The organism is Agarivorans sp. TSD2052 (assembly GCF_023238625.1).
Lineage (GTDB): Bacteria > Pseudomonadota > Gammaproteobacteria > Enterobacterales > Celerinatantimonadaceae > Agarivorans.
This window is the reverse complement of record NZ_CP096670.1, coordinates 2,449,604-2,564,946: the sequence shown is the minus strand read 5'-3', so window position 1 is coordinate 2,564,946 and position 115,343 is coordinate 2,449,604. Positions and strand designations below refer to the sequence as shown.

The following is a 115,343-nucleotide window of genomic DNA, read 5'->3' as shown; positions in this document are numbered from 1 at the left end:
GGTTTTCTTTACCCATCAAGTGGGCAGCTTTTTAGGGGCTTGGGTTGGCGGCAGAATTTACGATTATTATGGCTCTTATGAGCCAATTTGGTGGTCTACGGTGATATTGGCTTTATGTGCGGCCTTGATTCACTTTCCTATAAATGACCGCCCTGTAGCCCGCCTACAAGCTGCCATATAAGTATCGCTATTATCACTTAACGTCAATTAGCTTAGTTTAGTCATTTGGCTAAGCAAATTGACACTTACTCCGGGTTAACTAAGCGCTTACAGAATGAATGATATGACCCCAGGTGAAGCGTTCTCTTGCCGTATCGAAGTGCTAGGTAACACAATGACTATAACCATCCTGTGTGAAGGTATGTCAGACACTGCTCAAGTGATTGATATGAGAAAAAGTGGATACAATGTCGGTGGTAAATACTGACCCAAGTCAAACTGTTCTGAAAAAAACTAAAACTGGCGCAACAAGCAGATCTTTTATTGTTGGTTAGTACTAAACTTATAGTGATTAAATAAACAAACGAGGAGCACCTCATGAGCTATCGTCATATTTTAGTCGCCATTGATTTATCGCCGAATAGCAGGAAATTAATCGACAAAGCTATTTTGTTAGCTGACGCCCTACACGCAAAATTGTCGCTGATTTATGTTGATGAGACAGCCTATGATGCCGCTTTTAGTGGATTGATTGATCTCGACCTTGCGGCAATAGAGCCCTTGCATCCGAGCCTTAAAGAATTTGCCAACCAACTCAAAGCCCTTGTCTCAGACACTGACTACCCAATCGAAAACCAGTTGGTTATGCACGGGGATTTGAGTGTAAGTTTAGATAACACCATTAAGCACATTGAGGCTGATTTGATCGTTTGTGGTCACGAGCATAGTTTTTGGCATCGCTTAGCTTCTAAACATCATGAGTTGGTGAATAACGTGTCGGTAGACTTACTGGTTATCCCTTTAGATAAATAAATATTAATCGGGATAACGAACGCGAAACCGGCTAGCGATTAGCTTGTTGAGTATTTTGTCGCTCAAGAGAGAAGTGTTTTCTACTTTCTGCACGCAGAGGCTTTTGGCAGCACTACTAGCAGGCCGTAGCCTGCGAATAGTGCCACATTGGACTTACCCAGTACTAATGGTTGCCGTAAGAGGTTTTTAACTCATGGAAGCTAGTCTGGGTATCACCCGCTTCAATACCATTGTTATAGCATCCTGTGCCCCACACGGGGGGCTCTGTACCTTGGTAACGCTGTTAACAATAGTTTCTCGGTTTTCACTTTTACCTCGAATGAAGGTTAAGGTCATCGTGTCGCCTTTCACATCCACATCCACATCCTATGAGATAATTTCGCCCAAGCTTACTCCATTTTTAGGAGAGTCATCTTTTTGAGTGAGAGTGAAGTCACCCCAGACATTGTGCGAAATATCATAGCGTTTTTTTGGGCAGGATTAATTTTATAGTTCCAGAAAATAGACCCTTTGTCGTGGTTTGGCATTTTACGATAGTAGATCTTCAAGGGCTCATTTTTAGAGCCATGAATTTGCCCAATTACCGCAGAAAAAGTAGGGGTTAGCATCATTACCACTGGTGCTTACCCAGGTCTGGATGGGTATTGAGCACCCAATTATTACGTGGGTGTTTGTCGCCATACATCATGTTGCCTTTACGCACCATTTCGCTAAATTCACTGCGAGCGTTTTTACTGTTCTTGGTGGTTGGCGTGGTGTTTAAGGCTCTAAATAGCATCGCACCGTTTTCTGGGTCTGTTTAAAACCCTTGGTTGTTGCGAGGAAGCGGCTTCTCAATATTATTTAGGTCGTTTGCTACAATTTCTAATATCGGCCATTTCCCGGGCGGTTTGGGCTCTGGTAGGTTAATTTTCCAAGCAGTTAAGTTACTATTTTGAGATGGCGCTTTGCTAGGGGCTAGCTTAAACGGACCAAAGGTATCCGCCGCACCAACACTATTGGCTTACAACATAGCTGCGCAGCCACAGATTACATAATTAGCTAACAAAATGCCCCCCTTTAGTAGGAGTAGGGCGCTTACGTTATAGTTGTTGCCTAAGGCTAACTCTTTGCCCATTATCTATAAGTCGTCTATATCAGGTGATGAGCACAATAAATAAGTTCAAGCGTCAACTAAATTAGGAAATGTGAATGAAAGCCACCATGATGAGTACGTTGATAGGTGTCATGTTGTCTGCGCCTCTTATGGCTGACATTCCGACTGAAATAACCCTTGCTACAACGCATTGGGCCCCTTACACCTCAGGAGAGAGCCAACACAATCCAGGGATAGTGTCTGAATACCTCAGTGAGATCCTCGCGAAACATCAAATTACTTTAAGCACTGAGTACTACCCGTGGACGAGGGCAATAAAATTAGCCAATACAGATAGCCATATACATGGACTGCTTACCGCGGTTCATAAAGAAGCGCCAGAACTATTGTTTACGCAGACTCCAATCATGAACTATAAAATGAGCTTCTTTACGACGAGCGATTCTAATTGGCAGTTTACCGATAAAAACTCATTGCAAACGCTGCCTACGCCATTTGGTGTTATTGCAGGTTATGGATACGGAGAACCTATAGATAGCTTCATTAAGGATCCCAACAATCGTAATAGCATACACTCTATCAAAGGTGATAACCCGCAAGCGAGATTAATCAAAATGCTGGAATATCAGCGAGCGGCGGTCATTATTGAAGATGAGCGAGTGATTCAACGTTTTATTCAAGACAAATCCCATGTTCGTTTTGCCGGAACATTAAATCAATCACCCTTTTACCTTGCTTTTAAACCAACACTTAGTTGGGCGAAAGAAGTCATCCTCCTATTAGATAAAGAACTCGCCGCTCCCGAAAACCACCAACGCTTAGCAGAGATAACTGCTAAATATGTGCAATAAGTTGGCTAGGGATAACTAAGCCCAGCTAATTATCCATCTCGGTTATTATGTTATTGTTTTTTATATAAATAACTTCTGCTACACTGCGTTTTTTTCAATAAAGGAACGCAACGACAATGTGGATGTTGTTCAGCAAAATGCTCCAAAGGAAGGGGTCTATCAAGGTGTTTGTGGTTATTTGTATGCTACTGCCAAACCTTGCCAATGCCGAGCTAGGCTATGGGGACTACGCAAAAGAAAATAACTGGGATCTACTGTTAAGTTTAGGGGCTACCTATGGCGGTGATAATATCGCTGAAGCCTATTACCTTGATGAAAACTATAACGTTGTCGATGATGCGATTATTAAAGGTGGCGGCTTATTTAAAGCCAGCATCGGCGTTGACTGGCCGCTGGTGGATGACTTTCGCATTATCACAAGTGCGGGTTACCACGTAGATAGCCAATTTAGTTTTGCTAGTACTTCAAGCGGTAACCAAGGCATGTGGTTTACCCGTTTTGTTCTAGAAGCCTTACCTTACTACCAAATTAGCGATTCGTTTAAGCTAGGTGGCGGCCTCACCTATCATATGAGCAATAAAGTGGGAGGGCAGTTTATCGGCAGCGACCAAAAGTATTACGCTCGTTATGAGGATACGCTAGGTTACACCGGGTTTATCGGATATATGTTGGGCGAGTCTCGTTCATGGCTTGAGCTGCGCTACACCCATATTAAGTATGATTTAGAAACCGCACCTTTTCTTGAAAGTTTCTGTACATCTAACTGTGACGGCAGTCATGTAGGCTTGATTTTTCATTGGGCTATTTTGTAATTCAGTGGGTAACCCAATAAAAAAACCGCTGTTAAGGCGGTTTTTTATTGTTTCAATTATAGCAGCTCGCAGCTTAGCAATACCCCGTGGTCACTTAAGCGACATACCTGTAGTTGCTGTTCAGTGATCAGCGCATAGCTTGCTTGCCAAGATTGACGAGGCATAGAAACCGACCCGGGATTGAGCAAGAAATGCTTACTTACTTTGCTGGCTTGCGGAATATGGCTATGGCCACTCACCAATATGTCGCCCTCAGCCAAAGGCGGTAATTTCTCTGGGCCGTAGTTATGGCCATGACACAAAAACACTTTACGTTTTGCCATTAACAATTGGTTATAGTCTGCTAATAACGGAAAGTCACACAGCGCTTGGTCCACTTCGCTGTCACAGTTTCCTCTTACAGCAATGATACGCTCAGCAATGGCATTTAAATCCGCGGCTACCGCCAAAGGATCATAATGCTCGGGTACTGGATTTCTTGGCCCATGGTTAAGTACATCACCCAAACAAATCAAATGGGAAGCACCGCTATGTTCAAACGCTGCCAATGTGAGCCGTAAAGCTTGATGGTCGCCATGAATATCGGAACATATAAACAACATAGGGTTCTCCTCTGCGCCTAACAGCAGCAAGTTATAAATATCAGCGAGCCAAATGGGCATAGTAGCCCGAAGAGCAAAGTGGCTGATTTTATCGTGAAATAGCAAAATATACAGCAGTATTTCAATTCCTTGCCTGGTAACAATTACTGACCTTGCTGGCTTTCTACAGCAGCAGAATCTAAGTAGGTGTGAGTTAGGAGAGGCTAGGGGGAATTGGGTGTTTGCTTGACGTCAGCAGTCTGCAAATCTATTGAACTAAAAGAGACTGTTAACCGTCGGGGTATAGCAGCTTAATATCTTGATATTTGGGCCTTCGTTGTTAATGATTGATTTGTTATTATTTGTGACCTAAGGCCTATTTTTAGTCTTTATATGATGGCTCATACCGAGTGAGTTCAAGCCTTTAATAAAACCTTCACATTCACTTTTACTACTTGGGTACACTGCCGTATCGCATAGGGAAATTGCACAATCGTTTATATGATATGGAGTGATAAATGTTCAATAAATCAACGTTAAGCTTGGTAGCTTCTCCCCGCTTACTGGTGGCATTACCGGTATTGTTAGCGAGTTGCGGCGGCGGTGATGATCCTGCTCCTGCTCCCGAGCCACCCATAACATTCTTCGTATCAGGGGCTGTGACCGGCACTCCAGATTATGGTGTATTAATGGTATCGCTAAACGGCGGCCTACCAGAGCCTATTCAAATTGCCAGTGCTGGAGACTCTGCAGGCACATTTAGTTTTCCTGATCGCTTGTTTGAAGGTGCCAGTTATCAAGTAAGCCTAGCCGACTTGCCCCCCCGCATACACTGTGAAATTGAAAATGGCAGCGGTGTTGTACGTACTGATAACATTACGAACATTAGCGTTAATTGTACTCCCGTTGCGTTGGCGGCTGGTGAATTTACTTTATCTGGCAGTATCAATGGTTTAGCCAATAACACCAGCGTGCAACTAAGCCTAAATGGCGAAGAACAGTTAGTTGTCTCTCAAAATGGTCGTTTTATGTTTGAGACCACTATGCTTGACCTTCAAGGTTACCAAGTCGACATAGAACGAGATCCTGCTCGGCAAGAGTGTGAGATCGAAAACGGTGAGGGGCTTATAACTGCCAACGACGCCGCTGATATCATTATTTCATGTGAGCAAGATGGCTCTGCCGGTATTTTCGCCACCGATCGCTTGCATAATGTGCGCATCACTATGACAGCGCAAGAGTGGCTAGCCTTTGTGTTGGACACAGAGCGAGCCCGCTACACCAATGGTGATGCCCATGGTTGGGGCGCGTGGAATTTATGGACCCATAGTGAAGTGTATCGAGAAGTGACTTTTGAATATCTCGATGACAATGGCGATGTGATTGAGCAGCTCGATCATGTCGCCTTTAAAATGCGAGGTAATACTAGCCGCCAGTGGCCCGAAAAATGGTATCAACAAGATGATGAAAGCTGGACAGCCAAACCTAGCCGCTTCCACTTCTCACTGAAATTTGACGAAGAGTTTGATGATGACGAAAGTGTTTATGCCTGTATTGATGATGACGGCGAACCAGCGGCTGTAGACAATGCGCATTGTAGTATGCGTGTAGGGCGCGATATTCCCGACGTGCCAGACAATGATGGTCGCGAGTTTAATGATGTTGAAAAACTCTACTTCAAATTTAACAAAGATGACCCTAGTTATCAGCGTGAAATGCTCGCTCATGATCTATTGAATACCGCGGGCATCCCCACCAGCCGAATGGCGCATGCCAGCGTTGAATTAGTGCTCACCGGAGAGCAGGGCGACACCTTATATGGGCGGTCGTTGCCGCAACGCTACAATATGGGCGTATTTATGATGGATGAGCCGGTTGATAAGCCATATTTAAAGCGGTATTTCGGTGAAAATGGTTACCTATTTAAGGTAGGAGGCGGAGACTTGAGCAGCGCCGATGCTGCTAACCCAAACTGTACTCCCTACGAGGATGGCTCAGGCTACGTTAACAGCAATTTCTGTTTGATTGGTGTTGAGAAGTCAGATCCCGAAGATAGAGAAGATTGGTTGGGCAGTGACAACTTCCTTAATCCGGATTTTGTAAACAGTGATATTAACGACAACGGCGGTAATACCTCACAATTTGCCCCTTATCGGCCTACTTACGATATGAAGAGTAAGAAGAAATCGATTGCTGATGCCAGAGTTGAATTGCAAAACTTTATGCATTTTGTGCAAAGTGAACCAACGGTAGCAGAATTAGCCGAGCAATTTGATATTGATGGTTTTGTAAGAGCGCAAGCTGGTGACATTGTGGTGGGTGCGGTTGACCATTATGTGCGTGTAGCTAACAACTATTACCTTTACCTCAATCCAATAACAGAGAAGTGGACTTACCTCACCTATGACTACGACTTTACCTTCCGTGATAACCACCCTGACGCGTGGGGAAGTCATGTTGATGCGTTTAGAGATGTCGCCGGCAGTTATGTGTTCCCAGGCACGGGGAGCAGAGATTGGCGCAGCGAACGCTTACAAGGCGTAACCCCAATCCTTTGGGACATCGTGTTCGCCGATGATGTGTACAAGCGCCGCTTGTATCAGGAAATTAAACGCATCCTTGATACACAAATGGACTGGGATAGCCAACTGAAAGCGACGTTAGCATCGCGTCGAGAGATGATTGAATCTACCGTACTGGCTACTGATGCAGCAAACCCGCCAGGTTGTGAATTAATCTATGATAGCCGCGCGATTGATGCTGCAGCCAGCACTCCATTATGTGATTCTGGTGATGTATCGATGAAAGCGTTTATACAGCAAAAAGTAAGGGTATTGCGTAAGGAATTAGCCAAGCACGGTATCGAATAAAAACAATCTAAAGTAAAAGGGTCAGCTTATGGCCCTTTTGTTGCTCAAACGGGAGGGGGGAATTACGTCACTGCCTGTTTTTCGCTTAGTAAAGACGTTACTAGCGAACAATGTGACCCCTCTGTGATAGAAAGTTATGGCGATGAGAAAGGTTTCTATGACGTGAATATCACGGTAACGGGCTATCAGCAATAGGCAAAGCAGGGCATAGAAGTAAGCGTTGATATGTGTGGCTTAGTCACCGTTGAACTAGAGATACCACTTACAGCGCTATAAATATAAGCCTCATTGATCGTCAGTGCTGTAATTTATAACTTGAGCCATTCTCCCTCATATTCTTTATTGGCAAAGCGCAGGGCAGATCCGCCTTCCATAGGGTTTGGTATGCGTAAGCTAATTTGGGTTGCACGGCTATCAATTTTAATGTGCCACTCGACTGGTTTACCGGGAAGAATTTGCGATAGCTCCCAGTCTGGGTAAATCGTTTGCGTTTGGCCATTGGTTAACATGGTGCGGAGCTCTATAGGCCAGTTGTAATAAAAGGGTGCTACTCCACGGTTTTCAATCTTTAGTATTAGCTGGTCACCTTTACGGGTGACTGTAGATACATGAAGTTCATAGCCCATTTTTCTCACTTCAATCATCGCGCGTTTTTTGCGTTCTTCTCCGAGGGTAAACCTCTCTGCAAATAGCCCGGAGTCCATCAGCCAACTCACGTGTGTTTCAGAAACACATTGGGCGAAATTTTGTTGCTGCTTTATAGGCTGTTTGGTAAATATTGTCGGCCATAACTCAGGCCTTATCTCGCCCCCAATGGGGACTGTTTTCCACTTATTTGTCATCTGCGCTTGCTTTAATAAGGGGATGAAAAACCAGCCTTCAGAAGGGTTGCCTGTATCTAACGTACCCCAAGCAAAAGAGTCATCATGGTAACCTAGCTGGTTCGTTCTATTATCTGCGTATTGAGGGTTGTTTTCTCCAGCAGGGTAACGCAATAAAACAAAAGTATCTCGGAAGGCGCTTTCGTAAGATGTGATAATTTCTTGTTGTACTGATTTGCCAGCCCATAAGTCAGTTCGTGGATAAGTGTGCCATTCCCCCCAAAGTCCTAATATGCCCGCCGTTATAAAGGCAATTCGAGGGTCTCCATCGTATTTTTCCCCCATGGCGAAAATGAAATCACGTATCGCTTTACGTAGGCGCAGGTCGGCATAATTGGGCGTTATTACTGATTGCTGATTAGCCGTTTTCCAATGAGTGACGATTAGTCCTTCGTCTAATAGAAACTGGGGGATCGCTGTTGGTTTCCCTGGGTACTCCAAATGCACGCGGAAAATGGCCTGTTTACCGCGTTTCTTACTGTCATTGAGGCTTTGTTCAATCGCTTGCCAGTCAAAATTGCCCCAGCCTTTCATTATCTGCGCCATGCCTATATAACGAAATTCCATCGAATGCGGAAAACGTTCTTTTTTCCATTCATTTGCGTAAGGCACCAAGCCTTTGAGAGGATTATCAACGGGGGCTGCTTGGTATTCTAGGCTAGCCGCTTGGGTATTAAACACCACCAATAAGCTAACTGCCATAATTGCAATTTTTCTGGATAGCTTCAAGGTCATGGTAAACACTCCATGTTTGTTGGATACAAGGGTTAAATGTTGAACTGCTGGTGGATTGGCTGCTCACTGCTTAGTCGCATGTGATATAACAGAATACTACCAAGAGTGAAGCGGCGCAGTAGTTAATTGGATGGATATTGTTGAACGGGATAGTTAATCATTGACAGCGCCCTAATGGCTAACATGTAAGCGCGTATTTAGATGGCGAAGCCTCATTTAGCTTCGCCAAAATAAACACCCATGTATTTAGTTATAACGTAGGTATTTGGCTGATGATACTAACCCCCTCGTTACTGACTAACAGTTGGGTAACACCTGACTCACCAACCAGCATTAAACCTTGTTCTGTCGCCAGTACATCTTTACAGCTAAAAACATCGTTAAGCGTCTGCTTAACCAGCAAGTGACTAAATTCAGCCGCATCGTCAGGGTTCACCTCTAGTTGCAGGGCCACTAAGCCTTCTACAGCATCACACACGTAGAGCAGCCCTTCGCGATAAGCCAAGCCAATGGGTTCGGCTAGCTGTCTATACTCAGCTAGGGGTAAACTTGTGTGCCGTTCAAATTCGGCCCCTTCATCTATTTCCTGCTGAGTAGGAGGAACATAAGCCAAAATATCAGCAATGCTATCCACAAAAACGCCGTCTCTAATTGTTAACTCATCTTTATTACCATCACGGGTTGAATAATAAGCTAAGCCATCGTGAGCAACTACCGGGTCGAAAGCCCTTATGTGGTTTAAGTCTGCAATCCAAATGGGTCTGTCGGTAGCGACTTCGGCGGCGCGGTATATTGTTATTCCATTAGGCTTACCATGCAGTATATGGCTATCTTGGTAAACGTGCAGCGTTTCTACATTCCAACCATAACGGTTAACGAATTCAGTGCTTAGCGGCTCCTCCGAGTGAAGTACCGACACATCATTGTCAGCATTCACGGCGTGTAGATTTTGCTGAAACTCAACCAAGGCTGCTAATGAGCCGACTTGACCAGTTCCGGTATAAACGATAGTACCGCCTCCGCTAGTCTCAGAGCCGCAGCCGGCCAAAGCTAATGCGGTAGCTATAGTACTAAACCAACGTATAACCATGCTCATAACAAATCCTCCAAAGCCCAGAAGTAGAACGGTTTACCTTCAGCATTTTTGTAGCCAATTACCAAGCCGTATTCATGATCCAAACTAATTGCTTGGTATTCTTCTGTTGCTTCGTTAATTTGCGCGAATATTGTTCCTTGAGGGATTAGATTGTCATAGTAGGGACGCTCTAGTGCCAGCTCATCTGTGACCAAATTATTTAAGTCGTTGAGATCTATCATTACCAAATCAGTTAGTGCGGCTACTACGATCATACCTTTATGGATCAGTACGTCTGATGCACCAGTAACATGAATAAAACCTAAGTAAGCGGGGGTGCTACTATCGCTATTGTCAAACACATATACGCCGCGAAGCTCTGATACAACAAACATTAAATCCTGATGCAGATACAGCTTACCGGAGTGCTCCAAACCAACAAATTCTTGTATAGCGGCTCCACCGTCCACATAGCTTTGGGTTAGCGGGTTGGCGTTTTCAGCGCTAAAGCTAATGTGTCTGTTAGCACGAAAGCTCGCCCAATCCAAATACAGGGGTTCTACAGCGCAAATGGCTTGGCTTTGGTCTGGATAGGTACAAATTTCTCGGGATAGCTCGTCCACTGATTTATTCTCATAGCTGCCCAGCATCATGCTACTACCTACTAACACTGCCAGGGGGGCGGCAAAGCGTGTAGAGTTAACTTTGCTTGATATTGGAGCGTGATGACCACGTAACAAAACACAAGACACTAGCGTAGCTGCAAACAATGCTGCAACATCCATCCACTCGAAGTTTCCATAGCTGAGTACACCAAATTGGGTTGATGCTTGAAAAAATTCAAAGCCAAGATCAACAATCAGCCAAAATAATGGAATGGTAAGCCAGCGTTTTTTCTCGGTTCCTAGTAAACCAGCAGTGAAAAGACTCATCCCCAGAACATGTAAGAAGCTTGGAAACCATTCCGATGCATAGCGAGGCAGCTCGATTGGAGTCTCGAATAACTTTATCCATTGATAAGCGGGGATGGCATCAAATAATATTTGGGGTTCTCTGAAGTTGGCATAAAACAACATGCCAATCACTCCTGTGAATACTCCCCACCAAAACAAATTGGGGTTCTTTATCATCGTCACTTCCTTGTAAGCTAAATATTAAGAATGATTTTAACAATAAAAAAGGGGGGGTATAAACAATTGATTTTTATGTTGTTAACCATGCAGAATTAAATACGAAATCTGTGAATGAAAGCGCTATCAACATTATGCGCTATGAGTTTTTCGCTTTTGAAGGGGCGCAAATAAAGAGGGGCGGACATTTAGTGTAAAACCTGACAAGAATTGAGTTCAAATCTTCATTTGAATGTGTTCCGGCCTTTGTGTTCATTAATCATGGCTCGGTTGACTCGTTCTTCCACTTGCTGTTGAGTGACATCGTTAAGTGCAGTATTGGTAAAAAATCAGTGGCTAGCTGAGGTAAATATGTGCTTATTAATCGCTCGCTTTCCGCTTTGGGAAATCTAATATTTAACCAATAAACGTTGAGGTTCGGGCATAGCTTAAAGAGCATCGTTGTACTTAATCTGTTTGCAATTGAACTTCACTCCACCCCGTGTTTATTAGTGCTTTATTGTTCTTAGTGGCATGCAACCGTCCATTCGGTACTAAATGGCGCGATGACCACTTCACCCAAATCTACCGAACCTTTAGCGTTGGTAGGTAAGCCAATCACTTTGCTGTTCGCGGTGTGGTTTCTTTCCCTAAATTGATAATAAAAGTGTCGAATACTTATTTGAAACCCCCACCTGTTCTGAACCATTTCGCTGAGGCGTTCGGGCGAATAGGAAAAGCCACGAGGAATAGGGTAGCTTGGCCTGTGTTCATCAGTTGCTTGTGGTGATAAGTAAAATCGTTGCTAGAAAGCCAGCGACGCGTAATGTGATACTACTAATCAGGGCATCTTCTGCGGGCGCGCCGTTGTCATTGGCAAGGTGAGCGGCCCGTAACAACCTAAGCGATTACACGCCTTGCAATTTTGGTAATAGGCATAGCTATATAGGCTATAGCTAACCACAACACGCTGAAACCAATTAGCCATCCTCTTAGGGGGGGCGAACTATTTTGTAAGACTTTGCCACGCTTACACACCTCTATGCGATAGCTACATAGTAATAACTAAAATAAACGATTAACTAGCTCAGCTTAGTAAGCCTACATATCCAAAAAATGCCCAACCATGCCCATCATCGGTGCTGTTTAAGCCTGATCGTGATTCATGCTATAAAAATAGTTGCTGATTGTACTCACAGGGGCTAAGGCTTTGATAGTTAGGCGTTCGGCATTGCCAACGTATACCTATTGTGTCACTTGGCTCGGGTTTTAACTGGATAACTCCATTATGTACACCCGATTTCTTATTGTAAGTAAGTGTAATGATGCCTGCTTCAGACACATGTAAACTTGTTAGTGATTGGCCTCTATATTGTTCAGGAGAAGCAATGCCTAATTGTTGGTTTGAGGATGGAAACTCTCCATTGATACTAAAATAAACGTCTATTTGTGCTTTAACTTGACCACTAATGGAAAGCCCCTCAATAAGGTAGGCATTTGCGGCATATTGTAGGTTACGTTTTTGGTTGAGTAGCTCTAAGCCTAAAAAACACACCATTACAGCAATCACTATCGTGAAGAATATTTTCAAATAAAACATATTGGCGATGATCTCTAATTAAATAAGCGCTGGTTAATGGCTAGTTTATCACTTGCGATAATTTGTATACAAAAAATTATTTATTTCGTGTAGTCAGTATGTAAACCCTTAACGTTGATAACGTGTAAGAGGTAACATGACAATGGCTTAATATTTATTTATAGCAATAATGCCATTGCTAATAGTCATAACGCTTTCCGCAGTCTACAACATCGGCATTAGATTTAGTTAAGCATTTATAATAGTTGTGCACTTTACCGTCAGATGACTTGCACTCGCTTAACGACATTTGATTTAGCGCTCCTTTCAAGTTTATATTTCCAGGGTATTTTTTTAACAGTTTTTTTACTTGCGCTTCACCTCTGTTTACGGCTACTAGGCAATTTATTGGCGATGGAGTGTCATAGTCGGTGTTATCTGAGCTCAAGGTACTCTGTGGGGTGTTAAATGTGGGCGATAGTTGTATATCAACTTCATTGTAACTTATATCCATTGGAGGAAATTGGCTATAGTGGGCAGTCCCACTTTCATCCGTCCATGAGTAGATTTTTGCAAATAGACCATTCGATATTGATAATAACAAAATAAATAGAGTTACTAATCTACCCGTTGTTCTCATTGGTGGCATCCTTATCACTAATTTCGATATTTATATCACTAGTGGATTTTTATTAATAGCCTTAGTGATTTTTTTATTATAATTGATGGTTTTTTTAGTGATAACCGTGAAGGCAGGGCGTGTGAACTTAATATGTTAAACTTCTGAGGGGCTGTTCCTGGGGAACTGCGCAACATGACATTATCGTTTGCATTTCCATCATGATTTCTACCTCATATAAACATTAAATGAAATTTATATGAGCGCCGCCGCTAAGCCAATAATATCCATTGAATCATCTTAAGCCGTGACATTAGTATCCTTAGCTTTAATCACCAGATAGATGTGGTTGATAAAGAGTATACAGAGCATTACTTAACCAATTGACCATACATATTTTTATAGGTTATTTCACTATAACGCTTGGAGCTTAGCGTTCACGGCTTTTGCTAAAATTTGATGCTGGGCGCTATTCAAGTGTACGCCATCCTTTGGGTCAACCTTCACCAGCTTCGCCGCATCAAGATAATCACAGCCAAGTGAGTGAGCAACAACGTGGTAATGCTCTGCCAGCAGCTTGGATTTTTCATCAGCGCCACTAAAGTACCGAGCAAAATCACCGGTTTTATTAATGGTGGGTGGTGCAATCATTAGTAGATTAGGTGCTGTGATATGCTGGCTTAGGCAATGTGCTTGCAACTGTTTAATCATGCGGCCTTGGTTTGCGGCTACTTGCTCTGCACTTAGCTTAAAAGCGGGGTATAGGTCGTTAGTGCCCAGCATCAATACTAAATAGTCAGCTTGATGCTTTTTGACGGTATCTAACAAATCAGTTATGCCGCTACTTAGGCCAAAATCTGTGGCATTCAGGTAGCTAGTACGCCCCGGTTTACCTTCTTCAATTATCTGAAATGCGTCGCCAAGTAACTGGGCTAATATGCCGGGCCAGCGAGCATTAAAGGCCAAGCGTTGGCCATTTTCAGGTGAGTAACCCCAAGTATTTGAGTCACCGAAGCAAAGCACTGTTTTCATTTCAATTTAACCTTAAACTCATCTTCAATCTCGCTACAACTTGACGATGACTTTAGCCTTATTCGCTTGCCAGTGTATTGACTTAAGCTAATTGTTGTTATTTCAATGAGTAGATTAAGACATAAAAAAACCTGCATAAGCAGGTTTATCATTTAGCGCTAGTCATTGGCTTAATTAGCTTTGTTTTCTTACAAACTTTGACTTAAGCATCATGTGGCCGTGGCCATCTACTTTACAGTCGATATCGTGGTCAGAATCTACAAAGCGCTTAATGACCGCCTTGGTGCCTACTTTTAGTACCAGCGATGAACCTTTCACTTTTAAGTCTTTAATCAAGGTGACTTTGTCGTCTTCAGCCAATAGGTTGCCTACCGCATCTTTTAATACAATGGCATCTGGGTCAACGGCCACCTCGTTAGGGTTCCACTCATGAGCGCATTCAGGGCAAATAAGTAGCGAACCATCTTGGTAAACATAGGCCGATTCACATTGTGGGCATGGAGGGAGATCGCTCATGATAGTTTCTCTTTAGTCTCTAATTTATGGTGGCTCAGCAAACGCGCATCTAAGCCACAATGACGTTAGGTGAAATAACACCTATGGTTTGTGGCGTTATTGTAGGGAAGATTGCGCCTATCAGCCAGTGCATACTATTGATTGATGTCAGAGAATGTTGAACTTTGGTGTTAAACCAGTGGATTTGTGGGAGTAGGTGGGTGATCTACCGCGATTGAGTGCTCTTGGCTATTGTGAAGCGTTTGGCCTAGGGGCGACGCCTTGAGCGTTGAATAGCTAAAGCTGATACAGCAAAACAAAGGTCGCCCAGCATTATCGTTACTCTTCATTGCTCAGTGACAAGCAGCCTGCGCAACTCGCAGCGCTTCATCATTTGTCACTTACGCAATTCAGCGATAATGAAGGTGCAGGTGAGTTAACTCATAGAGAAGCGGAGCCTTGTGTTGGTTCGTACTAGTCTGATGTTTTTCTACTGTAAGTTCTAACTCGTTTATGCCCCGTTACGTGTTACCGCTCCTTCAAAACTACTCTTAATAAACCTATGTACCCTTAATTTTTCTACTTTAGTGGACAAAGCTCTGTGATTTTATACAGTGCCGTTGTAATTCCTACTTTCTGCAAGTGATTGCATACTTTCATGCTGATGTTTTTGTTATTTTTCGAGCTAGGTGGCTGATGTTACTTAGGAAAGGTGATAACCTTGTTTTTATCAAATGTATGATAAGAGGAAAAATTCCTTGTTTAAACAAGGGGTTTTTCCTCTTAATAAGTTGTTAGGCAGAGTAAATACACATGAGTGACCCACATTGGACAAGTTACGTTGGGATGGTGACTGGCATTGTTGGCTCAATTGCCGGTATTACTGGAGCAATTGTGGCTTCACTAAGCTTAAAGAAGACTCGCGAAATTAAGGCTTTAGATTTACGTCTAACTTTAAAGAAAAATGTTAACGAGTTTAGATCCCTGCTAATTGAAACCGAAGAATTACTACCGAAAATTGATAATTCTAGAAAAAGGGTATTCTCCGCTACTGGCAAACTCGGCTCAGGGGAAAGGAAAAAGTGGGAAATGGACTTTGAAAAAGACACTGATTCTCTTGAAGTTATCTCGAATACATTCCAAAGAGCTGAGAAAGATCTAGATACCGAAAGTTATAATGGCTTAGAGCATAAGCTAGATTCACTCAATCAACTTAAGTATCGACTAGATAGTATTTACAAAAAATATAGTGATGCCTATCAGGATGATGAGAAAACACGCGCTAGGATCAAGGATTTTCATGGTATAGCCTAACAAACTGATCAAACAAGCTCCCTCTGGTCGCCGGAACTCACTTCGTTCGTCCGGTTATCAACGACGTTAGCCAGCTAAATAAGTTCAGTTCAAATATGAGATTAATATGGAAGTTAATTATACAAAGTATGACGCAGAATCGTTACTTGAAGCTCTATCAGGTATTGATTCAAAATTGTATCCAGAAAACTATGCCGCTCTAACCGCAGAGATTGCGTCTCGACGTAACGATATTGATGAGTACTATCAGCAGGAAGCTGAACGCACGAAAAATAGATGGAATAAAACCCAGTCTAGTCTGGGTGTAATGCAGATACTCACAGCTATTTCTGTGCTCGTTATGCTTGTTCTCTCAATTTCAAATACACATGGCATTGTAATTTTTGCTACTGCTCTAATAATTGTGCTCAACGCTACTGCAGGGTTAACACTCTTAAAACGAAAATCTCAATTTTATATACTGTCCTACTTGAATCAAGGACTTCAGGTATTCTCGTTTGGCATGGGTACTTTTTATTATAATTACTATGGCTTAGGCGGTGTATTTTTAATGGTTGACTGGGTAAATGAAACCTTTAATTGGATTTCAGCCTCATTCAACCTTGGAGGCTCTGTCTTTGAATTTTCAAACGAGTATAGCTTAGGATTCGTTCAGATCGATATCCTAGCCATATTTATTATCTGGCTAATTTCAAAGTGTGATTCGAAAACAGCTGGCTAACAAAACGCCCAATCCGACACTTAACGCTTGGCATTTTTGCTTCGCAAAAGTATACGCCAAGGTTTCGTGCGGTTTAGCTAAGCGCTGGAGGATCCCCTCATAAATCTTTGAGTCCCGAAGCGTGAGTTAACCAGCGAAACGTATTAATCGCCCAACGTATTCGCTGTTCTGTTATCACATACTCAGGCCTTCGCCGTACTTCTTTTCCTAATCTTACTACCGATAAAACCGCCCGTTTGCAGATGGTATTAGCCTGAAAGTGTCGTTGCCATCCAACCTGTTGTGCCACTAAACCTAACCACCATAAAATGATGTCTGCCAGCATTGCTATCAGCAGTAGTACGCATATCGGCGAGGACATCGTGAACGGCTATGGCGCAAACCAAAGCCCGAATGAGCCTAAGTGAAATTACACGAAGGGGTTGTGGCGTTATTATAAGGAGATTGCGTCAATCAGCCAGCGATTACTATTGATTGATGTTAGAGATAATTGAACTTTGGTATGTCAAAAAGTAGTCTAACTAATTGTTAATAAATTTTGTAGTTTTAGAAACGTTGAAAATGGATGTGCGATACCCTAAGAGTTGATTATTTTGAAAGTCAACACTGTGGCCATGATAGGCAAGCTAGAACTCTATAGATAAAAATGTTTATAATGTTTTTATAATTCTATTTTTTCAATGGCTTGTTCACTTCTATGCATTGGTATGAACCACCTGGCTTTATGTCTTGGAGATTTTTTAGCACAAAAAAATCGTCAAGCAAGTTTACGATTTGTATTGGCTTTTTCGTGGCTGCAATCTCTGTTCTAGCTTTACATGTATTAGAGCTTACAGATGGCGAGAGAGAAGGTATAAAAGTGATATTCATCATTGGCTCTACTTTGGTTACTGTATATATTTATTATTGGCTAAATCAATATATACACCTCAATCGCGTTCATGTTTGGATTACTGACTCAGGGATTATTCGTTGGCCACTTTATTCGCGAGGTTCTAGAGTTTGTATAGCTTTTTCTGAAATAGAGTCTTTTACTTTTAGTGAAGAGCAAGCTAGGTGGTTTTCATTTTATGTATGTCATATAAAGTTGAAGCCCATGAACTCCTATCATTCAGACAACTTCGCCTTTGGCATTCCCTATGTCTTTTTTAGAGTAAACCGAAGACTGATAGAAAAAAGGTTGAAATCTAAGCCTACGGCAAAACAGTTAATGTCGACGTATTAATGATATTTAAGCTCTAATCTAATGGAATAAAAAACCAGCATTACGCTGGTTTTTTATTGGCTATTAAACTCTTGGCTTTACTTATGCCTTGCCTGCAAACAAGCCACTACTTCATCAAAACCCACTTCTTGTTTTTCTAGCAATACCAGTAGGTGATACAACAAATCTGAGCTTTCGTTGACCAATTCTTCGCGGTCATTGGCCATGGCTGCTAGGGCTACTTCTACACCTTCTTCACCCACTTTTTGGCAAATGCGTTTGGTGCCGCGGGCGAATAGGCTAGCTGTGTAGCTTTCTTCTGGGTCGGCTAACTTACGCTCGGCCAATACTGCTTGTAGTTGGGCAATAAAGGTAAGCTTAGGCTCGCTGTGGCCATCAAAACAACTTTGAGTACCTTTATGACAAGTTGGGCCAATAGGCTCTACAGCAACCAGCAGTGTGTCTTGGTCGCAGTCTAAGGTGATGCTTTTAAGCTTAAGTACGTTGCCTGACGTTTCACCTTTGGTCCATAGGCGCTGTTTAGTGCGGCTAAAGAAGGTAACGTGCTCGCTATCTAAGGTTTTAGCCAGTGCGTCGCTGTTCATGTAACCCAGCATCAGTACTTGGCCGCTGTGGTCGTTTTGTACCACGGCAGGGATCAAGCCTTCAACTTTGTCCCAATCGATCTGTTGGTTTAACTGTTCAAATTGGCTCATAGTCGAATTGCCACCTCTTGTTGTTTGAGATATTGCTTTAACTCACCAATATCAATAATGCTTTTATGAAATACGCTGGCCGCTAATGCGCCATCTACGTCGGAAATTGTAAAGGCGTCTTTAAAATGCTGCATTTCGCCAGCACCGCCAGAAGCGATTAATGGCACATTACAAATCTCTCGTACTCGGCTTAGTTGCTCTAAATCGTAACCTTGGCGTACGCCATCTTGGTTCATTACGTTGAGTACTATTTCGCCCGCGCCACGAGCTTGCACTTCTTTCACCCAGTCAAAGGTGTTCCAAGTAGTGGTTACGGTGCGTTTTTCGTCACCCGTAAACTGTTTCACTTGGTATTGCTGGGTTTCGTCGCAGTAGTAAGAATCAATACCTACCACAATGCACTGCACGCCAAACTTGTCGGCTAGCCGAGTAATTAAACTAGGGTCGGCCAAGGCAGGGGAGTTGATCGAGATTTTGTCGGCGCCGTTTTGCAAGGTGCGGTTGGCGTCTTCAATAGTTTTAATGCCACCGGCTACGCAAAACGGAATGTCGATAACTTCGGCTACGCGACTTACCCAGCTTTTATCTACGACGCGCTCGTCTGAGCTGGCAGTAATGTCGTAAAACACCAATTCGTCGGCGCCTTCTTCAGCGTAACGTTTGGCTAGCGGTACAATGTCGCCAATAATTTCGTGGTTACGAAACTTAACGCCCTTGACGACCATGCCGTCTTTTACATCTAGGCAGGGGATAATTCGTTTAGCTAGCATGGGTGCCTCCTTGCTGCCAGCAGGCGATGGCTTGCTCAACGTTGAACTTACCTTCTAGCAATGCACGGCCAACAATTACCCCGGAAACGCCAGTATCAGTAAGCGCTGCAATGTCATTTAAGTCGCCAATGCCGCCTGAGCTTTGCCAGTGAATATCTGGGTACTGGGCACATAACTCGCGGTACAAACTTACGTTTGAACCCTCTAGCGTGCCGTCTTTAGATATGTCGGTACACAATACGTGCTTAAGACCAACAGGCGCATAAATAGCCACGAGCTCTTCAATGGTCACGCCGCTGTCTTCTTGCCAGCCCGATACTGCTACTACCTTGTTGCCTTGTGCGTCGATGTTAATGTCTAGCGCCAGTACAATGTGCTCGGCGCCGTATTTTTTCATCCACTTGGCCACTACTTCTGGCTGCTTTACTGCGGTTGAACCAATCACCACGCGTTCTGCACCTGCGTCGAGCAAGTCTTTTACATCTTGTTCGCTACGTACACCGCCACCAATTTGAATTTTGGCAGGGGTGTTTTTAAGTAACTGGGCTATCACATCTAGTTGGCGAGCACTGGTATCTTTAGCGCCGTCTAAGTCTACAAGGTGCAACCAATCAGCGCCTTGGCTGTGGTAGTCACTAAACTGGGCTTGTGGGTCGTCACCGTAGATGGTTTTTTGCGCGTAATCACCTTGGAATAAACGCACAATCTTTCCGTCGATTAAATCTAAAGCAGGAATGATCATGTTACATCTCCAAGAAGTTTTTAATGAGTTGCGCACCGGCTTGGCCGCTACGTTCTGGGTGAAATTGCACCCCGTAAAAATTGTCTTTGTTTACTGCAGCAGTAAAGGCGTTGCCGTAATCACACTGAGCAATGGTCGCGGCGTTCACCGGTAGTGCGTAGCTGTGTACAAAGTAGAAGTAACTGCCAGCCTCAATGCCTTTAAACAGTGGGTGATTGGCCGTAGGCTGAATTTGATTCCAACCCATGTGGGGTAAGCGTTGGCCGGCGTTAGGCTTCATTAAACTTACAGTGCCGGGTACAAGGCCTAAGCAAGGTACTGGCTGTTCAGCTTCTTTGGCACCGCCTTCAATGGAGAATTCAGCCAGCATTTGCATGCCTAAACAAATACCCAGTAATGGCTTTTTAACTTGTTTTACTAAGTCGATAAGCTCACGGTCGGCGAGGTTTTTCATCGCCTCGGTGGCAGTACCTACTCCGGGTAGGAACAGCTTGTCAGCCCCAAGGATAACCTGTGGGTCGCGGCTAACCGTTACCGGAAAGCCTAAACGTTCTACGGCAAATTTTACCGAAGATAAGTTGGCACATCCTGTATCAATAATTACGTTCATTGTTGCTCTTATCCTTTTAAACGCTGGCGCTTATAGCGTGCCTTTACTGCTAGGCATGGCATCGCCAGATTTAATAATGGCTTGACCCAGCGCTCGACCAAATACTTTAAACAGGGCTTCTACCATGTGGTGAGTATTTTTACCGGTGGTTTCTAGGTGCAGGGTACAGGCCATGGCGTCGCTTAACGAGCGGAAGAAATGAATCACCATTTCGGTAGCAAAATCACCAATGTTATCGCGCGTAAAATCGGCTTTAAACTCGAGATGAGCACGGCCACTTAAATCTAAGGCACACTGGGCTAAGCATTCGTCCATTGGCAATACAAAGCCAAAACGGCCAATGCCGCGCTTGTCGCCTAACGCTTCTTTAAGGGCTTGGCCAAGCGCAATGGCGGTATCTTCTACACTGTGGTGGTCGTCGATGTGGTAATCACCCACTACTTTACAGTTAAGCTGAAAACCGCCGTGGGTAGCAATTTGGTCAAGCATGTGGTCAAAAAAGCCCAAGCCAGTATCAATTTGGCTGCCACCGGCGTTGTCTAAATCTACCGCAATGCTAATTTGAGTTTCTTTGGTATTGCGTTCAACCTTGGCTTTGCGGCCAAGTTGAGTAAGCTGTTTTTCAATGGCTACCCAGTTTAGGCCATCGCGCTGGTATTGCAGGCCTTCAAGCCCCATGTTCTCGGCTAGCTGCATATCGGTGTGGCGGTCGCCAATCACGTAAGAGTGAGCAAAATCGATAACACCGCTTTTAAGATAGTCTTTTACTAGGCCTAGCTTTGGCTTACGGCAGCTGCAGTTATCTTCGTCGAAGTGCGGGCAAACTAGCACGTCGTCAAACTTAACGCCTTGCGACTCAAAGATATCCATCATGTAGTTTTGCGCGAGGTGAAAATCGGCTTCAGGGAAGCTGTCGGTACCTAAACCATCTTGGTTAGTCACCATCACTAAGCGGTAGCCGTTAGCTTGTAGCTTGAGCAATACAGGGATCACTTGAGGCTCTAGTTTTACCTTTGCTACGCTATCAACCTGTTTGTCGGTGATAGGTTCGTCGATCATGGTGCCGTCACGGTCGATGAATAAGATCTTTTGTTTTACTTGGCTCACTTAAGTTCGCTCCAATCCTTGAATTGCTAATACAGTAGCGGCCACTTCTTGCTGGTTACCAATACTGATGCGTATGCAGTTTTCTAAACGCGTTTTGTTGGCAAAATCTCGCAGTACTATGCCTTGTTCGCCCAGTGTTTTAAAGACTCGGGCTGAATCATCAAAACGAACCAATATGTAATTACCGGTAGCCGGGAAGATTTCTTTAACAATGTTGAGTTTGCTTAAGTCTGTAACCGCTTGGCTGCGAATAGCGTTTAACCTTGCTACCCGGTCACGCATTACCTTAATACCGTCGCTATTAAGGGCTTTAGCGGCAATTTCAGCTACTGGGCGAGCAATTGGGTAGGGGGCAATCACCTTACTCATTACATCGATGACTTCAACATTGGCAACGGTAAAGCCACAGCGTAAACCCGCTAAAGCAAAGGCTTTAGATAGGGTACGAGTGATAACTAGGTTATCGTAATCTGCCAATAACTTAACCACGCTTTGCTCTTCACAAAACTCAATATAGGCTTCGTCTACGACCACTAAGGCCCGATCTTTTTGGGCGCTTAATAACTCACACAACTTGGCATGGTCGAGCATATTGCCGGTGGGGTTATTAGGCGCGCACAAGAAGATAATCTTGCTGCGTATTTGCGCAAGTGCTGCGTAGTCTGGGTCAAAGTTAGCGTCCAGTGCGACGGTTTTAATTTCAACCCCAATGGTTTCAGCGCTGACGGCATACATGCCATAAGTTGGCGCACAAATCACTATGCTGTCTTCGTTGGGCTCGCAAAAGGCGCGAATCAGTACTTCAATGGCTTCGTCGGCGCCACGGCTGGCTAATACTTGGTTTGGCTCTACACCTGCGTAGGCCGCATAACCGTTGATCATGGCGGCGGGTTGAAACTCTGGGTAACGGTTTAATTCGTCACCTAAGTAGCTAAAATCGCTAACGTCTGGGCTTTCGTTGGCGTTTAACCAAACTTCGCCACTGCCGCCAATGCGACGGGCGCTTTGGTAAGGCACAAGCGCTTGGATCTTTTTGCGGGCTAATAATGTGACCGACATGTTATTGCTCCTCGCCTAAACGGATGGTTACCGCACGGCGGTGGGCGTCTAGCCCCTCTGCGTTGGCGATGGGCACTACCGCAGAGCTTAAGTCTTTTAAGCCTTGCTGAGTTAACTCTTGAACCGTAAAACGCTTCATAAAGTCTAAGGTGCCTAGGCTTGAATAAGTGCGGGTATAACCGTAAGTAGGCAAGGTGTGGTTGGTACCACTGGCGTAATCGCCTACTGATTCTGGCGTCCATTCACCGAGGAAGACACTGCCAGCGTTTTTAACCTTGGGTAGTAGGCTTCGCGCTTGCTCGGTTTGTATAATTAGGTGCTCTGGGCCATACAGGTTACTCACTTGTACTGCTTGCTCTAAATCAGTGACGACTACAGCGGTACTGTGTGATAGCGCTTGGTCGGCAATATTGTTGCGACTAAGCAGTGCTAATTGACGAGCTAATTGGCTGTTTACAGCAGCGGCTTGAGCCTCTGAAGTGGTGACCAATATAACTTGTGAATCGGGGCCGTGTTCAGCTTGTGATAACAAATCTGCAGCCACAAAAGCGGGGTTAGCGCCTTGGTCGGCAATCACCAATACTTCTGAAGGGCCAGCGGGCATATCAATAGCCGCACCTGCGTGGTCGCCACTGACTTGCTGTTTGGCCTGGGTAACGAAGGCATTACCTGGGCCAAAGATTTTATCCACTTTGGCGACGCTTTCGGTGCCGTAAGCCATTGCTGCAATGGCCTGTGCGCCACCAGCAGCATAAATTTCGTCTACGCCACACAGTTTCGCGGCATATAATATCTCTGGCGCAATCGGTGGTGGTGAACTTAACACCACTTTTTCACAGCCAGCAATAGCAGCAGGAATAGATAGCATTAATACCGTAGATGGCAGCGGGGCAGTGCCACCAGGCACGTATAAGCCTACTTTATCTATCGCAGCGTAGTGCATTTCGCAACGTACGCCCGGCTGCGTTTCTAAGCTGATAGCGTGCGGCTTTTGCGCTTGGTGAAATACTTCAATATTGGCTTTTGCTTGCGCGATAGCTTGCTTGAACTCATCACTTAAACCTTGCTCGGCGGCATCGATTTCAGTTTGGCTGACTCGAACAGCGCTTAAGCTAGTTTTATCAAACTTGGCGGCCAGCGCGATTAAGGCTTGGTCGCCTTGATCTCGCACCTGAGTGACTACATCGGCAACTATTCCGGCAATGTCGGTTGAGCTATTTACCGCAGGGCGGGACAGCACCTGCAGTTGTTGCTCGTTTGATAGTTGGTTCCAAATTACCGTTTGCATGGGGTTATCTCAACATTTTCTCAATTGGCATTACCAAGATAGAGCTAGCACCTAAGGTTTTTAGCTTTTCCATGGTTTCCCAGAACAAGTTTTCAGTGCTGACTACATGTAGCGCTACTTTATCGTCATCACCGGCTAGGGCTAATACGGTTGGGTGCTCGCTACCTGGTAATAAATCAACAATTTGATCAAGATGTGTTTTAGGCGCGTGCAGCATGATGTACTTGCTTTCTTTGGCTTCCATGGTGCCTTGCATGCGCATGAGTAAACGGTCTAACAAGTCTTGGTGCTCGTCACTTAGCGTGTTTTTAGACTTAATTAATACGGCTTGCGAGCGGTAAATGACTTCCACTTCTTTAAGGCCGTTGGCTTCTAAGGTAGCGCCAGTAGAGACTAAGTCACAAATGGCGTCGGCTAAGCCTGCACGAGTAGCCACTTCTACCGAGCCTGCAAGCATACAGGTTGAAAATGGTACGCCTTGCGCATCTAAGTAACGCTTAAGAATACCCGGGTAGCTAGTAGCGATTCGCTTGTTCGCTAAACATTGCGGGCCGGTGTAATCAAATTCTTCGGCTACGGCTAGCGAGAAGCGGCAATCACCAAAATCTAAACGCTTTAGTACTTCGCAATCGGTAGGGTCGTTTTGCGCGGTACGCAGCATGGTTTCTTCTTCAAGTACGTTTTCACCCACAATACCGAAATCAACAACACCATCCATTACTAGACCTGGAATATCGTCATCGCGCACCCGCAGTAAATCTACCGGCATATTTTCAGAATGGGCTATCAGGCGTTGTTGGCGGAGGTTGATCTTCATTCCGCAGCTTTTTAATAGTGCCTGTGAATCATCGCTTAGGCGTCCAGATTTTTGGATGGCGATGCGTAGTCGTTTTTGCTCTGTCATGTTGTTGTCCCTAATTATAAAACTAAAAAACCCCCGGGAGGATTACCTTCCGGGGGTTTGCAATATTGTAATATTCTACCACCGGAAGCTGCATATAAGCTTCCAGCAGATAACCGCCTGAAGCTTATTCTGGATGATGGTGGTGATGATGCTTCGTTTGGTTAAAAATCATGTCACGTTCCTGTCAACGTTACTTTGCCTTCATGGCAAATTCAGGCCATAAAGTTACCAATCTAGACGTAAATTGCAACCATTTTTTAGTGGCTTTTTATTATTCTATTCAAGTTGTGCAAAATATGACCGATAATTAGATAAGGAGTGTCAAAAAGGAAGGTGAGTTTTGAGCCAAGACGCAATTATACCTATTCTGCCACGACCATTGCCCGCACCTGATGGCAAGCGCCCACCATTGCGCACCGATAAAGTGGTGAAAAAAGGAAAGATAACCGGCACAAATGATATTCAGGTACGTCCAAAGTCGAGCCATGAGCACGCGCAGCAGAAGCACAAAAAGCCGGACCCCGATGAAGAACATAATATCGACTTGTTTGTGTAGTCTAGGTTTGGTCTATATCTAGCAGCCTGTTATAGTTGCGGCGACTTTTGCTTGCCGGAACAAAGATTGAAACAACAGTATTTTGCCAACGATGGTTTGTTATCTAGCGCTATCGACGGTTTTTCTCCTCGCCCACAACAACAAGAAATGGCTACAGCGGTTGCTGCTGCCATAGAAACCAGTGGCAGTTTATTGGTAGAAGCAGGCACCGGTACCGGTAAAACCTTCGCTTATCTCGTACCTGCCATGGATAGCGGCAAAAAAGTGGTCATCAGCACGGGGAGTAAGGCACTGCAAGATCAGCTATTTACTAAAGACTTGCCCAAGATGCAGAAAGCCCTCAAATACACTCAATCTGTCGCATTGCTTAAAGGGCGCTCTAACTATCTATGCATTGAGCGGCTTAACAGCTTTTCTCATTATAGCTCCGGCCAAGACCGTAACACCCTCGCAGAGTTAGTCAAAATCAAACGTTGGGCGCAAGGTGAAGACACCGGCGATATTAGTGATTTAGGCCCGGTGGCTGAGCGCTCTGACGTGTTTCCGCTGATTAGTAGTACTAACGACAATTGCTTAGGGCGAGATTGCCCCTCTTACAAAGAATGCTATTTAGTTAAGGCTCGTAATAAAGCTTTAGAAGCAGATTTAGTGGTGGTGAATCATCACTTATTTTTTGCCGATATGGTGGTAAAAGAAACCGGCTTTGGTGAACTGATCCCTGAAGCACACGCTTATATCTTCGATGAAGCCCATCAACTGCCCGATATTGCTGCTAGCTATTTTGGGCAACATTTTTCCAGTCGACAAATTGTTGACTTATGCAGTGACATTGAGCTTTGTTATAAAACCGACTTGCGAGATATGGCGCAGTTGCAAAAAGCGGCTCAAAAGTTAGAACGCGGTATTCGCCAATGCCGTTTAGCCTTTGAAGGGCTGCGTGACCGGGGTGAATGGCGGCCCTTAGCCAAACAGCATCGCTTTGCAGAAATGATGGCAGTACTAAAAGAAGACATGGATTTTGTCTACCAAGTACTTAAGTTGGCTTTATCGCGCAGCGAGTTGGCCGATTCTTGCTTCGAGCGCTTAGCCAGAATGCGAGGGTTATTTGATAAAGTAATGGCGGTAGATACCACTGGTTTTAGCTATTGGTACGAAACTACCCGTTTACACTTTACCTTAAACATCACCCCGTTAAATATTGCTGAACGGTTTAATAATGAAGTTGAAGAACGCGACGCTGCTTGGATTTTCACCTCGGCAACGTTGGCGGTAGATGGTAATTTTCAACACTTTCAAACGCAAATGGGCTTAAATGACGCCAGTAGTATGCTGTTAGACAGCCCCTTTGATTACCAGAAACAAGCCCTGCTGTGTGTGCCGCGTTATTTGCCTGAAACTAAACAGCACAATGCTGAGCAATTAATGTTAGATCAACTTGCGCCAGTTATTGAGGCGAATGGCGGGCGTTGTTTCTTTTTGTGCACCAGCCATAGAATGATCCAAAAAGTAGCCGCAGAATTACGCCTACGCACTGAGCTGTTAGTGTTGGTACAAGGTGAAGCCGGCAAACAAGAGCTACTGAATGAATTTGTAGAAGATGGTAACGCGGTGTTGGTCGCTACCAGTACTTTTTGGGAAGGGGTAGATGTTCCCGGTAAGGCCTTGTCGTGTGTCATCATTGATAAGTTACCTTTTGCCGCGCCCGACGACCCACTATTAAAAGCGAAAAGCGAAGATTGCCGTTTACGTGGCGGAGACCCTTTTCGTCAGGTATATTTGCCGCAGGCGGTTATTAGCCTGAAACAAGGGGTGGGGCGTTTAATCAGAACCCAAGCCGACCATGGCGTAGTGATTATTTGTGATAATCGCTTGGTTAACCGTGATTATGGTTCTTTGTTTATCAGTAGCTTACCCGCCATGCCGCGCACTAGAGAACTATCAAAAGTATTAGAATTTGTAAAAAATAACGCTGAGGAATCATGACAGCAAACATATTAGCTTTAGATACATCTACCGAAAATTGTTCCGTAGCCTTGCAATGGCAAGGAGAGATCTTTAGTAAACAAGAATACAGCCCAAGAGATCACACGCTTAAAATATTGCCTTTTGTAGAGCAAATATTGGCAGAAGCGGGTGCTAATTTGCAGCAACTTGACGCAATTGCTTTTGGCCGAGGACCTGGCAGTTTTACAGGCGTACGTATTGGTGTCGCAACAGCTCAAGGCCTCGCCTTTGGTGCTGATAAGCCGATGATAGCGGTATCGACCTTGCAAGCCATGGCGCAACAGGCCTTGGTTACTCACCAACAAGAACACTGCTTTGCGGCGATTGATGCGCGCATGGGTGAAGTCTATTGGGGAGAATACCAAGCAGAAGGCGGAATCATGGGGTTGGTTGATCAAGAATTGGTGATTAAACCTGAGCTATTGGGCAGCAATCAGCAGTCAGCTGCAGCAGTGGGCACCGGTTGGCAAACCTATCAGGAATTACTCTGTGGTCAATTTTCTGGCGCAAAAGTGCTAGAATCAGTGTTGTACCCAACGGCACGAGATATGCTTAAGTATGCTCAGCTTGCGTTTGAAAAAGGCGATACCGTGAGTGCAGAGCACGCCGAACCAGTTTACTTACGTGATAAAGTCACTTGGAAGAAGCTGCCCGGTAGAGAATAAGTAAAGGGATAAATAAATTTGAAAATTCAGGGCCTTGGCCAGCCCATCCAGCAGCAGCCTAAGATAAAACCAACCAACAGCACTACAGAATTAAGTGTTGTGACTAAAGCGCCAAAAGGTGTGGTTCCTTGGGCCGCCATGGATGAGCACAGTGTTGAAAAACTTCGTTACGACCACCAAGCGGGTGGTGGTGAAGCTGTGTCTCACTATCAAGATGTTGCCAATCAGTTAAAACGCCAACAGGTAAATGAGATGTTTGGCATCGACCTATTCGCTTGAACGGTGACTATAAGCGAGTGCAATGAACAATAGCTTATCCTTCGAAAATCTCGGACTCTCCTATCTAGAACAGCCAGCAAATAGCCCCTACTGTTTGGTCATGTTACACGGCTGGATGGATAACGCGGCAAGTTTTACTCCCTTAATCAAGCAACTAGACGCGGTACATTGTATTGCTGTTGATTTCCCCGGCCATGGTCATTCAGCGCATCGCCAAGGCCATTATCATTTTGTTGACTATGTCGACGATGTTTACGGTTTTTTAGCCGAACTTAAGTTAAGTAAGCCAATAGTATTGTTAGGGCATTCGCTTGGTGCATTAGTCGCAACGACCTATGCTGCAGCCTTCCCTGAACAGCTAGTTGGGTTAGTGTGTATCGACGGTATCGGCCCTTTAAGTATCAATGAGCAGGCGACTACCGAGCATTTAGCCAAGGCCATTCGTCAACGCCACAAGCAAAAACATACTAAAGGTTTTGCAGAACTCAATTATGCGATAAAGCTGCGAGCGAAGACCAATGGCTTATCAGAAGACAATAGTCGCTTGTTGGTTGAACGCGCGGTGATGCAGCGCGATGGACGATGGTATTGGCGGCACGATGAAAAATTGAAGCTTAGTTCACCACTTCGCTTTAGTGAGTTACAAGCCAAAAACATTTGCCAATCTGTGCCTTTTGCTAGTTTACTGATCGCTGCCAGTGAATTTCCGCTATTAACACCAGATTATATCGCTTTGCGCCAAAGCTGGTTTAGCCAGCTAGAGACCCAGATGGTAAGTGGTGGTCATCATTTACATATGCAGAATCCGCAAGCGGTAGCAGAGCGACTTAGGGCCTATATTAAAACAATTGTTTGAACCACTTCACTGTTTTACATCTTATCCACTACGCTTAATGTTAAATTATTGTTATTTTAAACGGCGTATGAAACAATCGTTTGAAATCTTAGAGCTAAAGCTCTATATCCAGAGTTGCTACCAAGTACATAATAAATTTCATAATAAAACTTGGCAGGCCATTTATACTTAATGTAATTGAAATGTTTAGGAGAACTGCGTGGATAAGGTTTGGCTTAATCGATACCCTAAGGATGTTCCTGCAGAAATAGACTCAACGCGCTATCAAACCTTGATTGACGTGTTTGAAGAGGGTGCTGCCAAGCATGCCGACAGAGTAGCATTTATCAATATGGGACAGGTGATGACTTATCGCCGCCTAGAGGAGCAATCAAGAGCGTTTGCTGCCTACCTACAAAACGAATTGAAGCTAAAGCGCGGTGACCGAGTCGCCCTGATGATGCCAAATTTGTTGCAGTATCCCATTTGCTTATTTGGTGCCTTACGAGCAGGTATGGTGGTCGTGAATGTTAATCCACTTTACACGCCTCGTGAGCTAAAACACCAACTTAATGACAGTGGTGCTAAAGCTATCGTTATTGTTTCTAACTTTGCCCATATCCTTGAAGAAATAGTCGAAGAAACCGGAGTTGAGCACGTCATTCTCACTCGCTTAGGTGACCAACTGTCTGCGACTAAACGCACGTTGGTCAACTTTGTTGTGAAATATGTTAAGAAAATGGTACCTAAATACCATTTGCCGCATGCTCAGTCGTTGCGTTATGTATTGTCTAAAGGTCAGCACTTACAATATGTGCGACCTGAAGTGAACAGTGAAGACTTGGCCTTCTTGCAGTATACCGGTGGCACTACAGGGGTCGCCAAAGGCGCCATGTTATCGCATAGCAATATGGTCGCCAATTTACTACAAGCCTTAGGCATTGTAGGCCCTTGTTTACGTGAAGGAAAAGAGATTGTTGTAACGGCTTTGCCGCTCTACCATATCTTTGCTTTGACCGCGAACTGCATGGTATTTTTTGCGTTGGGCTGTCAAAACTTATTAATCACTAACCCTCGTGATATTCCTACTTTTGTAAAAGAACTTGGTAAAGTGCCATTTACCGCTATCACTGGGGTAAATACCCTGTTTAACGCCTTGTTAAACCATGCGGACTTCGCCAGCTTAGATTTTTCTCTATTACGCTTGTCTCTTGGTGGTGGCATGTCAGTTCAACGTGCCGTTGCCGAGCGTTGGCAAGAGGTCACTGGATCGCGCTTAATTGAAGGCTATGGCTTAACTGAGTGCGCGCCATTGGTAACGGTTTGTCCTTACGACTTGGAAGCATACAATGGCAGCATTGGTTTACCGGCGCCGTCTACAGACATTAAACTGGTTGATGACGATGGTGCAGAAGTCGCTGAAGGTGAATCGGGCGAAATCTTAGTGAAAGGCCCTCAAGTTATGCAAGGCTACTGGCAGCGTCCCGAAGCAACGGCTGAGTCAATGCCGGGTGGATGGTTTGCCACGGGGGATATTGGCACCGTTGATGAACAGGGCTTTTTCCATATTGTAGACCGTAAAAAAGATATGATTTTGGTGTCTGGATTCAACGTGTTCCCTAATGAAATCGAAGAAGTCATTTCAGGTAATGCCAAAGTGCTTGAAGTGGCCGCAGTGGGCGTCCCTAATGAGGTGAGCGGCGAAGCGGTTAAGGTATTCATCGTTAAGAAAGATGACTCTTTAACCGAGAAACAGATTGTAGAACATTGCCGAGAATTCTTAACCGCCTATAAAGTGCCTAAATTAGTTGAGTTTAGAGATGAACTTCCTAAAACAAATGTGGGCAAGATCTTGCGGAGAGCCTTGCGCGACGAGGCATAAACCGTAAAATAGATGCTAATCTGACGCTTTCCACTAGGACGCCGCAATTTTGGCAGACATTAATTTTGAAATGATAGAAACAGAGGCGCAACTTGCGCCTCTGTTGCGTTATTTAAATGAACAATCCCCGTTAGTTCTTGCTCTTGATACTGAATTTGTGCGCACTAGAACCTACTACGCGCATTTGGGCTTGCTGCAAATTTATGATGGCATTCGGTGTTATTTGGTCGACCCCTTAGCGGTAGATATGCCCCCACTATGGCATGCTTTAAGCAAACATCACTGGGTACTACATGCTTTTAGTGAAGACTTAGAAATCATCCAGCGTGTGAGCGGCCAGTTTGGGCTTTCTGTGTTTGATACACAGGTTGGAGCCGCTTTCTTAGGCCATGGTATTAGCTTGGGGTATCAGCGCTTTATTGATACTGAATTAGGTATTCAAATAGATAAAGGTGAATCACGCACTGATTGGTTAGCGCGGCCTTTGCGAGCCTCTCAGCTTGATTACGCAGCCTTAGACGTTATTCACCTGTTACCTGCCTATCTCAAAATTAAGCAACAGCTAGAAGAGCAGGGGCGTTATCAAGCTGCCTTGGAAGAAAGTGCACGTTTAGCGGCCTTTAAGCAGCGCGAGCCTAATTTGGATGAGTCATATAGAGATATAAAGAACGCCTGGAAACTTAACCCACAACAATTGGCGGTGCTAAAAACACTGGGCAGCTGGCGTATTCAGCAAGCAATTAGCCGTGATTTAGCCATTAACAATGTGGTTCACGGTGACAGTTTATGGACCATTGCCCGCTATCAGCCCCAAAGCATGGAACAATTACAACGACTTGAATTACCTGCTCAGGAACTAAGGATCCATGGCCATCGTTTACTGAAATTGGTGCAACAAGGGCAAAAAGTACCTGCAGCCGATTATCCTAAGCCAATCAAGCGTATTGTGGATTACCCTGATTACAAGAAATGTATACAAGAGCTGAAGGTGGTAGTGACGAAGGTTTCAGAGGAGTCAGGTTTGCCAGAGGATGTATTAGCGAGCAAAAAGGTACTCAATCAATATTTGTCTTGGACATGGAAAAGTAACCAGCAAGCGACAGAGTTACCTCTACTGCTTACTGGTTGGCGTCAGCCTTTATTTGCTAATCACGTTGCTCAGGAAGCGTAATATTTAATTCTAATACGCTTATGTCGTCAGTCTTGTTATCAAGGCTGACATTGACATGTTCTGAGTTGATATCAACATACTTTTTAATCACCTCAATGATGTCTTGCTTCATTGCGGGTAAGTAGTCAGGACCACTGCGTTGGCCACGTTCGTGAGCAACAATAATTTGCAGTCGTTCTTTGGCGGTTTGCGCCGTTTTAGACTGTTTTGTTGTGCGAAAGTAGTCTAAAAGAGACATTTTTATCCTCCAAATAAACGGCTAAATAAGCCTTTTTTCTGTTCTTCAAGAAAGCGGAAATCTACATTTTCGCCAATCAATCTGCTAACCGCATCATCGTACGCAAGGCCAGCATCACTTTCAGTATCTAAAATCACTGGTTCGCCTGAGTTAGAGGCTTTGAGTACCGCCGGTGATTCAGGGATAACACCTAGTAGTGGAATAGCTAAGATATCTTGTACGTCTTCTACACTAAGCATATCACCTCGGTTAACGCGTTCTGGGTTATAACGGGTTAACAACAAATGTTCTTTTACCGGTTCTTTACCTTGTTCTGCACGCTGAGACTTGCTGGCTAACATACCCAAAATTCGGTCTGAATCACGCACCGATGATACTTCTGGGTTGGTGGTCACAATGGCCTCATCAGCGAAATATAAGGCCATAATTGCGCCTGTTTCAATCCCCGCTGGTGAATCACACACAATATAATCAAAACCTTGTTCGGCGAGGTCATCTAGAACCTTCTGGACGCCTTCTTTAGTCAAGGCATCTTTATCACGTGTTTGCGAAGCAGGCAAAATGAACAAGTTTTCAGTACGCTTATCTTTGATTAACGACTGGCTTAGGTTTGATTCACCTTTAATCACGTTAACAAAATCGTACACAACGCGACGTTCACAACCCATAATTAAATCAAGGTTTCGTAAACCAATATCAAAGTCGATAATTACGGTTTTAAACCCCTTGATCGCGAGGCCTGTACCTATGGCGGCACTTGATGTGGTTTTACCCACACCACCTTTGCCGGAGGTAACAACGATAATCTTAGCCATTATCTTTCCTTTATATATTCGTTAACTAGGTTAACTTAAATTACTAAATACGATTTGCTGGTCTTCTACATGGATGCATTGGGGTAAATCGGCGTGGCTGCCAATTTGTTCATGCAACATATAAACACCAGCAATAGAAATGAGTTCTGCCTGCAAATTTTGGCAAAATATTTTACTGTCTTTTCGCCCACTCGCGCCGGCTACCGCTCTGCCGCGCAGAGCGCCGTAGATGTGTACGTTACCATCAGCAATGACTTCAGCACCGTTACCCACAGAACCAATAATGATTAAATCTGAGTTTTGCGCATATATCTGTTGGCCTGAACGAATTTGACCGCGGACCACTTTAGTGGGTACGGCTTCTGGTTGAACGGGGGCGGGCGTTGGCGCTTTCTCTGTGGATGGCTCAATAGGCTTGGCTTTTGCTTGCTGAGAACCACTGGTCATGACTGCCAAACCCGCTGATCTGGCTGCTGTTTTTTGTTCTGTGGTTTTACAGCCAGTCACGCCGACTAATACAAAGTCTTGCGCTTCGACTACTTCTTTGAGTTGGTCAAAGTCAAAGTCACTATCCACTTCACTAACATTCACGACAATAGGTGCACAATTAAAGAACTGCGGAGCTTGCGCTACCTTTTCCATTAACTTGTCATTTAATGACTTTAAATCATTATTTCCTAGGTAAACCACTGAAAGAGTGAAGTTAGTCCCTTTAAATTCTATTTCCTGTCCGGACATGAACAGCTGATTCCTTTTACTTTTGTATTCGAGCAATGACGCTTGGTGATTTATTCTGATATAGTTTGCATTTCAGCATAACCCGATCAGCCTTTAGGATACTAACATTTTCATGTTCTGTGCAGTCTATAAAAGTCTCAAAAAACAGCAAACTTATCTCTATATTGAGAAGAAAGACGATTTTTCCCAAGTTCCCGAATCTTTAATTGATCTTATGGGCGCGAAAGAGCTTGTCATGATTGTCCCTAAAAGGCCTAACAAAGACTTCGCGATTGTCAGTATTGATGCTTTAGAAAAAGCCTTTAAGGAGCAAGGTTACTATTTACAATTGCCTCCACCACCAGAGAATTATCTTAAACAGCACTTGGCTGCGCAAGCCAAAGCTAAAAATAAATAGGGGAAGTGAGTGAATAAAATTATCAGTGCGCTGCTATTTTCGGCTGCCTTCGCGTCACACGCTGAGCCGGGCTTTGATAACTATGTAGAGCAGCTTAAGGTTGATGCGGCGGAGCAAGGTATTTCTCAAGCAACAATTGATGCGGCTTTTAACAACGCTAAGTTTTACCCGCGAGCGGTAAAGGCCGACAAACAACAACCGGAGTTTAAGTTAACCTTAGATACCTATTTACCCAGAGCGGTACCTGAGTGGAAGGTTCAACAAGCTAGGGCTTTGTATAAAAAACACTACCCGCTACTTAAAGAGATTGAAAAGAAGTATAAGGTTCAACCTCGCTTTATTATCGCCTTATGGGGTGTTGAATCTAATTTTGGTAAGTTTACCGGTAATTACAGTGTGATATCGGCATTGGCAACAATGTCATATGAGGGGCGCCGTGAAGCGTTTTTCAAAAAGGAACTGATGCACGCGCTTAATATCTTAGAACAAGGCCATATCAGTCCAGCAAAGATGAAAGGGTCATGGGCAGGGGCAATGGGGCAGGTACAGTTTATGCCTAGTTCATTTTTAAGTTTTGCTCAAGATTTTGATGGTGATGGCCATAAAGATATTTGGAATAACACCGCTGACGCGTTGGCGTCAGCAGCCAACTATTTAGCCAAAAGTGGTTGGAATGATGACCTAACTTGGGGGCGCCAAGTTAAACTACCTGAAGGGTATGACGCTAGCCATTCAGGTCTTAAAATTAAAAAGAGTTTAAGTGAGTGGCAAGCGCTTGGTGTTCGTCGCTATGATGGCAGTGATTTACCGATTCGTGATATTGCGGCCTCTATTGTGCAACCAGATGATGCACAAGGCAGAGCCTACCTGGCTTACGATAATTACCAAGTATTGATGAAGTGGAATCGCTCTCACTATTTTGTAGCTGCAGTGGGTACATTAGCTGACCGCATTTCTTATCCCCCGGTGTTTTAATTATGTATCAACATATTGATGAGAGTGGCACAGTTTTACCATTTGTAGCTCACAAAGCGGTATGTGTAGGGCAAAACTATCTTGCTCATATGCAAGAAATGGGAGGAGCACCCGCCAAACAAGCGGTGTTTTTCATTAAGCCTAAAACTGCGTTTATTGCTGTACAAGACGTTATTGAGATCCCGCACCAGTTTGGCGACGTTCACTACGAGCTTGAGCTTGCTTTATTAATTAGCAAACCGCTAAAAAATGCCACGCCAGAGCAGCTTGATGATGCGGTTTGGGGGTATGCCGCGGCGCTCGATTTAACCTTGCGAGATGTTCAGTTAGAGCTAAAACAGCGTGGCCACCCTTGGGAACGAGCCAAAGCGTTTGACAAGAGCTGTGTGCTTAGCCATTTCAAGCCCATCAATAGCTTGGCAGAGTTGGCTGAAGTTCCATTGAGTTTTAAACAAAATGGCATAGTTAAGCAGCAAGGTTCAACGGGGCAAATGATTCGAAATATGACCAAGTTGTTATGTGAGGCGTCGGCATGTTTCACTTTAGAGCCGGGGGATGTGTTATTAACAGGCACACCCGCAGGGGTTGGCCCCTTATCGGCTAATGATAAATTACTATTGAACGTGGCCGATATAGCGGTTGAAACTGAGGTTGTATTGAGTGAGTGAAGTAAGATTTTGGGAAACCAAAACCTTGGCGCAAATGACTGCCCAAGAGTGGGAGTCATTGTGTGATGGATGTGGTAAGTGTTGTTTGTCTAAACTGATAGATGAAGATACCGAAGAACTGTATTACACCAACATCGCCTGTGTACTATTAAATAGTAAAACCTGCCAGTGCAGTGATTACAGTAACCGCTTTGCCAAGGTGCCAGATTGCGTAAAAATCACTTTGGATGATATTGACGCCTTCCATTGGCTGCCGCCAAGTTGTGCGTACAAGCGCTTAATTGAAGGTAAACCTTTGCCTGAGTGGCATCCCTTGCTGAATAAAGGCAAAGGCTCAGAAATGCATAAACGAGGCGCTTCAGTACGTGGCAAGATTGTTTGTGAAACTCAGCTTAATGGCCCTTCGCAAAATTACATTGTGCGTTGGCCATTGGATGAATGTGAATAAGCCATCTGAATGAGTAGGTTGTGAGCTAAACAGCTCAAGCGGCGAAAACAAACAGACATAAAAAAACCGATGATAAGCTATCATCGGTTTTTTTTATGCCGCCTGTTGTTTAGACAAGCTGATGGCTAAGGCCTATAGCGTGAAGCGTTTAACCAGTGAGTCCTGCTGTTGCGCTAGCTCGCCTAATTCTTCACTGGTGCTGGTTACGATTTCGATGCTCTCGTAGTTTTCGTCACTGATATCAGAGATCCTATTTAGGTTGCTTGATATTTCGGCACCCGTGGCTTGTTGTTCCTCGGCGGCCGCAGCAATCTGGCTACTCATATCTGAAATCTGAGTGATGATGCCCTGGATTTCTTCCATGGCGCCGTTGGCATCTGAGGTTTGCGAAATACTCGCCTGCATCTCGGATGAACATTCTGACATCACTGATACTGCGCGCTGTGCGCTTTTTTGTAGATTTTCAATCATCGATTGAATTTCTGTTGTAGAGTTGGTGGTTTTTTGGGCTAGCACTCTTACTTCATCGGCTACTACGGCAAAGCCACGGCCTTGCTCGCCAGCTCGAGCTGCTTCAATCGCTGCGTTTAATGCCAGCAAATTGGTTTGGTCTGCAATACCGCGAATAACGTCCAAAATAGAACCAATGCTATTACTCATGCTATCGACTTCACCAATAACCGAGCTGCTGTGTCCAAGCTTTTCGGATAATTGATGAGTGGTGGTGATGTTGTTACTCATTACTTGGCGACCAGAGTTTGCCGCTTCTTCTACTTCCATTACTTTCTCTAAGGTAATGTTAGCGCTTTTCGCTACTTCACGGACTGATTGCTCCATTTCGGTCATGGCAGCGGCTACAGATGCCGTTTCTTGACGTTGATTGTTAAGTTCATCTTTGGCTGTGTTTAAGGTCGTTGAATTACCTTGTGATACATTTGATAAACTTTCTGCCGCTTGGCTAATATCATTCAGTACTGAACGCATTTGTTCCATCATGCTATTCGCCGAGTCTGCCAACTGGCCAAATTCGTTGGTACTTTGGTAATCAACGGTTTCTGTCATATCGCCAGCCGCCGCTGCTTTAAGCGTTTTAAGCAGTTGCCTTAGCGGTTGTTTAATCGAGTTTGCAACATTCCACGCGATAAAGATGGCGAGTGGAATAACGATTGCCATGGCAATGATCAACTGAATTCTACTGGCCTCTAACATGCGAGTCGCATTTGTTGAGGCTTGGTCAACTTGAGCGTTAGCAATATCGTTAACACCCGATAATTGGTCGATAGCATTAGTAATAAGCGTTGCGGTGTCTTCGGTACGCTGGGTAATACCTTCTTTCACTTTTACTACTTCAAGGTGCTTGCTGAGTACGCCATCTTCTTTGGTTGCGTCTTTTACAAATTGATCAATTTGGTGTCCCATGTCGTTACGTAACTCTGGGATCTCTTCTTCCAAATTAGAGGTGGCATCTAAAAAGTTTTTAAGTAGTTTTTGGTTGCGCTTGAGAATGACCGCGACTTTTTTAGAGTCGTTAGTATTGATACCTTCTAAGGTGTTTAATTCAATGACGGCCATGGCATTTAAGAAGCTTTCGGCAGCCCAGCGAATGTAATCATCATTTAGAGCCGCTACGGTATCAGACAGGTTCTTTTTCAATTGAGGTAGCATGACCGACAATTGGTTAGTGCTGCGTTTTACCGCTTGTAGATCGTCTAGGTATTTTATGTTGTCAGCCATGACTAACTTAGCAACTTGAAAATAGCCTTGATCCAAGGTGTTTAGCGTATCTAATTGCGACTGTAATTCTGCATTACCTTCTGCCATAGAACGCAAAGTACCTAACGACGACACAAAATCTAATTCACTTTGTTCGAAAGAGGCACTGCTGGCTTTGATGGTTTCAGGGTCAATTGAAGTTAATGCATCTTTGAAGTACTTATCAGCACTAAGCAAATCGACGGCAAATTTACTACTTTGCAGTACCAACGGTGTGGCTTCTTCAGTAATGAGGCTTAGTTGTTGATTGAATTTACTACCTGTCTGTAATGACAGAATATTGGTTAACACCATCATCAGCACCAAAACGCCAAATCCTATGTTAACGCGATGAACAATTGAGATGTTTTTAAAAAATGTGAGCGATGCGGCTACGTTTAGTGACTTTTTCTTCATAATTCCTCTACCAACCGATCTATTAGCTGTTTTTAGTTTTTATATTATTATTATTTGTTAAAAGTATGCCTTGAGTTGTTGTTGCTTACTACCTGAGAGATCACAACTCTATCGTGGAGGCCTGCATTTCTACTATAGTTAACGGTGAATATTACTCAAACTTTATCAATAAAAAATAAAAGGGTGGTTGATTGCTCATAATTGCAGCAATCACATCAATTTTCAGGATAAATAAAACGAGGGGATTATGCCTTCATAGGAAAATAGTTTATAACTAGCGATTAACAGCGTGTAGTTTTGGATGATATTGATGCATAGGTTTTTTCGCCAGTGGGGCCTTGTTACCCAACGACGTTTTGCTTGTTCAAATTATCGGTCTTTTTGTCGCGCTTGGCTAGCTGCTTTGTTCTTTTCAATCTGTTTAGCAGGGTGTTCTACTGCGGTATTCAGCGATTTGTTTGTGAGTTATGAAGAGCAGTTAAGAGCAAGTCGTTATCAGCTTGGGTCAGGTGAGTTTGAGCTGGCGGCTGATTTATTGGCAGAGGGAAGAACCTCAGATAATAGCTATTATTTAAAACAATTAGAGAAAGGCAGAATGCTCTACCTCGCTGGTGATTATGCTGCCAGCCAACAACATTTCACCAAGGTAGATGAGCAACTCAAGTATTTGTCTAGGCAAGCCGAGTATCGATTATCCACGGGTTTGCAACAGGCCTCGGCGCTTGCCACTAACGATAATTTTATCGATTATCATATTCCGGTATATGAGCAAGTCATGCTGCATCACTATCAGGCTATCAATTATCTTAATAATCAAAGCCTAGAGTCTGCGCTGATAGAAGTCCGTCGTGCAGCGATGATCCAACAACAGGCAATGCAAGAAGCGCCCTTGAGTTTAGAAGAGCAATTGCATGACTACCAAGCGCAATACCAGCAGTTAATGGACCAATACCCACAATTAAATTCTCAAGACAAAGCCTTAGATAATGCTTATCAAAATGGGCTCAGTTTTGCACTGTCAGCGACACTTTATCTGGCTGCAAATCAAGAAGATGACGCTTACATTGATTTTCGCAAAGCATTAGCTCTAGCGCCACATAATAGTTACCTACAAGCTGAGGTCGCACGTTTGGGTAAAAAATTATCCATGTCTGATTATCAAGAATATACCCCATTAACCGGCAAGCCCTTAAGTGGTGAACAGGGGTTGTTAGTGGTACTTCATGAACAATCAATTGTGGCTGCTCGGCGAGAAGCGCGTTTTACTTTACCCTTGTACAATCATAATCGCTGGGAAACATACACGGTTGCTCTTCCTGTTATTAGTGGTAATGCTCAGGTGACCATTCCATTAACGATAGATGTAGAGGGTCAAGTTTTTTCAACCGAGCGGTTAATTCAAATCGATAGTTTAGCGGCTAAGCAATTGCAACAAGACCTTCCCGGTATATTGTTGCGACAGATCCTTCGTGTCATCACTAAAGATCAATTTAGACAAGAAGTGAATAAGGGGAAATCAGCTGATGATGAGAATTGGGCTAATGCTTTAATCAACGTTTACAATATAATGTCGGAACGAGCAGATACTCGAAGTTGGCAGACCCTGCCAGCGTTAGCACAAATTGCGGTTAAGCCTTTAACTCAGGGCAGCCATACTTTGCATTTAGATGGCTTGGTTCAGTCTGAACTACCGATTGATATTAAAGCCGGGCGGGTAACCTTAATGTTAACTAACGACTTAGGTTCACCCGCTCAAGTGTTTAATTTATAAAAGAGGGTTCTTATGAAATACTTTATGCTGCTGTTTATGTTGTTGGTGGGTTGTACCACCGATACCTCAGGTATTGCTGCCGACTCTCAAAAACCTGACGGCAAACAATGGTTAATTGTTGATAACCTCACTTTAGGCCGAAAGCTAACAGTACTTGATGCTGCCACGCACCAAGGCATGGACCGTTTACGAGGGGTTGCCACGATACAGTCTTTGTTCAAAGGTGATTTAGATCTGCAGTATCGTTTCTATTGGTATGACAGCAATAATGTTCAAATTGATAATGCTACCAGCGCATGGACGCCGCTAAGTTTGCATGGAAAGCAACAAGTTCAAGTTCAGTCTGTGGCTTTGGTTAATACTGCAAGTCACTTCAAAATTTATGTTAGAGAAGTCCATTAACAGAGAGATATCCCATGAAAAAACGCGTATTAGCCGCATCGGTATTAGCGCTTGTGCTAAGTGGCTGTTCTAGCCAAGTGTCTTACGGCGACCCACAAGAAGTAGAAACGGTGAACGTCGATTTTGGTTCAAGTGATCTACAAAAGATTGCTGGAGAAATGACTGAATCAATGATTTCTTCGCCTTTGTTAATTGATATTACGTCTAATAATCGACCTATTGTGTTTGTTGAACGGATTAAAAACAAAACCACTGAGCACATTGATACAGAGTCAGTGACTGATTCTATTAGTACCAAGCTTCTACAATCCGGCAAATTTCGCTTTGTGGATATGAGCCGAGTCAATGAAGTTCGTGACCAGCTTGATTATCAAAATGACGGAGGTTTAGTCGATCCGTCTAAAGCTATCGCTTTTGGACAGCAGGTCGGTGCTGAATACATGCTATATGGCAATTTAGCCAGCATCGTTAAAACTAATAAGAAAACTAAAGATGTTTACTACAAGATGACAATGCGTTTAATGGACTTACAAACCGGCATCGTTGAATGGGCTGATGAAACAGAGATCCGCAAAGCCGAAACTAAATCTACCTTTGGTTGGTAAGTATTAGATGGGCCCATTATTTATAGATTTACTTGGTACTGAACTTAGCGCGGAAGAGCGCGAAATGTTGCAACACCCACTTGTTGCAGGGGTAATTCTGTTTAGCCGAAACTACCAAGATAGGGCGCAGTTGATCGCCCTTACTCGTAGTATTCGCGCCGCTAGTCAACGAAAATTACTTATTGCGGTTGATCACGAAGGCGGTCGAGTACAGCGTTTCAGAGAACAGTTTTCGGCTATCCCTGCTATGGGCTTAATGGCAAAAGGGGCTGAAATACTTAAACTCTCAACGACAGCGTGGGCGAAGCAATTAGGTTGGTTAATGGCCGCCGAGTTACGAGCGTGTGATATTGATATTAGTTTTGCTCCAGTGTTAGATATAAATGGGGTGAGCGATGTCATTGGCTTACGCGCATTTAGTGCCCAGCCCAGTGAGATTATTCTTAGCGCTAGCGCATTTATCGATGGAATGGCGTTGGCGGGAATGAAAGCCACGGGTAAACACTTTCCAGGGCACGGAAATGTCAAAGCTGATACTCATCATTTTGAAGCGCGTGACGAGCGTCCATATGCTGAGATTAAACAGCAAGATATGCAAGTTTTTGAAGCCCTTATCGCGCAAAATAAATTGGACGCAGTGATGCCTGCGCATGTTATATATAGTGACGTAGACGAGCGTCCCGCTGGATTTTCAAAGATATGGTTACAACAAATATTGCGTAAAGAGCTCGCTTTCAAAGGCTTAATTTTTAGTGATGACCTTAGTATGAAAGGTGCTGCCATTGCAGGTGACCATGTAGATCGTGCCGAGCAAGCTCTTGCTGCCGGTTGCAATTTATTACTTGCATGTAATGATCGCCAAGCAAGCATTCGATTATTAGATGGATTACAGCATCAGCGTGTGCCGCAGGCAGAAGGTCTCATTGGTAAGTCTTATCCTCATAATTGGTCAGAGCTTGAAGCGCAAGCTCAGTATCGAGAAATTGCCACTCGTGCTACACAAATAGCGCAAATGAGTAGTGAATGGGAAATTTAGTCAATACACTTAGTATTAATGCGTGATTGTAAGGAAGGAATGGCAGGATGATTATTTATCTACACGGCTTTGATTCTACAAGTCCGGGTAACCACGAAAAAGTGCTTCAGCTTCAGTTTGTCGATTCTGATGTGCGCCCTATTAGCTACAGCACCGTTCACCCTCGACACGACATGAGCCATTTACTTAAAGAAGTTCATAAACAGTTAATGTTAAGTGCTGAAGAAGAAGTGGTTATTTGTGGGGTAGGTTTAGGGGGATATTGGAGTGAACGCATAGGGTACTTATGCGGAATTCCAGCCGTTATTTTTAATCCTAATTTGCATCCAGAGCAAAATATGCAAGGGAAAATAGAACGCCCTGAAGAATACTTAGATATTGCAACTAAATGCGTATCTGAGTTTCGCAGTAAAAATAAAGGTAATTGCACGGTTGTATTATCTGAAAATGATGAAGTACTTGATAACAAGGTATCTGAGCAAGAGCTAGCTGATTATTATCAGGTGATTTGGGATAAAGAGCAAAGTCATAAGTTCAAAGACATTAGCCATCATCTGCAGCTAATAAAGTCTTTAAAACGTCTACCCAGTCTATAGAAAGTCATTTTTTAATCAAAGAGGGATTAAATCCCTCTTTTTTATTGGGTGCTTTTTGTGATCTCAATCAAGTTACGTATAATAAGCGCATATTAGCTGGGTGTCGAAGGCGACCAAATTCTAAAAATATTGCCTTTGTAGTAAAGCTAAACACTTCAAGTTGTTACAAGGAAATAATCAAGCATGACTAGAATCGTTGTAGTTGGTGGCGGTGCCGGTGGCTTAGAACTGGCGACGCGCTTGGGTCGTAAGCTCGGGAAAAGCGGCAAGGCAAGCGTGGTACTGGTAGATAAAAATCGCACTCATTTATGGAAACCACTATTACATGAAGTGGCAACCGGCTCATTGGATGCAGGCATAGACGCCTTAAGTTACCGCTCACATGCTGCTAATCATGGCTTTGAATTTCAATTGGGAGAAGTGGCTGACCTAAGCCGTGAAGATCAACTCGTCACACTTAAACCGATGGTTGAAGAAGGCAAAGAAGTTTTGCCTGCACGCCAGCTAAATTATGACTATTTGATAATGGCTATTGGCTCTGTGTCTAATGACTTTAATACTAAAGGCGTTAAAGAAAACTGTATCTTTTTAGATAACCCAAGCCGTGCTGATCTATTTCATCGCCGTATGCTAAACCGTTTCTTGCAATACTCTCAGGGTGACGAAGCTCAGCAAGGCGAGAAAGTGCGTGTGGCGATTGTTGGTGCTGGGGCTACCGGGGTTGAACTCTCAGCCGAGCTACATAACGCGCTTGACCAATTGCGTGCCTATGGAGTACCGAATCTTAGTCACTCAAGCCTAGCGGTAACACTGGTGGAAGCCGGTGAAAAAATCCTACCTGCTTTACCGGTGAGAATTTCTGGTTCAGCACATGCAGAATTACAAAAAATGGGCGTTGATGTTCGCACAAATACCATGGTTACCGAAGCTACAGAGCAAGGTTTAACCACCAAAGATGGCGAATTGATCAAGGCCGATTTAATGGTGTGGGCAGCAGGTATTAAGTGTCCAGATTTTATGAAAGAAGTCGGTGGTCTAGAAACCAACCGAATTAATCAATTGGTAGTACGACCTACCTTGCAAACATCGCGTGACAGCAATATATATGCGATTGGCGATTGCGCCAGTTGTGCCCTTGGCGAGAAAGGCTTTGTCCCTCCTCGTGCTCAATCGGCTCATCAAATGGCGACCTTAGTATATAAAAATATTGTTCGCCAAATGGAAGAAAAACCATTGTTAGAGTTTGAATATAAAGATCACGGCTCTTTAGTATCGCTAAGTAATTACTCTACTGTTGGCTCGCTAATGGGGAATTTAATGCAAGGCTCTATGATGATTGAAGGGCGAATTGCCCGCATGGTATATATATCTTTATATCGGATGCATCAAATCGCGCTACATGGTTACATGAAAACGGGCTTAATGATGCTAGTTGGACGTATAAACCAAGTATTAAGACCAAAGCTAAAACTGCATTAGATTGTGATCTTACGACTGTAAGCAGCCTTAGGGCTGCTTTTTTGTGGACAGCCATTTAAGGTGGCAGGTCTAGTGCGTTATTTGCCAATGCTGTGCCTTGTTGTCTTTTACAATGGCGGGTCGGCTTTGACCGTTACAGATGTATTAACCCGAAACCAACCTGCGATAGAATACCGGTCTCGCTTAGTACTGAGCACTTCATGAGGAAACTCTTCACTGAGAAAGGCAACCAAAGTGCCTAAAAGAGGCACAACGTTAATCCCGTCTTTGTCATCATCATCTTTATAGATAACCAGTTCACCGCCATCAGCCTGAGTCCAGCCAGAATTAAAATAGGCGACAATTGATATAACACGATTGGCTTCACCACGAAAAGCATCATAATGCCGCTTATAATAATCCCCCGGCCCATAATGCGAAAAATGGCTTTCGAATGAAAATAGACCGAGATATAAACGCCGGTTTAAAAAACGTTGTAAATGGGATATCCAATCTAGCCAGTCTCTTCCCGCTTGACTGTCGTTGGTTACCCAACAAATTTCATCGGTTCTGACAAATTCATTCTTAAGGTAGGTATCGCCTCGACCGATGCCAGCATGTTTAAACTTATCAGCTTCTATTAATTGTTGATGTTCAAATAGAGAGCTTGTTAAGACTTCAGGCAACGCTGCAGGTCTTATGCTGAAACCTCGCTTTTCAATATCTTGTGCGATAAGAGCAAAAAGAGACTGGTCAATCGGGCTCAAGCCGCGTACGGATGAGGTGTTGTTTAGGGCAACCAAACTATTTACCTGCTTAATTTAGGTAACGGCGATGGTTTATATCGCGGCTAAATGAGATAACGAGGTGGTAAGCCAATATATGCGCTCGGTATTTAACTACCACCATAAAGGGAATTCGTTTTACTCGAAGGTTTGCGCAAGCGTTGCATAAAGCCTATAGATCGTTTTATTAAGAGTTTGTTAAGCAGATCCAAATACAGCGTAAGCGGTTTACCTATGCTGTATCAAGAAACGGATTATCTTCATCGGGATTCACCAAAAAATAGCGTGCAGAGCCCGTAATAGGGATAGTGTAGGGAGTATTTATCGCTAGGTTCTACTTTATCACTTTATTGCGTGTAAAATCTGAAAAGACGTCATGTTTCGTTGAAATAGCGTAAGTTACTATTAATCAATCCAAGCGCCTATTTTGGACATTGGACTCATCTTTAGCTGTACTCGTTTCTCTTATTAAGCAGTGGAGACGAGATTTAGGTTTATGTCGCTTCTAAATAAGAGAAGAGAGTAAGCAGCGCTTCTTTTTGCGTTATGTTTAGCTTCTACTGAGGTTTCTGTTTACCGAGCGTTTAATTGTTCAGGACGGCGTTTATGCACTATTGTTTGTATTGTCTATAAATGATTTTGGTAACAGAGCGATGGCAAACGTAGACCAAGAAATACTATTTGATGATTCACTGCAATTGGTGTCAACCACAGACCTAGAGGGAGACATCACGTACGCCAATGAACATTTTTGCCAAGTGGCAGGCTATTCTGTCGAAGAATTACTCGGGCAGCATCATAATATTGTTCGACACCCAGATATGCCCAAAGCGGCTTTTGCAGACTTATGGCTTAAGCTAAAAGCGGGTAAAGCCTGGCGAGGAATGGTTAAAAACCGCTGTAAAGATGGCCGTTATTACTGGGTTGATGCATATGTTACGCCCTTGTATGAAGAAGGGCTGCATGTTGGTTACCAGTCAGTGAGGGTTTCGCCAAAGCCTGAATTTAAGCAACGCGCTGAAAAAATTTATAACAAGTTAAACAACGGAAAACTCATTGAGCCGTTATGGACAGGGCGTTTTGTTAGGATCGCAAGCTCAGCAATGGTGTTACTGTTCAGCTTGCTATGGGTAATGCTTAATACGGACACTAGCTATTTTTTATATACGCTGTTGTTTGTGACTAGTTTGTTTTTGCTAAACTATAACGAGTTGGTTAGGACGCCGTTCAAGTTGAAAAAGCTCAAGCAAGCCTTTGATAGCCCTAGTAGATATATTTACGAAGGAACCCAGTCTTTTGATATAGCCCGTTTCCACATAGGTTTGCTTGAGGCGCGAATAAAAACCATTCTTGGTAGAACCGCTGACTCTACCAAGCGCTTACAAATTTTATCTAAAGAGTTAGCATTGATTTCAGTGACAACCAGTAATAGTGTGGATATAGAAACCATCGAGCTCGAGCAGTTATCAGCAGCTATTCATGAAATGTCTATGACAGCCCAAGAAATCAGCAATTCTACCGTGATAGCGACGGATAAGGTGAGTGAAACCCAGCAGCATTGTAGCCAAACCCAACAGAACATGATCGAAACAAGTCAGCAAGTTAAAGCGCTATCGGCTGAGGTGAATCAAGCTGAAAGCTTAGTTAATGAATTAGCCAAAGACGCAGAGGGTATTGCCCAACAGATGGCTGAAATTCAAGGTATCGCCAATCAAACTAATCTGTTAGCGTTAAACGCTGCAATTGAAGCTGCCAGAGCGGGAGAAAAAGGCCGTGGTTTTTCGGTGGTCGCCGACGAAGTCAGAGCACTCTCAAACCGCACCCACCAAGCAACCCATCAAATTGAAGAGTCAGTAGGTAAAATGCAACTAAGTTTGACCCGGTGGGCTGAACGAATGCGGGAGAGCAGGAAAAAAGCGGATGATTGTTTAGTGACCGCTAATCTTAGCTCTCAGTTAGTCAGTGACATATCTAAGATGATGAATGATGTTTATGATGTTTCAACGACGATATCGGTGGCGGCTGAGCAGCAATCTGTTGTTAGCGCTAACATTGCTGAAAATGTTTCTAAAATCAGTCAATTGAGCCAAGAGACCAAACTGCACGCGAATGAATTGCAATTAAACAGCAGAGAATTAGCTAAAAAGTCTGACAACATTGCCTCGCTTTCGGATATGTTTGCCTAGTGCTATATGCTTGTGGCCTTGCTCTTATTAAGCGTTAGTTAAGGTTGAGCTGTTTTAGATAGCGTTTAAGCTTATAGCAATACACGCCGTTGGCTGTTTAAATCGAAGCAGTCTAAAGACCGTTTATGGTTTTTCTAGTGCTGATTTAAATACGATAAAACTGATCATTAGACTAAGCCATAGGGTGACCGCATTAAGGGCTTCGAAACGCCAATGGTTCAGGTTTAGAGTTTGTACTTGGCTGGCTATATCAACCAGCAATAAAGCAAAAATACCCCATAATTGAGCTCTTATAGAGAGTTTTTGCCAGAGTTTGGGGAACACCAGACGAGTGAGCGGCAATGCGCCCATGGCTAAACCAAGGTAAAACCAATGGTGGTCGGGGTAGAGTAGCGCTAATATCTTGTCTCCTACCTGGCGAGAGCTTGCCGCAATCGCCAGCAATAACCAAGTGCGGCTTAACAGCGCACAAGCAAATAGTACGCTGGGTTGGTTGGCTAATAACATAAAGTGTAAGGGCTTATGATGCTGGAGTTTCAACCGTGGTTGTCGGCTCTGTGATGCTTGTTTGTGTCGCAACATCAGCATCAAGAGTGGTTTCTGCGCTCTCTGCTATCGGCAAATCATCAGCCGACTGATTTAGTTGGGTTTGTGCTTCAGGGCTCTTACGGATTTGAATTAGCATTCCCATTAAAGGATGATCAAAATAGTGTATTTCACCGGAGCGTACTCGGCGTTTTTGATCAAATTTAAAGCTATGCAATTGCTCTTCAGTCTCTATATCGGCAATTAAGCTGCCTTCATTAGTCACCGATTGTTCGGCGGCTAATACCACCACTTGAGGCTCTTCTATGGCATTGTCAGTTTGTTCTGTTGGTGATAGTGCCAATTCTTCTGGTAGGCTAGATTCAGCCTCAATATGTTCGCTTAATACTTCAATTTCCACCGGACGCTTTAGCAGCAATTCAGTTTCTATATACAAATAGTGCTGTAAATAGACGCGTATACCACCGTCAAGCTCCCAAATAGCAGGGGCTGGTTCTGGTGCTTGGCCAAAATTATTGGCGGAACTATCAGCCTCATCAAATAAGGAAATGTTCTCGGCTGTCAAATCCAAGTCACCACTGTCATTGGCGATGCCTTGTTCAGAAAAATTGATTGAACCAAGGAGTCGACCTTGCTCGTTAAAACGTTGTGAAAAGTCTTGTCCCGCTTGAACTTGATAGTGTTTTGCACGGTTGCGTGGCGCGACTATTTCTCTCCAGCCGATATGTAGCAAGGGGCTGAAAGCCGCATGTTGTTGAAGCTTGCTAAATTCTTGATTCAATTCTAATTGAGCAGCACTTAACATCGTTCGCTGAGTCGCGCCTGTGATTGGCCAACCACGGCCATCAATGCTTACGGGCAATTTATCAAACCGAGGAGCGATACATGGTTCTTCGTTGCAACCAAATAGCGGTGCTAACAAGGGGGCGCTGGTCGCCACGTTTAGCTGCTGTGGTTGTGGCCAAAATTCTTGGCTACTCTCAACCGTGACATTGCGTTTAAAGAAGATAACTTCAATGTCGAACCAGCGAGGTTGTTCGGCCATAGATGGCACACTAGTAAGACCTATTGCGGTTAAGCTGATTAAGCGTAGTGCGTTTTTAAGAGTCAGTCGCATTGGCAGTAAATTGCTCCAATAATGATTGAATTAAAGATAGGCGTGATTCTGGTCCTTCGCTGGGTACAGCAAATTTCAGCTTATTAGCGCCTTCCATTCTATAAATGGCTGGTTGGGATTGTAACAGGCTTACTAAAAAAGCGGCATTAACTTTTGTTGATTCAGCAAATTCTACTACACCGCCTTTGGGCCCTGCCTCCACTCGCTTAATTCCAATATTATCTGCCATTATTCTCAGCTTTTGGACATTAAAGAGGTTTTTGGCGGGCTCGGGTAACAACCCAAAGCGGTCGATTAACTCTACTTGTAACTCACGCATTTCTGGTTCGTCGTTGCAGTTAGCGATTCGTTTGTACATGGTTAGGCGCGTGGTAACATCGAAAATGTAGTCGTCGGGCAGCAGTGCTGGCACTCTAAGCTCAATTTCACATTGCTCGCTTTGGCTCAGATCCCAGTTTAGGTCTTGGCCATTTTTTAATGCTGTGACAGCGCGATCGAGCATTTCCATGTAGAGAGTGAAGCCTACCGCCTCAATTTGGCCACTTTGATCGTCACCAAGCAACTCACCAGCGCCACGAATTTCCAAGTCGTGAGTGGCTAAAGTAAAGCCAGCACCTAAGTCTTCCAGTTGCGCAATCGCATCTAAACGCTTTACCGCGTCTTTAGTGATCAATTTAGGTGGAGGAGTTAATAAGTAGGCATAAGCTTGGTGGTGCGAACGGCCTACACGGCCACGCAGTTGGTGTAGTTGGGCTAAGCCAAAGTTATCAGCGCGGTTAATGATAATGGTATTGGCGCTAGGGATATCAATCCCTGTTTCAATGATCGTGGTACAGACTAAAACATTGAAACGTTGGTGGTGAAAGTCTCCCATGATGCGTTCAAGCTCGCGCTCTCGCATTTGACCATGGGCAACGGTAATGCGCGCTTGAGGTAACCATTCTCGCAGTTCTTGAGCGACTCGGTCGATGGTATCGACTTTATTGTGGAGGAAGTAGACTTGGCCACCGCGCATTACTTCACGGCTAATGGCTTCTTTAATTAAAGCTGGATCATGCTGACGTACGAAGGTTTTTACCGCTAAGCGCTTGGCTGGCGGGGTGGCGATTATTGATAAGTCGCGCATGCCACTCATCGCCATATTTAAGGTTCTAGGTATGGGCGTAGCGGTCAAGGTTAGAATATCGACGTTGGCGCGCATTGCTTTAATTTGTTCTTTTTGCCTCACCCCAAAACGGTGTTCTTCGTCGATGACCAGTAAGCCTAAATCTGCAAATTTAACGTCTTTACTCAGCAACTTATGAGTACCTATCACTATATCCACCTTACCTTCGGCAAGATTTTTAAGGACTTGGTTTTGTTCTTTAGTGGTTTTAAAGCGGGATAGTGAGGCGACTTCAATCGGCCAATTAGCGAAGCGATCGCTAAAGTTATCTAAATGCTGTTGTGCAAGTAGGGTTGTGGGCACTAATACCGCGACTTGCTTACCGCTATTCACCGCCACAAAGGCAGCCCGCATAGCGACTTCAGTTTTACCAAAGCCTACGTCACCACATACTAGGCGGTCCATGGCGTTAGGTGTTTGCATATCGCTCAACATAGCCGTAATGGCTTGTTCTTGATCGTCGGTTTCTTCAAATGGGAAATCGGCAGAAAACTGCTGATAGGCCGCTTCGTCTATGTCATAACCAAAACCGGGTTTGGCTGCTCGTTTGGCATAAACTTCTAATAATTCGGCGGCAACGTCTCGAATCTTTTCTGCTGCTTTCTGTTTAGCTTTCTGCCATTGATCATTACCCAGCTTATGTAATGGGGCTGTATCATCGTTGCTACCAGAATAGCGACTAATAAAATGTAACGCGTTTACCGGCACGTATAACTTGGCTTGATTGGCATATTCGAGGCTGAGAAATTCAGTTTTTATGCCGCCATTTTCAAAACTGGTTAAACCTTGGTAGCGGCCGACACCGTGCTCAATATGCACAACCGGTTGACCTATGCTCAATTCTGCTAGATTGCGAATTAATACATCTGGATTAAGCGTTTTATTGGACGCTTTGCGTTGTTTGGCGCGTACCTTATCGCCTAACAAATCCGTTTCGGTAATTAATTGTACGTCTGGGTCGTTAAGTTCGAAGCCGTTTTCGACCGGCGCAACGACGATAGCTAAGGTGTCTTTACTTGCTACAAAGTGGAACACACTGTCATGATTTTTAAGCGTTAATTTGAGAGGGCTAAGTAAGTTTTTTAGCGCTTCTCGTCTACCTTCTGTTTCGGCGATAAAACATGTTTTGGGTTTTGGGTGGTGCTCGAGATAATGGCTTAACGCTTGTAAGGGCAGGTTCAAACGATGGTTTACACTTAAATCGGGTAGCGCATGAGCGGCTAAATTCAACTTACCTTTACCGTTCCGGTCTGGGCCTTTGTTCAGCTTTATAGCAGAGTAGGGTTTGAGTTCTTTAAAGCATTGTTCAACGCTCAGATAAAGTTCATCAGGTGGTAAAATGGGGCGAGCTCGATCGTAACGGCGGTTTTCATAACGCTCGCCGAGTTCATGCCAGAATTGTTTGCCCGCTTGTTCCAAATCGCCAATTTTTAGCACCACCGTTTCAGCTGCTAGTTGGTCAGTCAGGCTTTCGGTATGGTGATGAAACAACGGCAGGTAGTATTCGATGCCTGCCGGCATAATACCTTTAGACACCTGCTGGTAAATAGACTCTGCTTCACGGCTTGGTTCAAAGCGGTCGCGCCATTGTTGGCGAAAAGTTTCGATACCGTTTGGATCGCTTGGAAATTCATGAGCAGGCAGTAAAGTGATACTTGTTCGTTGCTCAGCGCTACGCTGAGTATCGGGATCAAACTCGCGAATACTGTCTAGCTCATCGTCGAAAAAGTCTAAGCGAAACGGCTGCAAACTTCCCATGGGAAAAAGATCTAATAAACTGCCGCGCAGTGCAAACTCTCCATGCTCCATGACTTGGTCTACATGTTGATATCCGGCGCTCACAAGTCGCTCTTTAAAAGCATTGAGTTTTAACGACTGACCGACCTTCAATTGCAAACTATGTTTGGCAATGTACTCAGCCGGAGCACAGCGTTGTAGCCAAGTAGCAATAGGGGCTATTACGACACTTTGCTGATCTTGGCTTAGTTGGTTGAGGCTTAAGATTCGCTGCGAAACAATGTCTTGGTGTGGTGAAAAGGTATCGTAGGGCAGGGTCTCCCAATCGGGGAGTAAGTGCAGTGTACGAGTCGGTTTTAAACCGTTGACTTCCCTTTCAATCTGTAACGCGCTGCGAGTATCTTCGGTGAGAATGACTAACGGGCCGTTAATACGGTTAATGTATTCGAGTATCACAAACGCCAAGGCACTGCCGGGCAAGTTGCTAACTTGTTTTTTATCGCCTGTAACGTCAGGAAGAGGTAAATTTAGTAACACTGTGGTCTTAATCCTGTTCGGCTTGCTGGCGAGCATCGGCTCGTGCTTTTAATTGTTGGCTTTGTACGTGCAAGCTTGCCCTAACAAGGGCTTCGACATCTTCATCACGGATCCATTTATAGCTTATTTCTAGCAAGTGCTCACTGCGATGGGCAATCGGCGTACTTTGTTTTACTTCACCATAACAAAACACGGCTGTTGATTCTTCAGGGATAAATATTTTTAGTTTTACCAGCTGACCTTGAGGTAAGGCCTGTTTCCAGAAACAGTGAATTTCTGAGCCGCCGAATTGGTGGCTCAAGGTACGATGTTCATGGCTATCTTGTTGCACCAATACATAACTTAATACTCGATTAAGCTTCTGCTCTTGTGCTTGCAGGTAAGCCAGTAATTGTTCTCCTGCCTCGCCCAGTTGCTTGATGGCGCGTAGGCTTAATAAAGATTGGTGTTGCCCTGGGTTCGCTAAGATAAATGGCTCAGGAATGGTGGCTTCAAATTGTGCGACTGATTGAGGCAGAGCAGTTTCTGTAACTAATTCCAAATTGACATTTAACTTATGGGTGACACTAAAATACTGTTGTTCTTGCATACTTCCCTACAAGCGCCGCGCGGCGAGTAATCAAATAGACCATGCTGTTAAGCGTAGTTGAAGGCGAAATTACAACAAGTTGTGTAGAGGATTGCAAATAAACTGAATATCTTTGTTTTTTATGTGATTAACACTGGTCTCTCTCTTGTTGGGTGATGGTACGCACGGTATGATTAGCCCGATTTTTATGCCTATGGATGAACTTAGCCTAGATGAAATTGATTGGCTTTATAGCATGGCGGTTCTCTCGAGGAGCCAAACAGCAGCGCTTTGCTTCTTTTGTAAGTTGGTTCTCTACGTTAGGGATCACTCTGGGGGTGGCGTCGTTAATTACTGTTATCTCGGTAATGAATGGTTTCGAGAATCAATTAAAACAACGAATTTTGAATTTGGTGCCCCACCTTACCTTTTCGGAACAGCAATTATTACCGTCGTCGCTATCCGGTTTTGAGCAATCCCCTCTGGTGCTCAGTGAAGTCGTATTACAGAGCCCTAACAACTTACACGCAGCGATGATGCAAGGTATCGATGTGAAGCTGCAAGTCGATGCCGAGCTATTACGCAAGAAAATGTTAATAGGCGATTTAGATAGCCTAACTTCTGGTTCATATAATGTGGTTATTGGCATTGGAGTCGCTAATGCGCTTGGCGTAAGGCTAGGGGACACGATCCGCTTATTAGCCACTGAGCGCTTGGTATATACACCTATTGGTGAAATGCCCTCACAACGAAACTTTGTTGTATCAGGCATTTTTGAGTTTGCAGCAGAAGTTGATAAGCAGTTTATCTTAGTGAACATTGACGATAGTGCCCGTTTGTTACGCACTTCACTTAAAGATATTAGCCAGCAACGTATTTTTCTCGATGACCCATTTCAAATAGAAACCATCGCTGAGCAGTTAGAGCAACAAGCTTTTGAATTTCAAGATTGGCGTAGTTTTTATGGTGAATTATTTGCCGCAGTAAAAATGGAAAAGAATATGATGGGCATGTTATTTTGCCTCATTATAGCGGTAGCGGCCTTCAATATTCTCAGTAGCCTTGTAATGATGGTAGGTGAAAAGCGCGCCGATGTGGCAATTTTACAAACCTTGGGTTTATCGCGAGACAAAGTGGTCATGGTGTTTGTAATGCAAGGTGCTTGGAGCGGCTGTATTGGCGCCGCCGTCGGGGCCTTAAGTGGTTGGTGGCTTAGCAATAATATCAACATGGTAATGTCGGGCTTAGGCTTGAACTTCGCGGCTAATCTGGGTGGCTCTGGCTTACCGGTTTTACAGCGAAGCGATCAGATTGTTTTTATCACGGTAGCAGCCATGTTGTTAAGCATTGTTGCTACTATTTATCCCGCTTGGCAAGCCAGCAAAATTCATCCCGCAGAGGCACTTCGTTATGAGTGAGTTAAATGCTCAGCCTGTTTTAGTGGCAAAAAATATTTGTAAAACCTATCAAGATGGAAATCAATTTACAGAAGTACTGCATGGCGTAGATTTTGCTGTCTATCCCGGGGAGGCCGTTGCCATTGTTGGTAGCTCTGGTTCAGGTAAAAGTACTTTATTGCACATTCTTGGTGGATTAGATGAAGCCAACCAAGGTGAGGTGACCATTGAGGACCAGCGAATTGATGGTTTAAGCAGTAAAGAGTTGGCTCAGCTACGTAACCAAAAATTAGGTTTTATCTATCAGTTTCATCATTTACTCGGTGAATTCTCAGCGATTGAGAATGTTGCTATGCCGCTGCTTATTGCCGGTGAGTCTAAAAAAAATGCAATGGCGAAAGCGCAACGTTTATTAGAGCGAGTAGGTTTGGGGCATCGTTTAAAACATCGTCCGGCAGAGCTATCAGGTGGAGAGCGCCAACGCACAGCGATTGCACGCGCCTTGGTTAATCAGCCTAGTTTGGTATTGGCAGACGAACCGACCGGAAACTTAGATAGCCATAGTACGGAGTCGATTTATCAACTGATTTTGGAATTGAACCGTGATTTAAATACTGCTTTCGTGGTCGTTACTCACGATTTGGCGTTAGCCGCCAAGTTTGGTCGCCAAGCTTATATGCAAGACGGTAATTTTGTAACGAAGGGCCAATAAAATGCGCTTGCCTTTATCTGTTTTTATCGGTTTACGCTACCACCGCGCTAAAAATAGCAATGGCTTCATCTCGTTCATCTCTGCGTCTTCCACCATTGGCATTGTGCTGGGAGTCGCCGTACTCATTATTGGTTTATCAGTGATGAATGGCTTTGAGCGAGAGTTACGTGACCGTTTTTTAGCGATTGTTAGTCACGGTGAACTGGAAGCTGTAAACCCTCCTTTAGCGAACCATGAGCAATTACTCGGCAATGCGCGTGAACACACGCAAGTATTAGGAGCAGCCCCCTATATAAGCTTTAGTGCCTTAGTTCAAAAAGGCAAAGTGATGAAAGCACTCTCCCTGAAGGGTATTGATCCGAGTCTTGAAAAGTCTGTCACCCATTTACATCAGTATGTGGGGGATGATGCTTGGCAGGCGTTGAGCGATGTTAAGCCACAACTTATCTTAGGGGCGGGCATTGCGGCGTTATTAGATGTTGAAGTGGGTGAACAAGTGACCTTATTGCTGCCTAAACCAGGTCAGCACAGTAAGCTTAGTTCGCCACAGCGGATCCGGGTAAAAGTAGTGGGATTAATGAAAGCTGGCGGGCAATTAGATAACCAGCTCGCCTTTATTAATTTGCGCTATGCTCAAAACCTGATGCAGTGGCAAGATGGTGTCTCGGGTATTAGCTTGAGAGTCTCCGACCCTTTAGATGCAGACAAAGTGGTTCGGTCTGTAGCTAAATCGTTCCCCCAACTGGTATACATAAAAAGCTGGATCCGCCAGCATGGTTATTTGTATCAAGATATTCAGTTAGTCCGCACCATCATGTATGCCATTATGCTACTAATAGTCGCGGTTGCTAGTTTTAACATTGTGTCTACGCTAATCCTCGCCGTCAGCGAGAAACGTGGCGATTTGGCTATTCTTAAAACCATGGGCGCTACTGATAGTAGCTTGCTAAGAACATTTATTGTGTATGGTTCTTACAACGGTGTTTTGGGCTGTTTTTGGGGAGCGGTAATTGGTGTATTAGGGTGCTTTGGCTTACCTAAATTGGTGGCCTTGGTAGAAACAATGCTTGGCCATACCATACTTTCGGCTGACATATATTTCATCGATTTTCTACCGGTTAGATTATTGTGGACAGATGTTGCTGTGGTGGTATCTGCGGCGTTTGCGTTAAGTATGCTAGCAACGATTTGGCCAGCGTGGCAAGCCACTCGAGTTAAACCTGCTCAAGAATTAGGTTGATCTAATTGATTTATGGAAGTGAAGTTTAAGCTTGGTGGAAAGGATGACCATCAAGCTTAATCAGAACTAGCCAAGTCAAAGTAAAATGCCGAGTAAGCCGCTATTGTTGCTTAGCGACGTTTTCTGTAACGGCGTCTAACCGAGTAACGCCATAAAGCATTAATGGCAAAATATCCTACTGCTGAAAAGAATACCCCACACACAAGGCTGCCTAGCAAAAAGGCTGGGCCAATCGTTGCGATTAAATGCTCTAACCCCTCCCAAGATAACTCTAAGTGATAATCCGCCAAAGGTTGGCTTAATAACTTGGTTCCCACAAAGTAACAAAAATAGAATATTGGTGGGATCGTAAATGGATTCGAGATCCATACTAGCGCGACAGATAAAGGTAAATTAACGCGAAACAGAATGGCCAATGCGGCGGCAATGATCATTTGTGAAGGCAAGGGGATAAAGGCAACAAATAAACCTATAGCAAAGGCACCCGCAGCTGAGCGTCGGTTAAGATGCCACAGGTTAGGATTGTGCAACCAATCACCAAAAAACTTTAAATGCTTATGAGCCTTTAAGTCTTCAGTTTTGGGAATAAATCGTTGTATGGTCTTTTTTGGCATATAGTTTGTTATTGATAATAAACTTCTTAATAATTATGAATGCATTTCTTTTAGCAAGTTTGCTAGCAATGACATCATCACTCATGTGGCCGAGTGTTCTCAGCCTAACAGCCTTATATGTGAACTATATTGCATTGGTAGTGTTGCTCTGGAAACGTCACTACTTTATTGCTGGTTTCTTATTTGGACTTTGCTGGATCGCCAGCCACGCCATTCATTACCAATCTTGGGTTGATAGCGTACAACAAAAGGCCAGCAACTTTAGCATACATGGCAGCGTGTTGGCAGTTGATAATAATCAATATTGGCAAAAAATAACGGTAAGTATAAGCCAACTCAATGCTAAACGTAGTTTACCGTTGTGGCGGCCTAAAGTTATCTTATATCAGACTAAGAAATCTAAACAAGGGTCGCTTCAGCTTAGAGTGGGTCAATCGATACACGCGGTTGCCCGTTTAAAACCTGCTGTCGCCAGTTTAAACCCCGCAGGTTTTAATTATGCGCGCTGGTTAGTGTCACAATCCGTTATCGCTAAAGGCAGCGTTATATCATTGACTGCGGAACAGAGCCAAGCTTCATTACGTAGTGATTTGATTTCGACATTAGCGAATCAGCTACAGGCTTACCCATACGGCGGTGAAATGCTTGCCTTAATGGTGGGGGACAAGCGCTTGCTGAGTGACCAGCACATGCGCTTATATCGGGAAGCGGGGCTCAGCCACCTATTCGTATTATCAGGTTTACATTTAGGGATCATCGGGCTTTGGTCTTGGTATCTAGCAGCCTTTATCTGTCTGTTAGCGGGCAAGCAGCCTAGGCCAGTTTTGGCCGCGTTTAGCTTCATTTGTTGTCTTATTTATTGCTGGTTAGCGGGCTGGCAATTGCCGATGATTCGAGCGTTGATCATGTACGGCGGTGCTTTATCTACTGGTTTATTGCTCAGTCGTCGACCCTTGTGGCAGGGTATCTTAGTCAGTGCCTTTATTATTTTACTGCTGTGGCCGTTTAGCATATATAGCAATAGTCTTTGGTTATCATTTTCTGCAGTATCGATTGTACTATTGTGCCTGTGGATAGGCCCCAATAATCGTTTACTTATGCTGGTGTTTATTCAAGCTTCAATCAGTATTTTATTGATTCCAATTCAAGTTTTGCTGTTTGGTGTATTACCAAGTGCCGCAGTGTTGATCAATTTGGTCGCCGTGCCCATATTTACTGTATTGATGGTACCCATGGTCATGCTGCTGATGGCTTTATTGGTGAGCGAATGGGATATTTCCCAGCCATGGGCTGGGGTTGTTGATCAACTTTTTGCTTGGCTTCATCAAGCCTTAGTGATGATAAGTAACTATCAGGCCCTTAGCTTGACTCTACCGAAAGTGTCACTCGCTTTGCTCATAGTGATGGGCGGTTGCGGAGTGGCCTTACTGTTATATCGGCGCTGGCTGGCGGTGGTGTTTCTTAGTTTAGCTATCAGTATTCCGGCTATTTCGGCTATTTGGCTGAACCAACCGAAATGGCAGATTTTGGTTCTTGATGTTGGTCAAGGCTTGTCGGTACTTATATTGCACAATGACGAAGCCCTCATTTACGATAGCGGGGCGCGTTTTCGCAGCGGTTTCAATTATGCAGAGAGTGTCATTATACCGGTATTACGAGACCGACAAATTAAGACAGTGAAGTATATCATTACTAGCCATGGTGATAATGACCATGCTGGAGGAAGAGAGATTCTTGAGCAACGTTTTACATTTGCTGAAAAGTACTATGGACGAGACAAGCGCCTTCCCAAAGAGCGCTGTTCTGAACGAGTGCAATGGGCTGAATTAACCTTGAGTTTTACGATTGCCGATAGCGGGCATGGGAATCAAGGGTCATGTGTCGTTTTTATCGAGGATGGACACTTTAGTTTGTTGCTTACTGGGGATATTGAGAAGCAAGCAGAGCAAATGCTATTGGCACAGGGATTAGCGTCCAGTACATTTTTAGTTAGCCCACATCACGGAAGTAATAGCTCTTCCTCTACTCCCTTTATCCGACAGCTAAAACCAGCAGTCGTAATACATAGTAGTGGAGCCTTTAATCGTTTTGGTTTTCCCAGTGATCGAGTTCTACAGCGCTATGCTGGCAGCCAGCAACATATCACCGGAAAGGAGGGGGCGATAACAATTAAAATTTATGACCGTTCATATCAAATAGAAAATCAACGCTATCGGCTAACTAGCCCATGGTATCAACAAATCATCAGTTGGTGATTTACCTATAAAACGCTAAACTAAGGCAATTTTTCCGATGGAATAACTTTGTCCTTATGATTCCAGAAACAGCTACCGATACAAAAGCAAATTATCTGCGCCTACTGAGCTACGTTAAAGATCGCAAGATTGGCTTGATAGTTGCCATTATTGGCATGATTGGTTATGGCGCCGTAGATACCTTATTTGTCTATTCGATTAAGCCGCTTATAGACGAAGGACTGACGGGCAATAACCCGGCAATACTCACTTATATGCCGATTTTTGTTTTAGGCATTGTACTACTACGTGGGCTATGTGGCTTTGCCAGTAGTTATGGCATGTCTTGGGTGGGTGGTCACCTTGTGATGAAGATCCAGCGACAGATATTTAATCACTTAATGTTGATGCCCGTTTCATTTTTTGACAAAAACCCGACCGGAACTCTTTTGTCCAAAATTACCTATGACTCAAACCAAGTAAGCACGGCTGCAACCGCTAGCTTGGTTAACTTAGTGCGAGAAAGCGCCACCATAATTGGCTTGTTATGCTTAATGTTTTATAACAGCTGGCAACTATCTCTAATCTTTTTTGTCATTGGTCCTCCGGTAGGTTTTGCCATTAGCATGGTCAGTCGACGTTTTCGTAAAATTAGTACGCATTTGCAACATGCGGTGGGTAATGTCACCACCACTACTGAACAAATGTTAAATGGCCATCGTGAAATATTGTCCTTTGGCGGGCAACCCAAAGAAGAACAACGCTTTAACGAAGCGAGCAATATGATTCGTCGCCAACAAATGAAAATGGCAACGGTAGGCGCGATTGCCAACCCTGCGGTTCAGTTTATCGCGTCGATTGGTTTATCTATTGTATTATTTGCCGCTTCGTCACCTGAGTTAGTTGCCGAACTGTCTCCTGGTACTTTCACTATTATCGTCACGTCGATGATGATGTTGCTCAAACCTCTGCGTGTGATTACCCAGCTAAATAATGATGTACAACGGGCTATGGCTGCCTGTACTAGCCTATTTACCGTGTTAGATATGGATACCGAAACAGATACTGGTAGGCATGAAGTGTCTGCGGTTAACGGTGATATTTGTTTCAAAGATGTTTCTTTTAAATACCCCACTAAGAATGAATTGGTATTAAAAGGAATAAACTTAAATATTGAAGCTGGTCAAACGGTGGCGCTAGTGGGTCGATCAGGTAGCGGTAAAACCACTATTGCAAGCCTACTACCTAAATTATACGAAGTAACCAGTGGAGCGGTATTAATCGATGGCCTCCCTGTTCAAGATTACCGCTTAAAAAGTCTACGAAATCAATTTGCTCAAGTTTCTCAAACAGTACATTTGTTTAGTGGCACTATTGCTGAAAATATCGGTTACGCCAAAGACGGTGCAAGCCGAGAAGAGATAGAAAGAGTGGCTGAAATGGCCAACGTTTCAAGTTTTGTTGAAAAATTTGAAGATGGTTATGACACGATGATTGGAGAAAAAGGCGTCATGTTGTCTGGCGGTCAAAGACAACGTATCGCTATTGCTCGTGCTTTACTTAAGGATTCACCAATATTGATTCTTGACGAAGCGACATCAGCACTCGATACCGAGTCAGAGCGTAAAATCCAACAAGCTATCGATAGAGTGTGTTCAGATCGCACTGCTATCGTCATTGCTCACCGTTTATCTACTATTGAAAGCGCAGATATGATTGTTGTACTAGACGAAGGGGTAATTGTAGAGCAAGGTAGCCATGCTGAGTTGATGGACATAAAAGGAACTTATTACCAGCTTCATCAAATTCAGTTTGGTGAGAAGTAGTGAAGTTTTGGTACCAAGCATGTAGGCAGCACCCAGTGAAAACTGGCTTGTTGCTGCCACTGAGTTACTTGTTCCGATTGGTTACCGCTCTTCGTCGCTTAGCATTTCGATGCGGCATTCTAAAGGTTTACCAAGCCAAGGTGCCTGTAGTCGTTGTAGGCAATATTAGTGTTGGTGGTAACGGAAAAACACCGGTAGTGCTAGCGCTAGTTGAGGCGGCAAAGCAGCAGGGCTTTCGCCCCGGAGTCGTCAGCAGAGGCTATGGAGCTAAAGCGCCCAGTTATCCTTATAATGTGGGTAGAAATAGCTTGCCTGCGCACTGTGGGGATGAGCCTCTACTCATCCACCTACGCACAGAATGTCCAGTGGTGGTCGACCCCAATCGCTCGCAAGCCTGCCAAGCTATAATTGAGCATGACGTAAACCTAATTATTTGTGATGATGGTATGCAGCATTACGCCTTAGGTCGTGACCTTGAAATTGCTGTTATTGATGCTGAACGACGCTTAGGTAATCGTTTGTGTCTACCGGCTGGACCTTTAAGAGAGCCACCAGTTCGGCTTCGCTCGGTAGATATGATAGTGACGAATGGACAACCGGCTTTTTCCAGTGACAGCTTTGAGTTAACACTGCAAGCTTGCCCCATTAGACGAGTGAACGATAATACCTTGGCCGACAACTTAACGTTCGCAGATCTTGCGTTCGCTGGTATAGGCAATCCGAAGCGCTTTTTCGAATCGCTTAAACAGTTAGGTATTGAGGTCTCGGAACAGTTAGCCTTGAGTGATCATCGACGACTGGAGCCTGAGCAGCAGCGAGAGTTTTTCAATAAAACACTGATTATGACTGAAAAAGATGCGATAAAATATCGTCAATCCGCAGGTGAAAATTGGTATTATTTGCCAGTTGATAGCAAGTTGCCAGAGAGCTTTTATCAACGATTCTTTAGTTTATTACAGGAAAAAACTGATGTCCGTCGATCATAATTTGTTAGAAATTGTTGCTTGTCCGCTGTGTAAAGGTAAATTGCATTACGACAAAGTGAATAATGAATTAGTCTGTAAATTTGACCGCTTGGCTTACCCTATCAAGGATTCAATCCCGGTGTTACTGGCTGATGAAGCGCGAGAAATGTCTGCCAGTGAGTTGCCTCAATGAAGTTTGTAGTGGTTATTCCTGCTCGTTACCAGTCTACCCGTTTACCTGCTAAGCCTTTGCAAGACATTGCCGGAAAAACCATGATTGAGCGGGTCTATCTTCAAGCTTGTCAATCAGGGGCTGAACGGGTGGTCATTGCCACCGATGACCAACGTATCGTTACTGAAGCGCAACGTTTTGGTGCTGAAGTGGTATTGACCGCAGCAACTCATGAGTCTGGTACAGAGCGCTTAGCTGAGGTGTGTGACAAGCTAGCATTTGATGCCGATACAATTGTCGTTAATGTACAAGGCGATGAGCCTCTCATTCCACCGGCTGTTATTAGTCAGGTTGCAGGTTTATTAGACGCTGCTCCGGATGTGAAGATGGCAAGTTTATCGGTACCCATCACTCATGATACTGATATTCACGACCCCAATGTGGTGAAGGTTGTTTGTGATAAACAAGAGCATGCTTTATATTTCAGTCGAGCAGCAGTGCCGCATGAACGTGATGGCGACTGGCAAATAGGTTCGCATTTTCGCCATATCGGTATTTATGCCTATCGCGCCCATTTCGTCGGCGAGTATTTGAAACTCACTCCTTCACCATTAGAAAAGATGGAAAAGTTAGAGCAGTTACGGGTGTTGTGGCATGGTTATAAAATAAAGATGGCAACCGCCATTGAAACACCCGCTCATGGCGTTGACACCCCGGAAGATTTAGAAAAAGTACGTGCCTTACTAAGCTAAATATCGGCAAACGCTATTGAGCTGATCTTTGGTTTTTTCTGTCACCAATATTAGAGAACGAATGAATTATATTGCCTTAAGTGAACACAAAAAAGCGTGGATATTTCGCCGAACCGACCTACCTATCAGCGAAGACGATACCACAGCGATTAAACCTATGACCGAAGAACGAGCGGCTGTTCTATGGAAAGATCTGGTGAGTAAGCAGGTAGACCACCCCGACTTTTTTAAAAAAGGTGATTGGGCTTTTAGCCTAGACACATGGAGTGAACAGGGTAATTGGGAAGATGTCTGGGATAGCCAGCAAAAGTCACTTCCCGATGAGTTACTTGAGCATTTACAGTGGCAAGATAACACAGTGGTTTATTATTGTAATGATCAGCGCTCAGTGATTGAAACCACTTGGGATGTATTTAAGCGGTGTTGGAAAAACTTTTTGTTCATGGATGATGGGGCTTTACTTATTGCAAAAAAACGCAGCGAAGTGGCTCAGTTTTTGTCTAATGGCAGTTACCAGTTAGGTCATAAACCTAAGTAGTCATAGCATTGTTTAACTATTTGAACGTATAAAAAATCCGAAACAAATGTTTCGGATTTTTTGTATTAAGCGCTTAGTAAAGTAGTTTTTCTACTTAAATGGTCGTTGAGGTTCGCCAGTATATAACTGTCTTGGTCGACCAATGCGTTGCGTAGACTCTTCCATCATTTCTTTCCAGTGTGCAATCCAGCCCACGGTACGAGAAAGAGCAAAAATCACAGTAAACATACTGACTGGAATGCCGATCGCTTTTAAAACGATGCCTGAGTAGAAGTCAACATTAGGGAATAACTTCTTCTCTTTGAAGTAGGGGTCAGACAACGCGATACGTTCTAATTCCATTGCTACATCCAATAATGGATCATCAATGTTTAGTTCGTTGAGTACTTCATGACAACTTTCACGCATAACGGTAGCGCGTGGATCGTAGTTTTTGTAAACCCGATGACCAAAGCCCATTAAACGGAACGGGTCATTCTTGTCTTTAGCACGTTGAATAAATTCTGGTATGCGATCTACCGAACCAATTTCTTCGAGCATGTTCAAACAAGCTTCATTAGCTCCACCGTGAGCAGGACCCCATAGACAGGCTATGCCAGCAGCGATACAAGCAAATGGGTTTGCACCAGAAGAGCCCGCTAAACGAACCGTAGAAGTTGAAGCATTTTGTTCATGGTCTGCATGTAGGGTAAAAATGCGGTCCATGGCTTTTTCTACAACAGCACTCACCTTATATTCTTCAGTAGGTACTGAAAACATCATATTAAGGAAGTTTGCTGCGTAGCTTAAATCGTTGCGAGGATAAACGAAGGGTTGTCCTGCTGAATACTTGTAGCTCATTGCAGCAAGAGTCGGCATTTTTGAAATCAAGCGGTAAGCCGCGATTTCACGGTGGCGTTCGTTGGTGATATCCATTGAGTCATGATAAAACGCAGATAATGCGCCAACCACACCAACCATAATAGCCATTGGGTGTGAATCACGACGGAAGCCTTGGAAAAAGTGAATCAGCTGTTCATGCACCATAGTATGGCGAGTGACGGTGGTTTTGAATTTTTCGTATTGCTCGACGTTTGGTCGCTCGCCGAATAATAGAATGTAACAAACTTCAAGGTAATCAGCATGTTTTGCTAGGTCTTCGATAGAGTAACCTCTATGCAACAAAATGCCTTGCTCACCATCGATGTAGGTGATTTTTGATTCACATGAAGCGGTCGCTAAGAAACCTGGGTCAAAGGTAAAATACCCTTTCTTACCTAGTGTTCGAACATCAATTACGTCATGTCCTGCTGTACCAGACATAATAGGCAAATCATATGCCTCTTGGCCTGGTAGCGTTAGGGTGGCTTTATTGTCAGCCATAGCACGTCTCCCTTGCTTATTCTAATTGTATTGTTTTTTTGGATACAAAGCGCAGCACATTCTGACCCAGAACTAGGTCTATTGTCAATTAGCCTTGGTTGTGATTTGTGGGTACTTATATCGAAAATGTTAAAAATACGATTTAAGTTGGCTGTTTCGTAGCGTTAAAGTAGCCAAATGAAGGAAATGTTAATTGTATTTGTATTATGCGAGAGTTATACTTTATTCGAAGCGTGGCGCTAGTCCGAGCATTTTTTGCACAATGGAAATGTTGGTTTTTAGACTTTAGTCTAGTTTTAGGCCTTAAGTTCACAAAATTAACATTATCGCAACTCAATGCACTGTCCAGAGCCTGACTTTATAATCATAATAATACTCAAGGACCTGAGTGGGCAGAGAATCGTGAAAATAAAACAAAGACCAGTAAACCTCGACCTACAAACCATCAGATTTCCCATTACTGCTATTGCATCCATCTTGCATCGTGTTTCCGGTGTGATTACTTTCTTCGCCTTAGCTATTTTGTTAGGCCTACTCGCAGAGTCCCTTCACTCTGCAGAGGGTTTTGCAAATGTGCTGTCTATAATGGATAACTTCTTTGTAAAGTTAATCTTGTGGGCAAGCTTAACGGCGCTGATGTATCACATTGTGGGTGGAATACGCCACTTGATCATGGATATGGGCTATTGGGAAGAGTTAGACAGTGCCTCGTCTAGCGCTAAAATCTCATTCATTGTCACCGCTGTATTAGCGTTAATAATGGGAGTAATCGTATGGTAACTAACGCTGCAACATTTGGCCGAAGTGGAGTGCATGACTTTTTGCTCATCCGCGCAACAGCCATAATTTTAACTTTATACACCCTTTATATTATTGGCTTTATTGCGTGTACTGACGTGACTTACCAATCTTGGAGTGGTTTTTTCGCTTGGCTTCCAACCAAAGTTTTCACACTGCTAGCACTGCTATCTATGCTCATCCATGCTTGGATTGGCTTATGGCAAGTACTCACTGATTATGTGAAATGTGCGGCATTGCGAATGGGTTTACAGTTTTCTTTAACAGTTCTAGCGCTTGTTTACGTAGCTAGTGGCTTGTTTATTATTTGGGGGTAGGTCGAGTGGCTATTACTATTCGAGAATTCGATGCCGTAGTTATTGGCGCTGGCGGCGCAGGTATGCGTGCCGCTTTACAAATTTCAGAAGAGGGCAAATCTTGCGCTCTTATATCTAAAGTATTTCCTACGCGCTCTCACACCGTATCAGCCCAAGGCGGTATTACGGTGGCCTTAGGCAATTCACATAAAGATAATTGGCAATGGCACATGTACGATACTGTCAAAGGTTCAGACTACATTGGTGACCAAGACGCTATTGAGTATATGTGTAATGTGGGCCCAGAAGTCATCATTGAATTAGAAAAAATGGGATTACCCTTTTCTCGATTCGAAGACGGTTCTATCTACCAACGACCATTTGGTGGTCAATCTAAAGAGTTTGGTGGCGAACAAGCTGCGCGCACAGCGGCTGCAGCAGACCGCACCGGTCATGCTTTGTTGCATACGCTGTATCAACAAAATGTTAAGAAAAAGACCACCATCTTTTCAGAATGGTATGCACTAGATTTAGTGAAAAATGCTGACGGCGATGTTGTCGGTTGTACCGCAATGGATATCGACAGCGGTGAAGTGGTGTACTTTAAAGCCAAAGCCACTGTGTTGGCGACTGGCGGAGCAGGACGAATTTTTGCTTCTACCACTAATGCCCACATTAACACCGGCGACGGCGTAGGCATGGCCTTGCGTGCTGGTGTACCGATTCAAGATATGGAAATGTGGCAGTTCCACCCAACGGGTATCGCTGGAGCGGGTGTATTGGTGACAGAAGGTTGTCGTGGCGAAGGCGGTTATCTACTCAACAAAGACGGCGAACGCTTTATGGAGCGTTACGCACCAAATGCTAAAGATTTAGCCGGTCGTGATGTTGTCGCTCGCTCTATGATGACTGAAATCCGAGAAGGTCGTGGTTGTGAAGGCCCATGGGGTCCGCACATTAAACTCAAACTTGACCATTTAGGTGAAGAAGTTTTAGAGAGTCGTTTACCCGGTATTTGTGAACTATCTCGTACCTTTGCTCACGTTGATCCAGTTAAAGAACCTATCCCTGTTATTCCGACTTGTCATTATCAAATGGGGGGAGTGCCGTGTAATGTTAATGGTCAAGCCATAACCCAAAATGACAAGGGTGAAGACGAAATTATTACGGGCTTATTTGCGGTAGGTGAAATTGCTTGTGTATCGGTACATGGAGCTAACCGACTTGGTGGTAATTCTCTACTTGATTTAGTGGTATTTGGTCGCGCTGCGGGTAAGTTCCTTGGTGAGTATCTTAATGATGACATCAATATGGTTGACGCAACAGACGCAGAGTTAGAGGCTGCTATGGCGCGTTATAATCGTTGGGAAAACTCTACGGCCGACGGTGAAGACCCGGTGCAAATTCGTAAAGACTTACAGCAATGTATGCAACTTAACTTTTCGGTATTCCGAGAAGGTGAGTCGATGGCTCAGGGCCTTGAAGAGCTTCAAGCAATTCGTAAACGTCTCGAAAACGCGCGTCTTGATGATAAATCAACAGACTTTAATACTCAGCGAGTAGAGTGTTTGGAATTAGATAATCTTATGGCAACGGCTATCGCAACTGCCCATGCTGCTAATTTCCGTACTGAGAGCCGTGGCGCACATAGTCGTTTCGATTACCCTGAACGTGATGATGCAAATTGGCTATGCCACTCGTTGTTTAGTCCAGATACTGAGTCCATGGGGCGTCGTGAGGTGAATATGTCACCTAATCTACGTGAAGCATTTGAACCTAAAATTCGCACATATTAAGGAGGCGGCAAATGAACGTTAATTTTTCTTTGTACCGCTACAACCCAGATACTGATGCAAAGCCAAAGATGAAGTCATATCAGCTTGAGGTCCCTGAGGGCTCTGATATGATGGTACTAGATGCTTTGATTTTACTTAAAGAACAAGACCCTAGCATAGCTTTTCGTCGCTCTTGCCGCGAAGGGGTTTGTGGTTCAGATGGTATCAACATGAATGGCAAAAATGGTTTGGCATGCATTACACCGCTGTCAGATCTCTTAGGAAAAGGGGATATTGTGATCCGCCCCCTTCCTGGTCTACCTGTAGTCCGCGACCTAGTTGTGGATATGGGGCAATTTTATGATAACTATGCTCGCATTAAGCCGTTTTTGATTAATGATGAGCAAATTCCACCGGCTCGTGAGCATTTACAGAGCCCAGAAGAGCGCGAAAAGATAGATGGTATGTACGAATGTATCCTTTGTGCATGTTGTTCTACTTCTTGCCCATCTTTTTGGTGGAATCCCGACAAATTTGTTGGCCCAGCTGGCTTGTTAGCCGCTTATCGTTGGTTGGCAGATAGTCGTGATACAGCAACAGATGAACGCCTAGCAGAATTAGATGATGCATTTAGCGTTTTTCGTTGCCATGGCATCATGAATTGTGTAAGTGTTTGTCCTAAAGGATTAAACCCGACAAAAGCTATCGGTCACATTAAATCGATGCTGATAAAACGGGCTGTTTAGCAAATAGTTAATTTTTTTATTAACTGCTTCTAAATAGCCATTTTACCTCGGTAGAATGGCTATTTTTTTATCAAACCCTATTAAGTCAAATAGTGACGTAGAAAAGAAAGGGATAGCGTTTAAATGCAAAATGGCGTAATGAAGGCCTGGCTAGAGTCCTCGCATTTAGCTGGTGCTAATTCGACCTATATTGAAGACCTCTATGAGGCATTTTTAGAAGACCCTTCGTCTGTATCAGAAGAATGGCAGCAGGTATTCTCTGATTTACCCGCTGTAGATGGTGCAGTAGAAGACACCCCTCACGCTCCTATCCGTGATTATTTTCGTCGTTTAGCGAAAGACACATCACGATTTAGTTCTCCGGTAGAAGATCCACAACACGGCGCTAAGCAAGTTAAAGTATTGCAGTTGATTAATGCTTATCGCTTCCGTGGCCATCAACATGCTCAACTAGACCCTCTAGGTCTTTGGCAGCAAGAACGTGTTGCTGATTTGTCTCCCGAGTTTCACGCCTTAGATAGTGCAGATTTCGAAGAAACCTTCAACGTAGGTTCTTATGCTATTGGTAAAGACACCATGGCGCTTAAAGACATTCATAAGTCTTTACTGAAAACTTATTGTGGCTCTATCGGTGCCGAGTATATGCACATTACCGATACTGACGAAAAACGCTGGATCCAAAGCCGTTTAGAGTCGGTAGAAGGTCAAGGTGAATTTACTCAAGAAGATCGAGTACGCTTTTTGAAAAGCTTAACCGCTGCTGAAGGCCTTGAAAAATACTTAGGCGCAAAATTTCCAGGGGCAAAACGCTTTTCTTTAGAAGGCGGTGATAGCCTTTTGGTGATGCTCAAAGAAATTGTTCGTTCTGCTGGTATTCAGGGAACCAAAGAAGTGGTGGTGGGCATGGCTCACCGCGGGCGTCTCAATGTACTGGTTAACGTATTAGGTAAAAATCCATCAGAGCTATTTGATGAGTTTGCCGGTAAAAAGCACGATGAAACTTGGGGCACTGGTGATGTTAAGTACCACCAAGGGTTTAGTTCAGATTTTGCGACCCCCGGCGGTAACGTACACATGTCATTGGCGTTTAACCCATCTCACTTAGAGATCGTTAATCCGGTGGTTATGGGGTCAGTTCGTGCTCGTCAAGATCGCCGCGCGGGTGAAAACTGCTTACCGATTACTATCCATGGTGACTCGGCTATCGCGGGTCAAGGTGTAGTACAAGAAACTTTTAATATGTCACAAGCTCGTGGCTTTAAAGTTGGTGGTACGGTTCGAATCGTGGTCAACAACCAGGTTGGTTTCACTACGTCTAATCCAAGAGATACGCGCTCTACTCAATATTGTACTGATATTGCCAAAATGGTTCAGGCGCCTATTTTCCATGTAAATGGTGATGACCCTGAAGCGGTAGCATTTGTTAGCCAAATGGCCCTTGATTACCGCAATACCTTTAAACGTGATGTAGTTATCGACTTAGTATGTTACCGACGTCATGGTCACAATGAAGCCGATGAGCCTAATGCAACGCAGCCTTTGATGTATCAAAAAATTAAGAAACATCCTACGCCGCGTAAAGTGTATGCCGACATTATGATCGAGCGCGGTCAGTTGGAAAGTGCTGACGCTACCGCATTGGTTAATGGCTATCGCGATCAGCTTGATAATGGTGATTGCGTCGTTGAAGAATGGCGTCCAATGACTGAGCACAGTGTTGACTGGCGACCATACTTAGGGCACGAATGGGATATGGACTACGATACGTCGCTGTCTATTCAAGCTGTTCAGGACTTAGGCGAGCGTCTGACTACATTACCTGAAGAACACGTTTTACATCCGCGAGTTCGCAAAATCAATGATGACCGAGGCCTAATGACTCGCGGCGAAAAGCCGGTCGATTGGGGTTTTGCCGAAAACTTAGCGTATGCGAGCTTGCTTGATGAAAAGCAAAATATTCGTATTACAGGCCAGGATTCAGGTCGGGGAACTTTTTTCCACCGCCATGCGGTATTACATAATCAAACTGATGCTTCTACCTATGTGCCGTTGAAGAATTTATCTGAAGAGCAAGGCCATTTAGCTCTGTTTGATTCGGTGTTATCTGAAGAAGCAGTGCTCGCTTTTGAATATGGTTACACGACTGCTGAGCCTTCAACCTTAGTCATCTGGGAAGCACAGTTTGGCGATTTTGCCAATGGTGCCCAAGTGGTTATCGATCAATTCTTATCATCTGGTGAGCAAAAATGGGGCCGTATGTGTGGCTTGGTTATGTTGCTTCCTCATGGTTATGAAGGGCAGGGGCCAGAGCACTCATCTGCGCGTTTAGAGCGTTACTTACAACTTTGTGCCGAGCACAATATGCAAGTATGTGTGCCCTCGACCCCTTCTCAGGTTTACCACATGTTACGCCGTCAACAGGTTCGCCCTATGCGTCGTCCGCTGGTAGTTATGTCACCTAAGTCTTTGCTACGTCATCCACTAGCGGTGTCTAGTCTTGAGGAGTTAGCCGACGGTAAGTTTTACAATGCTATTGGTGAAGTTGACGAGTTAGACCCTGCGCAAGTTCGCCAAGTAGTCATGTGTTCGGGGAAAGTTTATTACGACCTGCTAGAACAGCGCCGTAAGAATGAGCAAACAGACGTAGCATTGATACGTATCGAGCAACTTTACCCATTCCCAGACCAAGATGTTAAAGAAATCTTTGAGCAGTACCAACATGTTGAACGATTTGTGTGGTGTCAGGAAGAACCACTAAACCAAGGTGCTTGGTATAGTAGCCAGCATCATTTTAAATCGGTAATCCCTGCCGGAGCAAACTTACGTTATGCTGGTCGACCAGCATCTGCGTCACCTGCGGTTGGGTATATGTCCCTTCACTTGAAACAACAACGCGCGCTAGTTACTGATGCGTTGACAGTTGAATAAAAAAGAATAAAGGAAGCTTTAATGAGCATTGAAATAAAAGTGCCAGACCTACCTGAATCAGTAGCGGATGCGTCGATTGCCACGTGGCATAAACAGCCAGGCGATACAGTAGAGCGTGACGAAGTTATTGTTGATATCGAAACCGATAAAGTGGTGCTTGAAGTGCCAGCAATGGAAGCCGGTGTTTTAGAAGAAATTATCGAAGCAGAAGGCGCTACGGTTCTTGGACAACAAGTGATCGGCAAAATGAAAGCAGGCGCAGTTGCAGGCGAAGAAGTGACTAGCAAGACAGCAGACACTAGCGCGGCAGACAGCGGCGACGAATTGTCTCCTTCTGTTCGTCGGTTGGTGGCAGAGAAGGGCATCGACGCTTCTGCAATCAAAGGCACTGGCCCAAGTGGTCGTGTTACTAAAGAAGATGTTGAAGCACATATTGCTAAACCAGCCGCCTCAGAAACTAAAGCTAAAGTAGACGCCGCTCCACAAGCGCCTCTATCTTCACGTAGCCAAAAACGTGTAGCAATGACACGGTTACGTAAGCGTGTTGCAGAGCGCTTATTAGAAGCAAAAAATACCACAGCGATGTTAACTACCTTTAATGAAGTTAACATGAAACCCATCATGACGTTGCGTAAGCAATATCAAGAAGTGTTTGAGAAGCGTCACGACATTCGTTTAGGCTTTATGTCGTTCTACGTTAAAGCGGTGGTAGAAGCGCTAAAACGTTTCCCTGAAGTTAACGCCTCTATTGATGGCGATGAAATTGTTTACCACAACTATTTCGATGTCAGCATTGCTGTCTCAACGCCGCGTGGTTTAGTGACACCTGTGCTGCGTGATTGCGATTTGCTCAGTGTTGCCGATATCGAAAAAGGTATTCGCGAACTAGCAATTAAGGGCCGTGATGGCAAACTCACCGTAGATGAGTTAACCGGCGGTAACTTCACCATTACTAACGGTGGTGTATTTGGCTCTCTAATGTCAACGCCAATTATTAATCCGCCGCAAAGTGCCATTTTAGGCATGCACAAAATTCAAGACCGACCAATGGCTGTGAATGGCCAAGTGGAAATTCTACCAATGATGTACTTAGCGTTGTCCTATGACCACCGTTTGGTAGATGGAAAAGAGTCTGTTGGTTTCTTGGTAACCATTAAAGAGTTACTTGAAGATCCAACACGTTTGTTGCTCGACGTGTAATAAAAGTTTGTTTTGGGCCTGAATTTCAGGCCCTTATTCGGAAAGGTGTGCAGCACCTAACATGTATCCCCTAACACTATGGATAGAACATCATGAATTTGCATGAATATCAGGCCAAGCAATTATTTGCCGACTATGGCTTGCCAGTGCCAGAAGGTTACGCCTGTGATACCCCACAAGAAGCAGCTGAAGCTGCGGGCAAAATCCCTGGCACTACATGGGTAGTTAAAACTCAAGTTCACGCAGGTGGACGCGGTAAAGCCGGCGGCGTAAAAGTAACGTCTGATAAAGAAGAAATTAAAGCATTTGCCCAGCAATGGTTAGGCAAAAACTTAGTGACTTATCAAACTGATGCTAATGGCCAGCCAGTATCAAAAATCTTAGTAGAAGAAGCTTCAGATATTGCTAATGAGCTGTATTTAGGCGCTGTTGTTGACCGTGCTTCACGTCGGGTGGTGTTTATGGCATCAACTGAAGGTGGCATGGAAATCGAAAAAGTTGCTGAAGAAACGCCTGAGTTGATTCATCAAATGGCGATTGACCCATTAGTAGGTCCTCAAGCCTATCAAGCGCGTGAATTGGCATTTAAGTTGGGCCTAGAAGGTAACCAAATTCGCCAATTTACTAAAATCTTTATCGGTTTAGCTGAAATGTTCACTGATCATGATTTAGCCTTGCTAGAAATTAACCCACTGGTCGTGACTGGTAGTGGCGATTTAATCTGTCTAGACGGCAAAATTAACATCGATTCAAATGCGATGTATCGCCAGCCTAAACTGCGCGAGATGCACGATCCTTCGCAAGAAGATGAGCGTGAAGCGCATGCTGCACAATGGGAGCTAAACTACGTAGCGCTAGATGGAAGCATTGGTTGTATGGTAAATGGTGCTGGCCTTGCGATGGGTACCATGGATATCGTGCAATTACATGGCGGTTCTCCAGCCAACTTCCTTGATGTTGGTGGCGGTGCAACTAAAGAACGTGTTACAGAAGCATTCAAGATCATCTTGTCAGACGACAAAGTGAAAGCTGTACTGGTAAACATTTTTGGCGGTATTGTTCGTTGTGATTTAATCGCTGACGGTATTATTGGCGCCGTAGAAGAAGTTGGTGTGAGTGTACCCGTTGTTGTTCGCCTTGAAGGTAACAATGCAGAATTAGGTACCCAACGTTTGGCTGAGTCAGGCCTTAACATTATTGCAGCAACCAGCTTAACTGACGCTGCAGAGCAAGTAGTTAAAGCAGCGGAGGCCAAATAATGAGCATTTTAATCGACAAAAATACCAAGGTGATCTGTCAGGGTTTCACGGGTGGACAGGGTACTTTTCACTCAGAACAAGCGATTGAGTACGGAACCCAAATGGTGGGTGGTGTATCACCTGGTAAAGGTGGTCAAACGCATTTAGGTCTGCCTGTATTTAATACCGTAAGTGAAGCAGTACAAGCTACTGGCGCTGATGCTACAGTAATCTATGTACCCGCGCCATTTTGTAAAGACGCTATCTTAGAAGCCATTGCTGCAGGCATTAAAATCATCATCACTATTACTGAAGGCATCCCAACTTTAGATATGCTTGACGTGAAAGTGAAGCTAGATGAAGCCGGTGCACGTATGATTGGCCCTAACTGCCCAGGTGTTATCACGCCTGATCAGTGTAAAATTGGCATCATGCCTGGTCACATTCATCAAGCAGGTAAAGTGGGTATCGTATCACGTTCTGGTACACTCACTTATGAAGCGGTTAAGCAGACTACAGATGAAGGTTTCGGCCAATCTACCTGTGTTGGTATTGGTGGGGACCCCATTCCTGGTTCAAACTTCATCGACATTCTAGAAATGTTCCAAAACGACCCTAAAACCGAAGCCATCGTAATGATTGGCGAAATTGGTGGTAGTGCGGAAGAAGAAGCTGCGGCATATATTAAAGCCAATGTAACTAAACCTGTTGTATCTTACATCGCGGGTGTTACAGCTCCTCCTGGCAAGCGCATGGGCCACGCTGGTGCCATTATCGCTGGCGGTAAAGGTACTGCAGCAGATAAGTTTGCTGCCTTAGAAGATGCGGGTGTGAAAACGGTTCGTAGCTTAGCCGATATAGGCAAAGCACTCCGTGAAATTACCGGCTGGTAAGCATTAAACTCTTTATGAAGGCGCCAACAGGCGCCTTTTTTTTGGTCGCTGCGGCTCAAACATTGCTCTAGATGTCGCCACTCTGCTTTATAACTCGCGCACTCACTATCTCAATGAAATTGAGTATCAAGACCAGTTTGCGCAGAGCGTGAATTTAAACCGATGCGTTGGATCAAAAACCATTTACCATTAGATCGTGGCAACGCTGACAACCCTGCGTTTTTAATTGAACCGGTGGTGTTGGTTGGTGACTTGGACAAAGATATCGCTGGTCGAATCAAATACTCCTCGCAAGCGGGTCGTCAAAAGTTCTTAGATGAATACAAAAAGCTTCAGTTGATGGACTTGTCTGAAGTGCATGCAGGTGGTGCTGGTAACGCGCCAATTTTGGGACAATACCTTGCCAAAACCATTTTGAATAAACACACCAGAAGCTTTATAAACGAAGATTGGCGTCATATTCATTCTTACTTAGTAGACTCTTGTGGGATTAAAGCTAACCGATCGCGCTTGTATTTCTATATCTTTAGTGCGGGCGGTGGAACAGGTTCTGGTATGGCTTCAGAATTTGGATTAGCTCAACAATTTTCATACTTAAGTAAAACTTTCGACTACCAAGTTTCTCAGTCTATCTAGTCTGATAAACGCGACTCTTTTGTGTTTGAACCTATCTTCACTTCGGGTATTTTTATCTTGCCCAACATCTCAGGTAACTGCATTGAAGTATAAGAAGCCTTGCATATTAATGCCGGTAGATTGTTGTGTAAGTACCTTTATGAAGAGTGGGGTTTTTCTTATATTGAAAATTTCACTATCAATATTTATTTTAAAGAAGCGAGTTTTTTGAAAATATTGATATTATTCGACTGTGAAAACAAACAATGGATCCTGTTAAAATTAGCGAATATTCAAAGTTAATGCTTCGTGAATTTATAAATATGTTAATCTCATTGGGAAAAGCAGTAGTTGTAGAAGGTGTTGGTTCCATTGAAGAGCTTGGTATGCTTAAGTCAATGGATTCTAAGTATTTTGTTCGGTTATATTATTCTTACTCTTACTCTAAAATTGTTCCAAAACATATAACGGACAAATTTGATGAAGTTTTTAAGAAGTAAGAATAGGTGATAAAAAATAATGGAGGCGTAACTTATGAACCCAGAAGATAAAATAACTATATTGTTTCAAGGGGATAGTATTACAGATGCAGATAGAAATAAAGAAGATGGATTTGATTTAGGTCATGGATATGCAATGATGGCGGCGTCAATGTTTATTTCAGAACAGCCAGAGCGAAATATACAATTTCTAAACAGAGGGATTAGTGGTAATAGAGTTATTGATTTAAAAAATCGTTGGGAAGAAGACTGTACGGCTCTTTACCCATCAGTGGTTTCAATATTTGTCGGTATAAATGATTGTTGGAGAAGGTATGATGATAATGATCCAATCAGTATTGAAACATTCAGAAATCATTATAAAGATATACTATTACAGGTTAAAGACAAAACAAACGCTAAAATTATAATAGTAGAACCATTTGTTTTACCTTATCCAGAGGATAGAATTAAGTGGAGAGAAGACTTAGATCCAAAGATTAATGTCATAAGAGAATTAGCACGAGAATTTGATGCTCACTTACTACCATTGGACGGTATTATGAATCAGGCATCAGTCTATAGAGAACCAAGCTTTTGGGCTGGTGATGGTGTACATCCATCCTATACGGGACATATGCTCATTGCCAAAGAATGGCTAAAAATTCTTCATAAAATAGTAATGTAGAACGCGAAAGCAACGACTCTCCTGAAGATGTCATGAGGCGGATCCTCCCTTGGAACTCTATGATGCTCTACATAACGATATCATGCGTTATGTAAAGCAAGAAGAAAGTGAGAATGGCAAAGACATAAACGTCAATACCATTGAGAAATATGCCAACCAATATATCTCTCAGCAAATTTTTAATATCTTGACCGCAAAAGCAGTGACCACAGACTACGATGAAAACTATTCCCGCCGCGCGGGTATAGATATTTCTGAAACAGTCCGCTTGGGTGCTAACGACTTATTCATGAGCATGGCTGGGCCTGTAGCCTACGCAGAAAGTGTCGTAAATAAATCAGTCAATGATGATGTAAACATCGATGAGTTGTTCTTTAGAACGATTGATTTTCCGCACTTCACCCGTGATACCCAAGCTATTGAAGGTATCAGCATTCTACCTATTGAATCTCAACGTTATAAGCAGTCATTAAATAAGTATCAAGAAAGCAATTATGATGCAGAGGAACTCAACGAACTACACTTCTTTAAGCACCGCTCGTCGGTTATTTCAATTATTTCGTTACCTAAAGACTATAAACTGTCATTTATGGATCTGAATAAACTAAAAATTCATATCAATACGTTGTTCCCTAATACAACGCTAAAACGTTATGCCTTAGTTATTGGTGCCTCAGCTAACTTGTCGTTAACTACTCTAGTGGCTAAAAGCCCTTGCTTAAGTGACGACTTTTTAACGCTGGTAGTGGCTTACATTAAGCGCTTTCGCCAAAGAAGAATATCGCTACAACGATGATATAGACCAAGCTATTTTGCGCTTTATTACCTAAGATGAGTTTGACCCTGAAGAGCTACAAAAGTTTTTGTTGGAGTTTGAAAATCCAGCGAAAATATTGGATACCAATTGGTATGCAATTAAGCCGATGTATGAGAAGAAATATCGTGAGTTGATTGGTGAGCCGAACAAATTTTTTCGATTAACGATATCCGCTTACACGTTAAAAGCGTTAAGAATGCGATTTAGCATTTACGTGAAATCTATCGTCATCGGATCAGCAAAACTAATATTTTGTCTTTAGATAATAACGTTAATGGGGTGATTAGCTTGTCTACATCGTTGCATGCTAACGAACCGGTGGACGATGCCAAATAACTAAAAAGGGGCTTCAGCCCCTTTTTTGATGAGTACACTTAAACACTAAGCCATTGCTTAGGGCTGAGCCTCATCGGAAAGATTACGCTCTTGCTGGCGTAACAAGTTATAGTTGATCACCGCTTGGCGGTTAGTTTTAATGTTACGTTCGATTGCATATTGAAGGTCAGACTTCATTGAGTTCCCTTAAAATTCGATGAGCAAACTGTTATACCAAAATACCGGCTCAAGTTTGGAAGGGGGATGTTACATTAATGTGAATGCAAAGTGAAGTATTTGCTATGCTTATTCGCGGTGATTGATGTTTTAGTAGACGATTCTAACAGTTAGCTCATTTCTCTAGGTATTCCAAAGCAACTGTTTTGATTAACTTTGGACAAGGGTGATAATTTGTTTCAGAATGTGTGGGTTATCTGATTAGGGTCATAAAACAGTTATCTTGCGCGTGCCACAATGCGCGCATAAATTGTCAGTGTATATACCGCTATCCAACAGGCGGTCTGTTTATAATATTAAATTTTTTATTTTGAATGGATTGTTTAGCCATTTTATTTGTAATGGTTCAAATGGTTTTTCAAAGTAATCGCTTAAATTATTTTGTAAGTTTTGGTCAGTTCAGCTTTGTGAGGGAATGATGGTTAAGAAAATTGGTGTTTTAACTAGTGGTGGCGACGCTCCTGGTATGAATGCAGCGGTACGCGCTGTAGTACGTAGTGCTTTGTCTCAAGGCATTGAAGTATACGGTGTATACGATGGATACATGGGGTTACATGACGATAATATTAAGAAGTTAGATCGTTACAGTGTGTCTGATGTGATAAATCGTGGCGGTACTTTTCTGGGGTCTGCACGCTTCCCTGAATTTAAAGATCCTGCGGTACGTGAAGTCGCAGTTAAAAACCTAGAAAAACACGGTATTGAAGCCTTAGTGGTGGTAGGTGGTGATGGTTCATACATGGGCGCTAAAAAGCTAACTGAAATGGGCTTCCCCTGCATTGGCCTTCCAGGCACTATTGATAATGATATTGCTGGCACCGATTACACCATCGGTTTTGATACTGCGCTAAATGTAGTGATTGATGCCATTGACCGTATTCGTGATACGTCATCTTCGCATAACCGAATTTCTGTTATTGAAATTATGGGGCGTTACTGTGGTGATCTAGCCATGCAAGCTAGTATTGCTGGCGGTGCAGAATATGTGATTATTCCAGAGAAAGGTTTTAATCGCGAAGAGCTGCTTAACAGCTTACAAGATGGCCAGAAAAAAGGTAAAAAACACGCAATTATTGCTATTACCGAACACATCACTAACGTGAACGAGTTGGCTGCTGGTATTGAAATGGCCACTGGTCGTGAAACCAGAGCAACCATTCTTGGTCATATTCAACGTGGCGGCACGCCAACTGGTCGTGACCGTGTTATGGCGAGTAGAATGGGTGCTTATGCCGTTGAGTTGTTAATGCAAGGTGAGGGTGGGCGTTGTATTGGTATACAAAATAACACCATGGTTCATCACGATATTATTGATTGTATCGAAAACATGAAACGTCCATTTAACGAAGAGTTATATAACCTATCTAAGTGCTTGTTTTAATAACTAAACAACTCTCAGGTAAAAAGCCCGGCATGCCGGGCTTTTTTGTTTCTGCTTTTAGCTTCTATGGGTAAGCGTTGAGAGACCAATCGTAATCTAAGTAGCTGACAGAAGCCTGCTCGATGATGTTGGCTTCAGCTCTCAAGTCTTCGGCATATTGGCTTAAATAAAGATTTAAGTCATTGCCAAAGTCATCCTTGTACCATTTAAATATCGACGATAACTTAAGCTTTTTGCTCGTCGGATCGTAATAGTTCTTGTTGCTGCGCAAAAATGCCCTAAACGCTTGGCTGAGTTGCTGTTGAAGTTGTTCACCGGTGTAGGCAACGCTTTGTAAAGGCGGGCAGCTAATAGCCGCACATACTACCGCTGCATGAATTAGCGGATTGTTATATACCGGTCGGATCAGCTGGTGCTCAATATGGTCTAGGCTGACTTGTTCACCAAACAAGGAAAAACGTTTTTTCTTCCATGGAGACTGAAATAAGTTACCCAAGTCACGTATTGAGTTGATGTTAGGGTAGGCGGTTAAAATGAATTGTACTGTATAGGCGTTATAAGCATTTATTAAAAAAGCCAATTGTTCATCATCACCCCAAGCATTAAATTGTTGCTGGCGAATCGCTGCGACTGTATCTAAGTATTGTTCTAGCTTGGCTTGGTCAAAGTTCGCGTAATCAACTCGGCTTTCTTGGTTGGCTACTGGCCAATGGACATACTCGTTCAGTAAATTGTCCCAGTTTGAGTGGTCAAACGTTTCAGCAATCGCAACCGGAGAAGAAATTAAACTCATAAGGATTAAAACTTGAGCAAACAAACCTGATGCAGGTCGAAAAAAGCTTTTTAGCGATTGCAAAACATGAAAGCTTAGGCGAGAATGGCCTCGCTTCTTCGGAAGCTCATCTATGGTGGCCCTATTGGTCCTCCCGCATTGATACTCTGTGAACTCGGCCAGGCCCGGAAGGGAGCAACCGCAGCAGACGACTCGAGTGCCGGGATGTGGCTGGTAGGGTTGCCACCCAATCTTATAAGATATTAAATTACCCATACTTTTCATGTTGTTCCTTTTAATACTCTTAAATTATCTACCTTAAGATAACCCTTTTAAGTCTCTATTTATCGATGTTAAAAAATCATCAATGGTAAGCTCGTTATATTCACTTCGCGGCTATTTTAAGTGCATCTCTTAGTTTACATCGATAGTCAGATTCTCAGCCCTTGAGTGTTTTATTTCGCGCCTCGTGATCCTCTCACTCCTGCTTAGTTTACCGCTGATGTTATGCATAAAGTCTATTATTAAGACAGTGAAACTTGCCAAATAATTTCATGCTGTTGACTTTACCTTCTCTTTTAAAACACCTCGGGTTGCGGGTCTAAGCCAAATGAATTGTATGGCGAGTCAACTATATGATATTCGTAGCTATTTCACATATAAAAAAGCCAACTCCTTGAGTTGGCTTGTTGCAAATAAATGTATAACTAATTGGTCACAGGCACGGCTTTATCAACAGCCTTATCAGACTTTTTGGTCAATGCATAGGCAAAACCGGTTATTGCTGTCCCTGCTGCGATGGCTGCTAGGTATAAAAACACCGGGGAAATCGCATTAGGTATAAATAGTACAAACAGCCCACCGTGCGGTGCCAATAACTCTGCTCCAAACAACATGGATAACGCACCGGTAACCGCACCGCCGGCCATACACGCTGGAATCACCCGCATTGGGTCTTTGGCGGCAAAGGGGATCGCACCTTCAGAAATGAAGCATAAGCCCAGCACAAATGATGCTTTACCAGCCTCTCTCTCACTTTCTATAAACTTGTTGCGCGCAAGGAAGGTTGCCAAGCCCATACCTAAAGCGGGTACCATACCAGCAGCCATTACTGCTGCCATTGGGCCATAAGTTTGAGTAGACAATAAGCCAACACCAAACGTGTATGCGGCTTTGTTTACCGGCCCACCAAGGTCGAAACACATCATGCAACCAAGAATAATGCCTAGTAGTACGGCATTAGTAGAGCCCATGTTATTTAGGAAATCTGTTAAGCCACTCATGGCTGCCGCTACAGGGCTACCTACCACATAAATCATTATTAGACCCACTGCCAAGGTTCCTAAAAATGGCACAATGAGGATAGGCTTAAGGGCTTCCATTGAGCTAGGTAGTTTAATGTTATCTAATAACCACTTGGCTAAGTAACCGGCAATAAAACCAGCCAATATACCCCCTAAGAATCCAGCACCTGTTGAGCTGGCTAACATGCCACCAACCAAGCCAGGAGCAAGCCCCGGCCTATCGGCGATTGAATAGGCTATATAACCGGCTAATACGGGGATCATTAGTGCAAATGCAGACCCCCCACCTATGGTCATTAAGGCTGCAGCTAGCGTACCTTCTTCTTTAAAGGCTTCGATTCCGAATATGAAAGACAACGCAATGCATAGGCCACCCGCTACGACGATAGGTAGCATATGAGAAACGCCGGTCATCAGGTGTTTATAAGCCCCGGTTTTTTCGTTGTTTGCCGCCGATGAGTTATTATTGGCTAAGTGCTGATAAATGGTGGCATCGCTAATAGCAGACTGGTAACAAGCTTTCGTTTTTTTAAGTGCGATACCGGTTGATGTTTTATACAGTTTCTTACCTTGAAATCTGGCCAAATCAACTTCGATATCGGCGGCAATAATCACTAAGTCGGCAGCCGCTATTTCAGCTTCAGTTAGTTGGTTCTTTGCTCCAACAGAGCCGCGGGTTTCAATTTTCACTCTATGACCTAGGCTTTTCCCTATATCTTCAAGGGCTTCAGCGGCCATAAAAGTATGAGCTACGCCAGTGGGGCAAGCAGTAATACCAACAATATTTAGCGACGAATTGGTGGTAGTAGGTGTTGCTGTAGAATGTTGTGGGGCAGAGAACGTAACTGCCTTTTCTTTGGCCAAATTCAAAAAGTTTTTTGGATCCGAGATAACTTCACTCGGTAATGCTTGGTAAACAAGCTTATCGTTAAAGCGCGATAGCCTTAGGTGCTGATAACACTGTGGATCAGCCACAATGATAACCAGTTCGGCGCCATCAATAGCTGTTTGCTTTAAGGGCGTGTTTTCTTTAATCGTAGAATGACATTCAATGACACTGGGCCATGCTTGTTCTTTAGTGGCCTGTTCTAGTAGACCTGCTGTAATTATGCTGTTGGCAATACCGCTAGGGCAAGCTGTAACAATTACCGTATTCATATGCAATTCCTTGGTCTGTTTAAAGTTGCGTAATGATAGTTTGCTGCTGAACCTTTGCTAAGGCGTCTAAGGCAGGTAAACCAACATTGGTTTGAGCGACAGCCAATGCAGACATCGCACTGGCAAAATTTAGTTGTTGGATGGGGTCAAATTGCTGTATCAGTCCCCAGCAGAAACTTGCGACAAAAGTATCGCCAGCCCCCACGGTGCTTACCACTTTCATGCTCGGCGGCTGGGCTTGCATCCATCGTTCTCGGTGTAACCATAATGCCCCTTTTTCCCCGCGAGAAATGACAACGTGCTCAATGCCCTTGAGTGCTAAGTTAGCGCTAGGTAGTTTGATGTCATCGATGCTATTTAAAGCTTGTTGGCAAAGCTCTTCTAGCTCATCTTGATTGGGTTTTATCATGTGAGGTGCGGCCTCAATTGCTGCTATAAGCGCCTCTCCTGAGGTATCCACAAGTACTTTACAGCCTTTATTTTTGGCCAATTTAATCCATCCGGCTAATTGACTCGCTGGTAAGCCTTTAGGCAGGCTTCCTGCAAACACGACATACGCATAATGCTGACACAGTTGTTCTAGTTTGTTGTTAAACGCAGTAATCGTTTGCTCGGTTATAGAAAAACCAGGGAAATTGAGATCTGTCACTGCGCCACTGCATGCCACCACTTTCACATTGGTGCGAGTGGCTCCTGCAACTCTTACAAATTCGTCTGTAATATTGTGTTGGTCAAACAGGGCTTCAAAGGCCGAGGCGTTCTCGATACCAAGAAAACCAGATACACAGACATTTGCGCCTAGCTCTGCCAGTACTTTGGCCACGTTTACGCCTTTACCGGCAGGGTGTAAGTTGGCATCAGTGATGGCATTGACTTTACCTAACCGTATATTCTGTAAGTTGCCGGTAAGATCTAAAGCTGGATTTAGCGTAATACAAAGTACCGCGTTGTTTTTGTTCATTTTAGTCTTCTCCTAAACCGGCGGCGATGGCGTTGCCTAGCGCTTCTAGGGCGTGGGGGGCGTCGTCTCCGTCGGCAACAAATTGCAGTTTGTCTTTGTATTTCACGCCTAAAGTCATTACCTTCATTAAGCTTTTAGCGTTCACAGTTGCCGATTCGCTACTGATATTCGTGACGTTAATGGAGGATGAAAACTTCTTCGCTTCTGCGACGAGCAAAGCGCCGGGGCGAGCATGTAAACCATGCAGGTTGGTGATTTCGAATACTGCTACATTGTCTCCGCTGCTTGGCGTTGCGCTGGGTGTTTGTTGCTGAGTAAGGCAGTTGACTAAGTCTGTAGTGGTTAATTGAGCGAAACTAACTAACCCGTCCTCGAATAACTGCAGGCTAAGGGCTTCTAAAATCGATGCGTAACAGGGGTTAGCTGCGCTTACCATCAATAGCCCTTTGACCGGAAGGTTCTCGTGTTCAAATTCTTCAGCCACTTTAACTACACAAGCACCGCTGCGCAGAGCCCCTTCAGTTAAACAACTTAGCCAATAACCGTTGGCTAAGTAACCAGGGTTTATCTCAAGAGCTGCAGCAATCGCCTGTTGGTTGATCAGTTGTCTATTTTTTAATGTGCCAGCGGCTACAGCTTTAAGTTGTATTAAACTATTTACTGGAAAGTTATCCAAAACTAACTGGCTGTCGAACTCAACTTCTAGTTGAGTATCGCCGTTTAGTAAATTGATTAAAGTGTCAATGTTAGTCGCATTTCTAATCAGTTCATCTGCACCATCCATAGACAATACTTTGGTGAGTTGTTTTAAAATGACTAGGTGTTCAGCAGATTTCGCGGCGATGCCAATCGCTAAATAGACAGTATTACCATCGCCCCAATCCACACCTAAAGGGTAGTGGTGTACAGATACACCGGTAGATTTTACTAGGCTTCTGGTTTCGGTTGTTCCGTGTGGTATTGCGATACCATTACCTAGGTAAGTTGAATTTACTTGTTCTCTTTCAAGCATACCGTTTACATAATCGGCAGTAACCAGACCGTTCTCAAATAAGGCTTTAGCCAAAAACGTAATGGCTGATTGTTTGTTTTCGGCGCTCTGGTCGAGATGTATATCTTTAGGTACTAGCGTTAACATATTTAAGGTTCCTGTTAAATTACGCCACCTGTCTACCGGAGGTGACTATTGCTGAAACGATTCAGCAAATTGTCTTTAAAAAAAGTTTGAGGGCCTTAATATGGGCTTTATCAAACTATTAATGACATACTGAATCGATTCAGCTAATATTGCAAATGTTCTTATGAAAGTTGTAAACAAAAAGTGATCGCGATCACGAGTGATCCTTTTTAGTGGTGTTATCGGATAGGTGAAAAAATGAAATTGGATGAGATTGCCTTACTCGCTGGGGTATCAAAAACCACGGCAAGTTACGTCATAAACGGTAAAGCAGAGAAGTATCGAATTAGCCAAAAAACCCAGCAGCGTGTACTTGCTGTTGTTAATAAACATGACTATCAGCCTAACCATGCCGCCAGCCTACTAAGAGGTGGAGCCAGTAAAACCTTTGGCTTAGTAATACCCGATCTTGAGAATAGCAGTTATGCCAAATTAGCCAAATTGCTGGAACGTGATGCGCGCAAGCAAGGTTATCATTTCATTATTTGTTGTAGCGATGATGACCCTGCTAATGAGCAAGTGGTAGTGAATAGCTTAATCAGTCGTCACATCGATGTGTTGATTGTTGCGAGTTGCTTGCCTGCGTCTGATGGTTTTTATTTAGGCGTTCAACAACAAGGGATCCCCGTAATAGCGGTGGATAGGATGTTTAACGACGAGCATTTCTGTAGCGTCATTAGTGAAGATTTTGATGGTGCCGCTAGCTTAACTCAGTCTCTGATTGATCGGGGCTGTAATAGTGTTGGTTTGGTCGCCGCCTCCCGCGATTTAATCGTGTCAAAGGAGCGTGAGCAAGGGTATCAAGCAGCCATTGATAAAAGTCCAAGAAAACTCGATAACCGGATCAGTTATGGTGAGCGCTTTTCTCGAGAGCAAGCATCAAAAATAATTAGGCAATGGCTGGCAGACGATTGCCTACCAGAAGGCATCGTCACTACCTCGTATATTTTGTTCGAAGGGGTGATGGATGTTCTCGTTGAATACCCAGAATTGTCAAAACGAATAAGCTTAGCAACCTTTGGTGACCATGCTTTACTCAATATGCTAACCATAAAGGTGCAGTCACTACCTCAACAACTGGATATCATTGCAGATAAATCGTTAGCTCTAGCTTTGGCTGCTGCCAGTGGTAAGTATCAAACTGGGGTGGAGGTTATTCCTCGTAAATTGGTCACTAGAGCATAAACGGTCATTTATGCTTGGCTGGTACCGTTGATTAAGTTCAGGTTCCAACTAAGCAGAGATGACCAAATGCGCTATGTTTGGTTGCAAAAATACTCAGGCTTTGTGAGTTTGGCTTTATCGACCTGTCTCGTTCTTATCGCACTTAGCGACAGACTTAAATTCAGGTAACATGGCATTATTCCGTCAAATAGAAGAGTTTTCTAAATAATGAAGCTGTTAGCTGTTCTGAAAAAAGAATGGTTTTTACTGGGTATGCTGCTCGCCATATTTGCCGCATTATTGCTACCCAATTTAGGGCGTTCTGGGGGGGGATTGCAGCTCGATAGTGTGACTGGGGTTGGCATAGCTATTATCTTTTTTCTACATGGTGTAGGTCTCTCTCCACGAGAAATAAGACAGGGCATCCAGAATTGGCGTCTGCACCTATTGGTTCAATCCACGACCTTCTTATTTTACCCGCTGTTATGGTTGTTGCTTGGCGATGCTCTGCATGCCTTAATGCCCAGTGCTTTGGCTTTTGGGTTTTGCTTTTTATTTACGCTACCCAGCACCATTTCATCTTCTGTGGCAATGACCAGCATTGCTAAGGGTAATGTGGCTGGTGCGGTATTCAATGCCTCCTTATCTAGCTTGCTTGGGGTATTAATTACGCCCTTGTTGGTTCAGTTGTTTATGGGCTTTGATGGGGTAAGCATGGATATTGGCGCCACCGTGAGTGCTATTTGCAAAATGTTGTTATTGCCTATGGTGACAGGGCAACTATTACGTCCGTTTTTGCTTAACTCGTTTCAGCGACACAAAAATGTGGTCAATAAAATTGATAAGTGGGTAATTTTACTGATCGTATACAACGCGTTTTGCGACTCAGTGGTGGAGAATATTTGGGGCGGTTTCAGCTTAACGACATTATTACTCGCCTTATTGATGTGTATTCTGGTATTGCTGACAGTGATTAATGGCTTAGTTTATGTGGCTAGAAAACTTCATTTTTCTGTTGAAGACGAAATAGCCGCAGTATTTTGTGGCTCTAAAAAAACCTTAGCGGCGGGGGTGCCGATGGCCAAAGTGATTTTTGGCAGTGATCCTAATTTGGGCATGCTGTTGTTGCCAATCATGCTCTATCACCCGATACAAATATTTTATTGCGCAATATTAGCAAATCGCTACGCCGCTCGAGCTAGCGATTAAACACTAAGCCATAGAACAGCAACGTTTAATGTTCTATGGTCCAGTGAATTAGGGCGCTGAAGGTCAGTGTTTTTGATTGTGGCTTAATGAAGCTCTTCTAACGGTAACCAATCCACAGCTACATCCGCTTGAGCAAACATATCTTGGCTGATTTTTATCTTCTCTCCCCAACGTGAAAGAAAGTCTTCACTTTGTTCTGGGCAGTGCACAGTAGTGATACCGGTTTGAATGATTTTAGCTGCGCAATTAGGGCAGGGGAAGTGAGTAACCCATACTTCGCAACCCGATAAGTCTCGCTTGGCAAATAAAATAGCGTTTTCTTCGGCATGTAAGGTTTTAAGCAATTTCATTTCGCGATTGTCAGTTTCAGCACTGTCAGAAATACCATGCGGGTATCCATTAAATCCGAGAGATACAATACGATTATGCTCGGTAATGACGGCACCTACTTGAGTCGATGGATCTTTACTCCATGAGCCAACTAATTCAGCCATTTGAAAGAAACGTTTTGCCCACTTCGAAATCATTATTTTACCTCTCATCAATAGTCGTCGTATTGTGCGCAACTTAAGCCTTGCTTGCAAGCCGCCTCAGTGTTTATCGTTCAGCATTATCGCGGTCGGCAGCTATACGATGAAAACCCAAGGTATAGCGTTGTACTGACTCATATAACGTTGGTTGTGGTTAAGCACTTATTGGAACACCGTTACCAGGGTGAATGTTATTTTTCGCGTTGCCTCAAAGCGTGTTTGATTCGGTAAAACTATCTATTTCTTGTTGATTCAACTCTCGCCAAACCCCAGGGGGGATATCTAGTTTTACTTTACCAATTTGCTGCCGATGTAAGGCCTCTACTTTATTACCGATAGCAGCAAACATTCGCTTAACTTGATGAAACTTTCCTTCTGTGATGGTTAGCAGTACTTGTTTAGGAGACAGGAGCTGAATAATTGCAGGGCGGGTAAGCTTATCCTCACCTTGAAGTTTTATTCCCTGTTGTATAGCACTTATTGATTGTTGGCTTATCTGATTACGTAAATTTACCCGATAGACTTTCTGGCAGTGCTGATCTGGCCGAGTAATATTAAATGACCAATGTCCATCGTCGGTGGCGAGCACTAAGCCTGTGGTATCAGCATCTAAACGACCTGCAATATGCATTAGTGCTACATCATATTGGCGATGGTTCTCTTCGCTATATAAGCCTACTGCAGAGAATACTGATGGGTAAACTTCATCGACATTGGAACAAACAGTGTTGGCCGGTTTGTGAATCATCAAATAGCGAGGTGGCCTCGCTATTAGTATTTGTTTATTCATCGTTACGCAATTATTTGCATGCACCTGAGCATTGGCTTCCTTTATCACTTTTTGGTTTACCATTACTTGCCCTTCGCGAATAAGGGTTTGGGCTTGAAGGCGATTTAAGAGGGTACTTTTACATATAAATTTGTCTAAACGCATTGCCGACTACTAAAGCAAAATCTGATAGGAGGCAGTGTAACATAGCGCGAACAAATCATTTTAGAGCGCGCTCAGAGGTGCTAGCTAGAGGCTCAAACTGCCTTCTTGGTATTCATCATTTAAAAATACAAATAATCAACAAAAGGTGGATTTATTTAACATTAAGCTCTTTACTAGATATCAGCAGCTTTCTTGCTAAAGCTTGATGATTGGCTTATTAAATGGAGATTACGACAATGACATCCCCTACTCAGAATACATACAAGCAGTACTCTACTCATTCTCCCGAATACTCGATTCCGCAAGAAGCCTTTGACTGGTACGATGAATATGCTCATGGACTTATTGACCGGCGTACTTTCTTAGCCAAGCTGTCTAAATTGGTCGCGTTGGGTTTTTCTATGTCGGTTCTCTCTGCGGCATTGTTACCTAACTATGCTTTAGCTGAGCAGGTGTCGTTTAACGATGCGGACATTAAAGCTGAATACGCTACGTTTGCATCACCCAATGGCTATGGTGAGGGGCGTGGTTATTTGGTTACTCCTGCGAGCTTAAGTGGTCAAGCCCCGGTGGTGTTGGTGGTGCATGAGAATAGAGGATTAAATCCTTATATTAAAGATGTCGCTCGGCGCTTGGCTAAAGCAGGTTTTATCGCTTTTGCCCCAGACGCATTGCATACCTTAGGTGGTTACCCCGGCAACGATGACGAAGGCCGAAGCATGCAGAAGTCCCTCGACAAAGCTAAAATAGAACAAGACTTTCTCGCCGCAGCGTCTTTTTTGAAGGCTCACCCCGCCAGCAATGGTAAATTAGGGGCTGTTGGTTTTTGTTTTGGTGGCTACGTGGTCAATATGTTGGCAGCCAGAATGGGTGAGCAATTAGCGGCAGGTGTTCCTTTTTATGGTACACCTGCGGCAAAAGAGTTGAGAGCAAATATTCAAGCGCCTTTGCTCATTCAACTCGCAGAGTTAGATAAAAGAGTTAATGCAACTTGGCCTGATTATGAGCAAGACCTAAAGGCCAATGATGCCATATTTGAGATGCACATGTATCCCCAAGCTAACCATGGATTTCATAATGACTCTACCGGTCGCTATGATAAAGATAATGCCGAGTTAGCATGGAGCCGCACCTTGAACTTTTTTAAACAGCATTTAGCTTAGGTTATTTCGCGGTGGGCGACGAATGATGTTAGTCGCTCATTGAGTCAAATGGCGGTTAAATTATATTCTTAATCAGTAAATGTCGCTTTGGCTGCAATGATTCGTGTCACCGTTGTAATCGCGCATAAGCCCGCAAAACAAAACGCTATTGCGCTGAAGTATTGCGGGAATAAACAAAATAGTACAAAGGTGGCTATGGTCTCGGTGCCTTCGGTTAATCCCCCCAGGTAATACAAAGATTTGTGGGGATATACCGTGCTATCTATATTGCGCTTGGCCGCCATAATAGCGAAGGTTAAGAAGCTTGAACCAGTGCCCATGAAGGTCCAGATCAGTAGATTGGCCGCTAGGGCATTTTGCTCAGGCGCGGCCAAGGCAAAACCCAACACAATGCCCGAGTAAAAAATAAAGTCACAAACAATGTCTAAGTAGCCACCAAAATCACTACAGCCTTGGCGTCGAGCTAATGCACCATCAAGACCATCAAAGCTGCGATTAAGTAAGATGAGTATAAGTGCAATGGTGTATTGCTGAAATGCTAAGAAGGGGATAGCCGCTAAACCAATAGCAAAGCCGATTAAGGTAATTTGATTAGCGCTAAAACCTGCATTATCGAGTAATTTGGCACTGTAATCTAACGGGGCTTTTATGACTTTTATGGCGTAACGGTCTAACATTCTTGTCCTACTTCTTTTGCTATGTTGTGTAAATTTGCCGCTGGTATACTAGCGAAAATCGCGGGAACGGACCGATAGATCAGCCAGTAACCACGAGCAATCTTCTAACTTCCCCGCAATAATATGTATCACCTGATCACAGCGCTCTAGTCGTCCCGAAACCTTGAGTAGACGAGCTGAAACAAGGGCTTGGCGTTGTGCTTTAGCGGTTGCTGACCAGACTATCACATTGCTGTTGCCTGTTTCATCTTCTAAGGTGACGAAGGTGACATCGGCCGAAGAACCTGGGCGCTGTCGGCCTACCACGAGTCCTGCGACCTTAACTAACTGACCGTGTTTACACTGATGTAATTGCGCCTGCGAATAACAATTTTTTAGCGCTTGGTGTTCACGCAGTATATGTAGCGGGTGGCGACGCAAGCTGACGCGGGTGGCTAGATAGTCTTGCTTAATATCTTCTACTTCACTAGGTGCTGCCAAGTTTACCGTAGCTTCTTCGGGCATCGGAAATAGTGGTAATGGCGCTTCGGTGCCACTCATTTGCCAACGAGTTTGATGGCGGTGTCCAGCCAAACAGGCAAAGGCATCGGCGCTAGCTAGCGATTCTAAGCTGGTTTTATCGAGCTGTTCAGTGAGTTGAGCTAAGTGGCTAAACCCTTGGCTTGGGCGTTTAGCTAACAGTTGGGAAAATTTACTTTTGTTTAAACCTTTTATTTGCTTTAAGCCAAGACGAACAGCACCTTTGGGTTCGTGGGTGTAATCGAGTTTGTGCTCCCAGTCACTCTGGTTAATATCAATTGGTAATATGCTTACCCCATGACGTTGAATATCTTGAATTAGCTGACTTGGACTATAAAACCCCATGGGTTGGCTATTTAGTAGAGCACAGCAAAAGGCGGCGGGCTCGTGGCACTTTAACCATGAAGATATATATACCAATAGGGCAAAGCTGGCAGAATGTGACTCAGGGAAACCATATTCACCAAAGCCGAGTATTTGTGAAAATAAGCGTTCAGCAAAAGCGGCAGGGTAACCACGCGCTTGCATACCGTTGACCAACTTATCGCGAAAATAAGACAACTTGCCGTTACGCTTCCAAGCGGCCATCGCACGGCGGAGTTGATCTGCCTCTCCGCCACTAAAACCCGCTGCCACCATGGCGAGTTTTATCACTTGTTCTTGAAAAATAGGCACTCCCAAGGTTCTAGCCAATACCGCTTCAACTTCAGGGCTAGGGTAGTCAACAGCTTCTTCACCGTTACGCCGCCGCAAATAGGGATGCACCATATCACCTTGAATAGGCCCTGGTCGTACGATGGCCACCTCTATCACCAAATCATAATAATTACGCGGTTTTAAGCGGGGCAACATACTCATCTGGGCTCGTGATTCCACTTGAAAAATCCCCACACTATCGCCTTGGCACAACATATCGTAAGTGGCGCTATCGTCTTGTGGAATATCGCAAAGATTAATGGTGCGTTGCTCACGCTCGCTTAAACTGGTCAAGCAGCGGCGAATAGCGCTAAGCATACCCAAGGCCAATATATCCACCTTCATTAAATGCAGGGCTTCTAAGTCGTTTTTATCCCATTGAATAATTGTACGATCGGCCATGGCAGCGTTTTCGATGGGGACTAAATGACACAGTTTATCTTGGGCAATCACAAAACCACCAACATGCTGAGACAGATGTCGAGGGAAGCCGCGAAGTTGCTCCACCAATTGGGCAAAGCTGCGGGCGTTTTTCTCTGGCAATAAGCCGGCTTGGATAATTTTTTGGCTGGTATTACTACTGCCATCTCGCCAATCAATGTTGTGATTTAAACCATGCAGAATATGCGCTGGAATTGCTAATGCTTTGCCTATTTCGTTAATCGCGCTTCGGGTGCGATAGGTAACAATACTGGCAGCGAGGGCTGCACGATGGCGGCCATATTTGTTATAGATGTATTGGATCACTTCTTCGCGGCGTTGGTGCTCAAAATCAACGTCGATATCTGGCGGCTCATCGCGTTCTTTAGAGATAAAACGCTCAAATAGTAAACCCACTTGGCTGGGGTTCACTTCGGTAATGTTCAAGCAATAACATACTACCGAGTTAGCCGCCGAGCCTCGACCCTGACACAAGATTTTTTGTTGCCGAGCATAGGCTACAATATCGTAAATGGTGAGAAAATAATGCTCATAATTAAGCTCGCTAATCAGAGATAATTCATGTTCAATTTGCGTTCGCAACGCTACAGAAAGGTTGTCGCCAAAACGTTGTTTTACGCCGTTTTCCACTAACTGACGTAAATACTGCTGGGCGCTATAACCTTGCGGTACATTATCTTTAGGGTATTGGTAGCGAATTTCATTGAGGCTAAAAGTACATTGTTCTGCCAATTTGGCGCTGCGGCTTAGTTCTTCTGGCTGGTAGCGCTGCTGTAAATGTGGCCATTGTAATAAACGGCGTTCGGCATTACTTGAGAGTAAAAAACCAGCTTGCTGAACGGTGCTATGTTGGCGAATAGCATCTAGAATATCGGCGAGTTTCTTCCTACTGGCAATATGCATACGGGGGTTAAGTGAGGCGACACAGTCAATATTGTGTTGTTTGGCTAGTTGGCGATAGCCATTCAATAAGCTGCTGGGTTGCGATAAATGGTTGTGTAACAGCAAATAAAAGGGCTGTACGAGCTGTGTTTTTAGCTGAGATAGGTGCTCAGCTAGTCGTGTTTGATTGGCTTTCACCAACACTAAACACTGATCTAAGCGCTGGTCAAACTGCGCTAAATTGACTTGGTAACAGCCTTTGCTACTGTCTTTTCTAGCTTCAGTGATAAACTGACACAACTGTTGGTAGGCAACTAAGTTCTTGGCTAATACTACCAGCTGGCACTGTTCATTAGTGGTGAACTGGCTACCTATAATCAGTTTTATGGCTAGTGGTTCAGCAGCTTGATGTGCACGAACAACACCGCTTAATGAGCAATCATCAGTAATAGCGATGGCCTGATAGCCATAAGTTTGGGCTTGCTCAACCATTTCTTCTGGATGCGAAGCCCCATACAAAAAGCTAAAATTGCTTTGGGCATTCAGCTCGGCAAATAGAGTGTTATTCATGTTTAAGCAAACCAACCATGTAAGTACCATTGTTGGTTTTCTTGGCAGATCCAAGCCACGCCTTGTTGCGGGCTTTGCGCCATATAATAGTCGCGATTAATGCTCTGGTCATCCCACCAGCCACTGGCGATACGCTCTGGCGGCGAGAGTAGCGTGTAATGCTGAATATTAATTGGCTTTAATTGCGGTAATAACCAACAGGGGCGAGCAAACAGGCTCGGGTCGTTTAGTACTACATCTTGGTGTAACGAGCGATATTGACTAGCGCGCTCTGGTCGGTAATCGGCTTGGCAGCTTAAACGGCTAATCGCCTGTTCGCCTAGCCGGACACTCAGTTGATCAAACAGTAAACTATCGGATGTTGCTTGTTGGCTTTCAAACAAGCCCCTTACTTCACTACCAAGAGGGTATAACGCGTTGCAATAAAGGCTGAACTCAGTCACTGCTGCTGGTAGACGCAGGGTTGCTAACTTTAAACTAAACAGGGCTAACCAGTCTTGGCTAGTTTGTAACAAACGGGCACTCTTTATAAGCACTTGCTCGTTAGGTTTATCGCGGAAATGTAATTCTAGAATAAGGCTGTTACTGCACAGTTGACGTTGTCTTAACCACTGTTGTAGATGCAGGCAGGCTTGTTTAAGCGGAAACATGAGACCTTGAGTTGTGTGGGTTTCACTGAGTAGGGGAAAACGCTGCTGGTAGTGCGCTTTTTGCTGAATGAATGTCAGCGGGGTATCTTGTAAACCAAGGGCTTGATCTAAAGCGGCTAAGCTGTCTTCACCAAGCCGTTTGCGCAACTCAGGTCTAGGTAGGGCGTTTAGTTGCTTTACCGTATATAAGCCCATGGCTTGTAAACTACTGACCTGGTTAGCGGGAAGATCGCTGGCCGTGAGCGCTAAATCCATCAATTGTTGGCTACCAGAGCCTCGTTGTTTTAAATCTTGTGAACGTACTAGCCAACGTGCTGCTAGGGCGGTATCTGCATGAGCAATGCGCAAGCTAAGTTGTTGTTGCTGATAGTGCTTAGCGAGTTGCTTAAGGTGTCGCTCTGGCTTCTCATAAATGCTGAGCATGCCAGCCCCGCTAATATATAAGCCCTGCTCAGGATGAAGGGCTACTTGGGCTGAATAACGTAAGGCTTGTTGGGCTAAATCGTTGAAATAGGCAGCACACGATAAATCAGTTTGTTCATATAAACGTAATTGTGGCGCAAGTTGGTAGGCGGTGTTAAGTGAGCAACCTAAATAAACACCGAGCTGGTAGGCAAAGTGGTTCAGTTGAATGATTTGTTTGTTGTGATGAATAGCCAAGGCCTGATTGGCAGGATACTCGCGTTGCAATAAGTCCAACGCGAGTTGAGGAAAATCAAGATATATCCAATACATGTGTCACTTGCATAATAAGTACCGGCTAGTTAAGTCGCGGAATGCTTTGCTCGTAGAGTGGAGCACCGCCGCGCCGCTTTAGCAGGTGATAGTTGATATGATTAGGCGCCTTACTTGGATGTAGGGCCATTCGTACACTGGCGCTAGAATTTTGCTGTTGTTGTTGCAGCGGTCGAAATAAATAACTTAGGCAATCGCCTTGTTCTGCAGCAAGTTGCAAGCGTCGACTGGCTTTTAAATCCAAACCGTTTAACCAACCTAGTACCGCACCACATGAGCCACTCTTTAAGGCCTGTTCAATGGTCCAAATTACGTCACTACATTGCTCGGGGCGAATAATAATAACTTTGCTAATGTCTACACCATGTTGTTGTAAGGCTGGCGCGTTAGGCATAAATGGCGGCGCGACCCAAATAATCCATCGAGACTGCTGACTTAACTTAGCTAGCGCTGGAAGCAGTAATTGCAACTCGCCAATACCATGATTTTCATAAAGCACCTCGGTGATGCCACCTTGTGGCCAGCCATGGTTAGGTAGTTGCTGGTCAAGCTGTTCAAAGCCACTTGCATGAACGTCAAGATGACTGCGTTGCCATTGGCTGCCTTGCCATACCTTGTTGCTTTGTAGCAGTTGTTCAATTTGTTGCGCCATTGTTTGCTCCATGCTTTAGTCAATGTCATTAAGTGACTGTGTTTTTATACAGTGTATGGATATACAGTAGTTCTTGATTGAAAGATTTGCAAATGTTTTTTTCGCCTATATGTATGACAATTAGATCTGAACGCTAGTAATTTTTCGTAAATACTTGCAAAATAACATTGATGACTGAAAAGGTTTTCAAGGAAAGCGTGCTTAAAAATAGGGATAAAAATGATAACTCTTGGTGAATACATAATAGAAAAACAACACCAGTTTCCCGATGCAACAGGGGAGCTAACCCAACTGCTGGGGGCTATTCGCTTAGCCTCTAAAGTGGTCAACCGTGAAATCAACAAAGCCGGCCTAGTTGATATTATTGGTTCGACTGGCGTTGAAAATGTTCAAGGAGAAGTGCAACAAAAGCTAGATTTATATGCTAACGAAAAATTTAAAGCGGCCTTAGAAGCCCGTGGTGAGGTATGTGGTGTAGCCTCCGAAGAAGAAGATGAGTTTGTTAGCTTTGACAGTTCACGGTCTATTGATAGTAAGTATGTGGTGTTAATGGATCCACTCGATGGCTCCTCTAACATTGATGTGAATGTATCAGTAGGTACTATATTTTCCATTTATAAACGTATTAGCCCTTGTGGTAGCCCAGCGGTATTAGAAGATTTTTTGCAGCCAGGTAACCGTCAAGTAGCGGCAGGTTATGTCGTATATGGCTCGTCTACTATGTTGGTATATACCACCGGACATGGTGTACACGGCTTTACGTGTGACCCTTCCTTAGGCGTGTTTTATTTGTCTCATGAGAATATGACCATTCCTGAAGATGGGGTGATTTACTCTATCAATGAAGGAAACTACCTCAAATTTCCAACCGGTGTGAAGAAATACCTAAAATACTGTCAGGAAATTGAACCAAGCACTAAACGTCCTTACACTTCTCGTTACATTGGTTCACTAGTGTCTGATTTTCACCGCAACTTGTTAAAAGGAGGCATTTATATTTATCCTTCTACGGCTTCAGCACCCACAGGTAAGCTGCGTTTGCTCTATGAGTGCAACCCGATGGCTTTCTTAATGGAGCAAGCCGGTGGTAAAGCCAGTGATGGCTTTAATCGAATCATGGATATCGAACCGATAGAGTTACATCAACGTGTTCCGTTCTTCTGTGGGAGTACCCATATGGTAGAAACAGTAGAGGGAATGATGCGCGAGTACTCGTCTGAAGAACAAAATAGTTAGCGGTTAATTCTGTTTATTCGACAGCATTTGCCCTGATGAGCCAATCATCAGGGCAAATAAATATTCGCCGTGGAGCCTGTTGGTTTTGTTTGGGTAAATAAAGCTGAATAGGCCCTCGGGTTAAGGGGATGTTATTCTGCCATTTATTCAGAGAATACCCTTGCGGGTTTAACCACTGCTGCTTACTTAAAGCATACCAATTGCTTTGGTGCATCGCTTGCCATTGGCTTTGGCTGTACCAATGTAAATGTTGCGGTTCAACATGCTCAGGCCTTCCCAATGCAAATAAATACCCCGATAGCAAAATGCGTTGCTTAAAGTGGTAATTAGGATAGCGATTGCATAAAGCTTGAATGTTTGGATGACGGCCCAGCGGAATTTGCTTGAGTATTAATTTACTGAGTTTATTGCTGAGTTGGTCATGTTGGTTAGGACCTACATAGTCACTTGCTTGCGGGCAGTCGTTCTTAGCCAGGTAAAATTTAACCGCAAGTTCCCAGTGCTCTATCTGTTGTAAGCGGTGATTTATCACTAAAAAATCGATGGCACCTAGGGTTTTTCCATTTTGTTGTATCGCTACGTTGTCGGCTAACATATGCCAGTCGGGGTGAAGTGCAATCAGGCTTCGCCATAATTGTTCAAAGTATAAACCTAGCCGCGAGTTGGGTTCAGCGCTGGTAGCGGTATTTAAATGCTGAGTTAGCGCTGTTTGCCATTGTTTTTTCCAGTGCTGATCAACCGCGAAAGGCAGTGAATGCGACAGCAACGTAGGCGCATGCAAGCACCACTCTAAATCACCCAAAAAACTGTCCCGCGGCATAAATGTTGCTCCTTTGTTATTTTTTTACATCTATTTAAACGTTTTGCTTTTTATTTAAACGTTTTTTACGGTTTATGTAGTTTTATTACTAAGTTTTAGCTAGTATTTAGTGGTCTAACCAGTAAGGGTGTTCAACATGAGTAAGCAATTTTCAACTAGCATTATCATCGGTCGTCGTATCGCGCTATTTTTCGTCGGTTTGATTTGTTTTCCATTTGTGGCTTTGGCAGGTTTAAGAGCGCCGTTTTATAGCGCATTGCACCGCCAATGGATAAAATGTAATGACCGTCCAAGTTGGATGCAGCAACTGGAAAAAAATAGTCAATTTGTACTTTTTTAAGTAACGCTAAATAACTATAAGACTTGTTTCTGATCGTGTCTGCTACTTACAATGTGCCAAACCATTGTGAGTTAAGCTAATGAAAAATACCCGATTAGAAAATATATTAAATCAACATCTCGAAAGCTTTAAGTTTAAAGACTATTGCCCAAATGGTTTACAAGTTGAAGGCCGAGAGCAAGTTAAGCGTGTTGTGACAGGTGTTACTGCTTGCCAAGCCTTAATCGACCAAGCTATTGAGTTAAAAGCTGACGCTATCTTAGTGCATCACGGCTTTTTCTGGAAAAATGAAGCCGCGGTAGTAACGGGGATGAAACGTCGCCGATTACAAGCTTTGCTCAATCATGATATCAACCTTTACGCTTATCACTTACCTTTAGATGTTCACCCTCTGTTAGGCAATAACGCCCAATTAGCTCAGCGCCTAGGCATTACCTTAAAACGTGGTTTAGAACCTTGGGACCCTCGCAGCGTTGCAATGGTTGGAAAACTCGCAGAACCGATGTCGGGTGAAGCTTTTGCCGAACGCATTGAACAGGTGCTAAAACGCAAACCACTACATATCTCAAATCATCAAACTATCCATAAAGTAGGGATCTGTACAGGCGGTGGTCAGTCTTATTTAGGCTTAGCAGCAGAACAAGGCTTAGATGCCTTTATTAGCGGTGAAATATCTGAAAATACAGTACATACCGCCAGAGAAATGGGGATAGATTATTTTGCCGCAGGCCACCACGCAACCGAACGCTACGGCGCACAGGCCCTAGGCGAATGGTTAGCACAAGAGCATCAACTAGATGTTCGCTTCATTGATATAGATAACCCTGTCTAATTATAAAAAAGGTATTGCGAATGATAATGGTTCGCAATATAATTGCGATATTGTTATTAATGAGGTGAAGCAATGTTTGTATGTTTATGCCACGGCATTACCGAAAAGCAAATTCAAGAAGCTGTACAGCAGGGTTGCGAAAGTTTGACTGATGTGCGAGAAAAGCATGGTGTGGCTTCACAGTGTGGTAAATGTGCAAAAATGGCTAAAGCCATCATTAATAAAGAATTAGACATTACACCCAAATATTACCAAGTAGCCTAATCTTTAGGCTACTTACTCAGCATCGTCACGATGAATAAGTAAGTCAAAGCCTTTATCTCGCCAATATTGAACCAGCTCTGGTTGCACTCCCAAAATAGCTAATGAAATATTTTTTTCTTGGCAGCGTTGTTTGGTGACTTGCCAAAAGTTGCGGTTATCATTATTTACGTTTAGCAAAATCCACATATCTAATGACACAACCAATACGTCTATCAAATCAAGTACCGTTGGGTGGTTCTTTAGCTGCGCGACTAAATTAGGTTGCCACGCGAGTTTGACTTGCTGTTGCTTAATTCTGATTAAATTAGACAGATTTTCCATTGGAAATTCAGGGCTAAAAACTAACATCATCTCAGAACCCTGCTCGGCTAAGCGGGTGAGTTCAACATTATTTTTAAGTAGTGTTCGTTCAAAATGATGCCAATATACTGCGTTTAGTGGCGCCTTACATCTCGTCATTGTTTCTATTTTAGCTTCACTGTTTGGCCAGTCCCAGTAACCAGCTAATTCATTGCTATAAGTATCTCGAATCAAGTAATGGCTATGTTTTGTGGCATGACCTAATTGGTTTAACTTATGGCGGTAGAGGCGAAAGAACTGACGACTTAAGTAAGCTATTTGCGGTTTGAACTGACTAATATGAATAGATGTGTATAAGTTTAAGCCATAGTGTTTAGCCAGTAAGATAATGCTGTTTTTAAGCTTAGACTGCTCTTGGAAAATGAGAATTAGACCGGGGCGATGAAATACTGAGGCGAGGCTTTCAATGACATCGATAATTGCAGGGTCATCATCAAATACAGAGACCAAAACGAGGTTAGCTTGCTGTAACCGTTGAGCAGCATTATCCTGCTTCGGTTGCCAGTACTGGGTTTGGCTAAATTCAAAATTGGTCATTTCTTCGAGTATCTTACTGCGCTCATTTGGGCAATAAAGGTAAACTTTTTTTCGGTTTGCCCAAGCTTGATATTGGCTGTTTATGTGCTTGCACCAGTAGGCAAATTGTTCCGTGAACTCTTGCTGATTCGCGCAATAGGTGAAGTCGGGAAGGTCAAAGGCCATCGTTGGCATTTGGCCCACCAAGAACACTGAAATTTGTGATTGTTCTTCAAGCAAGCCGGCTAACAAAGCGAGTTGTTCGGGGGCAAGCAAAGCACAATTGAAAACAATGCCATCAAACTCGTTAGACTGTTGTAGCTGCAGTTGCAGCTCATCGATTTGATTTACTTCGACATGTTCTATTGAGTATTCAGATGGCGTGGCAGCTTGCTGAAACCATAAAACACGCAATAGTTTTGAAGGGGCAGGGCTTGAACTTGGCGCTAATAATAGCGCCAACTCTTCATCATTCAGCGAGAATGACCCTGCCGTCATAGCTAGTAAGTGACCTTAACTTTACTTGCTACTTGCTTAGCATTTTTCACCGCTTGTTCGATACTCGCACTGCGATTAAGGGCGACACCAAGACGCCTTTGACCATCAATATCGGGTTTAGAAAACAAACGTAGTTGGCTATCAGCAATATCTAATGCCTCTGCTAAGCCGTTAAAACGAATATCTTTAGAGCTGCCATCACCCATAATCACTGCTGAAGCACTGGCGCCATATTGTTGAATTTGTTTGATTGGTAGTCCCAAAATGGCTTTGGCATGTAATGCAAACTCGGATAGATCTTGAGAAATCAAGGTGACCATACCGGTATCATGAGGACGTGGGGATACTTCACTAAAGAACACCTCATCACCTTTAATAAAGAGTTCTACACCAAATAAGCCGTAACCCCCCAGCTCTGTGACTACTTTACGAGCAATCTCTTGAGATTTAGCTAAGGCTTGGTCTGACATCGCTTGAGGCTGCCAAGACTCGCGATAATCACCATCTTCTTGGCGGTGACCAATGGGGGCACAAAAGTGAATCCCATCAACGGCACTGACGGTGAGTAGAGTGATCTCGTAATCAAAATCAACAAAGCCTTCAATAATAATACGGCCAGCGCCTGTGCGGCCGCCTTCTTGAGAATAATCCCATGCGGTGATGACTTGCTCGTTACTACGTAAGGTTGATTGTCCCTTGCCTGAAGAACTCATCACTGGTTTAAGCACGCAAGGTAAACCTACTGCTGAAACTGCTTGTTGGCACTCTTCTAGGCTATCAGCAAATTGATAGGCCGATGTGGGTATCGCAAGCGTCTCTGCGGCTAAACGGCGAATACCTTCACGATTCATCGTCAGTTGAGTGGCTCGCGCAGTAGGAGTAACCGCAAAGCCTTGTTGCTCTAATTCAACTAAGGCTTGGGTAGCGATAGCTTCAATTTCAGGAACAATATGCTGGGGCTTTTCTTTAAGAATGAGTTCTTTTAGTGCTTTTTCATCGGTCATATCAATAACGTAACTACGATGCGCGACATGCATTGCAGGCGCATTGGGGTAGCGATCTACCGCAATGATTTCTACGCCGTAACGTTGTAGTTCGATGGCGACTTCTTTGCCAAGTTCGCCTGCTCCGAGTAATAACACTTTTGTTCCAGAATCGCTTAGCGCAGTTCCTAACATTTAAATACTCCTAAGTTAAAGGGTAGCTATGATGGACCATAGGTTTTCGAGAATGTTCCGCAAAATTTTCCAATTCTTGCCTAAAGCTGAATGGATTGTCGATATGTTCCCATAACTCAAATCGTTCAACTTTGTCTAAGCTCAGGTGATTTAGCGTTAATTGCGATAATAAAGTGAGAAGCGGCGAGAGAGAAGGGTTAAAAGCAACGTTTTCTAAGTAACAGCTCCAAGCGAGCAATTTATCACCGTGATAGGCAAACATTGCGCTCTGAGTTTGGGTATAAGGTGAGTAACTCGCTTTAGCAAAATCGGGGGCTTGTTTGGCGGTGGCTAAATCTAAACGGGCCAAGGGGGCTTTGATGCCCAAATCATTAGGGCCAAATGATTGTGGTAATAATTCAGGAAAGGCAAAATTCTGCTGATTAAAGTGCACCTTAAGGCTTGCTGCGTTGGCTAATTCGTTAATGAATTGGCGACAATAACCACAAGGTGCAGCATTGATGACTAAGTCTGTTAGCTCGTCAGCTTGGTGACTTAATGCATTAAAGATGGCACTTTGTTCAGCGTGTAGGCTTCCGGTCAATGGGCCATATTCTAATTCATAATTGGCCCCCATAAAGAGCTGTTGTTGTTTGTCTAGGGCGATGGCGCCAACATGAAAGTTAGACTTAGGCGCAAATGAAAAACTAGCGGCTAATGGCAGCATTCGCTCGGCGAGTTCTATTAGGCTACAGTGTAATTGTTGGCATATTTCTGTGGTTTGCGCAGTGGTCAGTGAACTGGGAATTAGCTCACTGTTTACCACCGTTTTTAGTGCATTAAGCAGCGGCTGGTCTGGTTGGGTCTCTGGCATATTATCGTTCCCTTTATTTTTTATCCAAGCTAGCAATAAATAGTGAATAAATTGCTAAGACTTCGATTATAATCCGCCTTATTCGTGTTTACCCAACATATATCATTTATTTGAGGCTTGGATCCTAGCGCGTAATTTATTGTAACTGAAGGTGTTGATACGTGTTTTCAAATCTAGATTCTGTTCTGCAAACTGTTCGGCAATGGCATTTATCTTCTCCCCAGCACCAGGTGCTATTTACTCCCCAATGGAGTAACCAGCAGTGTGTTGTAAGAATAGATAATCTGTCATCACATAGTTTAGCTTTAGGTCAGATAGACTTATTGGCTGGCCAATTACCAGAAAACGCAATGTTTCATGGTGAAGGTTTTCAAATGTTGGCGCAAAACTATGGTTGCCCCGAACAGGTCATCGCTATTGGTCGTTGCCCCGATGCAGGTGAGTATCGTCTGAGTGAAGATCGTGACCATTTCACCGCATATAACCAGCTACTTATTGAAAGCGGGGGAATATTTACCTTATTAGCCTTTAGTTCTTGTGAGCGATTTAGCGGCTATTTTAAAGTTTACCCCGACGGGCGTTTGATCATCGGTATTGATACCGATACCTTGGCAGTGAACGCACATCAATATATAAACAGTGAGAGTTTGTTTGTTGGGCATAACGCTAGCAGAGAAACATTGTTGGCTGAGTTTGCAGCTACTATTGAGCAACATCATCCACGTTTACCATGGCCAAATAAGCCTAATGGTTGGTGCTCTTGGTATCACTACTATGCAGATGTAACCGCCAATGATATTGAAGAAAATTTACAACAGTTATTGAGCCCGCATGAGCATCTCGAGTACCTATTGATTGATGATGGTTACCAAGAGTTTATGGGCGACTGGCTGTACCCTTCAGAGCGCTTTAGTGGCGGTGTAGAAAGTCTATGTAAACGGATTCGTGAACAAGGAAAAGAACCCGCTATCTGGGTGGCACCTTTTATCGCTCAACCAGAGTCGCGGCTATTCCAGCAACATCCAGATTGGTTTGTAAAAGACCAATTTGGCCAACCACTCGCCGCTGAAGAAGTCACCTATGGTGGTTGGCGCTGTACGCCTTGGTATGTACTAGATACCACTCAGCCAGAGGTAAACCGTTACTTACACGATGTATTTAGTCATATGTATCATCACTGGGGCGTACGTTACTTTAAATTAGATGCCATTTATTGGGGGACCTTGGCAAAGGGGTATCGTGCAGATATTAGTAAAACCCGCATTGAAGCTTATCGCATGGGCATGGAAACCATTAATCACGCCTGTGAAGGTAAGGCTTATATATTAGGCTGTAATGCGCCCATGTGGCCATCTTTAGGTTTGGTTCATGGAATGCGTATTGCCGACGACGTTGAGCGAAATATTCATCGCTTTAAACAGATTGCAAAGGAGACGTTTTTCCGCAACTGGCAAGATCAACGCTTATGGCATAACGACCCTGATTGCGTAACCTTAAATAACATCGCTCATCAGCAAACCAATGAGGCGGCTTATAACTGGCATCGAATTAGTTTGTTGGCCAGCAGCGGTTTGGTATTTTCTGGCGACCGTTTGCAACAGTTACATCCTCAACAGCGAGAAGTATTAAAAGTACTGCAACAAAACCAAGCAGAAGCCGCTCGTTTTGAAGATTTCTCACTACAACACGCTAAACAGTATCAAGGAGGAGAATTGTTACGACAGTATTGGTTTAACTGGAGTGAGCATAAAGACCTTACCATTGAAGTGGGGCTAAATGAGCAACAATGGATGGTGTTGTGGTCGGATGTCAGCTTTGAGTATCAAGCGTGTGGCCAGACAATAACCATGACTTTAGCGCCAAACAGTGCAGTGGTATTTGAAAAGAAAAACTAAAGAAATAGTTAAGTGGGTTTAGTATTTAAACTCTAAGCCCACTGAAAAGTTACTATCGCCATAGCCTGGGATTTCATGACTAGAGACGATGGTTTTCATTAGTAGCTGTTGATTAATCGGCGCGACAAAGCCTAAGCCTACAGCAATATCTGATTTATCAACCAAATAAGACATCTGTCGTTGACCTAAACTATGATAAATAGAGTCTTCGTGTAGCTGGTTGTAGACCGAGTATTTGGGATCATAGACATGGCTAAATAATTCAATACGAAACGAATTAAAGGGAGTTTGAACAATGGGTACTGCTACCATGTCGTATAACTCTGACTTAGCAAAATAACTGTTAGTTAATGTCGGAGAGAAATCGGTATCTTGGTAGGTTTTCTCAAAGATATCGCCTAGCAGTGCAAATTGCTCAGCACTTAAGCGCAATAAAGAAGAAGGGCGAAGTAACAAACTGTCTTCACTGTAGCAAGTAGGGGAATAGCAAATGACGGTAGCGACAGCAAAACTTGCTGCAGTGGCTAACGACAATTGTAATTTGCGTTTAATTCCCATAACTCGACTAAGCTATCCTTATATTTGTAGGACGAATTATACCCTAGCAGCAATAATAAAGTTACTTTTAGCTCACGTTTTAAAGATTTTCTATATAGCTATAGAGACTTTTTAGAATATTTGTCTTATTAGTATCATTTTGATACTCGAACATTAGGTTTTCTAGATCGGGTAATATCTGGTTAATTTGTTCATTTAAGCTAGATTGCCGATGCGCTTGCCATTGTTGTAATTCAATTTCGTTTAAACATTCAGGATAATTTCGGCCTTTGAAGCGCAGTATTAAACGATTAAGCCGAGGGTCTGAAAACTGAAACTGCTGTTTTGTTACCAGTTGCGGATCACTACTACGCAATACCTGCATAAGGTTTTTATCTGCATTTCCCACAAAGCCTTTATACAACGAAGTGTCTGGATTGTCGTCTTCTTCAAATTGACGTTCCATTGCAAATACTTGGCTTAACTTAGCTTCAATTTCCACTTTGTGTTGGGACAATAAATCCAAACTTTGACGACACTGAGTACGATTTAGTCCCAGTTCTTCGGCGCGTTGCGGCGTAAGGGTACTCGCAGGAGCCAGTACAGGGCATTTATTCGTGTGAATAAGCTTAACTGGGATTGGTAGCTCATCAGTCGCTAAATTAGCATGTGCAGTATATAGGCGTTGATGAATCTGTTCAGCGCTGAGTTCGAGTAAGACAGTAGCATCTTTATTCAAATCAACCACTATCATGGCGTTTTTATTCACTGGGTGCCAAGTAATAGGAAGTATCCATGAAGCACAACCTTGGCTTGCACCAAACATACCTGATATATGTACCAGCGGTTTGTTATTAAGCAAATCGAACTGTTGAGCAACGGCTTTTTTTCCGCGTAGCTTGAGCAAATAATCAAATAATTTAGGCTGTTTATCTCTGATTAACTTTGCCATGGCAATGGTGGCGTAAACATCTGATACCGCGTCATGGGCGTTGGCATGGCTTAAACCATTGGCTGCGGTGAGCAATTCTAACCTAAAGCTCACTAAGCCATCATCATTGGTAGGCCATTCTATCCCTTCGGGGCGAAGAGCATAACAGGCGCGAACCATATCTATGAGGTCCCAGCGTGAATTACCATTTTTCCATTCGCGCTCATACGGGTCTAGAAAGTTTCGAAATAGCGTATACCGAGTAACTTCATCATCAAATCTAATGCTGTTATAACCCACTCCACAGGTGCCTGGAATGCTAAATTCTTGGTTAACTCGCTCAATAAAGTCACTTTCAATTAAGCCTTTTTGAAGTGCAGTTTGCGGTGTAATGCCGGTCACTAAACAAGCTTGAGGGTGGGGGACGTAATCATTAGGTGGCTGACAAAAAAGCTCGATCGGTTTGCCTATCGGATTTAACTGCCAATCCGTTCGAATTGCAGCAAACTGGCAAGGGCGATCTTTAGCTGGGTGTATGCCAAAAGTTTCGTAGTCGTGAAATAGAAAAGTGTTGTCGCTCATGGCTGTTAGTAATCTTATTTGTCAGCGGGTCTTTAACTTTCATAACAATAGCATAATTTGCTAGCACTTCTGATAGCTGAGCAACTAAGTGTTTAGTTTGCATCCAATTATTACTATGCAGCTTATCGAATGTTCAATTTGATAAGCTGCATCTCAAAAAAGTGACTGCTAGGCTGTTGATGTGTATGCAATAAGATTTGAAAGACCGGGTTTTCGACGTTTAAGGCTATCCAATGAGCGGCGCTATAGCCGAGAATCGAAAGAATAATTGGAGAGCATAAAGGTAAGATATTTAACAACACCGTCAGCATTGTGGCTGGCGGCTTAGGTAATTTTTAGAGTGATCTACTGGCTTGTCTCAAGCGCATCAGCGACACCTTGTAATGCCGGTTTTGCTGTATAGTCATTGAAAAATAAAAGTGGCCACTCTGTCGTTGGGCTAGGCCAACCTTGTAACCAACTATCTCCATCGATGGTTCCCCATATAGTAATACCACCGCGTTGATCCGCGGGCACCGTTTCTAAATATGTATTAACCATGCCATCATCGTATTGCTTTTGTTAATTCAGCAGGCCTTTATCTTCATTAAACCGACTATTCGTTGCAACGTTGATGGTAGCGCCACATTATGGCGAATTAACGTATAGCGTTATTTTGTTCTTATTTAGTTGAGCGCTAATCTTTTCGACTACACTGTTCGTAGTCTAAGGGTCAGTTTAACTCCATAAGGATATGTAATGAAATATTTCACCTTGCTTGCAAGCGCTATGTTTGCCTTAAACGCCAATGCTGCCATGGTCAGCCAAACAGTCACCCACACTATTGGTGATACATCCTTCGAATCTACTTTAGTGTTCGATGATCAAAAACAAAACTTGCCCGCGGTGTTGATGGTGCCGAATTGGATGGGGCCAACCGAAGGCTCATTAACAAAGGCTAAAAAAATTGCAGAGATGGGTTATGCCGTGATGATGGCCGATGTATACGGGGTGGGTGTTAGACCAAAAAATGCTGATGAAGCCAAAGCGGCGGCAACGGTATTACGTAGTGATCGGGCGTTAATGAGAAGCAGAACCAAAGCTGCTTTAGAAGCGATGAAAGCCAATGTACCTGCCGGGAATGTCGATGCGAATAAGGTCGCAGCAATTGGTTTTTGTTTTGGAGGAGGGGCGGTATTGGAGTTAGCGCGTCACGGAGAACCGCTTAATGGTGTGGTTTCTTTTCATGGTAATTTAGATACCCCAAACCCAAAGGATGCCGAAAACATTAACACCCCAATATTGGTTCTGCACGGTGCGATAGACCCATTTGTACCGGCAAGTCAGGTCGTGGCCTTTGAACAAGAAATGACGGCGGCCAACACTGATTGGCAATTTGTCTCCTTTGGTGGGGCTGTGCACTCATTTACCAATCCTGCGGCTAAGATGGCGGGTAAGGCTGAGTACCACCCGAAAGCGGCTGCACGGTCCTATGTGATGATGGATAGCTTCTTCGCTGAAACCTTAAACTAACGGTTACCATTAACATAAAGAGTTGATTTGCCCTCAGTGTTTAACTGAGGGCATTTTCATAGACAGTATCAGTACTATAACTGCATTTAAATTTCAAAAGATGAACGGTAAAACATGGGCTTAGGTCTGTGCCCGCTATATTTAGGCTATCATCAGTAGTAAAGTTATACTTTGACCTTTGATTTTTACCCAAAGGGAATCATTGCCTAGTCACAAGGATGGTTTATGACGGTTGAGCAGTTGGTATTGGTATTATTAGCTTTACTACTCACTATCGTATTTTTATTGCTGAAGTTACGCAAAATTACGATTGAGAACTTCAGTCTATTGCTGAATTCTCGAAAGAGCGTATTGGTTCTTTTTGCCATCTTTTCGCTGGCATTTGGTGTCATTGCTGCAATTACCAGTATCGGTTTGAATCAGCTGAAACAAACCCAGTTTGCCCAACTTGAAAATGTGATTGAATCGGTACTAGATACCACTGACGCGGGCCTTGTTGAATGGAAACAAAGTTGGCAATCCAAAGTTAATGCGGTTTTATTGGATACGGCATTTCAGCACTTTTCATCGGTCTTACTTGAATCAGAGCATACACAATCGGGGCTTTTGGCCAACCCTGCTTTAGCCGGTTTACGTAAATCGGTAGATAACTATCGGGTTATCTTTGACGATTTGGGATTCTTTATTATTTCCCAAGAACGGATCAATATCGCCTCAATGCGTGACAATAATCTTGGTGAGATTAATGTGATTACTCGCCATTACCCGCATTTACTTAATCGAGCCTTTAAGGGGGAAACGGTCATTATTCCTCCCATTCGGGCTGACATAAATTTAGGTGGTTATAGTAACACGACCATGTTTATTGCCGCCCCCATCAAGAATGGTGATGGTCAAGTTGTTGCGATATTTACCCTGCGAATGAATCCTGAAATTGAATTTAGCCAGTTATTGAAAGGCGCAAGAATTGGTGATTCCGGAGAAACCTACCTCGTAAACCGTTCCGGTTTTATGATTTCGCCGAGTAAGTTTGAACATCAATTGGTGGCTAATGGCTTACTTGAGCCCCATCAATCTTCGGTCCTTAATGTCAAACTTAAAAACCCTAATACTCTAGATCAGCATGATTGGACCGAAAGTGGCTATTCGATCATTAGTAAGCAAAGTGGCGAAAATTTTGAGGGCTATATTGATTACCGCGGTGAGAAGGTGGTGGGTTCTTGGCGTTGGGATGAAGAGCTGGAGATTGGTCTAGTTTCAGAGATTGACCATCAGGAAATAATGCAAGGCTACCTGCATTTTCGCAACATTGTTTTGTTGGTGCTGGGGGCCGCCGTTGCCTTCTGTATGTTTTTGTTTGCTTTAGTTTTTGCTTTAGCCAGAAAAGTAAATGTTCGTTTAAATCGCTCTAAAAAAGATCTCGAACGTCAAGTTGAAGAACGAACAATCAAACTGAAAGAACGAGAAGCGTCCCTGTGGGACTTATATGAAAATGCGCCTATTGCTTATGCCTCTCTTAGTGCTTCTGGTGCGTTTCTAAAACATAATTTGAGTCTAGCCGAAGCCTTAGATATTGAGCGAGATGCCTTTGATAATCTGAGCTGGCAAGATATTGCTAGTGAGCAACAACACGCCAAAGCTAAACAGTTATTTAATGATGCGCTCAATGGGCTAAGTCACCATGATGAAAGCTTAGAAGTCGTTGTTAAAGGGGGAGAAGAAAAAACCTTCAGCGTGAATATTCAACCTGGTCGACGCCTTAATAATGAAGTGGTAGAAGTGAAAGTGTCATTAATGGACATTACCGAACGTTATCAAGCGCGCCTAGCTCTAGCTGACAATGAAGAGCGGATCCGAACCATTGTGGATACCATTGCAGACGGTATTGTGCTTATCGAACAATCTGGCATTGTTCGTAGCTTCAGTCCAGCAGCAGAGCAAATATTTGGCTATTGCGAAGCAGAAGTCGTGGGTAAAAACGTTAAAATGCTGATGCCAACAGACATCGCTGAGCAGCACGATCAAATATTGGCCGATTATCAACCCAAAGTTGAATCAACCGTTATAGGTAATGAGCGAGAGGTGTTTGGTAGACGTAAAAATGGTGAATTATTCCCTATGGAATTAGCAGTAAAAGAAGTGATTTTGAAAGGGAAACGCCATTTTACAGGAATCATCAGAGACATCACCGCACGTAAACAAGCGCAGCAAAAAATAGCCGATAGCGAGCGTCAATTTAGGACCTTAACCAATAATTTACAGTGTGTAGTCTATCGCGTTCGCCTCACTGAGAACGGCTCACCCGAGTGGCTCTATTTAAGCGATCAAATTGAGCAGCAAACGGGTTATCCAGTTGCAGATTTCTTAGGGCCGACCCCTACTCGCCGATATCGAGATTTAGTACACCCAGAAGATGTAGAACAAAGTATTGCCCGTTCTCGTACTTTGAACAAAGAGGGGGGGGCGATTTCTCAAGAGTTTCGAATTATAGATGCCTCTGGTCAGACAAAATATATGCTGCAAAAAGCCTATGTTTCTTTGGATGACCATGGTGTTCCGGCATATTCAGACGGCGCTATTTTTGATATTTCAGAAATAAAGCAAGTAGAGCAACAACTTCGAGAAAGTGAAGAGCGGCTGGACTCTGCCGCCTCAGGTGCTGGCTTGGGGATGTGGGACTATTATCCTCAAGAAGACCGCGTAGAGGTGAATAAGATTTATGAAACTATGCTGGGCTATCACGTGGGCGAATTGCGTGATGGTAATGGCTTATGGGCACGTTTGCGCGGTGACTCAACAACTTGGAGTGATTTGATTCATCCCGATGATGTAGTACCAAACAGTGAAAAGTTAGTTGAGCATTTAGCACATCAAAGCGAAGTGCTACGTAATGAGATTCGCTTGTTGTGCAAGGATGGGCACTATCGTTGGATCCTCTCGATTGGTCGGGTTTCTGAGCTTGACGAACAAGGCAAACCGCAGCGTATTAGTGGTATTCACGTTGACATACATGAGATTAAGCAGTTAGAAGCCGCTCTCAACGAAGCGCGAACCCAAGCAGATACGGCGAATCAGGCTAAAAGTGATTTCTTAGCGAATATGTCTCATGAAATTAGAACGCCAATGAACGCCATTATAGGGATGTCTTATCTCGCTTTAGAAACAGACTTAAACAATAAGCAGCGTAACTATATTGACAAGGTTCATCGCTCAGCAGAGGCGTTGCTTGGAATTATTAATGACGTTTTAGATTTCTCTAAAATTGAAGCCGGTAAGCTAGATATAGAGGTTATCGATTTTCGTTTAGAGGATGTATTAGATAATTTGGCCAATCTGGTGGGGTTAAGAGCTGAGCAGAAAAGCTTGGAGTTATTGTTTGATATTGACCCTAATACTCCAACAGCGTTGATTGGCGATCCTCTTCGTTTAACTCAGGTGTTAGTTAATCTTTGTAATAACGCTGTCAAATTCACAACCGAAGGGGTTGTGGTGGTCAAAATAGCGGTGTTGTCACAGTTAGATGAACAGGTACATCTGAAATTTTCCATCAGTGATACTGGTATCGGCATGACGCCAGAGCAACAGACCAAATTATTCAAGCCTTTCTCTCAGGCCGATAGTTCAACCACCCGTAAGCATGGTGGTACAGGTTTAGGTTTAGCCATTTGTTTGAAGCTGACCGAGTTGATGGGCGGAAAAATAGCATTAGAAAGCGAAATCGACAAAGGAAGCTGTTTCTATTTTGACTTGCCGATGATGATTCAAAAAAATGCCAAGCCACTCAACGAGAGTAAGCAGATACAACTAACAAACTTAAAGGCTTTGGTTGTTGACGACAATTTTAATGCTAGAGAGATAAATGTTCAGGTTCTAGAAAGTTTTGGGTTAATCGTCACTGCCGCTAGCAGCGGCAGTGACGCCTTAGCATTGATTGAGCAAGCTAAGGATACTAATGCTTTCGACATGGTATTTATGGACTGGAAAATGCCGGAAATGGACGGGGTAGAAACGGTTCGTCAAATGCAACAACAAGGTGTATCAGCAGATATTATAATGGTCACCGCTTTTGGGCGCGACGAACTCAGTTCTGAGGCCGCAGATATTCACTTAAAAGCGATTTTGACCAAACCTGTCACTCCTTCTCATTTATTCGACACTATCGTAGAAGTGAGAAAAATCGAAGTATTTGAACAAACGCGTAGAGAAGTTAAGCGTCAAGGGTCTAATCAAGACATTATTCAACTGGCGGGCGCTAATATACTAGTCGCCGAAGACAACGATATTAATCAAGAGTTAATTATCGAATTATTAAACTCGAACGGGCTTACGTGTCACGTTTGTGATGATGGTGCTCAAGCAGTTGAATACTTAAAACACCACCAAGTTGATGGGGTATTGATGGATTGCCAGATGCCAGTTATGGACGGTTATACCGCCACTAAGGTTATTCGCGACCAGCTAGCTTTAAAGCAACTACCCATCATCGCTTTAACGGCTAACGCTTTGGCTGGCGATAGAGAAAAAGCAGTGGATGCCGGTATGAATGATCACGTTTCTAAGCCGATTAATGTTAACAATTTGTTTGCGGTAATGGCGCAGTGGATTACCCCTAAATGCCCTCTGCAAAATACCCGTTCTCTGACACATTCAATGACGCTTGATGAGCCAGTTTTACCCGTTGTTGAAGGGCTGAATACCGTGGTTGGCTTGGCTAATGCTAACGGTAATCACACACTGTATTTGAAACTGTTAGCTAAGTTTTCGGATACGGAAAACCAATCCTTCCAAGCCTTACGGAGTGCTAAATCGCAAAACCAACTTATCGAAGCGCAGCGTATTGCTCATACCATTAAAGGTATTGCTGCCACTTTAGGTGCGGAGCGAGTGTCACCGTTGGCTATGGTTATTGAGCAGCAAGCAGAGCTCGCCGACGTCAACGATGATGATCTGGACAAATTGTCCGCTGAGTTGCTGCGGGTTCAGCAGCCCTTGAGACAGTTCTTTTCGTCTGCAGATCTACCCTCTGCGGAAAGTAAATCTAGCGAAGTGGCCACACTTGATGAAACAGCGATAGCGCTTCACCTTCAACAATTACAGGGGCTATTAGACGATTTCGATAGTGCTAGTAATGATTATATCGAGCAGCATGCAGATATCTTAATGCGCTTCCCCAAACAAGCGAAGCAATTGCAAATTTTGATCGACGAGTATGATTATGAAGCGGCTAGTCACTTGCTGGTCGAAATGAGTGAACAGTTAACATAGTTTTGCTGTCATATCCTGAGCCAAGGGCGAGACTTGCTGGTTTAGTTCGGGTAGACTTCCAGCCCATCGTTAATATCGACTTTAGGGGATAGTTGTGACTCAAACGCTTACCATTACCAGACCTGATGATTGGCACTTACATTTACGCGACGGCGCGATGCTGAATGTAGCTGCAAATGCGACCGCTCAGCATTTTTCTCGTGCGATCATTATGCCTAATTTAACACCTCCTGTAACTCAGTTAAGCGACGCCAAAGCTTATTATCAACGTATTAAGCAAGCCTTGTCAGAACAAAGCGAGTTTGAACCCTTAATGACGCTCTATTTGACTGATGCAACGACGCCAGCGATGATTGCAGAAGCTGCTGCCAGTGGGATTGTTAAGGCCTGTAAACTATACCCAGCCAATGCGACTACCAACTCAGCGCACGGTGTTACTGATGTCACTGCATTACGTCCAGTATTTGAAGCGATGGCTGAGCATGGCCTATTGCTATTAGTACATGGTGAAGTGACACACGCTGATATTGATATTTTTGACCGTGAAGCGGCATTTATTGATGCGCATATGCGTGATTTGGTTGATTCACTTCCTAATCTTAAAATTGTCTTTGAGCATATCACCACCGCAGAAGCGGCTGATTTTGTTCTAAATGCACCCGATAATGTGGCGGCAACAATTACTCCACAACACTTGATGTATAACCGGAATCATTTATTAGCCGGCGGTTTACGCCCACATAACTATTGTTTGCCGGTGTTGAAGCGTCAAACTCACCAGCAAGCACTGCAAAAAGCGGTTGCCAGCGGCACTAAAAAAATATTTTTAGGGACCGACTCTGCACCACATCTACAGGGAGCAAAAGAAAGTGCTTGTGGGTGTGCGGGATGCTATAGCGCGCCTGCGGCCATAGAGCTTTACGCTGAAATATTTGAGCAACTAGGCATACTGGACAAGCTAGAAGCTTTTGCTAGCTTCAATGGTCCTGATTTTTATGGTTTGCCACGTAACAGTGAAACCATCACCTTAACTAAAGATGCTTGGCAAGTGCCAGAGAGCGTAATGGTTGAAGAGCAAGCTTTAGTGCCATTTTTCGCCGGTGAAACTCTGCAATGGCAGGTGAAATAAGCAAAAAAAAGCCCCTTGTTAGTTAAAACAAGGGGCTGCGTAAATTGTGTAAAGGTGTACACAGCAATAGGTAACTAAACGCGATGATTGAGTTAGCGACTCAATCGAGACAAATCATATAACGTAGCCGCCGATCTCTCTATTACCCAAATGGGTGATATTGGAATTTTGTTGGGGGGAATTTGCTATATTTATTGGTGTATTCTTGGTTCAGCCAAACCTTACCAACAAAAAAAGCCCCGTGTCGGTGAGGACAAGGGGCCTGCATAATTTGTGTAAAGGTGTACACAGCAATAGGTAACTAAACGCGATGATTGAGTTAGCGACCCAATCGAGATAAATCATATAACGTAGCCGCCGATCTCTCTATTACCCAAATGGGTGATATTGGTGTTTTGTTTGGGGTATTTGCTATATTTATTGGTGTATTCTTGGTTCAGCCAAACCTTACCAACAAAAAAAAGCCCCGTGTCGGTGAGGACAAGGGGCCTGCATAATTTGTGTAAAAACTTACACAGCAATAGGTAACTAAACGCGATGATTGAGTTAGCGACTCAATCGAGATAAATCATATAACGTAGCCGCCGATCTCTCTATTACCCAAATGGGTGATATTGGTGTTTTGTTTGGGGTATTTGCTATATTTATTGGTGTATTCTTGGTTCAGCCAAACCTTACCAACAAAAAAAAGC

The 115,343-nt window shown here is 43.7% G+C and carries 104 protein-coding genes, 1 other RNA gene, 2 pseudogenes and 1 other annotated feature (1 of these 108 cut by a window edge); of the genes and pseudogenes, 59 read left to right on the top strand and 48 right to left on the bottom strand.

The features are described 5' to 3' along the window. Together M0C34_RS11620 and M0C34_RS11615 are read left to right on the top strand one after the other, a co-directional pair. Positions 1–181: the final stretch of an MFS transporter gene (locus M0C34_RS11620; protein WP_248711849.1), read on the top strand. Its footprint begins 1,025 nt before the window's first position; only the last 181 of its 1,206 coding nucleotides appear in the window; its start codon lies off the left edge, out of view; its stop codon occupies positions 179–181. 356 nt (positions 182–537) lie between these two features. Beyond that, a complete protein-coding gene (locus M0C34_RS11615; protein ID WP_248711848.1) occupies positions 538–972 on the top strand; it encodes a universal stress protein in 435 nt (144 codons plus the stop codon). A 389-nt stretch (positions 973–1,361) separates the two neighbouring features. On the opposite strand, the gene M0C34_RS21310 is transcribed toward M0C34_RS11615, so the two are convergent. Both M0C34_RS21310 and M0C34_RS21205 read right to left on the bottom strand, forming a co-directional pair. Beyond that, positions 1,362–1,580 (bottom strand): polysaccharide lyase family 7 protein, encoded by a 219-nt coding sequence (locus M0C34_RS21310; protein WP_371923134.1) that lies wholly within the window; start codon positions 1,578–1,580, stop codon positions 1,362–1,364. A gap of 2 nt (positions 1,581–1,582) precedes the next feature. Further along, positions 1,583–1,756: pseudogene (locus M0C34_RS21205) on the bottom strand (hypothetical protein); the annotation flags it as partial. 407 nt (positions 1,757–2,163) lie between these two features. Between M0C34_RS21205 and M0C34_RS11605 the strand changes: the two are divergent. Together M0C34_RS11605 and M0C34_RS11600 are read left to right on the top strand one after the other, a co-directional pair. Next, positions 2,164–2,919: a hypothetical protein gene (locus M0C34_RS11605; protein ID WP_248711847.1), complete on the top strand. Its 756-nt coding sequence runs from the start codon at positions 2,164–2,166 to the stop codon at positions 2,917–2,919. A gap of 116 nt (positions 2,920–3,035) precedes the next feature. Then, positions 3,036–3,731 (top strand): hypothetical protein, encoded by a 696-nt coding sequence (locus M0C34_RS11600; RefSeq protein WP_248711846.1) that lies wholly within the window; start codon positions 3,036–3,038, stop codon positions 3,729–3,731. A 56-nt stretch (positions 3,732–3,787) separates the two neighbouring features. Here the strand turns inward: M0C34_RS11600 and yfcE are convergent, their stop codons facing one another. Next, positions 3,788–4,333 carry a phosphodiesterase gene (gene yfcE / locus M0C34_RS11595; protein ID WP_248711845.1) on the bottom strand — a complete coding sequence of 182 codons (546 nt, stop codon included), beginning with the start codon at positions 4,331–4,333 and terminating at the stop codon, positions 3,788–3,790. A gap of 497 nt (positions 4,334–4,830) precedes the next feature. Here yfcE and M0C34_RS11590 point away from each other — a divergent pair, with 497 nt between their 5' ends. Further along, complete coding sequence (locus M0C34_RS11590) at positions 4,831–7,182, top strand: CotH kinase family protein (RefSeq protein ID WP_248711844.1); 2,352 nt, start codon at positions 4,831–4,833, stop codon at positions 7,180–7,182. 308 nt (positions 7,183–7,490) lie between these two features. Here M0C34_RS11590 and M0C34_RS11585 read toward each other — a convergent pair whose 3' ends face one another. The 8 genes from M0C34_RS11585 to M0C34_RS11555 form a co-directional block, all read right to left on the bottom strand. Beyond that, positions 7,491–8,798, bottom strand: coding sequence for a DUF4832 domain-containing protein (locus M0C34_RS11585; protein ID WP_248711843.1), 1,308 nt, complete (start codon positions 8,796–8,798; stop codon positions 7,491–7,493). Between the two features lie 250 nt (positions 8,799–9,048). Further along, positions 9,049–9,894: a hypothetical protein gene (locus M0C34_RS11580; protein ID WP_248711842.1), complete on the bottom strand. Its 846-nt coding sequence runs from the start codon at positions 9,892–9,894 to the stop codon at positions 9,049–9,051. Further along, positions 9,891–11,003 (bottom strand): LVIVD repeat-containing protein, encoded by a 1,113-nt coding sequence (locus M0C34_RS11575; RefSeq protein WP_248711841.1) that lies wholly within the window; start codon positions 11,001–11,003, stop codon positions 9,891–9,893. The genes M0C34_RS11580 and M0C34_RS11575 overlap by 4 nt, the downstream gene beginning before the upstream one ends. Positions 11,004–11,508: 505 nt before the next feature. Next, positions 11,509–11,691, bottom strand: coding sequence for a hypothetical protein (locus M0C34_RS11570; RefSeq protein ID WP_248711840.1), 183 nt, complete (start codon positions 11,689–11,691; stop codon positions 11,509–11,511). A gap of 459 nt (positions 11,692–12,150) precedes the next feature. Continuing rightward, the gene (locus M0C34_RS11565; RefSeq protein WP_248711839.1) at positions 12,151–12,582 is read right to left on the bottom strand and encodes a pilin; all 432 of its coding nucleotides are present in this window, start codon (positions 12,580–12,582) and stop codon (positions 12,151–12,153) included. A gap of 178 nt (positions 12,583–12,760) precedes the next feature. Continuing rightward, on the bottom strand, positions 12,761–13,201 hold the full coding sequence (locus M0C34_RS21305) for a DUF4124 domain-containing protein (protein WP_371923071.1): 441 nt from the start codon (positions 13,199–13,201) through the stop codon (positions 12,761–12,763). A 393-nt stretch (positions 13,202–13,594) separates the two neighbouring features. Next, positions 13,595–14,212: a GDSL-type esterase/lipase family protein gene (locus M0C34_RS11560; protein ID WP_248711838.1), complete on the bottom strand. Its 618-nt coding sequence runs from the start codon at positions 14,210–14,212 to the stop codon at positions 13,595–13,597. A 174-nt stretch (positions 14,213–14,386) separates the two neighbouring features. Next, on the bottom strand, positions 14,387–14,728 hold the full coding sequence (locus M0C34_RS11555) for a zinc ribbon domain-containing protein YjdM (RefSeq protein ID WP_248711837.1): 342 nt from the start codon (positions 14,726–14,728) through the stop codon (positions 14,387–14,389). 792 nt (positions 14,729–15,520) lie between these two features. Here M0C34_RS11555 and M0C34_RS11550 point away from each other — a divergent pair. Then, positions 15,521–16,021: a hypothetical protein gene (locus M0C34_RS11550; protein ID WP_248711836.1), complete on the top strand. Its 501-nt coding sequence runs from the start codon at positions 15,521–15,523 to the stop codon at positions 16,019–16,021. Positions 16,022–16,127: 106 nt separating this feature from the next. Beyond that, complete coding sequence (locus M0C34_RS11545; protein ID WP_248711835.1) at positions 16,128–16,742, top strand: hypothetical protein; 615 nt, start codon at positions 16,128–16,130, stop codon at positions 16,740–16,742. A gap of 97 nt (positions 16,743–16,839) precedes the next feature. Here the strand turns inward: M0C34_RS11545 and M0C34_RS11540 are convergent. The 9 genes and pseudogenes from M0C34_RS11540 to hisG form a co-directional block, all read right to left on the bottom strand. Continuing rightward, positions 16,840–17,132 (bottom strand): annotated as a pseudogene (locus M0C34_RS11540) (IS4 family transposase); the annotation flags it as partial. A 912-nt stretch (positions 17,133–18,044) separates the two neighbouring features. Beyond that, positions 18,045–18,662, bottom strand: coding sequence for a bifunctional phosphoribosyl-AMP cyclohydrolase/phosphoribosyl-ATP diphosphatase HisIE (gene hisIE / locus M0C34_RS11535; RefSeq protein WP_248711834.1), 618 nt, complete (start codon positions 18,660–18,662; stop codon positions 18,045–18,047). Next, on the bottom strand, positions 18,659–19,432 hold the full coding sequence (gene hisF / locus M0C34_RS11530) for an imidazole glycerol phosphate synthase subunit HisF (RefSeq protein ID WP_248711833.1): 774 nt from the start codon (positions 19,430–19,432) through the stop codon (positions 18,659–18,661). Before hisF ends, hisIE begins: the two co-directional genes overlap by 4 nt. Next, the gene (gene hisA, locus M0C34_RS11525; RefSeq protein ID WP_248711832.1) at positions 19,422–20,174 is read right to left on the bottom strand and encodes a 1-(5-phosphoribosyl)-5-[(5-phosphoribosylamino)methylideneamino]imidazole-4-carboxamide isomerase; all 753 of its coding nucleotides are present in this window, start codon (positions 20,172–20,174) and stop codon (positions 19,422–19,424) included. Before hisA ends, hisF begins: the two co-directional genes overlap by 11 nt. Before the next feature lies 1 nt (position 20,175). Continuing rightward, positions 20,176–20,784, bottom strand: coding sequence for an imidazole glycerol phosphate synthase subunit HisH (hisH, locus tag M0C34_RS11520; protein ID WP_248711831.1), 609 nt, complete (start codon positions 20,782–20,784; stop codon positions 20,176–20,178). Positions 20,785–20,814: 30 nt separating this feature from the next. Further along, entirely contained in the window at positions 20,815–21,891 is a 1,077-nt protein-coding gene (gene hisB, locus M0C34_RS11515; protein ID WP_256469272.1) for a bifunctional histidinol-phosphatase/imidazoleglycerol-phosphate dehydratase HisB, read from the bottom strand. Then, the gene (gene hisC, locus M0C34_RS11510; protein ID WP_248711830.1) at positions 21,892–22,950 is read right to left on the bottom strand and encodes a histidinol-phosphate transaminase; all 1,059 of its coding nucleotides are present in this window, start codon (positions 22,948–22,950) and stop codon (positions 21,892–21,894) included. It abuts the gene before it with no gap. A 1-nt stretch (position 22,951) separates the two neighbouring features. Next, positions 22,952–24,238: a histidinol dehydrogenase gene (gene hisD, locus M0C34_RS11505; protein ID WP_248711829.1), complete on the bottom strand. Its 1,287-nt coding sequence runs from the start codon at positions 24,236–24,238 to the stop codon at positions 22,952–22,954. Positions 24,239–24,242: 4 nt separating this feature from the next. Continuing rightward, positions 24,243–25,142, bottom strand: coding sequence for an ATP phosphoribosyltransferase (hisG, locus tag M0C34_RS11500; protein WP_248711828.1), 900 nt, complete (start codon positions 25,140–25,142; stop codon positions 24,243–24,245). 21 nt (positions 25,143–25,163) lie between these two features. After that, positions 25,164–25,291, bottom strand: a sequence feature (His leader region). A gap of 191 nt (positions 25,292–25,482) precedes the next feature. Here hisG and M0C34_RS11495 point away from each other — a divergent pair. The 7 genes from M0C34_RS11495 (at position 25,483) to rnd (ending at position 32,534) form a co-directional block, all read left to right on the top strand. Continuing rightward, positions 25,483–25,698, top strand: coding sequence for a hypothetical protein (locus M0C34_RS11495; protein ID WP_248711827.1), 216 nt, complete (start codon positions 25,483–25,485; stop codon positions 25,696–25,698). Between the two features lie 66 nt (positions 25,699–25,764). After that, entirely contained in the window at positions 25,765–27,681 is a 1,917-nt protein-coding gene (locus tag M0C34_RS11490; protein WP_248711826.1) for a DNA repair helicase YoaA, read from the top strand. Then, on the top strand, positions 27,678–28,367 hold the full coding sequence (tsaB, locus tag M0C34_RS11485; protein WP_248711825.1) for a tRNA (adenosine(37)-N6)-threonylcarbamoyltransferase complex dimerization subunit type 1 TsaB: 690 nt from the start codon (positions 27,678–27,680) through the stop codon (positions 28,365–28,367). The genes M0C34_RS11490 and tsaB overlap by 4 nt, the downstream gene beginning before the upstream one ends. An 18-nt stretch (positions 28,368–28,385) precedes the next feature. Further along, the gene (locus M0C34_RS11480) at positions 28,386–28,646 is read left to right on the top strand and encodes a hypothetical protein (protein WP_248711824.1); all 261 of its coding nucleotides are present in this window, start codon (positions 28,386–28,388) and stop codon (positions 28,644–28,646) included. Between the two features lie 22 nt (positions 28,647–28,668). Then, entirely contained in the window at positions 28,669–29,502 is an 834-nt protein-coding gene (locus tag M0C34_RS11475) for an alpha/beta fold hydrolase (protein ID WP_248711823.1), read from the top strand. Positions 29,503–29,701: 199 nt separating this feature from the next. Then, positions 29,702–31,363, top strand: a complete 1,662-nt coding sequence (fadD, locus tag M0C34_RS11470) for a long-chain-fatty-acid--CoA ligase FadD (RefSeq protein ID WP_248711822.1) — start codon at positions 29,702–29,704, stop codon at positions 31,361–31,363. A 49-nt stretch (positions 31,364–31,412) separates the two neighbouring features. Next, entirely contained in the window at positions 31,413–32,534 is a 1,122-nt protein-coding gene (gene rnd / locus M0C34_RS11465; protein WP_248711821.1) for a ribonuclease D, read from the top strand. On the opposite strand, the gene minE is transcribed toward rnd, so the two are convergent. The 3 genes from minE to minC are packed head-to-tail and all read right to left on the bottom strand — an operon-like array spanning position 32,509 to position 34,325. Continuing rightward, entirely contained in the window at positions 32,509–32,772 is a 264-nt protein-coding gene (gene minE, locus M0C34_RS11460) for a cell division topological specificity factor MinE (protein ID WP_248711820.1), read from the bottom strand. The two genes, rnd and minE, sit on opposite strands and share 26 nt — an antisense overlap. 2 nt (positions 32,773–32,774) lie before the next feature. Beyond that, on the bottom strand, positions 32,775–33,587 hold the full coding sequence (gene minD, locus M0C34_RS11455) for a septum site-determining protein MinD (RefSeq protein WP_248711819.1): 813 nt from the start codon (positions 33,585–33,587) through the stop codon (positions 32,775–32,777). 30 nt (positions 33,588–33,617) lie between these two features. After that, positions 33,618–34,325 carry a septum site-determining protein MinC gene (gene minC, locus M0C34_RS11450; protein WP_248711818.1) on the bottom strand — a complete coding sequence of 236 codons (708 nt, stop codon included), beginning with the start codon at positions 34,323–34,325 and terminating at the stop codon, positions 33,618–33,620. Between the two features lie 112 nt (positions 34,326–34,437). On the opposite strand from minC, the gene M0C34_RS11445 reads away from it, so the two are divergent. The 4 genes from M0C34_RS11445 to M0C34_RS11430 are packed head-to-tail and all read left to right on the top strand — an operon-like array spanning position 34,438 to position 36,813. Next, positions 34,438–34,722, top strand: a complete 285-nt coding sequence (locus M0C34_RS11445) for a YcgL domain-containing protein (RefSeq protein WP_248711817.1) — start codon at positions 34,438–34,440, stop codon at positions 34,720–34,722. A gap of 9 nt (positions 34,723–34,731) precedes the next feature. Continuing rightward, entirely contained in the window at positions 34,732–35,697 is a 966-nt protein-coding gene (locus M0C34_RS11440) for a lytic murein transglycosylase (RefSeq protein ID WP_248711816.1), read from the top strand. 2 nt (positions 35,698–35,699) lie between these two features. Next, positions 35,700–36,365, top strand: coding sequence for a fumarylacetoacetate hydrolase family protein (locus M0C34_RS11435; RefSeq protein ID WP_248711815.1), 666 nt, complete (start codon positions 35,700–35,702; stop codon positions 36,363–36,365). After that, on the top strand, positions 36,358–36,813 hold the full coding sequence (locus M0C34_RS11430; protein ID WP_248711814.1) for a YcgN family cysteine cluster protein: 456 nt from the start codon (positions 36,358–36,360) through the stop codon (positions 36,811–36,813). The genes M0C34_RS11435 and M0C34_RS11430 overlap by 8 nt, the downstream gene beginning before the upstream one ends. 132 nt (positions 36,814–36,945) lie before the next feature. Here the strand turns inward: M0C34_RS11430 and M0C34_RS11425 are convergent, their stop codons facing one another. After that, positions 36,946–38,982, bottom strand: coding sequence for a methyl-accepting chemotaxis protein (locus M0C34_RS11425; protein WP_248711813.1), 2,037 nt, complete (start codon positions 38,980–38,982; stop codon positions 36,946–36,948). Positions 38,983–39,292: 310 nt separating this feature from the next. On the opposite strand from M0C34_RS11425, the gene M0C34_RS11420 reads away from it, so the two are divergent. From M0C34_RS11420 to M0C34_RS11395, 6 genes are all read left to right on the top strand, one after another. Then, entirely contained in the window at positions 39,293–40,753 is a 1,461-nt protein-coding gene (locus tag M0C34_RS11420; RefSeq protein WP_248711812.1) for a COG3014 family protein, read from the top strand. A 12-nt stretch (positions 40,754–40,765) separates the two neighbouring features. Beyond that, positions 40,766–41,155: a YcfL family putative periplasmic lipoprotein gene (locus M0C34_RS11415; RefSeq protein WP_248711811.1), complete on the top strand. Its 390-nt coding sequence runs from the start codon at positions 40,766–40,768 to the stop codon at positions 41,153–41,155. A gap of 14 nt (positions 41,156–41,169) precedes the next feature. Then, positions 41,170–41,760 carry a penicillin-binding protein activator LpoB gene (gene lpoB / locus M0C34_RS11410; protein ID WP_248711810.1) on the top strand — a complete coding sequence of 197 codons (591 nt, stop codon included), beginning with the start codon at positions 41,170–41,172 and terminating at the stop codon, positions 41,758–41,760. A gap of 7 nt (positions 41,761–41,767) precedes the next feature. Next, complete coding sequence (gene nagZ, locus M0C34_RS11405) at positions 41,768–42,796, top strand: beta-N-acetylhexosaminidase (protein WP_248711809.1); 1,029 nt, start codon at positions 41,768–41,770, stop codon at positions 42,794–42,796. A gap of 47 nt (positions 42,797–42,843) precedes the next feature. After that, positions 42,844–43,392, top strand: a complete 549-nt coding sequence (gene ycfP / locus M0C34_RS11400) for an alpha/beta hydrolase YcfP (RefSeq protein WP_248711808.1) — start codon at positions 42,844–42,846, stop codon at positions 43,390–43,392. A gap of 183 nt (positions 43,393–43,575) precedes the next feature. Further along, positions 43,576–44,871, top strand: coding sequence for an NAD(P)/FAD-dependent oxidoreductase (locus tag M0C34_RS11395; protein WP_248711807.1), 1,296 nt, complete (start codon positions 43,576–43,578; stop codon positions 44,869–44,871). 107 nt (positions 44,872–44,978) lie between these two features. Here the strand turns inward: M0C34_RS11395 and M0C34_RS11390 are convergent, their stop codons facing one another. Further along, positions 44,979–45,653 carry a 2OG-Fe(II) oxygenase gene (locus M0C34_RS11390; RefSeq protein ID WP_248711806.1) on the bottom strand — a complete coding sequence of 225 codons (675 nt, stop codon included), beginning with the start codon at positions 45,651–45,653 and terminating at the stop codon, positions 44,979–44,981. Between the two features lie 635 nt (positions 45,654–46,288). Between M0C34_RS11390 and M0C34_RS11385 the strand changes: the two genes are divergently transcribed. Next, complete coding sequence (locus M0C34_RS11385) at positions 46,289–47,821, top strand: methyl-accepting chemotaxis protein (RefSeq protein ID WP_248711805.1); 1,533 nt, start codon at positions 46,289–46,291, stop codon at positions 47,819–47,821. Between the two features lie 123 nt (positions 47,822–47,944). Here the strand turns inward: M0C34_RS11385 and M0C34_RS11380 are convergent, their stop codons facing one another. From M0C34_RS11380 to M0C34_RS11365, 4 genes are read right to left on the bottom strand one after another with little or no spacing between them, the layout of a single operon-like run. Then, positions 47,945–48,328 carry a DUF2919 family protein gene (locus tag M0C34_RS11380; RefSeq protein WP_248711804.1) on the bottom strand — a complete coding sequence of 128 codons (384 nt, stop codon included), beginning with the start codon at positions 48,326–48,328 and terminating at the stop codon, positions 47,945–47,947. Between the two features lie 13 nt (positions 48,329–48,341). Continuing rightward, entirely contained in the window at positions 48,342–49,484 is a 1,143-nt protein-coding gene (locus M0C34_RS11375; RefSeq protein ID WP_248711803.1) for a peptidoglycan binding protein CsiV, read from the bottom strand. Next, complete coding sequence (mfd, locus tag M0C34_RS11370) at positions 49,468–52,959, bottom strand: transcription-repair coupling factor (protein WP_371923070.1); 3,492 nt, start codon at positions 52,957–52,959, stop codon at positions 49,468–49,470. Before mfd ends, M0C34_RS11375 begins: the two co-directional genes overlap by 17 nt. Continuing rightward, positions 52,931–53,512 carry a hypothetical protein gene (locus M0C34_RS11365; protein WP_248711801.1) on the bottom strand — a complete coding sequence of 194 codons (582 nt, stop codon included), beginning with the start codon at positions 53,510–53,512 and terminating at the stop codon, positions 52,931–52,933. Before M0C34_RS11365 ends, mfd begins: the two co-directional genes overlap by 29 nt. A gap of 212 nt (positions 53,513–53,724) precedes the next feature. Here M0C34_RS11365 and M0C34_RS11360 point away from each other — a divergent pair, with 212 nt between their 5' ends. Genes M0C34_RS11360 through lolE form a run of 3 tightly spaced genes read left to right on the top strand, consistent with a single transcriptional unit; the run spans position 53,725 to position 56,840 of the window. Then, positions 53,725–54,909, top strand: coding sequence for a lipoprotein-releasing ABC transporter permease subunit (locus tag M0C34_RS11360; protein ID WP_248711800.1), 1,185 nt, complete (start codon positions 53,725–53,727; stop codon positions 54,907–54,909). Further along, the gene (lolD, locus tag M0C34_RS11355) at positions 54,902–55,600 is read left to right on the top strand and encodes a lipoprotein-releasing ABC transporter ATP-binding protein LolD (RefSeq protein ID WP_248711799.1); all 699 of its coding nucleotides are present in this window, start codon (positions 54,902–54,904) and stop codon (positions 55,598–55,600) included. Before M0C34_RS11360 ends, lolD begins: the two co-directional genes overlap by 8 nt. 1 nt (position 55,601) lies before the next feature. Beyond that, complete coding sequence (gene lolE / locus M0C34_RS11350; RefSeq protein WP_248711798.1) at positions 55,602–56,840, top strand: lipoprotein-releasing ABC transporter permease subunit LolE; 1,239 nt, start codon at positions 55,602–55,604, stop codon at positions 56,838–56,840. Between the two features lie 110 nt (positions 56,841–56,950). Here the strand turns inward: lolE and M0C34_RS11345 are convergent, their stop codons facing one another. Then, on the bottom strand, positions 56,951–57,454 hold the full coding sequence (locus tag M0C34_RS11345) for a DUF2062 domain-containing protein (protein ID WP_248711797.1): 504 nt from the start codon (positions 57,452–57,454) through the stop codon (positions 56,951–56,953). Between the two features lie 68 nt (positions 57,455–57,522). On the opposite strand from M0C34_RS11345, the gene M0C34_RS11340 reads away from it, so the two are divergent. From M0C34_RS11340 to M0C34_RS11315, 6 genes are all read left to right on the top strand, one after another. After that, positions 57,523–59,709 (top strand): DNA internalization-related competence protein ComEC/Rec2, encoded by a 2,187-nt coding sequence (locus M0C34_RS11340; RefSeq protein WP_248711796.1) that lies wholly within the window; start codon positions 57,523–57,525, stop codon positions 59,707–59,709. 56 nt (positions 59,710–59,765) lie between these two features. Beyond that, complete coding sequence (msbA, locus tag M0C34_RS11335) at positions 59,766–61,514, top strand: lipid A export permease/ATP-binding protein MsbA (RefSeq protein ID WP_248711795.1); 1,749 nt, start codon at positions 59,766–59,768, stop codon at positions 61,512–61,514. After that, positions 61,514–62,500 carry a tetraacyldisaccharide 4'-kinase gene (lpxK, locus tag M0C34_RS11330; protein WP_248711794.1) on the top strand — a complete coding sequence of 329 codons (987 nt, stop codon included), beginning with the start codon at positions 61,514–61,516 and terminating at the stop codon, positions 62,498–62,500. Before msbA ends, lpxK begins: the two co-directional genes overlap by 1 nt. Next, positions 62,484–62,672, top strand: a complete 189-nt coding sequence (locus M0C34_RS11325) for a Trm112 family protein (RefSeq protein WP_248711793.1) — start codon at positions 62,484–62,486, stop codon at positions 62,670–62,672. The genes lpxK and M0C34_RS11325 overlap by 17 nt, the downstream gene beginning before the upstream one ends. Beyond that, positions 62,669–63,403, top strand: coding sequence for a 3-deoxy-manno-octulosonate cytidylyltransferase (gene kdsB / locus M0C34_RS11320; RefSeq protein ID WP_248711792.1), 735 nt, complete (start codon positions 62,669–62,671; stop codon positions 63,401–63,403). Before M0C34_RS11325 ends, kdsB begins: the two co-directional genes overlap by 4 nt. Positions 63,404–63,464: 61 nt before the next feature. Next, positions 63,465–63,941, top strand: coding sequence for a DUF2947 domain-containing protein (locus tag M0C34_RS11315; protein ID WP_248711791.1), 477 nt, complete (start codon positions 63,465–63,467; stop codon positions 63,939–63,941). Positions 63,942–64,031: 90 nt separating this feature from the next. Here the strand turns inward: M0C34_RS11315 and M0C34_RS11310 are convergent, their stop codons facing one another. Beyond that, positions 64,032–65,303 (bottom strand): citrate synthase, encoded by a 1,272-nt coding sequence (locus tag M0C34_RS11310; protein WP_248711790.1) that lies wholly within the window; start codon positions 65,301–65,303, stop codon positions 64,032–64,034. A 336-nt stretch (positions 65,304–65,639) separates the two neighbouring features. On the opposite strand from M0C34_RS11310, the gene sdhC reads away from it, so the two are divergent. The 13 genes from sdhC (at position 65,640) to pfkA (ending at position 79,709) form a co-directional block, all read left to right on the top strand. Beyond that, on the top strand, positions 65,640–66,083 hold the full coding sequence (sdhC, locus tag M0C34_RS11305; RefSeq protein WP_248711789.1) for a succinate dehydrogenase cytochrome b556 subunit: 444 nt from the start codon (positions 65,640–65,642) through the stop codon (positions 66,081–66,083). Next, positions 66,077–66,418 (top strand): succinate dehydrogenase, hydrophobic membrane anchor protein, encoded by a 342-nt coding sequence (gene sdhD, locus M0C34_RS11300; protein WP_248711788.1) that lies wholly within the window; start codon positions 66,077–66,079, stop codon positions 66,416–66,418. Before sdhC ends, sdhD begins: the two co-directional genes overlap by 7 nt. A 5-nt stretch (positions 66,419–66,423) precedes the next feature. Continuing rightward, positions 66,424–68,193, top strand: coding sequence for a succinate dehydrogenase flavoprotein subunit (gene sdhA / locus M0C34_RS11295; RefSeq protein WP_248711787.1), 1,770 nt, complete (start codon positions 66,424–66,426; stop codon positions 68,191–68,193). Positions 68,194–68,204: 11 nt separating this feature from the next. Beyond that, entirely contained in the window at positions 68,205–68,918 is a 714-nt protein-coding gene (locus M0C34_RS11290; protein ID WP_248711786.1) for a succinate dehydrogenase iron-sulfur subunit, read from the top strand. A 123-nt stretch (positions 68,919–69,041) separates the two neighbouring features. Next, entirely contained in the window at positions 69,042–71,846 is a 2,805-nt protein-coding gene (gene sucA / locus M0C34_RS11285) for a 2-oxoglutarate dehydrogenase E1 component (RefSeq protein WP_248711785.1), read from the top strand. Positions 71,847–71,867: 21 nt separating this feature from the next. Then, positions 71,868–73,046, top strand: a complete 1,179-nt coding sequence (gene odhB / locus M0C34_RS11280; RefSeq protein WP_248711784.1) for a 2-oxoglutarate dehydrogenase complex dihydrolipoyllysine-residue succinyltransferase — start codon at positions 71,868–71,870, stop codon at positions 73,044–73,046. 92 nt (positions 73,047–73,138) lie between these two features. After that, positions 73,139–74,305 (top strand): ADP-forming succinate--CoA ligase subunit beta, encoded by a 1,167-nt coding sequence (gene sucC / locus M0C34_RS11275; RefSeq protein ID WP_248711783.1) that lies wholly within the window; start codon positions 73,139–73,141, stop codon positions 74,303–74,305. Continuing rightward, a complete protein-coding gene (sucD, locus tag M0C34_RS11270) occupies positions 74,305–75,177 on the top strand; it encodes a succinate--CoA ligase subunit alpha (RefSeq protein ID WP_248711782.1) in 873 nt (290 codons plus the stop codon). The genes sucC and sucD overlap by 1 nt, the downstream gene beginning before the upstream one ends. A gap of 162 nt (positions 75,178–75,339) precedes the next feature. Continuing rightward, positions 75,340–75,813 (top strand): hypothetical protein, encoded by a 474-nt coding sequence (locus M0C34_RS11265; RefSeq protein WP_248711781.1) that lies wholly within the window; start codon positions 75,340–75,342, stop codon positions 75,811–75,813. A 245-nt stretch (positions 75,814–76,058) separates the two neighbouring features. After that, entirely contained in the window at positions 76,059–76,292 is a 234-nt protein-coding gene (locus M0C34_RS11260) for a hypothetical protein (protein WP_248711780.1), read from the top strand. A 34-nt stretch (positions 76,293–76,326) separates the two neighbouring features. Continuing rightward, the gene (locus M0C34_RS11255) at positions 76,327–76,959 is read left to right on the top strand and encodes an SGNH/GDSL hydrolase family protein (RefSeq protein WP_248711779.1); all 633 of its coding nucleotides are present in this window, start codon (positions 76,327–76,329) and stop codon (positions 76,957–76,959) included. A gap of 49 nt (positions 76,960–77,008) precedes the next feature. Beyond that, complete coding sequence (locus M0C34_RS11250; protein ID WP_248711778.1) at positions 77,009–77,755, top strand: hypothetical protein; 747 nt, start codon at positions 77,009–77,011, stop codon at positions 77,753–77,755. Between the two features lie 991 nt (positions 77,756–78,746). Then, a complete protein-coding gene (gene pfkA, locus M0C34_RS11245; protein ID WP_248715631.1) occupies positions 78,747–79,709 on the top strand; it encodes a 6-phosphofructokinase in 963 nt (320 codons plus the stop codon). A 64-nt stretch (positions 79,710–79,773) separates the two neighbouring features. On the opposite strand, the gene M0C34_RS11240 is transcribed toward pfkA, so the two are convergent. After that, the gene (locus M0C34_RS11240; protein ID WP_248711777.1) at positions 79,774–80,502 is read right to left on the bottom strand and encodes a DUF547 domain-containing protein; all 729 of its coding nucleotides are present in this window, start codon (positions 80,500–80,502) and stop codon (positions 79,774–79,776) included. A 122-nt stretch (positions 80,503–80,624) separates the two neighbouring features. Here M0C34_RS11240 and ffs point away from each other — a divergent pair. Then, positions 80,625–80,721, top strand: an RNA gene (gene ffs, locus M0C34_RS11235) — signal recognition particle sRNA small type. A 467-nt stretch (positions 80,722–81,188) separates the two neighbouring features. Here ffs and fruA read toward each other — a convergent pair. Genes fruA through fruB form a run of 3 tightly spaced genes read right to left on the bottom strand, consistent with a single transcriptional unit; the run spans position 81,189 to position 85,042 of the window. Continuing rightward, the gene (fruA, locus tag M0C34_RS11230; protein WP_248711776.1) at positions 81,189–82,943 is read right to left on the bottom strand and encodes a PTS fructose transporter subunit IIBC; all 1,755 of its coding nucleotides are present in this window, start codon (positions 82,941–82,943) and stop codon (positions 81,189–81,191) included. A 19-nt stretch (positions 82,944–82,962) separates the two neighbouring features. Then, positions 82,963–83,904, bottom strand: a complete 942-nt coding sequence (pfkB, locus tag M0C34_RS11225) for a 1-phosphofructokinase (protein ID WP_248711775.1) — start codon at positions 83,902–83,904, stop codon at positions 82,963–82,965. 1 nt (position 83,905) lies between these two features. Further along, positions 83,906–85,042, bottom strand: coding sequence for a fused PTS fructose transporter subunit IIA/HPr protein (fruB, locus tag M0C34_RS11220; RefSeq protein WP_248711774.1), 1,137 nt, complete (start codon positions 85,040–85,042; stop codon positions 83,906–83,908). A gap of 237 nt (positions 85,043–85,279) precedes the next feature. Here fruB and cra point away from each other — a divergent pair, with 237 nt between their 5' ends. Both cra and M0C34_RS11210 read left to right on the top strand, forming a co-directional pair. After that, positions 85,280–86,266, top strand: a complete 987-nt coding sequence (gene cra, locus M0C34_RS11215; RefSeq protein WP_248711773.1) for a catabolite repressor/activator — start codon at positions 85,280–85,282, stop codon at positions 86,264–86,266. A gap of 207 nt (positions 86,267–86,473) precedes the next feature. Beyond that, on the top strand, positions 86,474–87,454 hold the full coding sequence (locus M0C34_RS11210; RefSeq protein ID WP_248711772.1) for a bile acid:sodium symporter family protein: 981 nt from the start codon (positions 86,474–86,476) through the stop codon (positions 87,452–87,454). An 83-nt stretch (positions 87,455–87,537) separates the two neighbouring features. On the opposite strand, the gene M0C34_RS11205 is transcribed toward M0C34_RS11210, so the two are convergent. Both M0C34_RS11205 and M0C34_RS11200 read right to left on the bottom strand, forming a co-directional pair. Continuing rightward, entirely contained in the window at positions 87,538–87,981 is a 444-nt protein-coding gene (locus M0C34_RS11205; RefSeq protein WP_248711771.1) for a dCMP deaminase family protein, read from the bottom strand. Positions 87,982–88,192: 211 nt separating this feature from the next. Next, positions 88,193–88,918, bottom strand: a complete 726-nt coding sequence (locus M0C34_RS11200; protein WP_248711770.1) for a pseudouridine synthase — start codon at positions 88,916–88,918, stop codon at positions 88,193–88,195. A gap of 236 nt (positions 88,919–89,154) precedes the next feature. Between M0C34_RS11200 and M0C34_RS11195 the strand changes: the two genes are divergently transcribed. Beyond that, positions 89,155–90,081: a dienelactone hydrolase family protein gene (locus M0C34_RS11195; protein WP_248711769.1), complete on the top strand. Its 927-nt coding sequence runs from the start codon at positions 89,155–89,157 to the stop codon at positions 90,079–90,081. A 68-nt stretch (positions 90,082–90,149) separates the two neighbouring features. Here the strand turns inward: M0C34_RS11195 and M0C34_RS11190 are convergent, their stop codons facing one another. The 4 genes from M0C34_RS11190 to imuA are packed head-to-tail and all read right to left on the bottom strand — an operon-like array spanning position 90,150 to position 95,903. Further along, positions 90,150–90,758, bottom strand: coding sequence for a CDP-alcohol phosphatidyltransferase family protein (locus M0C34_RS11190; RefSeq protein ID WP_248711768.1), 609 nt, complete (start codon positions 90,756–90,758; stop codon positions 90,150–90,152). 48 nt (positions 90,759–90,806) lie between these two features. After that, positions 90,807–93,866, bottom strand: a complete 3,060-nt coding sequence (locus M0C34_RS11185; RefSeq protein WP_248711767.1) for an error-prone DNA polymerase — start codon at positions 93,864–93,866, stop codon at positions 90,807–90,809. Positions 93,867–93,868: 2 nt separating this feature from the next. After that, positions 93,869–95,251 (bottom strand): Y-family DNA polymerase, encoded by a 1,383-nt coding sequence (locus M0C34_RS11180; RefSeq protein ID WP_248711766.1) that lies wholly within the window; start codon positions 95,249–95,251, stop codon positions 93,869–93,871. 25 nt (positions 95,252–95,276) lie between these two features. Further along, positions 95,277–95,903: a translesion DNA synthesis-associated protein ImuA gene (gene imuA, locus M0C34_RS11175; RefSeq protein ID WP_248711765.1), complete on the bottom strand. Its 627-nt coding sequence runs from the start codon at positions 95,901–95,903 to the stop codon at positions 95,277–95,279. A 219-nt stretch (positions 95,904–96,122) separates the two neighbouring features. On the opposite strand from imuA, the gene fbp reads away from it, so the two are divergent. Beyond that, entirely contained in the window at positions 96,123–97,139 is a 1,017-nt protein-coding gene (gene fbp, locus M0C34_RS11170) for a class 1 fructose-bisphosphatase (RefSeq protein ID WP_248711764.1), read from the top strand. 13 nt (positions 97,140–97,152) lie between these two features. Here the strand turns inward: fbp and M0C34_RS11165 are convergent, their stop codons facing one another. Further along, a complete protein-coding gene (locus M0C34_RS11165; RefSeq protein ID WP_248711763.1) occupies positions 97,153–97,959 on the bottom strand; it encodes a DUF1853 family protein in 807 nt (268 codons plus the stop codon). 136 nt (positions 97,960–98,095) lie between these two features. On the opposite strand from M0C34_RS11165, the gene M0C34_RS11160 reads away from it, so the two are divergent. From M0C34_RS11160 to M0C34_RS11150, 3 genes are all read left to right on the top strand, one after another. Next, positions 98,096–98,299, top strand: a complete 204-nt coding sequence (locus M0C34_RS11160; protein WP_248711762.1) for a DUF2517 family protein — start codon at positions 98,096–98,098, stop codon at positions 98,297–98,299. 79 nt (positions 98,300–98,378) lie between these two features. Then, positions 98,379–99,131 carry a Nif3-like dinuclear metal center hexameric protein gene (locus M0C34_RS11155; RefSeq protein WP_248711761.1) on the top strand — a complete coding sequence of 251 codons (753 nt, stop codon included), beginning with the start codon at positions 98,379–98,381 and terminating at the stop codon, positions 99,129–99,131. Between the two features lie 72 nt (positions 99,132–99,203). Continuing rightward, entirely contained in the window at positions 99,204–99,395 is a 192-nt protein-coding gene (locus M0C34_RS11150) for a bacterioferritin-associated ferredoxin (protein WP_248711760.1), read from the top strand. 12 nt (positions 99,396–99,407) lie between these two features. Here M0C34_RS11150 and M0C34_RS11145 read toward each other — a convergent pair whose 3' ends face one another. The 3 genes from M0C34_RS11145 to cdd are packed head-to-tail and all read right to left on the bottom strand — an operon-like array spanning position 99,408 to position 102,800. Further along, positions 99,408–100,769 (bottom strand): hypothetical protein, encoded by a 1,362-nt coding sequence (locus tag M0C34_RS11145; protein WP_248711759.1) that lies wholly within the window; start codon positions 100,767–100,769, stop codon positions 99,408–99,410. Between the two features lie 2 nt (positions 100,770–100,771). Beyond that, the gene (gene purT / locus M0C34_RS11140; protein WP_248711758.1) at positions 100,772–101,947 is read right to left on the bottom strand and encodes a formate-dependent phosphoribosylglycinamide formyltransferase; all 1,176 of its coding nucleotides are present in this window, start codon (positions 101,945–101,947) and stop codon (positions 100,772–100,774) included. Positions 101,948–101,957: 10 nt separating this feature from the next. After that, on the bottom strand, positions 101,958–102,800 hold the full coding sequence (gene cdd, locus M0C34_RS11135; RefSeq protein WP_248711757.1) for a cytidine deaminase: 843 nt from the start codon (positions 102,798–102,800) through the stop codon (positions 101,958–101,960). A 161-nt stretch (positions 102,801–102,961) separates the two neighbouring features. Between cdd and M0C34_RS11130 the strand changes: the two genes are divergently transcribed. Further along, complete coding sequence (locus M0C34_RS11130) at positions 102,962–104,695, top strand: glycoside hydrolase family 36 protein (RefSeq protein WP_248711756.1); 1,734 nt, start codon at positions 102,962–102,964, stop codon at positions 104,693–104,695. Positions 104,696–104,713: 18 nt separating this feature from the next. Here M0C34_RS11130 and M0C34_RS11125 read toward each other — a convergent pair whose 3' ends face one another. The 3 genes from M0C34_RS11125 to M0C34_RS11115 form a co-directional block, all read right to left on the bottom strand. Continuing rightward, a complete protein-coding gene (locus M0C34_RS11125) occupies positions 104,714–105,253 on the bottom strand; it encodes a hypothetical protein (RefSeq protein ID WP_248711755.1) in 540 nt (179 codons plus the stop codon). 79 nt (positions 105,254–105,332) lie between these two features. Further along, a complete protein-coding gene (gene sbcB / locus M0C34_RS11120; RefSeq protein WP_248711754.1) occupies positions 105,333–106,745 on the bottom strand; it encodes an exodeoxyribonuclease I in 1,413 nt (470 codons plus the stop codon). Positions 106,746–107,090: 345 nt separating this feature from the next. Then, a complete protein-coding gene (locus tag M0C34_RS11115) occupies positions 107,091–107,285 on the bottom strand; it encodes an endo-1,4-beta-xylanase (protein ID WP_248711753.1) in 195 nt (64 codons plus the stop codon). Between the two features lie 198 nt (positions 107,286–107,483). Between M0C34_RS11115 and M0C34_RS11110 the strand changes: the two genes are divergently transcribed. The 3 genes from M0C34_RS11110 to pyrC all read left to right on the top strand — a co-directional run bounded on the left by M0C34_RS11110 (position 107,484) and on the right by pyrC (position 114,651). Further along, positions 107,484–108,257, top strand: a complete 774-nt coding sequence (locus M0C34_RS11110) for a dienelactone hydrolase family protein (protein WP_248711752.1) — start codon at positions 107,484–107,486, stop codon at positions 108,255–108,257. Positions 108,258–108,482: 225 nt separating this feature from the next. Continuing rightward, the gene (locus M0C34_RS11105) at positions 108,483–113,522 is read left to right on the top strand and encodes a PAS domain S-box protein (RefSeq protein WP_248711751.1); all 5,040 of its coding nucleotides are present in this window, start codon (positions 108,483–108,485) and stop codon (positions 113,520–113,522) included. Between the two features lie 157 nt (positions 113,523–113,679). Beyond that, positions 113,680–114,651, top strand: a complete 972-nt coding sequence (gene pyrC / locus M0C34_RS11100) for a dihydroorotase (protein ID WP_248715630.1) — start codon at positions 113,680–113,682, stop codon at positions 114,649–114,651. Positions 114,652–115,343: the final 692 nt, after the last annotated feature.

Bases quoted from the DNA above. Each gene is read 5' to 3' on its own strand.
- M0C34_RS11615 (WP_248711848.1), top strand. From the start codon at position 538: ATGAGCTATCGTCATATTTTAGTCGCCATTGATTTATCGCCGAATAGC.
- M0C34_RS21310 (WP_371923134.1), bottom strand. From the start codon at position 1,580: ATGCTAACCCCTACTTTTTCTGCGGTAATTGGGCAAATTCATGGCTCT.
- M0C34_RS11605 (WP_248711847.1), top strand. From the start codon at position 2,164: ATGAAAGCCACCATGATGAGTACGTTGATAGGTGTCATGTTGTCTGCG.
- M0C34_RS11600 (WP_248711846.1), top strand. From the start codon at position 3,036: ATGTGGATGTTGTTCAGCAAAATGCTCCAAAGGAAGGGGTCTATCAAG.
- yfcE (WP_248711845.1), bottom strand. From the start codon at position 4,333: ATGTTGTTTATATGTTCCGATATTCATGGCGACCATCAAGCTTTACGG.
- M0C34_RS11590 (WP_248711844.1), top strand. From the start codon at position 4,831: ATGTTCAATAAATCAACGTTAAGCTTGGTAGCTTCTCCCCGCTTACTG.
- M0C34_RS11585 (WP_248711843.1), bottom strand. From the start codon at position 8,798: ATGACCTTGAAGCTATCCAGAAAAATTGCAATTATGGCAGTTAGCTTA.
- M0C34_RS11580 (WP_248711842.1), bottom strand. From the start codon at position 9,894: ATGAGCATGGTTATACGTTGGTTTAGTACTATAGCTACCGCATTAGCT.
- M0C34_RS11575 (WP_248711841.1), bottom strand. From the start codon at position 11,003: ATGATAAAGAACCCCAATTTGTTTTGGTGGGGAGTATTCACAGGAGTG.
- M0C34_RS11570 (WP_248711840.1), bottom strand. From the start codon at position 11,691: ATGGTTCAGAACAGGTGGGGGTTTCAAATAAGTATTCGACACTTTTAT.
- M0C34_RS11565 (WP_248711839.1), bottom strand. From the start codon at position 12,582: ATGTTTTATTTGAAAATATTCTTCACGATAGTGATTGCTGTAATGGTG.
- M0C34_RS21305 (WP_371923071.1), bottom strand. From the start codon at position 13,201: ATGAGAACAACGGGTAGATTAGTAACTCTATTTATTTTGTTATTATCA.
- M0C34_RS11560 (WP_248711838.1), bottom strand. From the start codon at position 14,212: ATGAAAACAGTGCTTTGCTTCGGTGACTCAAATACTTGGGGTTACTCA.
- M0C34_RS11555 (WP_248711837.1), bottom strand. From the start codon at position 14,728: ATGAGCGATCTCCCTCCATGCCCACAATGTGAATCGGCCTATGTTTAC.
- M0C34_RS11550 (WP_248711836.1), top strand. From the start codon at position 15,521: ATGAGTGACCCACATTGGACAAGTTACGTTGGGATGGTGACTGGCATT.
- M0C34_RS11545 (WP_248711835.1), top strand. From the start codon at position 16,128: ATGGAAGTTAATTATACAAAGTATGACGCAGAATCGTTACTTGAAGCT.
- hisIE (WP_248711834.1), bottom strand. From the start codon at position 18,662: ATGAGCCAATTTGAACAGTTAAACCAACAGATCGATTGGGACAAAGTT.
- hisF (WP_248711833.1), bottom strand. From the start codon at position 19,432: ATGCTAGCTAAACGAATTATCCCCTGCCTAGATGTAAAAGACGGCATG.
- hisA (WP_248711832.1), bottom strand. From the start codon at position 20,174: ATGATCATTCCTGCTTTAGATTTAATCGACGGAAAGATTGTGCGTTTA.
- hisH (WP_248711831.1), bottom strand. From the start codon at position 20,784: ATGAACGTAATTATTGATACAGGATGTGCCAACTTATCTTCGGTAAAA.
- hisC (WP_248711830.1), bottom strand. From the start codon at position 22,950: ATGTCGGTCACATTATTAGCCCGCAAAAAGATCCAAGCGCTTGTGCCT.
- hisD (WP_248711829.1), bottom strand. From the start codon at position 24,238: ATGCAAACGGTAATTTGGAACCAACTATCAAACGAGCAACAACTGCAG.
- hisG (WP_248711828.1), bottom strand. From the start codon at position 25,142: ATGACAGAGCAAAAACGACTACGCATCGCCATCCAAAAATCTGGACGC.
- tsaB (WP_248711825.1), top strand. From the start codon at position 27,678: ATGACAGCAAACATATTAGCTTTAGATACATCTACCGAAAATTGTTCC.
- M0C34_RS11475 (WP_248711823.1), top strand. From the start codon at position 28,669: ATGAACAATAGCTTATCCTTCGAAAATCTCGGACTCTCCTATCTAGAA.
- minE (WP_248711820.1), bottom strand. From the start codon at position 32,772: ATGTCTCTTTTAGACTACTTTCGCACAACAAAACAGTCTAAAACGGCG.
- minD (WP_248711819.1), bottom strand. From the start codon at position 33,587: ATGGCTAAGATTATCGTTGTTACCTCCGGCAAAGGTGGTGTGGGTAAA.
- minC (WP_248711818.1), bottom strand. From the start codon at position 34,325: ATGTCCGGACAGGAAATAGAATTTAAAGGGACTAACTTCACTCTTTCA.
- M0C34_RS11445 (WP_248711817.1), top strand. From the start codon at position 34,438: ATGTTCTGTGCAGTCTATAAAAGTCTCAAAAAACAGCAAACTTATCTC.
- M0C34_RS11435 (WP_248711815.1), top strand. From the start codon at position 35,700: ATGTATCAACATATTGATGAGAGTGGCACAGTTTTACCATTTGTAGCT.
- M0C34_RS11425 (WP_248711813.1), bottom strand. From the start codon at position 38,982: ATGAAGAAAAAGTCACTAAACGTAGCCGCATCGCTCACATTTTTTAAA.
- M0C34_RS11420 (WP_248711812.1), top strand. From the start codon at position 39,293: ATGCATAGGTTTTTTCGCCAGTGGGGCCTTGTTACCCAACGACGTTTT.
- M0C34_RS11415 (WP_248711811.1), top strand. From the start codon at position 40,766: ATGAAATACTTTATGCTGCTGTTTATGTTGTTGGTGGGTTGTACCACC.
- lpoB (WP_248711810.1), top strand. From the start codon at position 41,170: ATGAAAAAACGCGTATTAGCCGCATCGGTATTAGCGCTTGTGCTAAGT.
- nagZ (WP_248711809.1), top strand. From the start codon at position 41,768: ATGGGCCCATTATTTATAGATTTACTTGGTACTGAACTTAGCGCGGAA.
- ycfP (WP_248711808.1), top strand. From the start codon at position 42,844: ATGATTATTTATCTACACGGCTTTGATTCTACAAGTCCGGGTAACCAC.
- M0C34_RS11395 (WP_248711807.1), top strand. From the start codon at position 43,576: ATGACTAGAATCGTTGTAGTTGGTGGCGGTGCCGGTGGCTTAGAACTG.
- M0C34_RS11385 (WP_248711805.1), top strand. From the start codon at position 46,289: ATGGCAAACGTAGACCAAGAAATACTATTTGATGATTCACTGCAATTG.
- M0C34_RS11380 (WP_248711804.1), bottom strand. From the start codon at position 48,328: ATGTTATTAGCCAACCAACCCAGCGTACTATTTGCTTGTGCGCTGTTA.
- M0C34_RS11375 (WP_248711803.1), bottom strand. From the start codon at position 49,484: ATGCGACTGACTCTTAAAAACGCACTACGCTTAATCAGCTTAACCGCA.
- mfd (WP_371923070.1), bottom strand. From the start codon at position 52,959: ATGCTCGCCAGCAAGCCGAACAGGATTAAGACCACAGTGTTACTAAAT.
- M0C34_RS11365 (WP_248711801.1), bottom strand. From the start codon at position 53,512: ATGCAAGAACAACAGTATTTTAGTGTCACCCATAAGTTAAATGTCAAT.
- M0C34_RS11360 (WP_248711800.1), top strand. From the start codon at position 53,725: ATGAAATTGATTGGCTTTATAGCATGGCGGTTCTCTCGAGGAGCCAAA.
- lolD (WP_248711799.1), top strand. From the start codon at position 54,902: ATGAGTGAGTTAAATGCTCAGCCTGTTTTAGTGGCAAAAAATATTTGT.
- lolE (WP_248711798.1), top strand. From the start codon at position 55,602: ATGCGCTTGCCTTTATCTGTTTTTATCGGTTTACGCTACCACCGCGCT.
- M0C34_RS11345 (WP_248711797.1), bottom strand. From the start codon at position 57,454: ATGCCAAAAAAGACCATACAACGATTTATTCCCAAAACTGAAGACTTA.
- M0C34_RS11340 (WP_248711796.1), top strand. From the start codon at position 57,523: ATGACATCATCACTCATGTGGCCGAGTGTTCTCAGCCTAACAGCCTTA.
- msbA (WP_248711795.1), top strand. From the start codon at position 59,766: ATGATTCCAGAAACAGCTACCGATACAAAAGCAAATTATCTGCGCCTA.
- M0C34_RS11325 (WP_248711793.1), top strand. From the start codon at position 62,484: ATGTCCGTCGATCATAATTTGTTAGAAATTGTTGCTTGTCCGCTGTGT.
- kdsB (WP_248711792.1), top strand. From the start codon at position 62,669: ATGAAGTTTGTAGTGGTTATTCCTGCTCGTTACCAGTCTACCCGTTTA.
- M0C34_RS11315 (WP_248711791.1), top strand. From the start codon at position 63,465: ATGAATTATATTGCCTTAAGTGAACACAAAAAAGCGTGGATATTTCGC.
- M0C34_RS11310 (WP_248711790.1), bottom strand. From the start codon at position 65,303: ATGGCTGACAATAAAGCCACCCTAACGCTACCAGGCCAAGAGGCATAT.
- sdhC (WP_248711789.1), top strand. From the start codon at position 65,640: ATGCACTGTCCAGAGCCTGACTTTATAATCATAATAATACTCAAGGAC.
- sdhD (WP_248711788.1), top strand. From the start codon at position 66,077: ATGGTAACTAACGCTGCAACATTTGGCCGAAGTGGAGTGCATGACTTT.
- M0C34_RS11290 (WP_248711786.1), top strand. From the start codon at position 68,205: ATGAACGTTAATTTTTCTTTGTACCGCTACAACCCAGATACTGATGCA.
- sucA (WP_248711785.1), top strand. From the start codon at position 69,042: ATGCAAAATGGCGTAATGAAGGCCTGGCTAGAGTCCTCGCATTTAGCT.
- odhB (WP_248711784.1), top strand. From the start codon at position 71,868: ATGAGCATTGAAATAAAAGTGCCAGACCTACCTGAATCAGTAGCGGAT.
- sucC (WP_248711783.1), top strand. From the start codon at position 73,139: ATGAATTTGCATGAATATCAGGCCAAGCAATTATTTGCCGACTATGGC.
- sucD (WP_248711782.1), top strand. From the start codon at position 74,305: ATGAGCATTTTAATCGACAAAAATACCAAGGTGATCTGTCAGGGTTTC.
- M0C34_RS11265 (WP_248711781.1), top strand. From the start codon at position 75,340: ATGCGTTGGATCAAAAACCATTTACCATTAGATCGTGGCAACGCTGAC.
- M0C34_RS11260 (WP_248711780.1), top strand. From the start codon at position 76,059: ATGGATCCTGTTAAAATTAGCGAATATTCAAAGTTAATGCTTCGTGAA.
- M0C34_RS11255 (WP_248711779.1), top strand. From the start codon at position 76,327: ATGAACCCAGAAGATAAAATAACTATATTGTTTCAAGGGGATAGTATT.
- pfkA (WP_248715631.1), top strand. From the start codon at position 78,747: ATGGTTAAGAAAATTGGTGTTTTAACTAGTGGTGGCGACGCTCCTGGT.
- M0C34_RS11240 (WP_248711777.1), bottom strand. From the start codon at position 80,502: ATGAGTTTAATTTCTTCTCCGGTTGCGATTGCTGAAACGTTTGACCAC.
- fruA (WP_248711776.1), bottom strand. From the start codon at position 82,943: ATGAATACGGTAATTGTTACAGCTTGCCCTAGCGGTATTGCCAACAGC.
- pfkB (WP_248711775.1), bottom strand. From the start codon at position 83,904: ATGAACAAAAACAACGCGGTACTTTGTATTACGCTAAATCCAGCTTTA.
- fruB (WP_248711774.1), bottom strand. From the start codon at position 85,042: ATGTTAACGCTAGTACCTAAAGATATACATCTCGACCAGAGCGCCGAA.
- cra (WP_248711773.1), top strand. From the start codon at position 85,280: ATGAAATTGGATGAGATTGCCTTACTCGCTGGGGTATCAAAAACCACG.
- M0C34_RS11210 (WP_248711772.1), top strand. From the start codon at position 86,474: ATGAAGCTGTTAGCTGTTCTGAAAAAAGAATGGTTTTTACTGGGTATG.
- M0C34_RS11205 (WP_248711771.1), bottom strand. From the start codon at position 87,981: ATGATTTCGAAGTGGGCAAAACGTTTCTTTCAAATGGCTGAATTAGTT.
- M0C34_RS11200 (WP_248711770.1), bottom strand. From the start codon at position 88,918: ATGCGTTTAGACAAATTTATATGTAAAAGTACCCTCTTAAATCGCCTT.
- M0C34_RS11195 (WP_248711769.1), top strand. From the start codon at position 89,155: ATGACATCCCCTACTCAGAATACATACAAGCAGTACTCTACTCATTCT.
- M0C34_RS11190 (WP_248711768.1), bottom strand. From the start codon at position 90,758: ATGTTAGACCGTTACGCCATAAAAGTCATAAAAGCCCCGTTAGATTAC.
- M0C34_RS11185 (WP_248711767.1), bottom strand. From the start codon at position 93,866: ATGAATAACACTCTATTTGCCGAGCTGAATGCCCAAAGCAATTTTAGC.
- M0C34_RS11180 (WP_248711766.1), bottom strand. From the start codon at position 95,251: ATGTATTGGATATATCTTGATTTTCCTCAACTCGCGTTGGACTTATTG.
- imuA (WP_248711765.1), bottom strand. From the start codon at position 95,903: ATGGCGCAACAAATTGAACAACTGCTACAAAGCAACAAGGTATGGCAA.
- fbp (WP_248711764.1), top strand. From the start codon at position 96,123: ATGATAACTCTTGGTGAATACATAATAGAAAAACAACACCAGTTTCCC.
- M0C34_RS11165 (WP_248711763.1), bottom strand. From the start codon at position 97,959: ATGCCGCGGGACAGTTTTTTGGGTGATTTAGAGTGGTGCTTGCATGCG.
- M0C34_RS11160 (WP_248711762.1), top strand. From the start codon at position 98,096: ATGAGTAAGCAATTTTCAACTAGCATTATCATCGGTCGTCGTATCGCG.
- M0C34_RS11155 (WP_248711761.1), top strand. From the start codon at position 98,379: ATGAAAAATACCCGATTAGAAAATATATTAAATCAACATCTCGAAAGC.
- M0C34_RS11150 (WP_248711760.1), top strand. From the start codon at position 99,204: ATGTTTGTATGTTTATGCCACGGCATTACCGAAAAGCAAATTCAAGAA.
- M0C34_RS11145 (WP_248711759.1), bottom strand. From the start codon at position 100,769: ATGACGGCAGGGTCATTCTCGCTGAATGATGAAGAGTTGGCGCTATTA.
- purT (WP_248711758.1), bottom strand. From the start codon at position 101,947: ATGTTAGGAACTGCGCTAAGCGATTCTGGAACAAAAGTGTTATTACTC.
- cdd (WP_248711757.1), bottom strand. From the start codon at position 102,800: ATGCCAGAGACCCAACCAGACCAGCCGCTGCTTAATGCACTAAAAACG.
- M0C34_RS11125 (WP_248711755.1), bottom strand. From the start codon at position 105,253: ATGGGAATTAAACGCAAATTACAATTGTCGTTAGCCACTGCAGCAAGT.
- sbcB (WP_248711754.1), bottom strand. From the start codon at position 106,745: ATGAGCGACAACACTTTTCTATTTCACGACTACGAAACTTTTGGCATA.
- M0C34_RS11115 (WP_248711753.1), bottom strand. From the start codon at position 107,285: ATGGTTAATACATATTTAGAAACGGTGCCCGCGGATCAACGCGGTGGT.
- M0C34_RS11110 (WP_248711752.1), top strand. From the start codon at position 107,484: ATGAAATATTTCACCTTGCTTGCAAGCGCTATGTTTGCCTTAAACGCC.
- M0C34_RS11105 (WP_248711751.1), top strand. From the start codon at position 108,483: ATGACGGTTGAGCAGTTGGTATTGGTATTATTAGCTTTACTACTCACT.
- pyrC (WP_248715630.1), top strand. From the start codon at position 113,680: ATGCTGAATGTAGCTGCAAATGCGACCGCTCAGCATTTTTCTCGTGCG.